A 115,343-nucleotide genomic window follows, 5' to 3' on the forward strand; every position below is an offset into this window, starting at 1 on the left:
CTGTCCGTGGCGCCGGAGCGGCAGTCGTAGCTCGTCAGCGTGGGCGCTGCGCCGCTTCGCACGTAGAGCGTGCCATTGCCGGTGCCCTTCGAGAGCGTCACGGTGAACGCGGGGATGCCCGACGGCAGGGTCAGGGAGTAGTGCTTCCAGCCCCCCTGGGGGGCGTTCACGTGCTGCAGCGTCGCCCGCGGCGCGGTGCTCAGCCGCGGGGTGATGTAGTCGATGAACCCCTTGAGGTACGCAGCGCGCGTGAAGATGTCCGGCGCCGAGCAGCCCACGTTATAGCTGGCGACGCCCACCAGCTTCTTCCCGGCGGCCCCGTCCACCACCAGCGGGCCGCCCACGTCCCCCGTGCAGAAGGCGTTGCCCTGCGCCGAACCATCCGCCCCCAGCTCGTTGAGGTGGATGGGCTGTCCCAGCGCCAGGGCGGCATCCGCGTTGGACATCAGCGGCACGCTCATCTTCATCAACGCGTCTGGGATTGCACTGCCCGGGGTCGTCTGCCCCCAGCCTGACAGCGTGGCGATGACGCCCGGAGCGGTGTAGCCGGCGGAGACATCCGCCGCCGTCGCCACCGGCAGGGCCGCCACCGTGACGCCATTGAGCGCCAGCGGGGTCATCAACCGCAGGAGCGCCGCGTCCTTGCCCTGCGCCACATCCCACGAGCCAGGGAAGGGGACGATGTCCAGCAGCGTGCTCACCTGCCGGGTGCTGCTCGTCGCCGTCAGGCTGTTGCTGCCCGCCACGACACGCAGGGTGCTCGGATGCGGGGGCGCCACCGTGCTGGTGCCCAGCACGCACTGGCGTGAGGTGAGGACCCAGTGGGTGTTGATGATGGTGCCGCCACACAGGTGGTTCCCGGCCAGGTCCTGGAGGGACACCATCCAGGGGAACTCACCGGCGGCGGCGGGCGTGGCCCCCACGAGCGGCCGAGCGGTCTCCACCACGGCGGGCGGAGCGCTAACGGCTTCAGGGCCACAGCCAGCACCCAGGGACAGGAAGCCCAGCGCCACGGTGGCACGCAGGGAAGGGGACCACGGGAAGGACGAGCGGGGGGAGGTCATGCGGCCACTCTACGGTTCGTCCTCCGGAGGCGAGCAGGCTTGTTTTCACCGCTTGAACTGGGAGTGTGGTCGTCATGGACAAAAAGGCATATCGCTGGCTCATCAATGAGTTGGACAAGTGGCGGGTCTCCCGTCGACCTGTTGGAGCTCAGCAAGCGCGGGCCCGAGGTGTTCGACGCGCTGGTGGAGATCCTCGAACAGGGCCAGCTCTCCGTCCGGCAGCGAGCGAACGCGCTTCGGGCGCTGAGCGAGCTGAGCCTGAAACGGGGGGCCTTGCTGGAGCGGAGCACCGTCCTGGATCGGCTCGCGAAGATCCTCGTCGTCGGCGACGAGCAGGAGCTGCGTGAGGTTGCGGCCCGGGTGCTGGTGCACCAGTTCTTGATGCAGGAGTACCACGCGGACCTGCGGCAGTTGTTGAGCGCCGAGGAGCTGAAGTCGCTGCTGGAGCGCGCCGAGGCGTTGGGGTTGAGCGACGAGGTCCGTGCCCATGTCTGGCATTCCTTCAATCGCGACACCGCGCGGCGGCGCTTCCACATCCGGCGCGTCCATGACGCCGACGGGAGGATCCTCGAGGACATCCGCCGCGCGGCCTTCGAGCCCGTGTTCGCGTCATTCCGTTCGCTCCTGGGCGACGAGATCTACGAGCTCGCGCAGGCGAAGCAGGACGCAGGCCAGGCCGACCTGCTTCGAGGGCTCGTCGCTCCGGACTCGGGCTGGGACGTGTTCGTGGCCGTGGTCGAGCTGGGCGTGGTCGGCTTCGTCGCGGTGAAGGTCGACCCGGAGACGCTCATCGGAGAGATCGGTCTGAATGCCGTCCATCCAGCGCATGCCGGACATGGGGTCGGGACGGCGCTCTACGAGTACGCGCTCGGCCACATGAAGCGCGCGGGGGCCCGGGTCGCCACGGTGTCGACCGGTGGCGATGCGAGTCACGCGGCGGCGCGGCGGGCCTACGAGAAGGCCGGCTTCCATGCCGCCATTCCCAGCGTGTGGCTCTGTCGCCTGCTGTAGCCCTCGCACCCCCACCCCCATGGACGGGCTTCGCGGGGCTGGCGGCCGGATATATCAGTCTGATATATCCGGCCGGAGGAGGCCTTCATGGCGAGGGAGAGCACCTGTCGGTACGCGGTCCTGGGAATGCTGTGCCGGGAGCCGATGAATGGATACGGCCTGCGAAGTGCCATCGAGCGCTCGGTGGGACACTTCTGGCAGGAGAGCTACGGCAATCTGTACCCGACGCTGGAGCGGATGGCGGAGGAGCGCCTCGTCGAGCTCGAGCCGGAAGAGCCCTCGCCGGGCGGACGGGTCCGGAAGGTGTACCGGGTGACGACGGCGGGGCGGGCGGCGCTCGCGGAGTGGCTGCGGCGGCCGGTGCTCCCGCACGTCGAGCGCAACGAGCTGTTGCTCAAGCTCTTCTTCGGGGCCCAGGTGGGATCCGCGGACTGCCTGGCCCAGGTGGAGCGCAGCCGCGCCGAGGCGGAAGAGCTGCTGGCGACGCTACGCATCATCGACGAGAACGTGCGCCAGTCCCGGAAGAACGACCCGGAGCTTGCCTACCAGCATCTGTCGATTCGCGCGGGACTGATCGGGTTGGAGGCGCACCTGCGCTGGTGTGACGAGGCGCGCGAAGCCCTTCAGCAGCTGACGGGTTCGACGAAGAAGCGGGCCGCGCGATGAGCGGTCATCCGGACGAGGGAGCGCGGCCCCTGCCCGCGTTCGTGCCGTGGCTCGCCCTGGTCGCGGGGGCGGGGTTGTTGCTGTTGTTGAACACGGAGTGGGCGGTGCTGCCCGGCTGGCTGATGGGCGCCCTGTTCCTCTTCTTCTCCCGGCGGCAGCGTCCCGCGGTGGGCTTCGTGGGGCTCCTGGTGATCAACACCGTCGCCGCCGGCGTGACGAACCTGGGCGTCTTCCCGGGCTCCGCCGCGAGCGCCTTCGGCATGGCGCTGGGGGGCGCGTTGGTCGTCGCCGCGCTGTACCTGGCGGACCGGCTCGTCGTGGGGCCGCGGGGCTCCTTCGCGGGGACGCTCTTCCTGCCGGCGGCGACGACCGCGCTGGAGTACTTCAGCAGCCTGGGCAACCCCTTCGGCACCTGGGGCGTGCTGGCCTACACCCAGGCCCGCGTGCCGGTGCTGGTGCAGCTCGTGTCGGTGACGGGGTTGTGGGGCCTGACGTTCCTCCTGGTGTGGTTCGCCACCGTGGCCAACTGGGCGTTCGAGCACCGGGAGACGGGACGCCGCGTCCTGCCCGGGGTGGCGGTGTTCGTGGGCGTGCTGGTGGCCATCCTCGGCTTCGGCGCGCTGCGGCTCGCGGGGGCGGGGAGCGTGGGCGAGCCCGTCCGCGTGGCGGGCATCACCGTGGCGGGGGAGCTGGCCACGGGCCGCGAGGCGGGGGTGTCCCGGCTCATGAAGGGCGAGGTCTTCGCCGATGAGGACTGGCGCGCGTTCGCCGAGGCCTCGCGCGCGGTGAACGAGGAGCTGCTGCGCCTGTCGGAGCGGGAGGCCGCGAACGGCGCGAAGCTCCTCCTCTGGTCCGAGGGGAACGCGGTGGTGCTGGCCGGGGAGCTGGAGGCGCTCATCGCGAGGGGGAGCACGCTGGCGCGCGAGCGGGGCGTGTGGCTCGGCATGTCGGTGGCGAGCTTCACTCCCGAGGCGGAGCGGATGCTGCGCAACGAGCTCATCCTGGTGGGACCGGATGGCGCGGTGGCGTGGCGCTACGTGAAGTCCCGGCCGGTGCCGGGGTGGGAGGCGGATCACTCCATCCCAGGCAGCCCGGAGCCGGCGGTGAGCCAGGCCCCCGGCGTGGGCGTCCTGGGCGGCGCCATCTGCTTCGACGGAGACTTCCCGGCGGTGTTCGCCAGCGCCGCGGAGCGGGGGCTCGAGCTGCTCCTGCTGCCGTCGAGCGACTGGGAGGGCATCAGTCCGCTGCACACGCGGCAGGCGGTGTTCCGCGCGGTGGAGCAGGGCTTCAGCATGGTGCGGCAGGTGAACCAGGGGCTGTCGGTGGCGGTGGACGGCTACGGGCGCGTGTATGGCGAGCTGGACCACTTCACGGCACGGGAGCGGGTGCTGCGCGCGGAGCTGCCGGTGGGGCGCGTGCCCACGCTCTATGCGCGCATCGGTGACTCGGTGGGGCTGCTCTCCGGGCTGGTTGCGTTGGGCTGGGGGCTCCTGGCCTCCGTCCGCGGGCTCGTCGCGCGGCGGCGAAGCGCGGTCCGTGCTGTAGTGGCTGCCCCCTGAAGGACAGGAGGCTCCCTGGTGAAAACGCTTCCCTTGCTTCCCCTGCTCATCGCCTGCCTGGCGTTGTCCGGCGGCCCCGTGCTCGCGGCGGCGGCGTCTCCCGCTGCCATCGAGGGGCTGGACGCGCTGTACCCCGAGCTGGACGCGCTCTACCGCGACCTGCACCAGACGCCCGAGCTGTCACTCCAGGAGGAGAAGACGGCGGCGAAGCTGGCCGAGCGCCTTCGCAAGCTTGGCTTCGAGGTGACCCCGAAGGTGGGCGGGCACGGGGTGGTGGCCCTGCTGCGCAACGGCAAGGGGCCCACGGTGATGCTGCGCACGGACCTGGACGCGCTGCCGGTGGAGGAGAAGACGGGGCTGCCCTACGCCAGCAAGGCGAAGGCGAAGGACGCGGCCGGAGCGGAGGTCCCGGTGATGCACGCGTGCGGACACGACGTGCACATGACGTCCTGGCTGGGCACGGCCACGCTGCTGGCGCGGACGAAGGACCGGTGGCGCGGCACGCTGATGCTGGTGGGGCAGCCGGCCGAGGAGATTGGCGCCGGGGCCCGGCAGATGCTGGCGGACGGCCTGTTCAAGCGCTTCCCCAAGCCGGACTTCGCCGTGGCCCTGCACACCATCGCCACCGCGGCGGCGGGGACGGTGCAGTTCACCCCCGGCTATGCGCTGGCGAGCGTGGACTCGGTGGACGTCACGCTCTACGGCAAGGGCGGGCACGGCGCGTACCCGCACACCACCGTGGATCCGGTGGTGATGGCGGCGCGCACCATCCTCTCGCTGCAGACGCTCATCAGCCGGGAGAAGAGCCCGCTGGAGCCGGGAGTCATCACGGTGGGTGCCATCCACGGCGGCACCAAGCACAACATCATCCCGGATGAAGTGCGCCTGCAGCTCACGGTGCGCACGTACAAGCCGGAGGTCCGCAAGGCGCTGCTGGCCGGCATCGAGCGCATCGCCAAGGCGGAGGCGATGGCCTCCGGAGCCACCCGCCCTCCCGACGTCAAGGTCACCGAGGGCACGCCCGCCACCTTCAATGACCCCGCGCTCACGAAGCGGCTGGTGGCCGCGGCGGGCAAGGTGCTGGGCGAGAAGAACCTCACCGAGACACCGCCCGTCATGGGCGGCGAGGACTTCTCCGAGTACGGCAGCGCGGGCGTGCCCGCGGTGATGATGTGGCTGGGCATCACCGAGCCCAAGCGCTTCGCCGAGGCCAAGGGCGCCGAGGCGGCGCTGCCCTCCCCGCACTCGCCCCTCTACGCGCCGGACCGCGAGCGCTCGCTGCGCACCGGCGTCACCCTGCTGACCACCTCCGCGCTGGAACTGCTCGGGAAGCCCTGAGGGAAAGGACGCCTCTGAGCGCTCAGGGATTGGGGCGCGACATGAACAGGCTCAACCCGAGCCGTGGGGCCAGGAACCGCGCGACGAGCTGCCCCTTGACGCTGTTCCCCGCCGCGTCGAGCAGCGGGGCGAAGGTGCCCAGCCCGCCCTTTCCCGGCGCGACGGCGACGATGCCGCCACCAATGCCACTCTTGCCGGGGACCCCCACGTCGTAGAGCCAGTCCCCGGAGGTCTCATACATCCCCGCGGTGGCCATCACCGCGAGCGTGTGATGACAGACCTCCTCGTCGACGACTCGCGTCCCGGTGAGCGGGTTGACGCCTCCGTCCGCCAGGGTCGCCCCCATCACGGCGAGGTCCCTGGCGGTCACCGCCAATGCGCACTGGCGGGTGTAGAGCTCCGTCGTCTGGACCGGATCCGCCTCCAGGCGCCCCAGCCCGTGCAACAGGAAGGCGAGCCCCTGGTTGCGGTGGTGGGTCTGCATCGCGGAGGCATACACCTCCTCGTCGAGCGGGAGCTGGCGTCCGGCGAAGCGCGACAACCCCTCATGGATGAACCGCCACCGGGCCTCCGGACTGCCGCCGGGAACGAGGCTCGTGGTCGCCAGCGCTCCCGCGTTCACCATGGGGTTCGTCCGTCCGTCCGGGCTCTGGTCAATGGCCATGGCCGAGTTGAACGGCAGGCCCGTGCCATTGACCCCCAGCTTGCGCCGGGCCGCTTCGGGCCCCAGGGCCTGGCAGACGAGGGCGAAGAGGAACGGCTTGGAGACGCTCATGAGGGAGAAGGGATGGTCCACGTCCCCGGCCCCATGGCTGCTGCCGTTGATGCCCACCACGCACGCGCCGAAGAGCCGGGGATCCACCCGCGCCAGCGCTGGGTAGACCTGGGAGCACTGGCCCTCCGTGTTGCCCTGGTGGCGCTGGTAGGCCTCGTCCACCAACGCCCGGACCCGCTCCTCGGCGGGGAGCTGCCCGGTGGAGATGAAGGGGGGCTCGCCTGTCGTTTCCATGCGTGACGGCCCTCGGCTTGCGGGAGCAGGGGAGAAGCGAGGCTTCCCGCCTGGAAGGTCCGTCGTGCCTCAATGCATGTCAATGTCGCACGTCCGCGCGAGCCTGGGCTCGCACGTCTGTCCATTCATGGGGTCCGGTGCGGCACAGCGCATGCGACCGTGGGGCCGGCTACGGCGCGATGGTGGTGCACTGGAGTTGCGCTGGGCTGAAGCCGTGGCGCCCAGCGAGTCCGTGACGGTCAGAGTCACCTGGTTCGGCTTGCCGATGGTGCTGCTCACGCAGGTCCCTTCGATTCGCGTGTTCGTGGAGCCGGGAGTCACGGAGTCGATGGCTGCTTCATGGCTCCGCGGGCAACCGGGTGGCGGCCTTCCAGGGCCCGCTCACTCCGTCCGCTTGCGGCGCCGGGACATGATGCGCTGCGCATCTGGGTGATGCCCACGGGCTGGCGGCCCGCGGACCTGCCTCCGCGCGTGTTGGGGTACTGGAAGCAGGAGGGCGCGGAGGTGAAGTACCACTCCCGGGAGCTGTCCGGCGTCCGTGGCTACCTCGTCTTCCAGCTGTTCGCGTCGATGCCCTTCATGCTCCTGGTGAGCCACCATGCCTCACCGCTGTCGGGCTGGCAGAAGGTCGCGTTGAGCCTGCTGCTCTGGGCGATGGCGACCGCCTGGAGCGGGATGCTGGAGTCGAAAGGGTGGAGCGAGCCGCTGGAGCTCGCGCGGGTGCTCGCCATGGGCGTGGCGGTGACATCAGGGGAGAGCGAGCGGGAGCGGCAGGCCGCCCATCTCTTCTTAAAACCAGGGCGGCCTGGTTATTGCTGACTGTCTTTGCCGCCAGGGCGCCAAATTTCATCTTCGTGCGTCTTGCTTTTTTGCTGGCTGATTTGAGGGTTTTCCTGCATTGGTTTCCTCCGCGCCGGCTCATTCAAATGCAAGCCAGCCAGCCTCATCTGGCCATGCTTGTGGCGGCGCATTTGTCGCCATGACCATCCCCCCAACGCCTCACCCTGACCTCATGAAAAGAACCTTCCTTGCCGCAACCCTCGCGCTGTTCCCCGTGCTGTTCGCCTGCCAGCCGGAAACCGATGTCCCCGGTGCGCAGCAGCCGGAGGTGACGGAGCCGAGGACAGGCACGCCCACCGCCGAGCACCGCGATGCGCTGGCCGGCGTGCCCTTCGTCACCCTGGAGGCAATCGAAACCGCGCGCTACCAGGACACGTACTACGTCCACGTGGAGACGGCCTACTACGCGACCTTCTGGGCCGACCGCGCGCGCACCATCCCCGTCAACCTGAGCTCCGCGCTCCAGCTGAACTACAAGTCCACGTACTACAACTACAAATACAACCAGTCGATGAACAGCAACCTCAGCACGACGCTGCAGGCTGGCGGTCACAGCTATTACATCGGGAGTGGCGTCTACGAGTGCGACTACGATGCGAATGGCAACATCGACCATCGCTGCGATGAGACCTACCTGACCCTCAGGACGGGCACCGGCTACGACGGGAGCTGGTAGACGCTGACGAAACACGCGTCTGGTTTCACGCGAGCGCCCTCCACGTCGAATCGTGGGGGGCGTTTTCATGACGATTCAAGAGAGGGATTGGACGGCCCGAGCGGGAACGCGCCGCTGTGATACCTCCAGGGTACGCGAGTGTGTGAAACATGATGTAGCAGGGCCGTTGCGGAATTCGCGCAAGGTGCATATCTCCTTGCTCTCGTATTTTTCTCGGCTTCTTGGTAGTTGAGGTCGCGAAAAGGAGCCGGAAGAATGCGCACCCTGAACAAGCTCTCGGTCGCGGTGGTGTTGGGTCTGTTGCTCGGCGGCTGTGGAGTCACGGACCTGGGCGGAGAAGACGTCGCCCGTCAGCTCGAGCAGGACTTCGGAGGCCCGGACGGCTTGATGGACTTCTTCCAGAGCCACACGGAGGAGGAGATCCGGGAGGCGCTGACGCCCTACGGCGTCGGGTACGTCGCCCACGGGAACGTCACCGCGGAGCTGATCAGCGACTGCCCGAAGTTCTTCCCGTCAACGGACCGGAGCAAGTGGCACAGCTTCGACGGCGAGTTCTACTTCATCGACAGCGTGGGCCGTCCCAACCGGGCGTACAAGGACCTGCCGCGCATCACCGCCGCGCCGCGCGTCGACTCCTGTCAGACGAACGTGGGCCAGTGGGGGGACGCGGAAAATCCCAGCAACGACTACGACGGAGGACACCTCATCGGTTCCCAGCTCGGGGGCTGGGGCGGGCGCGCGAACCTCGTGCCCCAGGATGCCAACTTCAACCGTGGCAACTGGCTGCAGCTCGAGAACAAGATGGCCAAATGCGGGAGCCTGCCGAACGGCCGGTTGCGCTACTCCATCGGTGCGAACTATCCGAACTCCACCGCGCTCATCCCCAACAACCTGACGATGCAGATCACCAACCAGTCCACGGGGAGCACCGTGTCCCTGTCCTTCTCCAACGTGGACGGCGGCGGGTCCAACGGCACGAACGAGCGGACCCGTGGCGTGAACTGGCTGACGAGCCAGGGCTGCAACTGAGGAAGGCCTTGGCGGCTCAAGGCGAATACTGGCCCTTGAGCGTCACCCCCGCGTAGGCCGCGTAGCCTTGCACGATGACGTAGTACTTCCCGGCGGTGGCACGTGCCGGCATCGTGCAGGTCTCCGCGTTGCCGCTCAGGTACGGGCGGCAGTCATACGCGGGGATGGGCACGCCGTTGAAGCGGACATACAGGTCCGCGTCCCCCGTCCCACCGCTGAGGGTGAAGACGACCTGCCTGTTCGCCGGCACGTCGAGTGTGTACAGCGCCTGGGACGTGGCCGCCCCGGAGAGCCCCGTCACCGGCACTCCGTTCTCCAGCGGGGTGGAGGGCGGAGGAGGCTGCGGGGTGATGCCCACGCCGACCGCTTCCCAGGCCGCCTTCACCGCATCCTGGGTGGCCTGGCCATAGTCCATGAACTCGGCGGTCATGACGGTCCACGCCTTCGCCTGTTCGAAGGTCGTGCTGCTGATGAAGATCTCCGTATTGGCCCTGTACCAGATGGCGCCCGCCCGCTGGACGCCGATGGCCGGGACGTGGATGTTGGACCGCCCGCGCGGATGCGTGCCGCCCTTGGACAGCAGCGCGAAGGCCAGGTTGGGCACACCTGAGCCGTAGTGCACATCCGTGCTGGAGGTGTAGTCGGACGCGTGGTCGATGGACGCTCCGTCCTTGACGGGATCGTCCATGTAGCGGAGCGCATCCCCGGGAATGGGTGGCGTCCAGATGCCCTCGCCAATCTTCCAGACCTCCGCGGAGGTGCTCCAGGTGCCGGACTGCCAGCTCTGGCAATAGGCACTGAAGGTGTCGGAGAGGGCTTCGCTCAACGCGCCGGACTGCCCCGCGTACGTGAGATTGGATTCGGTCTCCGTGACGGCGTGGGTCAGCTCGTGCACCGTGACGTCGCCATCAACACCCAGGGGCCCGGTGTTCACCCCATCACCGTCGCCATACACCAGCTGGTTCCCATCCCAGTACGCGTTCGAATACTGATTCAGGAAGTGCACGGTGCTGATGAGCGGATGGTCCGAGCCGTCATACGAGGCACGGCCAAAATTGACCTGATAGCAATTGTACGTGTAGCCCAGCATGTCGAAGTTCGCGTCGACAATGCTGTCATACGAAGGCCAGTCCACGCGGACCAGCTTGCCCGGAAGGGTGCCGTTGTAGCTGTATACCTTTCGTGAGAGCAGGCCGTGGATTTCCGGCGCGCGAAGCAGGACCGTCGAGTCGGTCGCGCTCACGTAGACCCGGTCCCGGAGCGGCAGGTCCTCTCCCTGGCCGGCCACGCGAGTCTCCCAGGCCAACCGCAACGGCCCCGCTTCGGTGCGCAGGTACACGAGGCGTGGCTCGCCCTGGAGGGACAGGCCCGTCCCCCGTGTGTCCTTCAGCGCGGCCTCCGCCGCGTCGGCGGCCGTCACCTGGGGGCGCGCGGAGACGCTCACGCCGTCACGCGCGGAGCCATTCACCATGAACACGGTGCCATCCGGACGCGCGTGCAGGAGCAGCTCCCCTCCGATGACGTCCAGGCCATTCTTCGTCTGCCGGTAGCGAAGGTGGTGATTGCCCTCGGCGTCCCGGCGCGCCCGTTGAAGGACCAGGTCCTCCGGCCGGAGCCGGAACACGGGGGCCACGGCGGCCAGCGCCGGCGCCGCCGCCTGCTCCAACGACAGGGCGGACACCGTTGGCTCCAGGCGCCCCAGCTCCCCCTGGAGGGTGTCCGGGATGCCATCCGCGTGGACTCCTCGCACGGAGGCACGGGTGAGCGCGCTCAACGAGGACTGGATGTCCGCACCTGACTTCTCCGGGGCCCGGCTCCCACAGACCGTCAGCGAGGCACCCAGCCAGACCGCGCCACACATCCTCAAGACCCGATAGGCCAAGGCCGTACCCCCCGAAAAGAAGGTCAATCCCTGGCAAGTATAGACGCACTGGGAGTCCTGCTCCGGTGGGTCCAGCCCGGCCGTCTTCTGGACAGGGGTCGCATATCGGGGCAGATGTAGGTGCACCGATGGCCTCCCGTCCGCCCCCCGCGCGCCCCTCCACCGTCCGGACGCAGAAGACGAAGCAGCTCTCCTCCGGCGCCCGGCGCGTCGTGAGCAAGAAGTCCGGCCCGGGCTGGGGCCGCTGGGCGCTCGCCGGGTGGCTGCTGCTCGCCCTCTGGCTGGGGGTGGAGTTCGCGCGGCTGCCCGACGTGGCCTCCCTGCGGACGCAGAACCCGCGCACCACCGCGCTCATGGCGCAGCGAGCCGACGAGGCGCTGGAGGCGGGCAAGAAGCCCCGCGTGCGCCAGGCCTGGGTGTCGCTCGGCGCGGTGGCCCCGCATGCCGTGGACGCCGTGCTCATCTCCGAGGACGCGCGCTTCTACCGGCACGAGGGCGTGGACTGGACCGAGGTGGAGAACGCCTTCGAGCAGTCTGTGCGCGAGGCGCGCCTGGGGCGCGGCGCCTCCACGCTCACGCAGCAGCTGGCGAAGAACCTCTACCTCTCCACGGACCGCAGCCTGCTGCGCAAGGGGAAGGAGCTGCTGCTCGCGCGCCAGCTGGAATCCCATCTGTCCAAGCAGCGCATCCTCGCGCTGTACCTGAACGTGGTGGAGTGGGGGGAGGGCGTCTACGGCATCGAGGCGGCGGCGCGCGAGCACTTCGGCGTCCCGGCGCGGTCGCTCAGCGTGGCGCAGGGCGCGATGCTCGCCGGCATGTTGCCCGCGCCGCGCCGCTGGCTGCCGGCCCAGCGCCCCGAGACCCTGCGCACCCGCGCGGGCGTCATCGTCGGGAGGCTGGAGCGGGAAGGGCGCATCAGCGCGGCACAAGCCCGCGAGGCCCAGGCCGAGCTGTCGCGCTTCTTCAACGGATCGTCCGCGCCCGGCCTCGTGGCGGAGTCCGGCGCCGGGCTGCCCGCGGGGAGCTGATCCGAAGGCCGCTTCACGAACGCCGGAGAGGGCAGGGCGGCTTGAGGCTCAGCGGCCCGCGGCCCTGGCTTGCTCGATCTGGCGCGCACGGGCACAGCCCTCGTTGATGCCCAGGTCACACGCCCTCTTCAGGTCGGACAGCGCAGCCTCGAGATTGCGCAGGTGGTAGTGCGTCCCGCTGCGCTCGAGGTAGGCGAGCCCGTGCTCGGGATTGCGCGCGAGGAAGGCGTTCCAGAGCGGGAGGATTTCCGCGAAGCGCCGCTCCCGTGCCAGGGCATAGTCCCGCTGCTGCACGGCGCGGAAGTCCTCGGGCATCTCGGCCTGCTGCTCCTTGACCTGCGGCTGCAGCGGCGAGTCTACGACCCGGGTGCGCCAGCGCGTCACCTCGGGATCGCCCGGGGCAAGTTCCCCCGCGAGCTCGAGCAGGCGCAGGGCCTCCTCGCGGTGTCCGGCCCCGTGCTGCTCCCAGGCCGCGTAGATCAGCCCCTTCACCACGCCAGGCCGCAGGGACCGCCCGTCGGCGTCCGTCTCCTCCAGCCGCAGGCCGTGCAGGAGGTCCTCTCCCGCGGGTCCCCACTTCTGGCTGGAAGCGAAGATCCGGGCGCGCTCGAAGTAGACGTCCGCGCGAGCGGGCCGCAGGGCCACGGCCCGGTTCGCCTCGACGAGCGCGGCGTCCAGGGCCCCGGTGCGGCGCAGCCGCTTCGCCCGCGCCAGCCGGAACTCCCAGTAGTCACCGGCCGACAGCGCCTGGGCGAGCAGGACCAGCTCCCGGTCGTTGTCGTCCTCGGTCCGCGGATCATTCGCGCGGTCCCAGTCGGCGAAGCCGCGCAGGAAGCCCAGCTTGGGGTGAGCGCGGCTCTGGGCCTCGGCGAAGGCGTCCATCTCCTCGTAGGAGCCGCCCCAGCGGGGAGTCAGTCCGTGGAGGTAGACGCTCCGGACGTCCGCGCAGGAAGGGCACTGCTCCGCGGCGCGGGCGAAGATGCGCTCGCGATCCTCGCGGTTGCCGAGCGCGTTCGCCACGTGGAGCAGCGGCCGCGCCGCCGCGACCGCCTTCGGATGGAGCGCCCAGGCGCGGGTGAGGTCCGGCACCGCACGCTCGAAGGCCTTCCGCATCCCGGCGAGCTCCTCCTCCGCCGTCGCCGCCACGAACCTCGTCCCGCGCCGCAGGTAGCCCACGTTCACCCAGTGGGTACCCCGGGCGAGGTAGGGCGCGAAGGAGCGCGGCGACGCCGCCACCCAGGCGTCGAGGAGCTCCGCCGAGTCGGGGGTCCCGTTGCCAAGCGCCTGGATGCCGTCCGTCATCCAGTGCTCGTCCTGGGGGTCCGACTCCATGCCCCACTGGAGCTGCTCGACCGCCAGCGTCAGATCCTCGAACTGGCGGCGGAGCAGGAGCGCGCGCAGCGCCACCCCGTCCACATGACCCCGGGGCACCTCGCCCTGCTTGACCCCGGCCGGCGCCACGACGGGAAGCCCGCGGGGCGCGGGGCCCGGGGCAGGCGTCAGGACGGGCTCCTGGCGGGCTGCGATGCGCGCGTCGACCGCGGCGCGCTGCTTCGCCTGGAAGGCATGCACGGCAAGCCCCGCGGAACCCAGGCCCAGCAAGAGGACTCCCGCGCCGAGCGCGGTACGAAGGGAGATCATGGTGCGTAGCACCGTAGCAAAGGCAGGCCGCGCAGGTGCCATCCCGGCCGTCTTCTGCGCAGCGGCCCGCTCACTCCGCCCGCTTGCGGCGCCGGGACATGATGCGGCTCAGGGCCACCTCGGTGATGCCGAGGTAGGCCGCTACGTCGCGCTGGGGAATCCTTCCCTTCAGGTGGGGGTGCTCCTCCCAGAACTTCACCAGGCGCTCCTCCGCGGACAGCTCCAGGAACTCCTGCTCCCGGCGCTCCTTGAGGAGGAAGTGCTGCTCCGCCACCCGGCGCGCCAGCCGCTCCCAGCACACGTGGCCCCGCTCCAGCTCCTGGAAGTCCTGCGTCTGGAACACCAGCACGTGGCTCGGCTCCAGCGCTTCAATCGCGGTCATCGACGGCAGCCGCTGCAACATCTCCGCATAGGCGCCAATCAGCTCGCCCTCGGCGCGGAAGGCCTTGATGGACTCGCCCCCGCGCGGTGACACGCGCACGCCCCGGAAGACGCCCTGAAGCACCACGGCGAACCGGTCCGCCGCGTCTCCCGGACGCATGAAGAGCTCCCGCTTCGCGAGCGACTGCTCCTTCGCCACGGCCTCGGCCTTCGCCCACTGCTCGGGAGGAATCGGGGCCAGGGTGGCGAGGCGCTCGAAGAGCTTCGGGAATCTCACGTCGCGGGGACCGGGGCTTGACCTGGGTTAAGGCGGAGGCGGCTCCGGCAAACATATACCGGGGGCATGCCCCTCAACGTCTATGCCGTGGCCACGCCCTTTGTGATTGCCCTGGCCCTGGCGGAGTTCGCCTGGTGCGTCGCGCGGCGCAACGGCTACTACAGCTTCCAGGACTCCATCGCGAGCATGGGCACGGCGGTGATGAACCAGTGCGTCAACGTCGCGGTGGCCCTGCTGGTGCTGCCCCTGTTCACGCAGCTGGGCCAGTACGCACCGTGGCGGCTGGACGCATCGTCACCGCTGTCGCTGGTGGCGCTCTTCCTGGGCGTCGACTTCCTCTTCTACTGGTTCCACCGCTTCGGGCACCGCACCAACATCGGCTGGGCGGCCCACTCGCCGCACCACTCCACCGAGGAGCTCAACTACGCGGTGGCCCTGCGCGCGAGCGTGACCCAGCGCCTCTTCTCGTTCCTCTTCTACTGGCCGCTGGTGCTGGTGGGCTTCCCGCCGGAGGCGGTGCTGGCGATGGTGGCCTTCCACCTGGTGCTCCAGTTCATCCCCCATACGCGGGTCATCCCCAAGCTCCCCGGGTGGGTGGAGTCGTGGCTGAACACGCCGTCGCACCACCGCGTGCACCACGCGCGCAACGACGCGTACATCGACAAGAACTACGCGGGCTTCCTCATCATCTGGGACCGGATGTTCGGCACCTACGCGGAGGAGACCGAGCCGTGCTCCTACGGGCTGACCACCCCGGCGAACACCTGGGACCCGACGGCCATCAACTTCCAGGCGTGGGCCCGGCTGGTCGCGGACGCCGTCGCCACGAAGAGCCACTGGGACCGGCTGCGCCTCTGGGTGATGCCCACGGGCTGGCGGCCCGCGGACCTTCCACCGCGCGCGTTGGGATACTGGAAGCAGGAGGGCAGGGAGGTGAAGTACCACTCCCGGGAGCTGCCCGGCGTGCGTGGCTACCTCGTCTTCCAGCTGTTCGCGTCGATGCCGTTCATGCTCCTGGTGAGCCACCATGCCTCACCGCTGTCGGGCTGGCAGAAGGTCGCGCTGAGCCTGCTGCTCTGGGCGATGGCGACCGCCTGGAGCGGGATGCTGGAGTCGAAGGGGTGGAGCGAGCCGCTGGAGCTCGCGCGGGTGCTCGCCATGGGCGTGGGGGTGACGCTGTGGCTGACCTGGGCCAGCGCGCCCCAGGCGTGGAGCGCGCTCACGGCGTCGTGGCTGCTGGTGTCGCTGGTCTGGCTGCGGGTGGCGCGCGGGGGCTCCAGCCAGAGGTCCCAGCCGACCTCCTTCCCAGGCTGACAGCACCTGACGAAGGAGCGGGCCGGAGGGATCCATCGCAGAGAGAATATTTTTATCGCGCGCCGTAATCCGCTCAGCAGCTTCATCGAGGGGAACGGAAACCATGACGCGACGATGGATGGCGGCGGCACTGACCTTGTTCACGCTCACGGCCTGTGGCCCGGAGGACGTCTCCGAATCTGGCCCGGAGGAGGTCCCTGTGTCGGGGCCGGAGGGTTCGTTGCAGGTGCAGGAGCAGGAGGTCTGGGGCTGGTACTACACCTCGGAGGAACTGGCTCCGGCCGAGTGCGCCGGGAACGCGCTGGCCTACGGCGCGTCCTGCAGCCACGCCTTCTGCGACAACGTCAGGCTGGGGTGCAACACCCCCCCGAGCGGCACCACGCAGGGCTATCCCACCTGGACCGCATCCTTCTCCGAGGAGTCAACGCGGCCCACCATCTGTCCCAACGGCTCCTGGGTGACGGGCCTGTCGTGTTCGGGCGGCTACTGCGACAGCGTCTCGCTGGAGTGCACGCCCATCTCCGGACGCTCAGCCGGCTATTGCTACTGGTCGGACCCCATCGCCGACGGCAAGTCCACCTTCATGGCCCCCGCGAACCACTTCATCCGGGGCGCCAAGTGCGCCGGCTGGTGGTGTGAGTCCATGACCCTCTACTACTGCCAGATGATCTGACCCTTCTGGGCCCGGGCGTCCAGGACGACCTGTCCGTCCTTCATCACGAACCGCACCTGCTTCAGCGCGCGGAGGTCCTTCAGCGGGTCGCCCTCCACCGCGAGCAGGTCCGCGAGCTTGTTCGGTTCGAGCGAGCCAAGCCGGTCCTGCATGCGCAGCAGCTCCGCCGCGTTCATGGTCGCCGCGCGCAGGATGTCCACGGGCTTGAGGCCCGCCTCGGCATAGGCGATGAAACTCTTCACGCTGGCCTGCCCTCGGGTCAGCCCCGGCATCGCGATGTACATGTCCGAGCCGGCGGCAACCCGAACGCCAGCGGCCACCGCGCGGCGGAGGCGCTCATGGGCCCGGGTGATGTTCCTCCTGCAGCGCTCCTTCATCTGACGCTGGCGTTCCGCGTCGCCCGCCCTGGCCTCGAAGGCGTCGCAGTCCTCCAACGAGCCGTCGGTGGGCACCAGGAAGATGCGCTTGCGGACCATGAGCGCGACCACGTCCTCGGGGAGGGAGTACCCGTGCTCGATGGAGTCGACGCCTGCCTGGACCGCGGCGCGAATGCTCTCGTCGAGGGTGGTGTGCGCCGCCACCGGCCGCTTCCCGCGGTGGGCCTCGTCGACAATGACCTTCAGCTCCTCCAACGAGAGGACGTTGTGCCCGTTGTCGACGATGACCTTGATGCAATCCGCACCGTCGGAAATGGCCTGCCGCACGGCGCGCCGCGCCTCCTCCACGCCGGAGATGGTGACGTACTCCTGCTCGATGAGGGGCTGAGCCGGAGGTTGGAGCGTGGGGAGCTGCCCGCCATGAGGAGCGAGCGCGCGGGTGCAGGCGGAGATGCGCGGGCCCTGCACCCAACCGCGCTGGATGGCGTTGCGCAGCGCCACGTCCCCGTTGAGCCCGGAGTTCCCAACGTCGCGCACCGTGGTCACACCCGCCTCGAGCATCTCACGGCCCAGCTTCGCACCCAGGAGCGCGCGCTCGGCGGTGCTGCTCTGGGCAAGGGTGGTGAGCATGCCGTCGCCGCCGCTCTCCGTGTCGAGGTCCAGCAGCAGGTGCGAGTGCGCGTCGATCAACCCGGGAAGCAGGGTGACGTCGCCCAGGTCAACAACCTGTGTCCCCGAGGGGATGGAGAGGCCCGTGCCCACGGCCTGGATGCGCGAGCCTTCGATGAGCACGACCGCGTCCGGCAGGCTTCTGTCGCTCTTTCCATCGAAGAGCCTCGCGGCACGCAGGGCGATGCGGGGAGGCTTCCCGGCGGAGGGCTCCAGGCCCCATGACGGGAGGGGGAGGACCCACAGGAGGAACGCGCCAAGGACAGTCGTCAACAGCCGTCGGGAACGGGAGGACAAGGCGTGGCTCCTGGGGGCGTGGTGGGGGGGGAGGCTGCCATCGCAGCGGTGAGGGTTGCACGAAAAGCACGACCGTTCTATGAAGAGGTCATGCGCAAGGGCGAGCTCACCCATCAGACCATCCTGGAGACGGCCGTCCGGCTGGCCAGCCGGGTGGGGCTGCAGGGGCTGAGCATCGGGGGGCTGGCGGAGGAGCTGGGCCTCTCCAAGAGCGGCCTGTTCGCGCACTTCAAGTCCAAGACGGAGCTGCAGGTGCAGGTCCTGGAGGCGGCCACCGCCGTCTTCACCGAGCGCGTCGTCCGCCCGGCGCTGGGCAAGGCCCGCGGCGAGCCCCGGGTGCGGGCGCTCTTCGACGGCTGGCTCACGTGGGACCGGGACAAGCTGCTCGAGGGCGGCTGCATCTTTGTGGCGGCGGCGGCGGAGCTGGACGATGCGCCCGGGCCCGCGCGGGACACGCTGGTGCAGAGCCAGCGGGACTGGCTGGACTGCCTGGCCCAGGCCGCGCGCATCGCCGTGGCGGAGGGGCACTTCCGCGAGGCGCTGGACGTGGAGCAGTTCGCCCATGACCAGTACGCGGTGATGCTGGGCTTCCACCACGCGAAGCGCTTGATGCGGGACCCCCAGGCCGAGGCGCGAGCCCGCCGGGCCTTCGACGCGCTCGTCACCGCCGCGCGCGCCCCCACTTCCTGACCCTGTCGTTGCCGTGTTCTTCGAGGAGGACCTCATCATGGCGGAAAATAGCACGAACGTTCGGACGAAGATGGCGTTGTGGGGTGTGCGGACGGCCGCGCGGGGGCTGGGAGCGGTGGCGCCCGGGCTGGCGGCGGCGTGGTCGGAGCGGCTGTTCCTGACGCCCCAGCGGCCGCGGCGCTCGCGCACGGCGGAGGCGGTGCTGGCGCGGGGCCAGCCCCGGGTGCTGCGGGTGGAGGGCGAGGAGGTGGCGGTGTGGAGCTGGGGCGAGGGCCCCCGGGTGCTGCTGGTGCACGGGTGGAGCGGCTACGGCGGGCAGCTCACGGCCTTCGTGCAGCCCCTGGTGGACGCGGGCTTCTCGGTGGTGACGTACGACGCGCCGGGGCACGGGGCGTCCTCCGGGCGCACCAGCTCGCTGCCGGAGCTGGCGGGGATGGTGGCGGCGGTGGGAGAGGCGACGGGTGGGCCCTACGCGGTGGTGGCGCACTCGTTCGGCGCGGCGGCCACGGCGGTGGCGCTGCGGGACGGGATGAAGGTGGAGCGCGCGGTCTTCATCTCGCCGCCCGCGGATCCGCTGGCGGGCATCCGGGCCTTCGCGGACACGGTGGGCCTGTCGGAGGCCCTGTGGCGGCGGATGGCGGCGCGAATCGAGGCACGCTTCGACATGCGGCTGGCGGACCTGGCGCTGCCTGCCTTCGCGTCGGGGCTGGACGTGCCGCTGCGCATCTTCCACGACGTGGGGGACCGCGAGGTGCCGCTGGCGGCAGGCGAAGCGGTGGCGCGCGCGTGGCCGGGCGCGAAGCTCACGCGCACGGAAGGGCTGGGGCACTTCCGCATCCTCTATGCGCCGCAGGTGCTGGCGCCGGCGGTGGACTTCCTCGCGGAAGGACGGCCGGCCAACGCCTGGCCCGGGCCGGAGCTGCTGGCGGCGGTGGCCTCCGCGCGAGGGCTGACACCACGCGGGGCGCACGGGCGCTGAGCCGCCTGCTCGCGAGACGAACGTCCGGTCCACCGTCCGCGCATGCACGGTGGCTGCGCGGGCCTCGCGCCACGGCTACCCATTCCTTCCCGCCGCATTCCGCGGAAGGGCCACCCTCTCCTCCATGCGCAAACTCCTCCTGCTGCCCCTGGCCGCGATGCTCGGGCCGGGCCCGGCCGCGCTGGCCGAAGCCCAGCCCTCAGAGCAACAGCCCACCTCCACGGAGGCGCCACGCGCTTCCGCGCCGCTGGGCATGCCCATCCGCTACGCCGCGCTGGGTGCATCCGACACCGTGGGCGTCGGAAGCCGTTCACCCGCGAGTGAGAACTGGACCGCGCGCCTGCGTGCGGCGCTGCCCGGGGACACGGCCTATGACCGCTTTGCCCGCAGCGGCATCACGCTCTCGGAGGCGGTGGACGTCGAGGTGCCCCGCGCCATCGCGTTCAAGCCCACGCTCGTGACGATGTGGCTGTCGGTGAACGACGCCCTGCGTCCCTCGCCCCTGCCCAGCTACCAGAAGTCCCTCCAGGCCACGCTCGAGCGGCTGATGAAAGAGACGGAGGCCCGGGTGGTGCTGCTCAACGTCCCGGACCTGGCGACCCTGGCCGGCTCGCGTGCCACGCCGGAGATGCGCGTGAGGCTGCGCGAGCAGGTCAAGGCGTGGAACGCGGCCATCAGCGCCACGGCCCACGCCTTTGGCCCCCGCGTCCTGGTGGTGGACCTGCTGCCCGCCTCCCGAGCGCTGGCCGGACACGCCGAGTGGCTCTCCTCCGACGGCTTCCACCCGAGCCCCGCCGGCTATCAGCAACTGGCTGACGTGACACTCGAGGCGATGCGCGGCGCGGGTTGGCTGCCCCCCGCGCCGCGCTGAAAGCCGACAGGGGCGGGAGGGGGCCCATGAGCTTTAAGCTCACGGCATGCCGCGTGCCCTCCTCGCCACAGCGTGGGTCTTCTCTGTCAGCGCCTCCGCCGCCGAGCCCGCCTCCAACACCCCGGTCATCCATCCCGACATCGCGTCGCGGTACGAACGCTTCGTCAAGGAAGCCGGAGCGTTGCCCTCGGACGCTCCCCTTGAGCACCCATGGGTCATGCTGAAGGGGAAGGACGGCACTGTCGTGGTGTCGAAGCTCACGCGGATTCCCGACGACATGGCGAACCGCCGGGGCGTTCGCTACCAGCGCCACGGCGGTGAGGCGCCCGTGGACCTCTTCACCTACGTCATCTTCCCAATGGAAGACGAGGAGGGGGCGTTCCACGACCCCGAGCTGCCCGTGCCGTTCAACGCGTCCCAACGCCTGTTCCGACGCTTCCTCCTTGAGCGTGAAGGCTACACGGCCATCCCGGAGGGGAAACGCGACGGGACGGGCTCCTGGCGCGTGACGGCCACGGGGAGGGGGCTCATCCTCCGCCTGCCCGGTGTCCCCGAACGGCGGCTCCTGGACGGCCCGGATGCCCCGGACGCAAGCGACTGCGCGAAGAAGCACGGCACCCGCATCGTCCGCTCCGTGGCCTTCAAGAACACGACCTTCGCCGAGGTCGAACACCCGCTCCTGGTGGGCGACTGGGAAGGCGGCTCGCATTGCATGTTGAGACGGACGCTCCTGGAGGTCAGACGCCAGGGAGTGACCCCGAGGATTCTCTGCGACGGCGAGGCCTGCGAGCAGACGTCATGAGGACCGTCACCCAGAGGGCAGAAGACACCCCGCTCAAGTGAAGTCAGTCGAGAGCAAGAGGGCGCAGGCGCTCTGTTCGATCAACGGGTACAAGCTCGTGACGATCAACGACGCGGCGGAGGATGCCTTCCTTGCTTCGCACGTGCAGAGCCTCGAAGTGTCGGGCAACTATGGCTATTGGTGGATGGGCCTGAACGATCTGGCCATCGAAGGGTCCTTCATCTGGGATGGTCCCGCTTCGTCGTACACGAACTGGAAGCCCGGGCAGCCGGACGACTTCTGGGGAGAGGACTGTGGCGCGGCCCGGTACGGGTATCCGGAAGGTGGCGGCCCGTTCGGCGTGCAATGGGAGGATTACTACTGCCCCATGACCTTGCCGTTCATCTGCGAGCGCGATCCGGCGCCGACGGGCAACCGGGGAAGCTTCAGCTACAGCGCGACGAACACAGGCAGCGCCACGAGCGGGACGACCAACCAGTCCCCCTCGTAGTGGGCAGCGGAGCGCAGGTTGAGCGCCACCACTTCCTTCCGCGCGGTGCGCTGCTGGATCCAGGCGGTATCGGCATACACGTCCTCAGGCGGCGGGGGCGGCGGCACCAGGGGCACGGAAATGGCGACCACCCACGGTGGCGAGGCCTTGACTGTGGCCCCGGGAGCGGTCGCGCAAGCAGTCGCTGCAAGAAGGCTGGAAGAACGAGCGTCCTGCGAGTTCTTGAAAGCGTCACGAACGCATGATGCCCGAGGCGCGAGGGACATAGCAGCGGGCGGGTTCTCCATGTGCGAGGGCCGCGATGTTCACCTGGCGCCGGCAGGAGTTCCGCGTCAGGCTGGATGCCGGCCCACACGAGCCCGGACGCGCACGACCATGCCTCGAATCACTGCTTCCCAGGTGAATGCCCCATGAGTGGCCCTCTCTCCGCGATACGGGGGTACCGCTACCAGACACGGGTCACGGTCTGGATGGCGCTGGACCTCATGCTGCGACGAAAGCTTTGTGACCGGATCATTATCGAGCCGGAGGACAAGGAAGACATCGAAGCCGTTCTTGCGTCCCCTGAGAACAATGAGCGTGCCCGGATCAGTTCCGTCAGCTCCCTGGAGGGAGTCAGCCTGCATGTCCAGGTCAAATCGCGGGGGAGGCCTTGGTCGACCCCTGATTTCGTGAGCCTCATGGTAGGAAGGGGAGCGCAAAGGCAGAAGGATGGGAGGATCCGTCGTCCACCGCTTGATCTCCTTAAGGACCCTGGAGTGCGCTTCCTGCTTGTGACGACGTCACAGGCTGCGGGCAACCACCTGGATACGTTCCGTGTGGATGAACTCGGCGCTGTTCCCCGGGAGCCATCACTTCCTGATGAGCTTGCCAAGGCTGCTCGGGAGCTGGGGTTGAACTTGACCGCGCTGGCCCAGCGGATCTGCCTGTTGGACCAGTTGCCAGATGAGTTGGTCGTGAACCGCTGCGGCGAATTCCTGCGCCGTTATGGCCACGTGCCGTCCACAAAGGTCGATGCGTGCCTCGACCGGTTGGCGCTACGCGTTTGGGAGCGGTTGAAGGGCGAGGCTCCCGCCGAATGGACCCGGAAGGAGCTCGAAGATGTGATTACCGACCCGGAGATTGGCGGGCGGTTGCATGCACCACCTCAACTCGCGTGGTTCGTTCCTCCCGACTCCTTTTCGAAAATGGCGGGACAGCTGGACCAACGCCATACGGCGTTTCTCCTGGGGGATTCGGGGCTTGGAAAAACTCTGTGCGCCGACCAACTCATCGATGATCTACGTCAACAGGAATCTCCGTTTGAGTTCCGGAAGGACCCATCCTGGTCCGAGGTAGATCGTCTTCTCGCGGTTCCGGGCAGGCATTTGTTTTACTTCGAGGATCCGTGGGGCAGGTATGGACCCCTCTCGGACAGGGAGGGCTGGGCAAGCGACCTTGCCTCCCGGTTGCACTTCGCGAACCCCGACAAGAAGTTCCTCTGGACCTCCACTTGGGCGTTTTACCGGCGACTGACCTCTCCATCTGAGCAGCAGAAACTGGAGGCCCACGCAGTAGTTCTCCAGCCGGAGCACTACTCACCGGAAGTCAGGTGGCAACTAGCGCTCAAGCGAATGAAGAGTCCTTCTTCATGGCGCTGGGAGTGGTTGAAGCAGAACTACGACGACTTCCTCTTGCGTTTCGAAAATCCGATGGTGCTCGTTGAGTTCATCGATCGCCTTGAAGACGAAGAAACGCCAAGCCCTGGTTTGTTCTCGGCCCTGGCCAGAAAGGTGGAAGTGGAGACGATCGGTGACCGTCTAGCAAAGGAAGTCGTCTCCCAGGGAGAACCCACGGTCTTAGGAGCATTGGTCCTCTGGACCCTTCTCTCCGAGGGCGGAGCGGTGAGCCGGAAGTCCGTTCAGGACTACTCAAGGCTCGTCGGTCGTGCTGCGCCCAACCGGGCCGCCAACAGTCTTGTCTTGCTGGAATGGCTGAAGGCGCGGAGGTCGTTGACCGAACTCGCGAAGGACACGTATCGAGCGCATCCGCGAATCCAAGAGGGGCTGGAGATGGCATGGCGCGACACGCGCCATGCCGACGCGGTGGTTGACGTCAAGATTTCCTTGGCCGAGCAGTTGATTGTAGAGGGCCAACTCAAGGCGGCGGTTCATGTTCTCAAGATCCATGAGGATGCGTGCTCAGGCATCACCGGTGGGCGGATGGATGCCGTCAATTTGTGGTTGGAGCAGCAGGTCCTGAGTGCACCCTCTGTGGTGCCTTTCGACCAGTCACTCCGTGACTTCGCCAAGGTTTCGACCGCAGAGGGTCCTCTCAACCTCTTGGCCAAGGCGCTCTTCACCTTCATCAGGAAGCGCTTAGGGGTGCTCCAATGGACGGCCCCACGCTGGAATGAACAACAGCGGAAATCGGTCTCGCAATCGGACTCCGCACGTTACGTCATGCAGCGTTATATCGCATGGCTCCTGGGATCTGGGCACAGCGGTCGGATCGGATATAGCGAGTTCTCAAGCTTCGTCGAGTCGCTGGGATGGAAACTGCCAGAGGTGTTCCTTGAAGGGCTGGAGCGAGCCCTGTCCATCCCGAGCCATACTGCGGATGCGCTAGCCTGGGGAGCACTCCAAAGTGGGGCACCGGTGAGTGCAGTGCTCCAGCGCTGCTTGACCGCATGGCAGTCCCGGGAAGAGAAGTGGTCCATTCGGGCGCCTGGTGAGGAGTGGGGGGAGTACATCCTCCAACCCCGGTCCGCGGACTTTCTTCGCGATGAAGTCAGTGATGACTACTCAAGCGTGTATTCTGCCTTCGAGACGGTGGTCCGTTGGGTGAGGCGCTATTCGGACTGGACGCTTCTCGCCAGCCATCCATTGAAGGAGCGGCTCCGGCCAGGATGGCTCAAGATTATTGAAGAGGCCCCCACAGTTGTTTCCGCCCAGGAGTTGAAGGCACTGCTTGATGGGGCTCCAACCCGTTACGAGCGGGACGTGGCTTGGCGTGCGGTCGTGCGGTCCAACAGCGTGGAGCTGCTGGAGGAAGCCTTTAAGAACCTTGCGACAGTGCCCGCCCAGGACCTGCCGCCCCTGGTCTCAATGGCCCGCAACTTTTGGAAGCACGACCTCGCGAGCAAGCGCATCCTGGCCGTGGTTCCGACGCTTCCCGTGGAACGGCGACTCGAGGTGCTAGCGGCCAGCTGGGGGGCGGGCTTGGCTGAAGTGCTCCTGCCCTCATGGAATGAGCAGTTCGGGGTTGGACGGGCGGCCCTTGATGCGCTGGAAGCCGTGCGGCGCCGCGATGACGAAAGTCTGCGGGCTGCCGAGGTCTTCCTCCAGAACGGCGACCTCTCGCGCTTGGAAGCAGCGGCGCTGTCCAGCGACTCCAGACTCGCGGGCCATGCCCTGGTTGTCCTGGCGCGAGCCGGCAGGTTCCTGGCCCACCCTGCGGAAGTCCTGCTCCTGACCGATGACCGCGCGAGCCGGGTGTTGGGGGTATACGCCTGTGCCGTTTCGAAGCAGCCGGAGGCCCGCCCTCTCCTGCGTCACGCACTGAAGGATGCTCACTATCTTTGCCGCCGGGCCGCTGTCTTCGGACTGGCTGAAGGGGCGACGGATGCGGATTGGACGGATATCACCGCGCTGGCGTCGGATAGGAGCGCATTGGTCCGTGCCGCTGTGGCGGAGGCCATCGGCAACAATCGCTGGGCTGGTGGCCTCAGTGTTCTGCTCAATCTCCTAGATGATACCTGGGACGCGGAGGACTACGCCGACCCGGAAAGTGGGCGGCACCTCGTGGTTGCCAATGCGGCGGCGCAGGCGCTGACACAGCTCGAATTCAACGCCGCGCTGGAAGCGGCATTGGCGGCATATCTGAAGGCCAATCGGCCGAATGCCTCGGGATGGGACGTGGGGGACAAGCTGCTCACCTTCCTGATGGAGCATGACAGCGAGCATGTCATCGTGTTCATTCGCGAGTTCTTGCCGCGCCCTGCCGAACCACTGTACAGCCCAAGGGGACAAAGGCATCAATGGGCCGTGGCGGCCGCTCGCGATTTGATGTTGCGCTACCCGCATCGGCGGGAGCAGGTCGACGTGGCCCTGCTGGTGGACTGCATCCTCAGTGGTGAGAGGGCCATCACCACGTCAGCCCTCCGCGCGTTGGGGACAATGGCAGCGGAGAATCTAGAAGCGGTGAGGGGCGTTCTCTCGGCGACCAGTCTGGGGCAGAAGGAAGTCTTGGTCCTGCTCGTTCAGGCTCGAATTCTCGGTGTCACCATTCCCGAGGAATTGGAGCCGGACTGGGTTCAGTACCATCCATGGGGGCTCCTACGTGAATGGCATCGAGAAGGGGCGGACGTCCGGACGGTCGTGGCCGCAGTCCCAGCGGTTCGTGCTTGGCTTGAAGGCTTGGGGACCGCCGAACACCTGGGCTGGGTGCTGGCCAACTTGGTTCACGAACTCTTCGAAGGCGCTCTGGACTCGCTGACCGGCTACAGCGCTGCTCCGCAGGGTCAGTTGCCCGCCGCGCTGAGCATGGGCCGACTGTTGAAGCATCCCGAGTGGTCATGAGCGGGCTCTTCGTGAGAGAGGAGTACCTGGCGCGGCCCCTCCCAAGCGCCCTGGGGCTGCCCTCTGGGCCTGCGAAGCGAGTTCCAGCGCAGGGGCCATCCCAAAGCGCAGGGGGTTGAGCCAAAGCAAGGGCTGCAGCTGCCAGCACCGCTGCAGCCCTCATCCGATGCCGTGTCCTGACAGGGAAGGGGCTTGGGCTGAGCAGGCATGTGTCTGCTGGAGATGAATTGGTTCCGCGCCGGCCCGGTGTGCGGCTCATGGGTTCCCCGTCAGCTCCCCGACTTGCCCATACAGGGGGCACGATGCGACGTGACGCTCCTGGCCTGGTGGTGCTGCCCTCGCGGCTCGCGGGAGTGGAAGGGGTCCGCGTCACGGGTGACACGCGGCTGTGGTCCGGTGTCTCCACGCGCTACGGCGTCACGGTGGTCTACGCGGGCTCCTTCGACTTCTGGTACCGCGGGCGGGCATGGACGCAGGCCGAGGGAGTGCTGAAGCTGAAGGAGCCGGGCGAGGTGCACCGCGACCTGCGCGTGCATGCGCCGGTGACCGCCCAGTCGATGACCCTGGAGGCTCCGGTGGTGGAAGACGCCGCGCGCGAGCTCGGGCTGCGCTCACCGCCCCACCTGCCCGCGCTCTCCGGCGGTAGCGGGCTCGCCGAGGCGCTGGCCCTGCACGCGGCGCTGAGGGAGCCGGCCAGTGACGCGCTCTCGCTGCAATGCCTGCTCGCCGGGATGCTCGCGGCGCTGCTGGGGACGAACGTCAGCGCGTCAGCGGAGGCGGTGCCCCGGGCTCGCCGCGCGGCGCTGCGTGCTCGCGACCTGCTGCATGCCTCCGTCGTGGAAGGCGTCAGCCTGGAGGCGCTCGCGGTGGCCTCCGGCCTGGGTCGATTCCACCTGCTGCGCACCTTCCGTCAGGAGCTGGGCCTGACGCCCCATGCCTACCTCACGCACCTGCGTGTCTCGCGGGCTCGCGAGCTGCTCGCCCGGGGCGTCCCCGCCGCACGCGCGGCCCTGGAGGTGGGGCTCTATGACCAGAGCCAGCTGCACCGGCACTTCGTGCGCATCGTCGGCACGAGCCCGGGGGCCTACGCTCGCGCCGTGCGCGGCACGTCAACTTCGCCCAAGAAGGGCGCGCAGCGCGTGCCCCATCCTCGCCGCTGAGCCCGCCGCCGGGTCGGTCCCGCCGCCGGAGCCTTCGCGAGGTCCCGCACCATGCTCCTCTCCCTGTCCCTCCTGGCCACGCTGCTCGGCGCCGCGCCGAACCCGCCGCCCCAGGAGTTCCGCGTCACCTGGCTCGGCCACGCCGGCTTCGAGGTCGTCTCGCCCGGAGGCACGCGCCTGCTCATCGACCCCTGGCTGAAGGAGAACCCGCGCGCGCCCGAGGCCTGGAAGGACCTCGCGCGCCTCGCACGGACCCCGCCCGCGGCCATCCTGCTCACGCACTCGCACGGGGACCACGCGCAGGACGTGCACACCCTGGCGCGCCTGAGCGGGGCTCCGGTGGTCGGAACGGGGGAGACGCTGCGCTGGCTCAAGGTGCCGGAGGCCCAGCAGCACACGGTGAACGTCGGCGGCTCCACGCGCATCGGGGACGTCACGGTCCACGCGGTGCCGGCCATGCACTCGTGCGAGCCCGACGGGCGGCCCCTGGGCTACGTTTTGGTGCTTCCCGGTGGGCGCTCGCTCTACCACACGGGCGACACCTGGCTGTTCGGCGACATGGCGCTGGTGCAGGAGCTGCTGCACCCGGACATCGTCCTCCTCAACGTGGGCGGCGGGCGCTACGGCATGGACCCCAGGACCGCGGCGCTCGCGGTGCGCAAGTACTTCCGCCCCTCCATCATCGTGCCCATGCACTTCGGCACCTTCGAGACGTTGGCCACCGAGGCCCAGGCGCGCGAGGCGCTCGGAAGCGACTCGCGCGTGCGCTGGCTCACCCCGGGGACCGCCGCGTCACTTTGAGCGGGCCCTGTTCTCCTGGACGGCGACGAGACACCGGCGCTTCGCCCTCTACCAGGTCTTCGCCGCGGCGAGCACCTCGTTGAAGTCCATGCCGTTGACCCGCATCACCGCGAGCCAGTTGATGGGCCCCACGACGTCGAAGACGAGGCCCTTGCCGCCAGTGGCTTCGACGATGCCGGCCCCCGCTGTGTTCCCCGTGCCGACGCCGTAGACGATGCCCGAGCCCTCGAGCTCCACGCTCGCGAGACCCATGCCGAAGTTGTTGTCTCCCACGGACGCCGCCACGTGGTACCGGCCATCGGGAACCTGGAGCCGGAACCTGGCTCCGGTCTGCGTCGTCAGCACGAAGCTGGCGAGGCGCGCATCCTGCGTGCCCTTGCGGTCGCCTCGAGTCTGGAGACCGGCCGCGTCCTGCCAGCCCCAACCGCGGGTCGCGTTGAAGGCGGAGTCGTCGGCCACCGCCCAGCCCGTCACCATCGGCGGTCCAGGAGGCTGGAAGTTCAGCGCGATCAGCTCCTGGGTCGCTCGCGGGATGACCTCGAGGGTCGCCTGGGCATCCACCGTCCCGACCTTCGCGTGGAGCGTCGTCGTTCCCTCCGACACTCCCCTGACCGTGCCGTCGGCCACCGTGGCGATCGACGCGCCGTCGGAGCTCCAGGTGGCCTCGCAGGTGACGTCGCGGGTGAAGCGGTCGGCGCCGCGGTGGTAGGAGCCGACGGCCGTGAGGCCCGCCGTCCCGCCGCGAGCCACCGTGAGCGTCGACGCTGGCTGAATCGTCAACGCGTCGAGCACGACGTCGCCCGTCATCGGCACCACTTCGATGACCCGGGCGCCCACCAGCCCGCGCCGGGTGAGGGGGTCGGTGTAGCTGGCCTGCAGCCGGGCCCGGCCCGGGTTGATGGCCCGGAAGGTGCCGTCCTCCTCCAGGGTCGCCACCTCCGGGTCGAGCGAGCTGAACGTGATTCCCGAGGTGGGGACGACCGAGGTTCCGTCCTGGAACACCGCCGTCACCCCCAGCTTGCCGGTCGAGTTCACCTCGACCTTCGCGTCAGGCGCCGTCACGTCGATGCGCCGCAACAGGCGCGCAGGTCGCTTATCGAGCCGGTAGACGAAGACATGGGTGTCGACGGTATTGACCACCACGAAGACATTCAGGCTCGGCACGTAGCGGAACCGTCCGAACGTCCCGTTCAGGTTGGCCGGTCCGGGCACCACCGTGCCCAGCGCCGCACGCTTCGTCCAGACGCGGGTGTCGAGGTTCAGCGTGTAGATGTCCCCGCCCCCGTTCCATGCCACGAGCTGGTCGGTCACCGGGTCGTAGTCGACGCCGGGATTTCCCACCGCTTCAATCTCCCGCGCGCCCGTGGTCGCCAGCCGCGTGCGCTTCGGAACGAACTTCCCCAGCGCGTCGATGGTCCAGGTGTCGGTGGAGCCCTGACCGACCTCGACGTACAGCTTGCGCCGGGGATCGACGACCGCGTTCTTGTAATAGCCGAGTTGATCCGCCTCGCCGCGGATGGTCCACCTGCCGGTGGCGGGATCCCAGACCGACACCGCCTCCGCGCCGGAGTGGTACCAGAGGACGCGGGTGTTGGGGTCGTAGGCGGAGTTGGCGCCGGTGCGCGTCCCGAGCTGTGGCAGCTCGGGGTGATTCTCCCAGCGCCGGGTGTCGAGGTTGAGCGCTGTCTGAGGCCAGCCATCCCAACCGATCGCGAGGAACCGGTCGAAGGGCGGAGGCAGGTATTCGAGCCCATCATAGGTGTGGATGGCGCAATTGACGCCCAGCGCCCGGTCGGGACACTCCGCTCCGGGGCTCACCGGATCCGGGTCGGTCAGGCGGACCCACGCGCCCGTCCGCAGATCGAAGCCGTAGATCTCGTTGCCGTAGTAACCGTTGTGCCCGCCGCCGGTGATGTAGAGCCGGTCGCGTTGGGTGTCGAGGGCACCACTCGACCAGTCGTTCATGATTCCGCTGATGCCCTCGCCCCAGCCGAGCCACGGATGCATCGCGGGGGAGAGGGCCGCGGCCCGCAGGTTCGAGTTCGGGAACTCGTACCAGTGCCCCGGCGCCAGCTCGGAGAGCGCATCGGGGGGTGGGTTCGGAATCGTCACCGTCACCGGATTGGACGCAAGACTCTCTCCCCCTTCGTCGGTGAGCGCCGTGACGGTGTACGTGTACGTCTCGCCCGGGACGACCGGGCGGTGGGCGAAGGCCGGCCGCTCGACCTGTCCGACCTGCCCCGCCCCCAGCAACACGCGGTAGCGCTTGACCGAGGCGGTCGTCGACGGCGCCCACGTCAGGGAGACTTCGAAGGGGGAGACGCTCGCCGCGACGAGCTGCGTGGGCGCGGCGGGCAGCGCGGGCCTCGGAGCGCAGGCGCTGGAACCGGCGTCGGCACCTGCATCGGCACCGGCGTCGGTTCCCGCATCCGCTTCCGCGACAACTCCGCCGTCATTGGACGAAGTGGAGCCGCCGGAACAGCCGGCTGAGCCCAGAATCAACACACCGAGGACAAGGCTTCGAACGAGCGAGGGAGGGGGCATCTGTGTCCAGTCCTGTTGGGGGGCACCGCGGTACTGACTCAGCTCCTCACGACGCCGTCGAAGACGCCGTAGCCGCCCGGGATGAAGAAGTCCTTTCCGGGCACGAGCCCATAGGCGCGGAGCACCGTCGCCGCGACGTCCTGCGAGGTCGGCGTCCGCGTCGCGATGTCCCCGGACTCCTCGACGAGCCTCACCGGAATGCCCATGGGCGAGCCGTCCATCCGCTCGTCGTAGCCGCCGATCATCTGGTTCCCCTGGATGCCGCCTCCCACCAGGAGGGCACACGTCGCGGGGTGGTGGTCGCTGCCCACCTTGGGGAACGTCCGCCCGAAGTCGCTGTAGACGTACACGAGCGTCTCATCCAGCAGCGAACGCGACGGGTCCGAGCGGCTCGGCGTCAGGCTCATCTCCAGGCACATGCGCCCCACCATCTCCAGGGCGATGCGCAGGTACTGGGCATGCACGATCTGGCCGTTGACGAAGTGGGAGTCGAAGGTGAAGCCCTCGATGCTCGTTGCCCGCAGGTTGACGGTCGACACCAGGTCGGACTTCAGCAACTGGAGCGCGAACGCATAGTCCCCCATCGACGGCATCGTGCCGCAGGCATCCGCATAGCCGGTGCAGGCCATCCAGTCCTCGGGATACGCGGGGTCGGCCTTGAGCTTCTCCCAGGCGGGCGTCTTCTCCAGCACCGACAGCATGTCCCGGCGAATCGTGCGGCTGGCGCCCTTGTACGTGTCGTAGAGCTGCTCCAGGTACCCGTCCGTTCCGGCGCTGGAGGTGCCTCGCTCGCGGCGCACCGCCTTGAGCAGGGCCGAGTCCACCGCCGTCGCGGGCACCGCGCCGGACATGGGCGTGCCATCGAAGGCGAGGTCCGGCTCGTCCTTGCGCGCGCGCAGGCCGTGCCACGTGCCGTCTCGCCGGTCGGAGAGCGTGGGCTCCACGCTCGCGCTGGAGGAGAGCAGCGTCGGGTTCGCCAGCGCGGGCAGCCCGAGCGCCATCGGCAGCGGCCCACCCAGGGCGACGTTGGGCAGGGGCCGGTCCGGGAAGCGTGACGCCATCGCGTTGGCCACGACGGCCTGCACCGACGGAGCCCGGAAGGTGGAGCCGGCGACACCGGACATGCTCGCGATGAGGCCGCTCGCGTGCGCCGCCGTCCCCTGGTCCGCGCCCACCAGCAGCACCGCCTTCTCGTAGAGCTTGTAGGCCGGGTTGGCCCACACGTACCCCTCCGGGCGGTAGACCTGGGCGTTGCCGACGACGGGGTTGTTCCCGTTCCTGTCCGCGGGATTGGACCAGTTCCAGTAGACGGGCACGCGCAGCTTGCGCACGGGCCCGGGGGACATCAGGTCCACTGGAGAGCGGTCCAGGTGCTCCACCTGCTCGGGGTTGTACCCGTAGGCGTAGTTGCCTCCCTGCGCGGGAGGGATGAACTTCTGGATGCCCGCGCGGGTCATCGGCGCGAAGAAGGACTCCCAATGGAGTCCGCCCACCAGCCAGATGGCCAGCATCTTCGTGGGCCGGCCCGACGCCGACTGCGCCATCGCCGACGGCAGGCCATACCGCGCCATCAGCCCGACGTGCGCGGCCCCGAAGGCCGCTTGAAAGAGATTGCGACGAGAGAGCTTCATGGCGGGCCTCAGTAGAAAATCCAGTGCGGGTGGCGGATGAAGTACGAGCAGACGCCCACGTAGGCGGGCTCGGTGTCAGTCGGCGTCGCGAGCGGCACGAAGACGTCCGTGTACAGCTCGTCCACCTGCGCGTCGGTGAAGCGCTCTCCCAGGAAGTGGAGCGACCAGCGCTTCAGCGTGGCCTTGACGTCGGCCGGGTCCGCCGTGCGCGCCGCGCCGTTCGGGAACAGCGCCGTGTTGTCCTGCCGGGCCAGGGCCCTGCGGCACCAGCGCTGGGAGACCTGCGTCAGCGTCAGGGCCAGCGTGGGCGAAGGGGTCCGGTCCGCGGAGACCTGGTTCATCACCGAGCCTCCCCCCAGCCCATGGAATCGCTCGCCGCTGATGTACTGCCGGGGAGCGGGGATGGCGTCCGGCGACTGGAGCGGGAGGTATTCCTCGCCCCGGGACTCCGCCATGTCGAAGCCGAACTCCTTCGCATTGACGAAGAAGTCGTCGTACCCCAGCCCGAGCTGCTGGTAGAGCGCGCGCTGCATCTGGTCCGCGCTCATGCGGGTGATGCGCGGGGCGTCGCGGTCCGGCCGGGCATCGCGCTGCTGCGTGCCGAGCCCTTGAATCCAGGCTCGCACCGCCTCCACGGAGAGCTTCGCGGTGCCCTCCGAGACGAGCTGCGCGTAGGACTTCTGGCCGATGGGCATCTGCTTGAAGCCGCCGGTTCCCCGGCCCTCCAGCAGCCGCAGCAGCTCGCTTCCGTCGGGGTCGCCGGCCTTCACCAGCCGCGTATCCGCGACGAGCAGGCCCTGGAAGGCCTCCACCGAGGCGAAGTAGCCGCGCGCGCCCTGCGCATGACAGCCCTCGCAGTGCGGTTTGAGGCCCTCCATGACGCGCAGGGTCTCCGAGGTCGCCGGCGTGCCGCACGCCGACTGCGTCTGGGAGCGGGGGGTGGACGGCGTCACCTCCGAACTACAGGCGGCCATCCAGGGGAGTACGAGGAGCCATGCGTAGCGGTTCATGTCAGCGCCCCCTCTGGAAGAGGTCCGACTGCGTGAGTGACTTGACGTACGGGCGGGCCTTGCGGCCTCCGGAGATGAAGCGCGCCACCTGGTCCTCCAGGTAGCCCGCCTCCTTCGCAGGGTCGATGTCCCGCCCCATCACCTGCGCGTGCAGGTGACGCACGACACACCGGTCGAACGAGCCCGAGGCGACGATGAGCTTGGCGAAACCCAGCGGCCCCACCGTCCCGTCACTCGTCTGGCCCAGCAGGGTGTGCTCCGCCGGGAGGAAGTCGATGAAGACGGCCTCCGGATTCGCGTCGGCCTGGGCCTGCGTGACGGGTGTCAGCAGCGTGTCCGGCATGTACCAGCGGTTCCAGTGGCTGAACGGATCCGAGTGATAGGGGTACTCGCCGGTGCGCCACCGCGCGGGCCAGTGCCACACCTTGCCCACACCCGGCATCGGGTAGGTCGCGCCATGGCCCTCGAAGCCGTGCCCCACCTTCGCGAAGCGCTTGAAGTGGATGGCCGCGGGGTCCAACCGGCGGTGGCAGTGCTGGCAGGTCCCCTCCGTGCCCGGGTCCCGCTTGTACTCGTTGAACTCCTGCCCCTGCGGCGGGGAGAGCTCCTCGCAGGCCAGCATCTCCAGCGCCCGCGCGCCGCGCACGCGCTCGCGGGGGTAGGCGCCGAGGAAGCCGAGGCTGGTGAGCATGCCCGCGGCGGGGATGCCCTTCATGGCCGTGGACTGCGTGCGCGGGTCGTACCGGTAGTCCCGCTCCTCCAGGAAGAAGGGGTTGCGGGCCGGCACGGAGTACTCGCGCCAGGCTGTCGGGTCGCCCTGGCGGTGGTCGGGGTCGACCGGTGCGCTGGCGAAGCGCGACGGTCTCCACCAGGAGTCGTCCTCGAGCAGGTACGTCAACTCGCCGGCGAGGCCCTGCATGACGTAGGCGGCCTGCAGGCGCGTGGGGCCCACGGAGTAGTTGCCGAGGATGAGGTCCGTCATCGGCCGGTCGTGCCAACCGAGGTGCGCGAACAGCCGGGCGGGTTCCTCGGCGACGAGCCGCCGCTGCCCTTGTGGACTGTGAAGCCCGTAGTCCTCCCAGCCCGGATAGCTCCCCGTGTCGGCGTGGCAGCGCGCGGCGGCGGGCCCGCAGCCACAGTTCGCGACGGGGCCCGCGGTGGCGCAGTTCACCGTCACCGGGAAGCCGCTCGCGTCGTAGGTCTGCCCCGTGGGGGACACGCTCGCCGCGAAGCCCACCAGCCTCGTCGTAGCGCCCGGGGCCCACCACGCCTCGAGGGAGCGCTCCTCCGCGGGCGTGCCATCCGGCTTCAGGCCGAGACAGGCATCCTTGTCGTCGCGGAAGTACTTCCACGCTCCCGCCTTCGGCGTGCCCTCGGGGCACCGGACGATGGAGCGCTGCTGCTGCAGGCCATACTCCGGCGGATCCGCCGTCGGCCCCACGGGCGGGATGTTGAACCAGTCGCGCGCCGTCTCGAACAGCGTCCGGTAGAAGGTGGGCTCCTGGAGCGTCCGGTCCACGAAGGCGGAGACGTAGGCGCGCTGCGCCGCCTCGCTCCCGGCGGCCTCCAGCGCGGCGTACTCCTCATCCGTCGGAGGCTCGCCTCTGAGCGCCAGCGCGCTGCGCCGCAGCAGGCGGCTGGGGACGAGCACGTCGGCCGGCACGCCCGCGTCGGAGCCATCCGCGGGCGGGGGCTCGACGCAGCCGGCATCCTCGCCATTCGGAGTGGGTCCGGCGGGCCCGATATTGCCGGAGCAGCCCAGCCAGAAAAGGAACGGGAGGAGCCACAGCAGCGCGCACGCGTCTCGCGCGGTGGCCAGCCCTGGGGGAGGGAGCTTTCGATGGGGCATCCGCGGCCCTTTGGCAAGCCATATGCCATGGGGATTTCACGCGAGCGCTCTGAGTGGGCAGGGGCGGTTTCCAAGCTCCTGCGCCGTGGCGGAACGGGGGAGTGTCCACCACAGCTTGAGGTCCGCGCGCTACACCCGACGCACGTCCTGGCGTCGAGCTCAATCTCAACGCGCGTCCGCACAGGGGCGAGGCCAGCGCCAGGGTGTTGTTTGTTTCACCGGAAGTCCCTGACGCGACTCCGCGTTCCCGGCTTACATGGCGCTGGCCGCTTTCCTCGCCGGTTGAGACCTCTCCCCTATGTACATCCTCGATGAAGCGCTCTGGCCTCTGGTCATCGTCCAACGCGGCGACACCACGACGGACCCGGAGATGGAGAGCCTTCTCCAGAGCCTTTCCAAGCTCATCAAGCGACGCGAGCCCTACGTCCTGGTGATTGATTTCTCCCGGTCCCGTCCGCTGACCCATTCACAGCGGATGATGCTGGCGGATCATCAGACCCAGCACGCCGACCTGGCTCGCGAGTACTGCAAGGGCTTCTTCGTGGTGATCAACTCGGCCACCGCGCGCCTCGCGAGGGCCGTCACCAGCTTCGTCCGGCCCTCCACGGACCAGCATGAGGTGGTCGCGTCGCTGGACGAGGCGCTCGAGCGCGCCGCGGTCCGCTTCGAGGAGGCGGGCGTGCACATGGGGGCGTTCATTACCCGGGCCCATGCGCGGCGGCTGAAGGCCGGTGTCGCCACGCGCAGCGCCAGCGCCCGTCACGACTGAGGGCCTCGCCCGCCCGGGTGGAGGCTACAGCACCTCTTCGTAGGCGCTCTTCCAGCTGTAGCTCCCGGGCTGCTTGCCCGTGATGGAGCTCTTCTCCGGGTCGATGTGGATGATCAGCACGCTCCCGTCGAGCGAGACCTTGGTGCCTTCCGTCGACAGCCGGCAGACCGTCTGGGTAACGGCCTCCTTCACCGCCGCCTTGCCATCCGGGGTGCGGCAGACCTCGACCAGGGTGCCCACGGCCATCTGGCAGGCGCTCTGGGTCCGGTCCTTCATCGGGTCGAAGGCGGGGTAGGTCGTCCGGTCGTAGCTGCTCTTCACGGCCGACCCGCAGGCCTTGTTGACCGCGTCCTCCTTCTTCTTCAGCTCCGCGTCATAGGTGGCCCAGCCGTTCTTCTGGGCCACGGTGAGCCGCGCGGGCTTCGACGCGGACTCGTCGGCGATGGCGAGCGAGGCGAACAGGCAGAGGCACACGGACGGAATCCGGAACATGGAGGCTCCTGAAGGAAGCGGGGCGCGGGAGTGCGGACCGCCGCTCCCCCCAGGGAAAGCCCCCGGGGAATTCTTTTGCATTCTTTCTCGCTGAAGCCGTGCGTTCCGCCAGAACGCGCACGCGTGTCCAGGCAACGCGTCATCCCCTGTTCCATCCCCGTGTTCCCCTGGCGTGCACTCCTGCGCCGCGCCTGAACGCGCGCTGGCACGTTCCACGCAAAGTCCTGGGCCGCGCCGCTGATCACGGGCGCTCATTGAATCCCCCTCCCTGGACCGTCATGCCCTCCTCGCGCGCCCCCAACCAGGTCCCCCCGCAGCGTCCTGCCCAGTTCGCGTCGACCGAAGTCGGCTCCCTCCGGCAGAGCATCAACCTCTTCCGGGGCTCGGTGAGCTACCAGCGCCCGCTGGTCCAGCTCCCGGGGAAGCTCGGAGATGACACGCTCGCGGTGGAGCTGGGCCTCTCCTATGACAGCTCCATCCACCTCGCGGCGACGCGCTGGAACCTCGACGCGCCCACGGGGGTGGTCGGCCTGGGATGGATGCTCCCCCGCGAGCGGATCATCGCGGAGTCCGATGGCGCCCTGTCGCTCGCCGCTCGGCGCTTCAGCCTGGAGTCCGGCGGCGCTCGCAACCGGCTGGTGCCCACCCCCCGCCCGTGGGTCCGCGCGCTGCTGGACGCGGCGCTGGGCTCGCGGCTGGGCGGGCCGCTCGTCTCGCAGGAGCTCATCGCCGCCTTCTCCGGAGCTGGTCTCTCCCTGTCCCCCCAGGCCACCGTCAGCGGGCAGGGCCCGTGGGACGTGGAGGACCCCGTCCACGAGCAGTCCTTCGTCCTGTCCGAGCAGGCCGGCGCGGACGGCGCCCCGGTGCTCGCGGTGGCGGCGGGTGGGCTCGGCTTCGAGCCGCAGGACTTCAGCTTCTGGCGCGTGCGCTACTACCCGACCTACGAGCGCTGGGTGGCGGTGGACGACTCGGGCACGCAGCGGGTCTTCGGCGGCGGCGTCTCCGTCACCTCCCAGGGCTTCGCCACCAGCACCGGCCACGGCATCGAGTGGGGCGTGCGCTTCGGCGGCGAGCGGGGCGGCTGGGTGGGCAGCTCGATGCGCAGGGAAGGCCAGGCGCAGTACGCGCACGCGTGGAACCTGGTCGCGCGCGTGGACCGCTACGGGGACCGGGTCACCTACGCGTACGACGCCGTCGAGCAGCGCGTGGGCGCCGAAGGGCTGCCGTACACCAAGGCCTGCTACCTCTCGCGCATCACCGGCGTGGGCGGCCGGAGCGTGGCGCTGGACTACGCGCCCAAGTGGTACACGGCCACCGTCCACGAGTACCAGGATCCGCACAAGGTGCTCGTGCCCGCCGCCGACGGCGCGGTCCCGGAGAACCTCACCACTCCCAACGCCTTCCAGGACCGCTACGAGACGCTGTACCTGGACCGGCTGCGCGTCCTGGACGACGCGGGCCTCGAGCTGTACCGCGTGAAGCTGGACTACGCGCCGCCGCGGGCCCTGCCCGGCACCCCCGCCGCGTCGTCCGCGGACCTCTGCAAGCGCTTCCTCACGGGCATCACCGAGCAGGACCCGGCCGGACGCAGCCTGCCCGGCTACGTGTTCGGCTACGCGCTGGAGGACGGCGCGGCCCACCCGGGCGCGCTCACGCGCATCACCTATCCCGAGGGCGCCACCGGCACCTTCACGTACGACGGCGCCATCCCGCTGGACATCTGCGAGCGGGACCTGACCGTCACGCCGCCCGCGGGCTTCGGCGCCACCGGCAACACGCCCTTCGTCTGGCTGGGGCCGGACTACGCCGTCACCTGCTGGCTGGATGCGCAGCGCAAGCGGCTGAGCCTCCAGGTCCACACGTGGACGGGACGCTGGCAGCGCTCAACCCCCAGCGAGGGGCTCGTCTACGAGGGCGAGCAGGCGCTGGACGCGAACACGCTCGCGGGCGTCACCTCCACGGACTTCTTCGGACTGACCTTCCGTGTCGGCGACGACGTGCGTGTGCTCCCGTTCCGGCGCAGCACGCTGCGCGCGTGGGAGTGGGCGCCGTACTCGGGCGGGGACGGAACCTCGTGGCTCTCCTTCCCGCGGGCCACGGGCGCCCGGCTCGCCGCCGGAGAGCGCTTCCTGCTGGCCACCGTCTCCGGCTTCGACGGCTCCGGTGACAGCCTCTACCGGCTCACCTGGGACTGGCAGCGGCGCGCCTGGAATGGCGGGGATGCGCCCGCGGTGCGGGGCCGGACGATGCAGGTGCTCGCGCGCGGCGAGCGCTACCTGCTGTGGCAGCACCTCAACGGCAAGGGGACGGTGTCGCTGGCGTGGCTGGACGGGGACCACCGGTGGAACGACGGCGGCTCCCTGGACGTGGAGCTGGGGCCCCGGCAGACGGAGATGGCCTGGGCGGACGGCCCGTCCATGGTGGCGTGGTGCGAGGCCACGGACTCCAGCTCCACCGGCCGCTACGCCCTGCGCGTGCGCCGCTGGGACGCGGACTACCAGTTCCAGGCAGGGCAGGGCGTGGACGCGGAGAACCTGCGCCTGTCCTCCGTCACGCAGGTGCCCAGGCCTTCCTGGCCGCCGGTGCCGTCCGTGTCCGGCAACGAGCTGGTGGGCACCGACCGGTACCTGTGGCGCTTCGATGGCGTCGGCTGGAACAGCTCCGAGGCGCTGACCGACCAGGGGCGTGGACGGCCGGGCTGGCTGGCCTACGCGTACGGGCGCGACGTGGCGCTGCAGGTGCTCAACCTGTCGGATGGCATCACCACGCGGCTGCTCGCCTACGACGCCGACAGCGGCACCTTCGCGCGCGCGCCGAGGACGCTGCCGGCCCTGCCTCCGGGGGAGGACTCCGGCTACCCCGCGGCCACCGGCGAGGACTTCATCGTCGCCTCCAACACCGTCTGGTACCGCGGCGCCGCGCCCGGGTGGAAGGGGCCGGAGAGCGAGCAGCCCGTCTACGAAGGCGCTCCGGAAGGCACGGACTCCTTCAGCGTCGTGGACGCGGCCCCGGACTTCACGGGGTGGCGGCTGCCTCCGGGGCAGGGCGCCGCGCGCATCGCCCTGGCGCTGCTGGAGAACGGCCGCGCGAAGGCCACCTCCACCATCGCCGGGCAGACCTTCATCAGCCCCCTGTCGCCCGAGGGACTGCTGTCTCCGCCTCGCGCGGGCAAGAGCCCCGCGGGCCCCGCGACCCTCGTCACCTATCCGCAGACGGCGCCCGACTTCGAGCGCGCGCCGAGCCTCACCCTGCACCGCTTCGTGGGGGGCGACATCCAGGGCGCGCTGGTGGACTACCCGGTGCGCTCGCTGACCATCGACACCGGCCTGGGCGAGCCGCTGCGCTCCGTGTGGAGCTTCGACCGGGTGAGCGCCGCGTGCGACCCGTCCGGCGAGGTCATCAAGTACTACCGCTCCACCGCCTGGGATGGCTGTGACGATCCGTCCGCCGCGCACGGCGGGCGGACCGTGACGACCTACGACAACGGGACCACGGCGGAAGGACTGAGCATGCTGGACGGCCAGCCCCTCCAGACGCTCACCTTCGAGGGCGCCGCGCTGTTCGCCGCGCCTGCCTCCGCCGCCCTGGGCCTCACGCCTGACGTCCAGCCTGGAACCCCCGTGCCCCAGGCCCTGCGCGCGCTGTTCCCGCCCGAAGCGGCGCTGTCCGCGCAGGCCGTCTACGAGGCCCGCCGCGTCGACGGGCGCTACCTGTACTGGTCCGTCGAGGACCCCACCACCCAACGCCGCTACACGGTGGACAGCGACGAGGATCCGAAGTCCCCCACGGCGGTGCGCGGCTACACCGGCCGCCTGGTCGCCAGCGAGACGAACACCTGGGAGGTCTTCACGTCGCGCGCCGGCTTCACGTCGCTCCAGGACGCGGCCTCAGGGACGTGGAGCGAGCTGATGCTGCACGGCGCCTACGTGCGGCCCGCGAGCATCCGCTCCATGAAGGACGGCCTCGCGCTGGAGACGCGCTATGGCTACCGGGGAGATTTCCCCGCGCCGCTCACGGGTGGCACCACCTCCGAGTCGTTCGACACACGCGACGTCCACGGCGTGACGTGGACGACGGAGATGGCCACCACCTTCGCCGCCGCCGTGCCCGCCTGGCGCGCCCTGGCGTGGGAGAACGTGCTGACCCCCGTCGCGCAGATGCGCACCCGGGTGTGGCCGAAGGACGGCGTGGACTCCGTGTCCGCGTGCGCCGCCACCACCTACGGCCCCTTCGAGACGGCCGGAGGCTGCACGGTGCTCGACGTGTCCGCCCGCTACGACTGGGGCGGTCCGACGGCTTCCGGCGGCGCCCGGTTCCCGTTCGGTGCGGACACCGTCCCCCCCGAATGGTTCATGCGCACGCACATCCTGACGCGCGACGCCCGGGGCATCGCCACGCTGTCGAAGGACGCATCGGGCGTGGCGCACTCCACCCGGGTGGATGCCACCGGGCAGCTGCCGCTGCTGATGGTGACGAACGCGGACCTGGCCGCGCAGGAGGCCGACGCCTGCGGCTTCGAAGCGCAGGAGCCGCTCAGCGCGTGGACCTTCTCCGGAGGCGCCGCCGTCACCCCGGAGCGCGCCCACACCGGCGTGCGCTGCGCGTGGCTGCCGGGAGGGGCCGCCGCCGTGGATCGCGCACCGCTGACGCCCGCGGGCAACGCGCGCACCTACGTCGCCGGCTGCTGGTACGCGCGTCCCCGCGACGCCGCGGACGTTGCATCGCCCGTGCTGATCATCACCGTGACCTCGGGAAGCACGGTGGTGGGTGAGCCCCTGCGGCTCGCGCTGGAAGACACCTCCGGGCGCTGGGCCTGGGTGCAGGCGGCCATCGCTCTGGACGAGTATCGCGCGCGACTCGCGTCCGATGGCCCGCTCTCCGTCCGGCTGCGCGTCGAGGCGGGCGGCGGCGAGCTGTGGGTGGACGACGTGGGCTTCTATCCGCGCGACGCCAGCGTCATGGCGCAGGCCTTCGAGCCGGGGACGCACAAGCTGACGGCCAACGTGGGCCCCGGGGGCCTGACGTCCCGCGCGGTCTATGGCCCCACCCGGCGCATGGTGGGCCAGGTGCGCGCCAATGGGGCGCTGAAGGGCGTGCAGCTGGAGTTCAGCTCCCGCCAGCGCAACGCTGGCTTCAATCCGGGGGACCCGAACACCCAGCTGGTCGTCCAGGCCACGCAGGGCGGCACCGTGCAGACGTTCCGCGACGGCGAGGCGTGGCGTGACGCGTGGACGCCCTCGGCGGAGGGGGCCTGGCGCGCGGACACGGGCCTGCTGCTGCACGAGGGCACCACGGACGCGTCGCTCACCGCCACCGCGCCGGAGACGGAGGCATGGGCCCTCTACGTGGAGCCCACCGCGGTGGACGGGGGCCCGGTGCGGCTGTCGCCGGGCTTCGGCTTCACGGTGGGCACCTCCGCGCGGCTCTCGTGGGACGGCGGCGGCTGGCGCCTGGACGTGGGCGGGCAGGGTGTCTCGCCCGTGGGCACGGGCGCCTCAAGCCCGGCCTCGCTGCTGCTGGTGGTGACGGGAGGCCGGCTGCTGTTCTGGACGGACGGCGGCCTGGTGTTCTCCGTGGCGGCGGGCGTGCGCGGAGGCGCGGTGCTCACCTCGGGCACCGGAGCGCTCGGCCTGCGCAACCTGGCGTGGATGGCGGGCCCGGTGATTCAAGCGCGCCTGCAGGACTCCACCGGCGCGGACCGTCAGCTCCAGGCGCTCGGGGGGGACACGTACCTCGTCAACCAGCTCATCGAGGACGCGCTGGGGCGCACCATCGTGAAGACGAAGTCCGTGCCCGGCGACTTCGGCTCGGGCGCGGCGCTGGCCCCGCTGCTCTACCGGACGGGGCTGGTGGACCTGCCGGCCTTCCAGGCCTCGCTCGCGGGCAGCGGCGTCATGGCCGGCGATGCGGCGGACTACTGGAATGGCCAGGCGGGCCGCTCCGCGGACGGAGGCTACCCGTACTCGCGGCGCCTGCTGGAGGCGTCGCCGCTGGGGCGCACCGTGGAGGTGGGCCTGGCGGGTGCCGCGTGGGCCATCGTCGATCCGTACACCACGCCCGCGGACTCACGGCCCACGGCGAAGGTGCGCTACGCGCCGGACGCGGCGGTGCTCCCGGGGCTGGACCTGCCGGCCACCGACTTCCGCGTCACCACGTTCATCTCCCCCGTGGGCGAGCGGCGCCTGAAGGTGCGTGACGCGAAGGACGCCTCGCTCGCCGTGCTCGTGCCGCTCCTGGACGGCTCCACGTACGTCTCCGCGATGGACACGGGCATGCAGCCCACGGGCACGCGCACGCGTGTCATCCTCCCCGACGCCTGGCGCAACGGCACGGACGCGGCCATCGTCCGCGACTACGACTGCCTGGGCCGGCTGCTGCGCGAGTCCACTCCCGACGCAGGGCAGACGCGCTACGTCCATGACCGGGGTGGGCGCGCGCGCTTCGCCCAGACGGCGGCGGACGCGGCCGAGGGCCGCATCACCTGGACGACCTACGACGCGATGAGCCGGATGACGGCGCGCGGCCACGTGATGGCCGAGTGGAACGAGCCGCTGCTGCTCGAGCGGGCGGAGCTCCCGGGCTGGCCGCTGACGGATCCGGGCTCCGGCGCGGTGACGACGGGCGTGTGGCGCTACGACGGCGACGGCTGGGACGCGCTGGCGCTGGGACAGCTGGTGGGCTCCCGCTCCCAGGACACGGGCGCGCCCGCGACGGTGGACTCCTCGTACCGCTGGACGCCGCTGGGACAGCCCGCGGCACGCACCCTGCGCGTGACGTGGGACGACGGCGAGAAGGCCGCGCCGCTGGAGGTGACGTTCGGCTACGACAACACGAACGCGCTGGTGCGGCTGGGCCTGCCGCGCGAGCTGTTCCCCCAGCCCGGGCCGCTGCGGTACAGCCGCGACGTCCAGGGCCACATCACCTCCATCCACGACGAGTCGGGCACGGAGCTGGCCTCGTTCGGGTGGGATGCGATGGCGCGGGTCCACGCGAGCCGCTCCGGCCCCGTGACCTGGGAGATGGAGTACGACTCGCCGGGCCACCTGCTGCAATCCAGCGCCTCCGCCGGGACGAGCGCCACGCAGGCCTACACCTTCGCGCCCGACAGCAACGTGCGCGGCACCAGCGCGGTGCTCGGCACGCAGCGGGAGCAGCTCGCCTATGGCTATGACGGGCTGGGCCGCATCACCACCTCCGACACGGTGGAGGGCACGGATGCCCCCGAGCGCTTCCAGTACGCGGAGGACCTCAACGGCAACATCCACGAGCTCTCCGGCGCGAGGCTGTCGTACGTGCCGGGCGGCAACCGGCTGGACACGGTGGCGTGGCCGGACGGCAGCGAGACGGCGTTCACCTGGCGGGCTGACGGCACGGTGTCGTCACGCCGCACCCGGGGCACCGGACCGGTGGACCTGGACTTCGCCTACGCGCCCGGCATGGCGCTCCCAAGCCGGATCCAGGTGCGCCCCGGCGCCAGCGATGCGCGCACCGTCGAGTACGCCTACGACGCCGACGGCGTCCGCGTGGCCACCCGGGTGAAGGGCCCCGACGGCGAGCAGCGCGAGGTGCGCTTCCCGGGGGAGAACCAGCCGCTGTTCGTGACGGGTGGCAAGTGCGGCACCGTGCTGTACGTGCCGGGCCCCACGGGCTGCCCGCTGGTGTACCGCGACGGCGTCCGCTACCACGCCTCGAGCGACCGGCTGCGCTCCACGCGCGCGCTGTTCGACGCGCAGGGCACGCTGGTGGAGGGCTTCGGCTATACCGCCTTCGGCGCGGCACGGGAGACGACGGGCGCCGCGCCGTGGATGCGCCTGCGCTTCTCCGGCGCCGAGTACGACGCGGAGACGGGCCTCTACAACCTCAACGCCCGCCTCATGGATCCGGTGCTGGGCCGCTTCTACGCGCCGGACCCGGCCGACGAGTTCCCCAGCCCCTACACCTACGCGGGCAACCACCCGACCACGCGGGTGGACCGCACGGGTGCCATCTCGAATGGCGTCCGCACGATGGTCGTCGTGTTCTCCGGCGCCGTCACCGCCGCGGGGACCGTGGCGGGGATGGTCCTCGAGGTGACGACGGCGGGGCGGACGGCGGGGCTGTCGGCGCTCGCGAGCATGGTCTCCGCGGCCGGCTGGAACGGCATGACCTACGCGGCGACCGCCGACGACTTCAGCTGGGGGGAGTTCACCGGCACGGTCATCGTGGGTGGAGTGACCGGCTTCATCCGCGGGGGCATCTCCGGCGGCATCCAGGGCCGCGCCAGGAGGGGGCGCGAGGAGAAGGTGCGCGGCTTCCCGCAGCAGGCCGCCAGCCTGGCCGAGGACGCGGCAAGGCCAGACGCCTCGCGAGGCACGAAGGCGAAGAAGTGGATGTCCGAGGCCACCTGGTGGGACCAGCTGCAGAAGAAGCTCAACCCCGCCGAGGACGCGTGGCAGCAGTTCATGGTGGCCCTGCCGCACAGCGCGCTGGGCAACACCGTCGGCTACACCGTCGCCGGACTGGTGTCGATCCCGCTGACCAACCTGGCGACGCTCATCGTCACCGGCGAGAACGAGTTCGGGACGGACTGGAAGGACGCGCTCAACGTCGTCCTGGACGGGGCCTGGGGACTGACCGTGGGCGTGGGCGGGACGTACTTCGGCTACCTCGCGAATCGCTACCAGCTCAAGGATCGGGTGACGCGCAAGCTCGAATCCGCGGTCAGGGGGATGCAGGGCGGACTGACAGGCCCGAGCGTGATGGGCAGCTCGGGGGGCATGGACTTCGGTCCTTCCGGCCGGCTCGTCGTCGGCGCCTTTGGAGTTTCCTGAGAGGAGTGGAGCGTCGATGAGGATCTGCGTGAAGACCGCGGTGATGCCCAAGAACAAGACCTGGGCGTCACCCATGAAGGTGGACTTCAGTGAGGACCTGCTGCCGGGTGAGCGCGTGCTCGGGGCGATGGCGGGGCTGAGCTACTTCCGGCTGTACTACGCCGACAACGGCTCCACCTCCGAGGCGGTGGGGCAGGCCAGCGTGACGCTGGTGCCGAACCTCACCGAGGACGCCGTCCACGTGACGGCGTCATTGGTGATGACCAACTACAACGGCGCGGAGGCGGCCAGCTCCACGGACGGCAGCGGGCACGACAGCTTCGTGCGCATCACCGTGGTCGCCGCGCTCGGGCTGATGAACCCCGCGTACCAGGCGGTGGCGGGCAACCTCTACGGGCTCTCCGGGCAGTGGGGAGAGGCCATCCCCATCGCCTCCGCGTCGGCGGAGGCCCGCGCGTTCCTCGCGGGCTTCTACCTCGCGGGCAGCAGCGCGAAGGAGGTGAGCAGCCTGTCCTTCACCTCCTCCGTGGAGAAGCCCGGAGGCGCCCAGGCGAAGGTGAGCGGGAAGGCGTCCCAGAGCGGTGACGAGGAGCGGACGGGGACGGCGGACGTGGCCTTCCTGTCCACCGACGGGGTGACCTCCTACCGCGTCCTCTCCATCGACACGGCCTCCAGCAAGTGGACGGAGGTCGACGACGAGCGCGACGGCGTGACGTGCGCCTTCAGCGTGACGCCCACCCTGGCCTCGGGCGAGACGGTGCGCCGGGCCGGGGTGCTCCTGCAGAACGTGAACATCAACTTCGAGCGGGACAAGACGAGCGACCTGGAGCTGTTCGAGGCGGGCGTCACCAGCGACACGCTGAGCATCTCGAATGGGAAGACCATCTCCGGGACGCTCATCCTGAACATCTTCAACTCGCGCACGGGAGACGACTACGGAGTCGCGCCGCCCCCCACGAGCAACCTGACGGCGTTCGTCATCGCCGAAATCACCAGGCCGCTGCCTGGAGGTGCGTCATGAGCTGGCAGTTCAGCCGCAAGGAAGTGGTGTCTGGAGACACGGCGACGTTCGACTTCTCGGGAGACGTGGGGCTCGCGCTGTATGGCATCTCGCGCTTCGACATCAACTTCGCCACCAGCGCTTCGGGAGGAAACCTGGGGGGCTCCGCCATCTCCGGGTTCGGCGTGAAGCTGACGCGGGAGAACGCGGGGGAGGACAGCAAGCGGCAGGTCAAGGTGAAGGCGGAGGTGACGGGCACGCCGCTGTCGTCCGCCAGGGTGTGGATCACCGTCATCGCCTGGGTCGGAGGCGAGTCCAGCACGCGCTATGTCGTGAGCGGCGAGGAGCTGGCGACGGGGCAGATGTCCCGGCCCGAGGCCGTGGTGTCCCTGCCGGAGTTCTCCGCCGCCGTGCTGTCGGGCTTCAAGCTCGACTTCGCCTCGGGCAGCCACGACGTCGGCGGCGTGGGCGCGTCGGCGGGCATCTCGGCGTCCCTCACCGCGCCGGGCAGCGCCTACGTCACGGGCGCCGGGACGCTGACGGGCAAGGGCGCCTCCAACTGCACGGTGAGCCCGTCGGGCCTCGTGCTGGGGGAGGCCGAGCAGAACGCGTGGTTCGGGCTCGTCGCCGACGAGTCGACCTACACCGTCAACGACACCAACTGGGGGACGACGAAGCTGCGGGTGGAGACGGGCGCGCCGGTGCCGCTGAAGCATGCCGCGGTGCTGCTCCAGTCGTTCTACGGTCGCTTCAGCGCGACGGGCATGTCCGCCTCGCCGCTCAGCTCGGTGACCATGGGCGCGGGCGAACCGGTGGCGGTGTCGTCCGGGGCCGGCGTCTTCGAGTTCGAGTCCACCCGGTGGCTGGCCGACTGCACCACCATCGTGAACACGGGCAAGGAGATCTGGACGGAGGCGCAGACGTACTCGGCCGTCTACCTCTGGGCCGCGCTGGGCTGAGGGCGGGACCTGAGCAGGCGGCGAGGATCCGTGTCCTGTTCCCAGCCCCGCACATGGAAGTCCTTATTTTCCTTCATTAAGGGCTGGGCTGGTCTGGAGTAGTCTATGGGGTGGTTATTTCGCCATCACCCCAAGGAGACACCAGCCGCCATGATGACCGCGCATCGATTCCGGAGCTTCGCGACCCTGGGCCTCCTGATGGGCCTTTCGGCCTGCCAGGGAACGGAAGAACACGAGCAGCACAACGGCGCCGAGCCGGATGCCGCTCTTGGCGTGACGATTTCCGGGCTCCAGGTGGTGGGCGCCGACCGGAGCCAGGTGCCCACGTTCGCGAATGGGAACTTCGGCCGGCTCCAGCTCGGCGGGAAGGAGAGGACCGAGGAGGCAGAGGTCAGCGCGCTGCGCCCCTCCCTCCTGGCGGTGAGCAAGGTGTTCCGCGCGGACCCCGCGGAGCTCGCCTTCCAGCGGGCCGTCACGGATGGCATTGGCGACCGGCACTTCGTCTATGCGCAGCGCAAGAACGGTCGCGAGGTCCTGGGCGCCGCGATCGTCCTCCACACGAGGAATGACGCCGTCTACGCGGTTCATGGCAACGCTCGCGCGGATCTCGAGGCGCCGCGAGACGCACGGCTCAGCCCGGAGGACGCCATCGCGGCGGCCAGACAGGACTCCGCGCGGCTCGACCGGGTGGAGGTCGAAGCGCATCCGCGAATGGCCTACTGGCCGGCGGGTGAAAAGCTGGACCTGGTGTACCGGGTGAACGTGACGGGACAGGGCAGGGATGGGCGGGCGGTGGACGATGACGTCATCATCAACGCCGTGAGCGGGGCGGTCGTGCAGCGGCTGCCGAACATCCACACGCTCAAGAATCGCGAGGTGTACGACGTCCACCACGGCGGCTCCGCGAACCTCCCGGGAACCCTCGTCCGGGCGGAGGGCGGCGCGGCGGTCGCGGACGCCACGGTCAATACCAACTACGACCTGCTCGGGACGACCTACGATTGCTACAAGAGCCTCTTCAACCGCGACTCCTACGACGGCGCGGGGTCCAAGCTCGTCAGCTCGGTCCACTACGGAAACAACTACGCCAACGCGGCGTGGAGCGGCTCGAAGAAGCAGATGCTGTATGGGGATGGTGACGGCGTGACGTTCGGAAGCATGGTCAACGCGCTGGACGTGACGGCGCATGAGGTGACCCATGGGCTCACGATGTCCACGTCCAACCTGTTGTACTTCGCCGAGCCGGGTGCCCTGAACGAGTCGATGTCCGACATCATGGGCAGCGTGTGCGAGTGGTACCGGAACGGCCAGGTGGTGAACGCCAATACCTGGAAGTGCGCGGAGGAAATCTATACACCCTTCACGTCTGGCGATGCCCTCCGCTACATGAACGACCCGCGGCTCGACGGTCAGTCGTTGGACTACTTCGACCAGACCTTCAGCCCGTTCACCGACGTCCACTACAGCTCGGGCATCCCCAACCTGGCGTTCTATCTGCTGTCCCAGGGCGGCCAGCACCCACGGGGACGTTCCTCCATCGTCGTGCGCGGCATCGGCATCGCCAAGGCGGCCCAGATCTTCCACCGGGCCAACACGGTGCTGCTGCTCGGCAAGACGATGGCCACGTTCGCCGACGCGAAGCTGGCCACGGAGCAGGCCGCCGCGCAGCTGGGGTACAGCGTGGCCGACATCGACTCCGTGACCGCCGCCTGGCAGGCCGTGGGCGTGGGGCCGAGCGTCCTCGTCGCCGGCCAGGGCCTCTGGCTGGGGCAGTCGATGTCGTCGAACGACCGGCGGTTCACGCTCGTCCTGCAGAATGACGGGAACCTGGTGCTCCGGGACGCGACGAGCGTCCTGTGGACGGCGAATATCGGAGGGCAGGGGGCGCTGTCAGCCCACATGCAGGACGACGGCAACTTCGTGGTCTACCGCACGAGCACCCCGACGGTCGGCGCGGCGCTCTGGTCCAGCATGAGCTGGGGGCATCCGGGCGCCTCTCTGGTCCTCCAGAACGACGGCAACCTCGTCGTCTACGACAAGGACGGCGTCACGCCGCTCTGGAACTCGGGGACCTGGGGGCACTGAACTACGAGTCCACGTATTACAACTACAAGTACAACCAGTCGATGAACCGCAACCTCAGCACCACCCTGCAGGCTGGCGGTCACAGCTATTACATTGGCAGTGGTGTCTATGAGTGCGACTACGACGCCAATGGCAACATCGACCATCGCTGCGACGAGACCTACCTGACCCTCCGGACGGGTGTCGGCTACGACGGGAGCTGGTAGTCGCTGACGAAGAGGGTCCTGGCCTGACGTGGGGTGCCGCCAGCCGGCACCCCACCAGGGCCAGGCCCGCTCAGCGCCGGAAGAGGGGCTGGAACAGCGTGGACTCGCGCAGGGAGGCTGTCAGCCTGGCGATGGCGTCCGACTGGCCGTCGACCTCCTCGGCGTCGAAGGTCTCCTTCATGCGGGCCATCACCTCCGCGTGGCCGCGGGAGTGGAGCAGCTCGCGGAAGACGATGAGGGCGGACTCGTCCAGCGGCACCCCGAGCGAGTCGCGCGTCCGGCCCCCGCCTTCCGCGGGCTGCGTCAGCGCGGTGACCCACTTCATGATGAGGTCCACCGGGTCTCTGTCCGGGAAGCGCTGGCGCACGAGCTGCTGGATGTGCTCGCCAGACTCGACGTTCAGGAGGAGCGCGAGGAAGTAGCGGTGCTCCGGGTCCTTCACCTGACCTCGCCGGTCGATGAGCAGCGCCTGGCGCATGTACTCCTTGAACACCGGGCGGAGCTCCTCCGCGAGCGCGCCATGCGTGCGCACCGCCACGTCCCAGTACGGGTCCAGCGCCTCCAGCTTCTTGTACAGCTGGAGCAGCCGCTCGAAGACGAGGTAGCACGTCAGGATGTCCGAGCGCTCGATGAGGCCCCGGATGAGCCGCGTGCGCTCCGGCGGGTTCAGCTCCGCCAGCAATGACAGCGACTGGAGCACCTTGCTGGTGTGCGCGTCCTCGACGCCCGGGTAGTAGGCCAGGTGGGGCTTCTTGTACGAGTACTGGTAGCCCCCTTCTGGTGAGTGCAGCGTGCGCACCACGCACGTCACCGAGGGCCGCTCCAGGTGGAAGAGGGAGTGGATGTACCGGTCCCCTCCGAGGATGCGCTGGAGGTCGCCCGTGCGCAGCCCCGTCACCGACAAGAGCTCCATGTCACCGAACGCGACGCGGCTGTTCACCTTGCGCCGCTCGTGCCAGCGGTAGTGCCCGTGGATGCTGCTGCCCTGGAGCACCTGGAAGGCCCCACAGAAGCCGTGCTGGTGGATGTCGGTGGTGCCGTCCACCCAGTAGTACAGGTCGATGAGCAGGCGGGAGTCGGAGAACACCGTCAGCGCGGGCTGGCCGAAGCCCGGACGCGTGGTGAGCTGCTTCGGGAAGTCGCGCGTCCCGTAGAGCCACTCCAGGGGCTCCAGCGTCTTGAACTCCTGGTACGGGGCCAGCTCCCGCAGCACCTCGGCCGCGATGTCGGGGAAGGCCTCCTCGCTGTGCTGGGCCTTCAGCCACCGCTCCTGGAGGAGCCGCCCCATGTCCTGGAAGATGCGCATGCGATTCCCCGCTCACCGGCTGGTCCGCATCGCATACGGAATGAGGCGGCCACCCTGGCTCGATTCTTTTTCAGCAGGGCTCCCGTGCCGCAGGAGCATCCGAAGAGCGTATAGGTTGACGCGCGCATGACGACCCTCACGACGAAGCTGTGTGTCATTGGCGGCGGCCCCACCGCGGTGGCCGCCCTCTTCGAGGCCCGGGAGCGTGGCATCCCCGCCCTGGCCCTGGAGGCCGGCGCCACGCCGCTGGCCTCGCTGCATGCCCACATCGAGGGCCTCGTCTACCTGTCGCCCGCCTCGCACTGGGAGGTGGGCGGCCTGCCGCTGGACTGCCGCGACGCGCTGGAGTGCTCGCGCGAGGACGTGCTGCACTACTACGCACGCGTCATCCAGATGGGGCGCCTGGACATCCGCTGCCGCCACCGCTGCGTGGGCCTGCGCCCCGACGCGGACGGGGTGACGGTGGAGGTGGAGACGCCCGAGGGCCGCCGCGAGGTGCGCGCCGAGCAGGTGCTCGTCACCGCCTGGTATGAGCGGCGGCCCCTGCCTCCGGACGCGGTGGAGCCCGGCTCGGGCGTGGAGGTGCGCGAGGGGCTGCGCTCCGCGGCGGAGGTGGCCGGCCGGCGCGTGGCGGTGCTGGGCGGCGGCATCTCCGGCTTCGAGCAGGCCGGGACGCTGATGATGGCGGGCCAGCCGGTGACGCTGCTGATGCGCGGCGAGGCGCGGGGCATCCACCGGCTGCCGCACTTCGCGCGGCTGGTGGAGGCCACGGGCTCGCGGCTGGTGCGGAACGCCAGCGCGGTGCGCGTCACCCGCGAGGGCGTCACGTACCACCAGTACGGCGAGGCGCATCACCTGCCGTGCGATGTGCTGGTGGCCGCCTGCGGCGCGCGCCTGTCCCCGCACGTGCTGGAGCTGCTCACGCGCGCGGGCGTGCTGACGGAGGACGAGGCGCGCGGGCTGAGGGAGTCCGTCAGCCTGGAGGAGGTGAAGCAGGCGCACCCGGACCAGAGCGCGGCGGAGCAGGAGCGCCTGGCGGTGGAGTCCCGGCCGGACCTGTGGCCGCTCGTCTTCGAGGGCCGCCGCCGCGTGCGGCTGGCCGGGGGGCCCCTGCACGTGGGGGCCTCCAACGCGGGGGTGATGGTGTCCATCGCCACCGCCGTGTTCGCGGTGCGCGCGCTGGCGGGCGCGCCGGTGCCCGCGGGCATGGCGCCGCCGCTGGCGCGGGCCCTGCTCAACCTGGAGGCCCTCCTCCAGGTGCTGCGCGACGGCGTGCCGCCCGAGCGCGTGGAGTCGCTGCGCCCGCTGGCGGTGGGCTCGTGGAGCCGCGCGTGGGTGCACCCGCACCTCCTGGAGCGCCCCACCGCGCAGAGCGTGGAGCGCGCCACCGGTCTGGATCCGACCCGCTTCCTGCTGCCCCCCGGGCTCGGCGCCAGCGACATGGAGCGGGAGCTGCTCGGGCTCGCGGACGGCACCACCAGCATCGGGGAGATCGCCGACGCCAACGAGCTGACGGCTCCCGAGGAGCGCGCGAAGCTCGTCGCCACCTTCCGCAAGCTGTGGACGCGCAACGTGCTCACGTGGCTGCCCCCGCTGGACGCGGGCCGCTGAAAAGTCGCGGGGTGCGACGACCAGGAATCCGGGCTGACTTCGTAATTCGTTTCGACCGTGCAATTTCGTACGGCCTGACCCCCGAGAAACGAACCATGAAGAAGCCCACCAAGAAGCTGACGCTGTCGAAGGACACCCTGCGCGCGCTGAACGAGACCGAGCTGAAGCAGGTTGCCGGTGGCATCCCGCCCTCCGTCTACGACTGCGAGGGCACGGAGCCGACCGAGGCCACCGTCTGCTACACGAACGCGCTCTGTCAGACGCAGGAGTACTTCGGCTGCTGCTACTGATGCGGTTCGCGCCGTGCGCCCGGAGGTGAGGTCCGCTTCCGACGCAGGGTGAGTGGTTGCCCCGGGCCGGCGCTTCGCCGGCCCGGGGCGTTTCCCGCACATGGTTTCGAGGTCCGTCGCGATGTCCCAGCCCCGCCGCCGCGCTCCCGAGGGGCAGCGCACGCCTCCCGCCGGATCCCTGATGGAACCAGCGGACTTCTTCGTCCTGCGCACCCCGCTGCTGCCCTTCGACGCGGTGGAGCACTGGGGCGCTCAGCTCACCGCGCCGCACGCCCCGGAGTCGCTCGCGAAGGCGCTGGACGCGGATCGCGCGCTGCTGCGCACGCGGCTGCGCGAGTACGTGGAGCGGCCGGAGGTGCGCGAGGCCCTCTTCGTCGCGTCGCCCTCGCTGGAGGAGGGGCTGCCGCTCTGGTTCCAGGCGCCGGACAGCGAGTACGGCCTCAAGGTGGAGCGGGCCCTGGTGCGCTACTTCCTGCGCATGGCGGGGCGCTGCACGCCCTTCGGCCTCTTCGCGTCGTGCTCCGTGGGACACCTGGGAGCGCGCACGCACCTGGAGGTGGCGGACGCGCGCGAGTGCCAGCGCGACACCCGCCTGGACATGGACTACCTCACGCGGCTGGTGGGGGCGCTGGTGCGCCACCCGGCCCTGCGCGAGGTGCTCCGCTACCGCCCCAATGGCAGCCTGTACCGCGCGGCCGGGCGGCTTCGCTACGTGGAGACGCGGCACGTGGGCGCGGTGCGCCGGCACCACCTGTCCTCGGTGCGGCCGGATGCGTACCTGGACGCGGTGCTGGAGCGCGCGCGCGTGGGGGCCCGGCCGGAGCAGCTGGTGCGCACGCTGGTGGCGCTGGACGCGGAGGTGGACGCGCAGGAGGCCGCCGAGTACGTGCGCTCCCTCGTGGACAACGACCTGCTGGTGCCGGAGCTGGCCGTGCCCGTCACCGGGCCGGAGCCGCTGCCGTACCTGGTGGAGCGGCTGCGCGCGCTGGCACAGGAGGCGGGCCCCGGTGAGGCCGCGCGGGTGGCGCTGGAAGCGGCCGCGTGCCTGGAGGACGTCGGGGGCCACCTGGCGCGGCTGGACGCGGAGGGCCCCGGCCGGTCGAAGGAGGCCTACCTCGCCATCGCCACGCGGCTGAAGGCGCTCCCCGTGGAGGTGGAGCTGCCGCGCCTCTTCCAGGTGGACCTCTACCGTCCGGCGCCCGGGGCCACGCTGGGACCGGAGGTGCTGGCGGAGGTGACGCGCGCGGTGGAGCTCGTCCGGCGCATGGGGCCCCCCCTCCAGGCCGGCCGCTCGCCGCTGAGCGCGTTCCGCGAGGCCTTCACCCGCCGCTACGAGGGGCGCGAGGTGCCGCTGCTGGAGGCGCTCGACGAGGAGTCCGGCGTGGGCTTCCAGGTGTCCAACGCGCCCGCCGCGGACGGGGCGCCGCTGCTGCGCGGGCTGGCCTTCCCCTCGGCGACGGAGGCGGGAGGGATGTTCGGCGCGCGCGAGCTGCACCTGATGCGCCGGCTGACCGCCAGCCCGGGCGCCCGCGTGCTGACGCTCGGCGAGGAGGACCTCAAGGCGCTGTCGTCGGAGAAGGCCGCGCCCACGCCGGACGCCCTCTCCGTGGGCTTCAGCGTGCTGGCCGCCTCGGACGAGTCCTTCGCGCGCGGGGACTTCTCGCTGGTGCTGCGCGGCGCGGGAGGGCCCTCCGGCGCCAACACCCTGGGCCGCTTCTGTCATGGAGACGCGGCGCTGCGCGACGCGGTGGAGCGGCACCTGCGCGCGGAGGAGGCGCTCCGCCCGGACGCCGTCTTCGCGGAGGTGGTGCACCTGCCGGAGGGGCGCATTGGCAACGTGCTGCTGCGCCCCCAGCTGCGCGGGCACGAGATTCCCTTCCTGGGGGCCTCCGGCGCGCCCGACGCGCGGCAGCTCCCGGTGGAGGACCTGCGCGTGTCGGTGGTGGACGGGCGCGTGGTGCTGCGCTCGAAGCGGCTGGGCCGCGAGGTGCTGCCGCGGCTCACCACCGCGCACAACTTCGCCCGGGGGCTGGGCGTCTACCGCTTCCTGTGCATGCTCCAGCACGAGGGGCGCGCGGTGGGCCTGTCTTGGAACTGGGGCGCGCTGGAGGGTCTGGACTTCCTGCCGCGCGTGGTGTCCGGCCGGGTGGTGCTGTCGCTGGCGAGGTGGCGGCTGGGGCCGGACGCGCTCAAGCCGCTGGGCGCGGCGCGCGGCGAGCAGTGCTTCCGGGCCGTGCAGCAGCTTCGCGAGCGGCTGGGCCTGCCGCGCCACGTGGCGCTGGTGAATGGCGACAACGTGCTGCCGCTGGACCTGGACAACGTCCTGTGCGTGGAGACGCTCGTGGCCTCGGTGAAGGACAGCGCCCGCGCCGTGCTGCGCGAGCAGCTGGTCGGGCCGGACGCGCTGTGCGCCCGGGGCCCTGAGGGGCGCTTCGTCCATGAGCTGTTCCTCCCCATGGTGCGGCGCCAGGAGCCCGCGGCATCCGCGCTGGCCCCGCGCCCGGCTCCCGCCGCCAGCGCCCCCCGGCTCTTCCCGCCCGGCTCGGAGTGGCTCTACGCGAAGCTGTACGCGGGCACCGCCGGCGCGGATGACGTGCTGTGCGACGCGGTGGCGCCGCTGATGGAGCGGCTCGTCCGCGAGGGCGTGGTGGACCGCTGGTTCTTCATCCGCTTCGAGGACCCGGACTGGCACGTGCGCCTGCGGCTGCACGGAGACCCCGCCCGCCTGCACCGCGAGGCCCTGCCCGCACTGTCCGCCGCGGTGGCGCCGCTGGCGCGCGAAGGCGTCGTGTGGAAGGTGCAGCTGGACACGTACGAGCGGGAGCTGGAGCGCTACGGCGGTCCAGAGGGCATGACCCTGGCCGAGGAGCTGTTCCACGCGGACAGCGAGGCGGTGCTGAAGCTGATGGCGCTCCTGGACGGGGACGCGGGCGCGGAGGCCCGGTGGCAGCTCACCCTGCGGGGCCTGGACCTGCTGCTGGGCGACCTGGGCCTGGACCTGCGCGCGAAGCTCACGGTGGCCGAGCGCTCCCGCGACTACTTCGGGCGGGAGTTCCACATGGACACGGCCTTCACGCACCAGCTCGGTGCCCGCTACCGGCAGGCCCGCGCCGCGCTGGAGGCGGCCTGGGCTCCGGACGCGGAGGCGAACCCGCTGCTCGTCGAGGGGCTCGCCGTGCTGCGCGAGCGCTCGGCGCGGCTTGTCCCCGTGCGCCAGCGCCTGGAGGCGGCCTCCCGCGAGGGCCGGCTCGGCGTGGCCCTGATGGCGGTGGCCGGCACCCACCTGCACATGCACGCCAACCGGATGCTGCGCTCGGCGGCGCGCGCGCAGGAGCTGGTGCTCTACGACTTCCTCGCCCGGACCTACCAATCCCAGCTCGCGCGCGCCCGCGCGCAGGAGCCGCGCCCATGATGGCCCAACCCGTCGTTTCCTCTCAGGAGGCTCCCCGGTGGTGGCCGCTGCTCACCGGCGCGCTGGCGGATGAAGCCCGGGAGACGGTGCGTGCCATCACCACCGAGCTGCACAAGCCCTTCCTCCACAAGGGCGCGCGCATGGCGGAGCGGCTGTCGAGCCAGGCGCTGCTGCACGGCTACCTGGCGCGCGCCTGGCCCGGAGGGGATGACCCGGAGCACGCGTCGCGCTTCCTGGACGGAGCGCTGGAGGAGGTGGGGCGCCAGTGGATGCGCCCGGCGCTGCACGGCGGCTTCGTCCAGGTGGCGTGGGTGATGCACCACCTGGGCGCGCACCTGCTGCCGGACCTGCTGGGCTCGGAGGAGGACCCGCTGGAGGAGGTGGAGGCGGCGCTGGAGGCCACCCTGGGCGTCGAGCACTGGGTGCAGCACTATGATCTCATCGCCGGGTTGGTGGGGCTGGGCGTCTTCGCGCTGGAGCGGCTGCCGGGGGCCCGGGCCCGCCGGTGCCTGGAGCGCATCGTCCACCACCTGCTGGCCGTGTCGGAGCTGGGGCCGCAGGGACGGGCGTGGCGGACGCCCCCGGAGCTCATCCCCACGACCACCCGCAAGAAGCAGCAGGACGGCGGCTACAACCTGGGCGTGGCCCACGGCAACCCGGGCGTGGTGGGCCTGCTGGCGGCCGCGTGGGCGCACGACATCGACCGGGCGCGGGTGGGGCCCGCGCTGGAGGAGGCGGTGCGGTGGCTGCTCGCGCAGCGGCAACCCCCCAGCTCGCTGTCCGCCTTCGCCTACTACGCGGACGACGAGGTGCGGCGCTCCCAGGTGTCGCGCGGGGCGTGGTGCTACGGGGACCCCGGCGTGGCCGCGACGCTGCTGATGGCCGCGCGCGCGGTGGGCAACGCGGAGTGGGAGCGGGTGGCCGTGGAGACGGGCCTTCGCGCGGTGCGCCGGCCCGAGGAGACGCGCGACGTGATGGACGGCGGGCTGTGCCACGGCGAGGCGGGGCTCGCGCACCTGTTCCACCGCATGTACCGGCTGACGGGGGAGGAGGCCTTCGGCCGCGAGGCGCGCGAGTGCTTCGCGCGGCTGCTGGCGCGGCGCGTGCCGGGCGAGGGCGTCGGTGGCTACTCGGTGTGGTTCCCCCGCGAGGTCTACCCGGACCGGGTGGAGGACAACGCCAGCTTCCTGACGGGCTCGGTGGGCATCGCGCTCGCGCTGCTGGCGGCCATCAGCGACGAGGAGCCGGCGTGGGACCGGATGCTGCTCGCGTCCTTCCGTCCGCCGCTGGAGTCGTGGCATGGCCGCTGAGGGAGGCAACACGCCCTTCCGGCGCGAGGCCCTGGAGCGCCACGCGCGCGGGGCCGCCGCGGAGCAGGTGAGGCTGGAGCACCCGCGCTGGGTGCGCTGGCTGCCGCTGCCGCTGGGCCTCGCGCTCGCGGGCCTGGGCCTCTTCGCGGCGCGCGTGCCGGTGGCCCACGTGATGAGCGTCCCGGGAGTGGTGGAGGCGCTGGCCCCGCCGCCCGGGGGCGAACCGCGGACGCGGCTGTTCTTCACCATGCCCGCCCGGCACCAGGGCGCGCTGCGTCCGGGGCTGCGCGTGCGCGCGCGGACGGAGCAGGGCGCGCGCGACTACGAGGTGGAGTGGGTGGACACGGCGACACGAGGACCGGAGGCGTTCCCCCCGGGGCTCGGGAAGCTGGCGTCGGGCGTGCTCGTCCGGGCGCACGACGTCTCCCAAGGCGTCTCATGGCCGGGCGGCGCGGCGCCGGGCACCCCGGGCATGGTCGAGGTGCGGGTGGGCACGGAGTCGCTGGCGGCCGCGCTGTGGGCACAGGCGCGCGGCGGGCGGAGGTGAGGGGCATGGGCAGGTGGCGTGAGCTGAGGCGGCGGTGGCGCCGGGTGCCGTTCCTCCAGCAGTTCACCGCGGCGGACTGCGGCCCCACGTGCCTGGCCATGGTGCTGGCGTACCATGGCGCTCCGGCGCGGCCGGCGGAGGTGCGCGGGGCGGTGGGGGCGGGGCGCGGTGGCGCGCACGCGCTGGCGCTGGTGGAGGCGGCCCGGCGCTTCGGCCTGGACGCGCGAGGGGTGAGCCTGGGCATGGACGAGGTGCCCGTGCTGGAGCGCGGCTCCATCCTCCACTGGGAGTTCAACCACTACGTCGTCTTCGACGGGCTGTGGCGGGGTGGGGTGGACGTGGTGGACCCGGCGCTGGGGCGGCGGCGGCTGTCCTGGGACGAGTTCCGCGACGCCTTCACCGGCGTGGCGCTGCTGTTCGAGCCCACGCCCGCGCTCCGCGGAAGCCACACGCGGCCGGCCCTGCTGCGCCGCCTGCCGGCCCTGCTGCGCGGGCACGGGGGCACCTGGACGCGCATCCTCGCGGTGTCGCTGGTGCTGCAGGCGCTGACCCTGGTGCTGCCCTTCCTCACGGGCATGGCGGTGGACCGGGTGGTGCCGAGGCAGGACATCAGCCTGCTGGCGGTGCTGGGGGTGGGCGTGGGGCTGGTGCTGGTGTGCCACGTCCTGGCCACGTCGCTGCGCTCGGCCCTGCTGGTGCGCCTGCGGGTGGAGCTGGACGTGGGCATGGCGGGCCAGCTGGTGCGGCACCTGGTGTCGCTGCCGTATGCCTTCCTCCAGCAGCGCTCGTCGGGCGACCTGATGATGCGCATCAACAGCCTGGCCATCATCCGCGAGGCCCTGGGCGCGGCCACGCTGGCGGTGATGCTGGACGGGCTGCTCATCCTCTCCTCGGTGGGGATGCTGGCGGGCCTGAGCCGGCCGCTGCTCCTGGCGGTGGGGGGCGTGGCGGTGATGCAGGTGCTGGTGCTGCTCCTGACGCGGCGGCGGCGCGAGGAGCTGCTGGCCAGCGAGATGCACGCGCAGGCGAAGTCCCAGGACTTCACGGTGGAGATGCTGTCCGGCCTGGAGGTGCTGAAGTCCTCGGGCGCGCAGGGACAGGCGGTGGGGCACTGGGAGGAGCTCTACACGCGGCAGCTCAACGCCTCCTCGCGCAAGCGCTACTACCAGGGCGTGGTGGACGCGCTGGCGGCGGGGCTCCAGGTGGGCGCACCCTCGGTGCTGCTGGGCACGGGGCTGTGGCAGGTGCTGCGCGGCGAGCTGACGCTGGGGGCGATGCTGACGGCGCAGGCGCTGGCGCTGGGCGCGCTGGCCCCGCTGGCCTCCCTGGTCGCGGTGGGCGGGCAGCTGCAGCTCGCCGGCGGCTACCTGGAGCGCATCGACGACCTGCTGGAGACGGCCCCGGAGCAGGACGTGAGCAAGGTGCGGCCCGCGCCGAAGCTGGCGGGCGGCATCACCGTGGAGGGCGTCCGCTTCCGCTACGGCGCGCTGGAGGCCCCGTCCCTGCAGGACGTGTCGCTGAGAATCGCCCCGGGGCAGTGGGCGGCCATCGTCGGCCCCTCCGGCGGGGGCAAGTCCACGCTGGCGCGAGTGCTCCTGGGGTTGTACCGGCCGGAGGCCGGGCGGGTGCTCTTCGACGGGATGGACCTGACGGAGCTGGAGAGCGACTCGGTGCGCCGGCAGCTGGGCATCGTGGTGCAGGACACGCGGCTGTTCAACGCGTCGGTGCGCAGCAACATCGCCTTCGCGGATCCGTCCATCCCGCTGGCGGACGTGGTGGACGCGGCGACGCGAGCCGGCATCCACGAGGACATCCTCGCGCTGCCGCTGGGCTACGACACGCCCCTGGGGGACCAGGGGGCCAGCCTGTCCGGCGGGCAGCGCCAGCGGCTGGCCCTGGCGCGCGCGCTGGTGTGTCGGCCCTCGGTGCTGCTCCTGGACGAGGCGACGAGCGCGCTGGACGCCGTCACCGAGCGGCGCGTGCAGCAGGCGCTGCAATCCCTCTCCTGCACCCGCGTCACGATCGCCCACCGGCTGAGCACCGTGGTGGGCGCGGACGTCCTCTTCGTCATGGAGAAGGGCCGCATCGTGGAGCGGGGCACGCACGCGGAGCTGCTCGCGCGCGGCGGCGCCTACGCGAGGCTCGTGCAGGCCCAGCTCGAGCTCCCCTCACGCGCCCAGGCCCGCGCGGGGTGAAGGTCGACGTCGTCGGCGCCCCTTTCCGAGCCAGCAGTCGGTTGTCCCTGGCGTTGGCTTCCGCGGGGCCGCGCCTTCAGGGGCAATGTTCCGTCGAGCCGCCCTTGGGCGCGCAGGTGCGGTGCTTGGGGGGAGCCGATACCCGCGCGGCTTCACACAAGGCCTTGGTGAAGAGGTCCGGATCCTTGTCCGCGTCCTTGTCCTGCCATTCAGCCCAATTCTTGGGCTTTGTCGCCACCCCCACTCCGATCCCTAACGAGAGCGGATTGGCGCTGGGCGTGATGCTGGGGCCGGCGCTCCAGGTCAGCTCCTGCTTGGACCACGAATGCGCGTAGCCTGACTTGATCTTGATCTTCGGGCACTGGCCAGGGACGGGGATGATCGGGACGAACCACATGTCGATGTGGATCCGGGCCGCCTTCATGTTGAACCACTGCTTGCTGGAGTATGCTCCCGCTGTGGTCCCGGCCTCGGCGGCCACCGTCGGCATGTCCTCCGTGCCGCAGAGCCCGCCGGTGGGAGTAGTGGTCTCTCCCGCGGACATCGTGGACTTGTCCTTGAAGACCTTGTCGTCAATCCCGACGGCAACGTCGGTGTAACTGATGACGTCGACCGCCTCGTCGCGGTTGGAGGTCTCGTGGTTGCAGGCATCGAACAACCTCACCCTCGTGGCCGTGACGTCGACGGGGCTGCTGAAATTGACGCGCACGGCGTCGTCAGAGCCGATGTCGCCGTCCTTGGACGGCCAGCAGAACTTGCCCTCGCAGGCATCGGGGAGCCAACGGCCGCTGAGAACGACGTGGTGCGCCTTCTTGTCCTTGTCGTACCCGACGTAGGACGCCGTATCCATGTCGAAGGCCGCCGCGACCGTGTGCTTGCCTTCGGGGAGCGCGGAGGCTGGCAACACGGGCAACATCATCAACGCTGTCACCACCAGGGCCAGCAACCCGGGTCCACGGATTCTCCGGTGAAGGTGGCGTCCGGAGGGATGGGCAGCGGAACCGCATACAACTGAGCGCATGTGAGCCTCCCCGGTATCGGTTCCGCCTGGCGACCGCGGGGCCATACCGGTGCTATCGGCGTTCGAGGAGGGCACTCCCCCAAGAAGCGCCGGGGGGAACCTCAACCCTGTGCACGGGCTCAGGGGGCCGGAACCCCTCACCTCGGAACGCGGGGACGAACACCTGCTCGCCCCCCACGGACAGGTGCTTGCCGGTGCCCACCTCCACGGGCAGTCGCCGCTCAGTTCGTCCGGCGCAGCGCCGCGAAGTGGTTGCCGTAGAAGGCGATGTAGACGACGCCCGGAGGCAGGTTGTTCCAGTCGAAGCCCTGGGCCTCCACCCCGTTGTGGAAGAGGCGGGCCTCGGTGGGGGTCTCGAAGACGACGACAGGCTTCTCATGGGAGAACGCCCGGATCTCCGTCAGCCCGCCCCAGACGTACTGCTGCTGGATGGTCGCCAGGTATTCGTCCGGGTTGTGGACCTCCCGGGTGGAGAAGCCCAGCCCAATCTGGAGGTACATGCCGTTGGGCACGAGCGCCTTCTGGGTCGTCGACAGCCGCTGATGGATCCGCTGACGGACGTTGGCCGCGTCGTGGCCCAGGCCGAGCGCCAACGCCAGGGCGGCGAAAAGGCAGTCGCCGTCCGCCTCCACGTCCCTCACCTCGAAGGTGATGCCCTGATGGGCGAAGGAGGGGAGGGGCACGACGCCGGACGTCGGCAGCGGCACGGAGAAGCCCGGCTTGAAGAAGTTCCGGGTGGTGGGGACGAAGCCAGAGCGCTTGTAGGCCTTGCGGATGGCGTGACTCTGCCGCGGATGCATGTAGTCGCCTTCCGCTTCCAGCACCTTGGCGTACAGGTGCTCCCTCAGGGCCTTGTCCCGCGTGATGATCCGCAGGGTGCCGTAGTGGTTCATGTCTCCGCCGCCCTGCTCGTTCTTCAGTCCGCTGGTCACCAGGAGCACCAGCTGCACGCGAGGAGGCGCGAAGGCGCGCTGCAGATACGTGTTCACCCGCCCCGCGGTCGAGCTGGTGTGGTCCAGCACGACGATGTCGTAGTCCTCGAACTGGACGTCGGGATCCGTGTCCCGGGCCTGGATGTTGTTGCAGTGGTTCAAATCGAAGAACAACATCTGCAGGCTCTGCTGCTTCTTGAACTTGCCGACATCCAGCTTGATGGGCACGGAGCCCAGGGCTGGCTCTGTCTCGTAATACATCTGATTGGCGTAGACGACGATGTTGGTCACGTCCAACTGCTCATTCGCGGCCCAGAGCCGGCCGCAGTGATGGGCCAGGTGGATGGACCGCATGCCGGTGGCGACGATGACCTTCTTGGAATAGATGCGCCCGGAGGGCGCCACGTCATCGGTCTCCTCGTCGGAGTCACTGCCATACCCGTCGGTGGAGAAGGGCATCTGGGCGGAGCCCTCGCGATGGATGAAATCCACGTGGAGCTGCTCGAGCATCCCGTACAGGCCTCCCACGCGGCGGGTCTTCTTCACCTCCTGCGCCTCGTGGAGCCCTCCCAGGCACGTCATGATGAGCTGGATGGTGTTCCAGAAGGGCTCATCGTTCAGGGGCGTCTCCTTGCCCGCGTTGGGGATCTTCTCGAAGACGAGGAGCTCCCCCAGCTCCAGGGTCTCCATGGTGATGCCCGCGTCGTCCCGGGTGCTGTTCAGCTTGAAGCGGCTGGGCAAGGCCGCCAGGACGCCCGTCAGGTCCTCGTCCGCTTCCAATGCCTGCCAGACGTTGTCTCCAATGCTCTCCAGGTTCTGCATCATGCGGGAGACAATCTGGGTGAGGACCGTCTTGCCGGAGCCATCCCCCGCCCCCCACAGCCAGTCCCAGAGGTTTTCGGCGTCATTCAGCCGGCGAGGCATGGTCTGGTTGTGTTTCTTCAGGTCCGCCGCGATGGCCTTGACGCCGCCCTTGGCCTCGTACTTCTCTTGAAGGTCGGCCTTGCTGATGCCTGGGTAGTGCTTCTTGTAGCGGCGGAAGAGGATGTTCAGGAAGTAGTCGTCCGTCAGCTCTCCGAACGACTCGTCCACTTCCATCGTGGCCAGGTCCCGCTTGAGGTCGTGGAAGATGTCCTCCGTCTTGAGGATGGCCTCCACCAGCACGTCCATATAGGCCCGGGGGATGATGCCGACGTTGATGCGGTAGGACCAGATGCAATCCGCGATGGACGGGCCCAGGTGCCCGAAGCTGGAGCGCATCACGAGTTCAATGGGAAGGCCTTTGCGCCAGGCCAGGTGGTTGGTGATGCCCACCACGAAGGCCATGACGAGCCGGGTCCACTGCGAGAGGCTGGCCTCGAGCTTCTTCGCGTTCTTGTTGCCCGGGAACTCCGCCTCGGTGGGGCCTTCCGGGGACAGGACCAGCAGGCACGGATAGTCATTGTCGGCGTTGATGGTGACCGTGCTGCCCTTCAACTTCAGTTGCTGGATGATGTAGGCGCAAGCCGCTTTGCGGTAATCCAGCGAGCGCTGGTGCACGAAGCTGTCGGGGAGCCGCTGGGCGGGGCTGAGCGGCTTGGACGACGCGCCCTTGTCCTCGAGCAGCCGCTGATGGTTCTTCGAGAACGCGAACACGTTCTTGTAGGTGCCTGTCTTCGCGTAGTGGTCCATCTCCTTCTTGGCGGTGGAGATGCCGGGCGCGTCGTAGGCCTCGTTCTCCCGGCTCTTGCCACTGCGCGCATAGGTGTCCCAGTACTGGGCATGCTCCATCTTGAAGACCGTGGTGCCCTTCAGGCGCGCGCGGTACTCGCAGCGGGGAAGGACGCCGACGAGCCGCTGGCGCTTGATGACACGGGGCGGGGTGGCGGTGTTCAGGCCCTTGGAGGGCAGCGGTGCCCCGCTCTTTGGCGGCGAAATGTCCGCCTCCAGCTTCCGCTTCCTCTCCTTCACGGCGCTGCAGGTGGCGCCGCACTTGGGGCAGAAGGGCGCCAGGGCGCCGGTGACCTCGAAGGGCTGCTGCTCGCACTTCCTGTTGGGGCACTCGAAGAGCATGGGGACCTCGCGACGGGCTACCAGGGGAAATGAGAGCCAGGCCTCTCCACGAGGGCACTATCCGGCGTCCGGCGAAGAAGCCGCAAGTCCGGCTTCATCTCACGGCGAGCCATCACTCCGCCCCGGGTGGAGCACGGGCCCTGGGCTCCGGCCAGGAAGCGCCGGTTCAGCCGGGCTTTCTCCTCGGCGCCATCCTGGAGGCCCGGGCCACGTAGTTGTCACAGTAACTGGGTTGCCATAGTATCGGTGGGCGGGAATCACGCCGCCCCTTGCCCCGTTGACCCTCCCCGATGGCCCCCTCCTCCCTTGTCGAGTCCGAAGCGGCTGCGTCCTGTGTCCAGAAGGCGGTGTGTGATTGCGCGCACCACCGCCGTCAGGAGGCCGGGTCCTCCCCCGCGGAGGTCCCGGGAAGCCGCTGGGCGGCCCTGGCGCCCATCCTGGCGTGCGCGGTGTGCCCGGCCTGCCTGGCGACGTACGCGAAGGTGCTGTCCTTTCTGGGCGTGGGCGTCTCGCTCACGGAATCCACCCACCACCTGCTGCTCGTCATCGCGGTAGGGGTGTCCCTGGGGGCGAGCGCGTGGAAGGCGCTGCGCCTGCACCGGTGGGGACCGCTGCTGGTGACGGTCCTGGGCTGCGCGCTGCTGGTGACGGGGCATGCGCTGGACGAGGACCCGGTGCTCACCTGGGGCGGTGTCGCCGTGTTGCTGGGCGGGGCGCTCTGGGAGCGTCAGGCGTGGCGCCGCGGCGTGGCTTCGCGCGGCAAGGCGTCTCCGCTGGCCGCCGGGCTCCCTGGTGGGAGTGGTGGCCTCATGGATGGAGCCGGGGCGCGCTGAGGGCCTACCTGACGCTCGCGCGCACGGACCGCATCGCCGCCGCCGTCATCGGCGCGGCGCCCACGGATGCCTTCCGCATGGTGGCCGCGCGGCCGGAGCTGGAGTGGGACACGTTGTTGCCGACGAGCGGACCCTTCCCGGTGACCTGACAGACCTTTGACATGGGGTTCTCCTCAAATCGCTTCAATGGAGAGCAGCAGCCGCCGGAGCCCGTCCTCCGCGATGGCGGGTGAGCGGTGAACGGCGCCGTTGCCGGTGTTGCCGGGCCACGCCTCGCCCTTGAGGAGCGCCACGTCGAAGCGCGCCAGGGACTGGACGGGCGCCCCCGGCCGCGCCACCTCGCCGCTGGCCCCCAGCGCGCTTCGGTGGACCTGGCTGTTCTCCAGCCACTCGGTGGCGGGGCCCGCATAGGTGCACAAGAGCCGCACCCCCACCCGGTCCACGTGGAAGCGCGGGCACATGTCCCGCGCCAGCGTTTGCAGCCGCACGCCAAGCGCCTCGGCGCCCAGCAGGTCCACGTAGAGCCGCAGGAGGAAGTTCAGGTCCTCGAGCCAGGCGTCGAACAGCGCGCCTCCGGGCAGCTCCGGCAGCCAGCCGCGCAGGTCCAGGGCATCGCCGCGCACGCGCACGACCATGTCCAGACGCTGCTCGTCGGTCAGCCGCGTGAGCCAGGCGGCCAGCCGGCTGTCGAGCCCCCGGCGCCAGACACAGAGGTTCACGCCGTCGCGGTAGATGTCGGTGAGCTCCTCGGGCGACCACACGAAGCGGTGCGCGCCGGAGGGCGTCTCGTCCGCCGGGAGCAGTGAGAGGGCAGGGCGCATCACGCCACCTCCTCCGTGGGCGCGGCGTCCGTGGCCTCCACCCGCGCCCAGGCCGGGAAGGGGTCCCGCATCCGGGCCCAGCGCGCCGGCCCGCGCGCCAGCTCCCCGGCGGTCAGCAGGCACGCCTCCAGCTGCCGGGCCATCTCCTCGTGGTCCGCGTCCTGGGTGATGAAGACGATCTCCTGCCGCCGGTCCCCATGGGGGCCCACCTGATCGCGCTCCAGTTCCGCCCGCGCCTCCGCGTCTTCCGGCCACTCGGAGCGCGGGACGGCGTCCCACCACAGGCCGCCCGGCTCGAAGCTGGCCGCGCCCCCCGCCTGGGCCCACAGCCCGGCGATGTCGTGGCGCGTGGCGAGCCAGAAGAAGCCCTTGGAGCGAAGCACGCCCTTCCAGCTCCCGTGCAGGAAGCGCCACAGCCTCGCGGGGTGGAAGGGCACACGGCCGCGGAAGACGAAGCTGCGGATGCCGTACGCCTCCGTCTCCGGGGTGTGCTCTCCGCGCAGCGCCTTGAGCCACCCGGGCGCGCGCCGGGCCCGCTCGAAGTCGAAGCGGCCGGTGTTCAGCACCGCCGCGAGCGGAACGCGCCCCCGCTCCGCGGTGACGAGGCTCGCCTCCGGGTTGAGCTTGCGCAGTACCTGCGCCAGGCGGGCCACGTCCTCCGCCGGGACGAGGTCCGTCTTGTTGAGGACCAGCACGTCCGCGAACTCCACCTGCTCCACCAGCAGGTCCACCACCGTGCGCTCGTCCTCGTCCGCCGCGGCGAGCCCCCGCTCCGCCAGCGCCTGCGCCGACTCCCAGTCCTTCAGGAAATGGAGCGCATCCACCACCGTCACCAGGGTGTCGAGCCGGGCCACGTCCGACAGGCCCTGTCCGGACTCGTCCGCGAAGGTGAACGTCTCCGCCACGGGCAGCGGCTCGGAGATGCCGGTGGATTCGATGAGGAGGTAGTCGAAGCGTCCCTCCCGGGCGAGCCGGGCGACCTCCCGGAGCAAGTCCTCGCGCAGCGTGCAGCAGATGCAGCCGTTGGACAGCTCCACCAGCTTCTCGTCCACGCGGCTCAGCGCCGCGGCGCCACCGACGAGCTTCGCGTCGATGTTCACCTCGCTCATGTCGTTGACGATGACCGCCACCCGCAGCCCCTCGCGGTTGTGGAGCACGTGGTTGAGGAGCGTCGTCTTGCCCGCGCCGAGGAACCCGGAGAGGACGGTGACGGGCAGCCGGGCCGGGGCCTCCCGCGCCCTCATGGCTTGCCCTCCACGAAGAGCACGTGCTTGCGCACGCGCGGGTCGTACTTCTTGAGCTGGAGCTTCTCCTGCGACTTCCGCTTGTTCTTCGTCGTCGTGTAGACGTAGCCGGTGTTGGCGCTGGAAACGAGCTGGATGATGGTGCGGTTGCCCTTTGGCATGGCGCGAGTCCTTCGTGAGCGTGTCAGGGTGCAGGGCGCGAGCGGGCGCACGAAGGCGCCAGCGCACCGCGCCGGGAGAGGGCACGACGGTGACTACGCGCGGGGAGGGGAGCCCTTCGGCGCGACGGTCAGCGGCGCGACCTGGGGCGGCACCCGACGCGGGCACACGGCCCGGCACTCCGCCTCGAAGGTGACCGCCGTCACCCAGGCCCGGCTCGCGCCCGGCAATCCCTGACGCGCCCAGGCGCCCATGAGCGGGCACTCTTCATGCCCGCCCGCGAACGCCTCGGCAGCGGCCTCCAGGAGGCGCGTCCCGGCGGCGTCCACCCCCGCCCGCGCACGCTCCTCACCCGATGCGTGCGCCTCCTCGAACGTCCCATGCGCGGCACAGAAGCGGTGGACGTGCGAGCCATGCAGCAGCGCCAGCAGGGGCACGACCAGCCACACGGCCGCCAGGAATGCCGCTCCGAAGCGCCGGTGATGGGAAGGCCATGTCCTCATGGGTGATGTCCGCTAACGTAACTGAGTTGCAAATAAAGGCAAGCGCGGCCGTGGGTCGGGTCCATGTTCTCCCACGCACGCTCCCGCCTGGCCCTGCTTCTCCGCGGCTGCGGCCTCGCCACCGTGCTCGTGCTGACCGCTTGTGGTACGGAGAGGCCTTCGCCGCCAAAGTGCTGCGAGAGTCCACGCTGGGAGGCTGTCGAGCAGCACGGAGACGTTCCGCCCGCGCTCTGGGAGGCCAGTGCGTCGTTCTCCCGCACGAGCGGTGAGCCAGCCGTCGTCTACCGCTTCGGCGGCCAGAGCGGGAACTTCCCGGACGACTCCACAGTCAACGACTTCCATGCCTTCGACATCGCCACGGCCACCTGGAGGAAGCTGACCTCGCCGCCGCCCGCCGCACGCGCGGAGGCCCTGATGATTCCGGGGCCTTGCGACGACTGCGTGAGCGTCGTGGGAGGGCGGGGCCGGTTCCGGACGGGCTCGGACCTGATGTTCCCCGAGATGTGGACCTACCACGTGCAGAGCCAGCAATGGGAGCAGGTCTCCTCCGAGAACCTGGGAGAGCCGTTCGCCGCTCCTCCGCCCTGGTGGTGGAGGTGCCCCGGGCAGGCCAGCCCGGCAAGAAGACCCGCTATGCGTTTGGCGGCGTGGGCAACACGCTTCCACGCTTGTTCTTCGACACCGTCCATGGCGGGCTGGTCGTCTTCGGTGGGCAACGCTTCGACGGCCTCTCCAGCGACCTGTGGTTCTACTCGGTGAAGGACAACCGGTGGACCGAGGTGGCTTTCGCCTCCGGCTCCCCCATTCCTCCGGCCCGCGTCGGAGGCATCTCCTCCGTGCGGGAGACGCCCACCACCTACGAGCTGTACCTGAACGGAGGGGCCTCGTCCGACGGCGGCGCGAGCGAGTTCTTCGACGATCTCTGGAAGCTGACCTGGCTGAAGCGCTGACCGCACCCGCTCACCTTGTGGCCTCGTCTAGCGCAGAGGCCACAAGTCGCGTGGGCCAGGTTCTCTTCGCTGTATCCTGGCGGCCTCTGTGGGGGACGTCATGAATCGGATGCGGGTATTCGCGCTGGCAGCTGGCATCTTTCCTGGAGGACTTCGGATGTTCACCCATCGGTCGGGTCGACGTGTGCTTGGCGCAACGCTGCTGCTGTGGCTCTCGGGTTGCGAGAAGGATGACGGCCCGCTCTGTGACCGGCTCGCGCCCCAGCTGCAGGACGCGCTCGAGGAGGCCGCCTCTGCCGGGGATTTCCCCGGGGCCACGGCCTCGCTGCGTCTCCAGGACTGTACGTGGCGGGGCTCGACGGGCGTCTCCAGGGTGGAGCCCGCTACCGGCCTGAAGGTCGAGGACCGGCTGCGCGTGGGCAGCATCACCAAGAGCTTCGTCGCCGTGGTGGCACTGCAGCTCCAGGCCGAGGGGAAACTGTCCCTGGACGCGCCGCTGGCCACCTGGGTGCCGGACTTCCCCCGCGCGGACCGCATCACCGTGCGCCAGCTTCTCAACCACACGAGTGGCGCGTTCAACTACACCCAGCGCCAGGAGTTCCTCGCCCAGGCCGAAGCAAGCCCCGGCAAGACGTGGACCCCCGAGGAACTCATTGCCCACGGCGCCGCGAAGTCGCCCTCGTTCGAGCCAGGGGCCCGCTGGGAGTACTCCAACACCAACTACATCCTCCTGGGTCACATCCTCGAGTCGGTGACAGGGACGCCGCTGGCCCAGCTGGTTCGCACGCGCATCCTCGAGCCCCTGGCCCTGGGCAGCACGGGGCTGGACGGCGCCGAGCCGCTGCCGCCCCTCGCCGCGCGGGGCTATTCGCGGGACCCGGGCGAAGCCGCCTGGAGGGACCTCACGGACTTCATCCATCCGTCCGCGGCCGGCGCGGCCGGTGCCCTGATCTCCAGCGCCGACGACCTCAGCGCCTTCTACCAGGCCCTCTTCGAGCGTTCCCTGCTCGCCCCGGCGCAGCTCGCGGAGATGACCGACTGGGTGGCGACGTCCATCCCCGCCATGCCCGGGTATGGCCTGGGCCTGGTCCAGGCCCTCACTCCCGTGGGGCCCGGCCAGGGCCATGACGGGCAGATCCCCGGGTTCTCCGCCCTGGCCCTCTACCTGCCCGAGCGCAAGGCCTCCCTCGCGGTGCTGACCAACCGCGAGGGGGCCGACGTGTCGCTGATCACCGGGAGGCTGCTGGAGGTGCTCTCCAGGGAGTGAGGCGACAGCCTCCGGGTGACACCTGCCGCGGGTCGCTCAGTACGTGCAGCGCAGGACCTGGCGGTAGGTGCCGCACTGGCTGAAGTCCGTCGTGCCCGCGGGCTGCGAGTGGTAGCAGGCGGAGACGACGGGGTCGCAGGGCGGGCTGGGCCAGACGTCGTAGGCGTCGCCGTCGGTGAGCGCGAACTCCGTCACTCGCGCCACCAGCCGGGCGGTCTTCTGCATCGTCGCGCCGTTGTCGCCGCCAGCGCTGAAGGCGAGCGGGACCGTGTGCGGGTCGATGGCCTGGTGAAGCTTCGTGTACGTCCAGTCGAGCCTGTAGTTGGGCCGGCCGTAGACGGACGGGATGCCGTCGGGCGCCGTGACGGAGAGCCAGTCGACATAGCCGGAGACCGAGGCGCGGCCCCGGTAGAGGAGGTTGTCGTTGCCCTGGACGACGTAGCGGGGGGTGACCGCCTCGTCGATCCAGATGCCCGAGTCGCCGCGGAAGTCGAAGAAGCGCGGGGCCACCACGATGCGCGCGGTGTACGAGCGCGGCGTGCCCGTGTTCGTGGTGACCTTGACGAAGAGCGGCAGCCCGGAGAGCACCGTGTTGAGCTCGTGCCCCTCGTGGAGGACGATCTCGAAACGGCGCTCGCTGATGACGTTCGCGTCCCCGAAGGCGTCGTCCGGAACGAAGCTGAGGACGTCCGCGAGGTAGCGGTTCGCGGTGGCGCGGATGATGAGCGCGCGGACGCCATCGCGCTGCTCGAAGGTGCCGAGCGTCTCGAAGCTCAGCTCGTTGTCGCCCACCGTGGCGTAGAGGCGGGTCGCCGTCACCGCGGCGGTGCTGACGCCCAGCTCCTCCGGGGACTCGGATTCGATGGGAGTGTTGTCGCAGGCCGCGAGCGCGGTGAAGCAGGTCAATGCAAGGGCACGTAGACGCATGGGGGATCTCCAGGTGAGGATTTATCTGTATCACACGCCCCCGACACCGCCCTTGACTGGGATTGTGCCAGCCTCGTCACGAGCTGCTCGCCACGGCCCTTCCTCCCGGCGCGGGAATCGGGTCCACTTGGCGCCCCTCTACAACCGGGTGCCTGCTCCATGACGAAGAAGACGGCTGCTTCCGATGTGAACCCGACGGGGCTCTCCCGCCGCACGCTCCTCGGGGCCGCGGCGGCGGTGACCGGGGCGCTGGCCGCCCGCGATGCGCGCGCCGCCGCGCCGGCCTCCGCCCCCGCGCCCGGGGCCTTCGCGCTCGAGGAGGCGACGGTCGCGGAGCTGCGCGCGGGCCTGGAGTCCGGCAAGCACACCGCGCGCGGGCTGACGGAGGCCTACCTCGGGCGCATCCGTGCGCTCGACCGCGCCGGAGACCTGCCGCTGTGCTCGGTCATCGAAGTGAACCCTGACGCGCTCACGCAGGCCGACGCGCTGGACGCCGAGCGCAAGACGAAGGGCGCGCGCGGGCCGCTGCACGGCATCCCCGTGCTCATCAAGGACAACATCGCCACGGCGGACAAGATGCAGACCACCGCGGGCTCGCTCGCGCTGGTGGGCGCCATTCCCTCGCGTGACGCCTTCATCGTGGAGCGGCTGCGCGCCGCCGGCGCCGTCCTCCTGGGCAAGACGAACCTCAGCGAGTGGGCCAACTTCCGCTCCACGCACTCGACCAGCGGCTGGAGCGCGCGCGGCGGCCTGTGCCGCAATCCCTACGCGCTGGACCGGACCCCTTCCGGTTCAAGCTCCGGCTCGGGCGCGGCCACCGCGGCCAACCTCTGCGCCGTGTCGGTGGGCACGGAGACGGACGGCTCCATCGTGTCGCCCGCGTCCGCGTGCTCGCTGGTGGGCCTGAAGCCCACCGTGGGGCTCGTCAGCCGCGCGGGCATCATCCCCATCTCCGCGAGCCAGGACACCGCGGGCCCCATGACGCGCACCGTGGCGGACGCCGCGGCGCTGCTGAGCGTGCTCGCGGGCGAGGACCCCCGCGACCCGGCCACCGCCGCGGGCAAGGGCCGCGCCCACCCGGACTACACGAAGTTCCTCGACCCGAAGGGGCTTGCGGGGGCGCGCATCGGTGTGCCGCGCGAGCGGTTCTTCGGCTACCACCCGGCCACGGACGCGGTCGTGGAGCGCGCGCTCGAAGTGCTGAAGGCGCAAGGGGCGGTGTTGGTGGACCCCGTGACGCTGCCCAACGCGGCGAAGCTCGACGAGCCGGAGATGGAGGTGCTGCTGTATGAGTTCAAGGCGGGCCTGGAGGCCTGGCTCGCGCAGCTCGGCGAGGGCGCCCCCGTGCGGACGCTCGCGGACCTCATCGCCTTCAACGAAAAGAACCGCGAGCGCGAGCTGCCATACTTCGGCCAGGAGCTGCTGCTCCAGGCGCAGAAGAAGGGCCCGCTCACCGACGCCGCCTACAAGAAGGCGCTCGCGGCATGCCGCCGGTACTCGCGCGCCGAGGGCCTGGACGCGGTGATGAACAAGCACAAGCTGGATGCGATCGTGGCGCCGACCCAGGCACCGGCGGGCCCCATCGACCTCGTGCTGGGCGACCACTGGCTGGGCAGCAGCTCCACGCCCGCCGCCGTGTCTGGCTACCCGGCCATCACGGTGCCCGCGGGCGACGTGCACGGGCTGCCGGTGGGGGTGTCCTTCTTCGGCCGCGCCTGGAGCGAGCCCGTGTTGCTCAAGCTCGCCTACGCCTACGAGCAGGCCTCGCACGCGCGGCGCAAGCCTGGCTTCGTCCGGAGCGTGGACCTGCGCGGCGCGTAGGGGAGGGGGCCCGACCTTACTCCCACCCGCGAGGACCAACCCCTGTCAGCGGCCCTCATCCTCAACGTGGCTTGTATCCCGCCGATACACCACGCCCCGGGCCGGTGATGGGCAGAACGTTCTTTGAGATACATTCTCGTGATCCGACAGACCTGAGGCATTCCCGTCTGGGAACGGGATGCACGAAGGTTCGGTCTTCCTCCGGAGTTCCTTTCACGAGGTGAGCGCCCCATGAGGCATTTGCTGGCAGTGATTGCGGTCCTGGCGTCGGGTCTGGTTGCGTGCGGAAGCGACTCCAGTCCGGAGAGCATTGGGGACGAGGCTCGACAGCCTGCGGTGGTTCCCGAGCAGGGAAACTCCGTGAAGGCGAGCGCCTGCACCCAATACTACGTTCCCAGGCTCACCACGTACTGGGACTCATACCCCATGCGAGACGATGGGTTGGTGGGCCAGTGTGAACTGGATGCGTCCTGCAATCCCACCTGCTGGGGCACGGAGAGTGCCTATCCCGTCTACAGCGACTATTTCTACTGCACGCATTGCCCCTGAGGCCCGTCCCTGCCGTGTGGGAGCGCAGGTTCGCCAGGACCTTGTCGCACTGAGCGGGATGGAGTGTGCTGCGAGCCCTCCCCCCCCACCGAAGGCCCTCCCGTGAACCTCTCCCTCGCGCGTCTCCTCCTCGGCTGCGTCCTGTCCACCTCCCTGAGCGCCTGTGACACCAGCGTGGCCGGTGATGACGATGACGACACGGACACCGGCGGCGACAACATGGTCGTGACCGGCATCTGGAACCGCTACGGCAGCGAGTACGGCTATCAGACCGACATCGCGTACGGCGGCATCGCGGGCCAGTCGTCGGACCGGGTGTACATGTGCGAGCTGCCCGGCTCCCCCTCCGCGGGCCTCTACAAGGGCCGGCTCATCAGCCCGCGGATGATCCGCTGGGACGCGCACCACGACCTGCCCGACTACGAGGTCGTGTTCGAGGGCACCACCATGCGCTTCAAGCCCCAGAACGGCACCAACACGTTCCTGGGCCAGTACCAGAAGGGCACCTGGACGCCCGGGGCCTGCGACTTCACGTTGAAGGACGGCGAGCTCATCGACAACTCGTCCACCGCCTACGTGGTCTTCGACAACAGCGGGGAGACGAAGATCACCGGCGTGAAGATTGGCGGTGAGGGAATCCCGGTGAAGGCGAGCACGGAGACCGCGTGCAGCGTCACGACGCTCATCCCGCCTGGCACCGGGAGCAACGGCAACCTCACCGTGTCCATCAGCTACAGCGGCGTGGGCATCGATGGGCCCTACAGCCGGACCCAGACCCACTCCATGTATCGGTCGGACTTCAAGCCGGGCTGCAACAAGCTCGCGGTCGAGTTCAGCTGCGGCGCGCTCGCCGTCTGCGTCTACCCGGTTCCGTAGCGAAGCCCGAGAAGCCGCGAAGCGACCCCGCGAAAGACGAAGTAGGGTTCCGCCGCCCGGTAGACGGGCCTGGGGCGCCACCGCGGCGCCTGTCATTCGCGTCCGCCCTGCGCGGACGGGAGGTCCCTGATGAAGCTGATTGGAACCCTCTCCACGCTGCTCTGCGTCCTCCTGCTCTGCCTGCCAGGGTTTGCGCGCGCGCAGACGACCGCCTCGCTGTGGAACGGCACCACGACGCCATCCCCCGCGCAGCTCGACCCGGACACCACGGCCGTGGAGGTGGGCGTGCGCTTCCAGACCTCGGCCCCCGGGGTCCTCGACAAGGTGCGCTTCTACCGGGATCCGCTCGTGCCCCTCGCCAGATGCGAGGTGCACGTGTGGACCGCGAGCGGTGCACTGCTCGCCTCCAGCGTCTGGGTGGGTGAGGGCGGGCCGCACGCGGGTTGGGTGACGCTGGACCTGTACCCGGACGTCCCCCTGGCGGCGGACACCGGCTACGTCGTCTCCTATTTCGCGCCCCAGGGGCGCTACACCGCCACCGAGGGCTACTTCGCCAGCGGCTACAGCGCCGGGGTGCTGTCGGTGCCCGTGAGCGGCGGGGTCTACGCGTACGGACCGAGCGGCACCTTCCCGGCGGAGACGTGGAACAACTCCAACTACTGGGTGGAGCCCCTCGTGAAGCTGGCGCCTCCGGAGACGCCGCTGTTCACGCGGGCCTATCCCGGCAACAACGCCGCCGCGGTGCGCTGGGATGCCGCGTCGGGGGCCCAGACGTACTCGGTCCTGCGCGCCACCTCGGAGGCCGGGCCGTACCAGCCGGTGGCGTCGGGCCTCACGCGGACGGCCTGGCTGGACACCTCCGCCACGAATGGCGTCGCGTACTTCTACCAGGTGCGCGCGTCCAACACGTACGGCACCAGCGCCGCGTCCTACCGGGCCACGGTGACGCCCGCGCCCACCGCCTACAGCCTGTGGCAGTCGGCCGCGCCCTCCGGCGTCTTCGCGTCCAACGACACGGCCGGCGTGGAGCTGGGGGTGCGCTTCAAGAGCGACGTGCCGGGCATCGTCGACGCCGTGCGCTTCTACCGGGACCCTGGCGCGCCGCTGGAGGAGCGCGTGGTGCACCTGTGGGACGCGCAGGGCGTCCTCCTGGCCACGGGCATCTTCGTGGGGGAGGGCGGGCCGGGCAGCGGCTGGCAGACGGTGGACCTGTACCCGGACGTGGCCGTGCAGGAGAACACGGCGTACACCGTGTCGTACTACGCGCCGGCGGGTGGCTACACCGTGGCCTCGCAGGCCTTCGTCATCCCGTACTACTCCCAGCCGCTGCACGTGGAGGCGGACGGTGGCGTCTTCGCCTACGGGCCCGAGGGCACCTTCCCCACGCTGAGCTGGGAGAGCTCCAACTACTGGGTGGAGCCTGTCTTCCGCGTGCGCTGAGTCTTCCTGCCCGGCTCCTACGGCGCCCCGGGCTTGACGTCCGGGGGGCCTGACAGCGGCAGCTCGACGAAGAAGCGGGCGCCGTCGCCCACGGCGCTCCGCACGTGGATGCGGCCCCCGTGCGCCTCCACGATGTGGCGGGCGATGTGGAGGCCCAGTCCCAGCCCGCTCACCTCGCTGGCGCTGCCGAGCCGCTCGAAGCGCTCGAAGATGCGGTGTTGATGCTCCGGCGCGATGCCGGGCCCGCGGTCCTCCACCTCCAGCACGGCGTGGGCATCCCGGACCATGAGGCTCACCGCGAGCGGTGTCCCGGGCGCGTACTTGAGGGCGTTGGTCAGCAGGTTCGCGAGCACCTGCTCCAGGCGGATCCGGTCCCACCGCCCCACCACCCCGGGCTCCAGCCGCAGCGTGAGCGCGTGGCCCGCCGCGATGAGCTGCGGCTCGAAGCGGTCCATCACCTCGCGCGCGACGTCGCTCAGGTCCACCGGCTCCAGGTGCAGCTGCAGCCGGCCCGCGGCGATGCGTGAGATGTCCAGCATGTCATCCACCAGCCGGGCGAGCCGGTCGATGGAGCGCTCCGTCTGCTCCACCATCCGGGTGACGCGCTCGGGGGTGAAGGCCGCCGGGTCGTTGGCGTGGATGCGCTTGCGCATGTGCTGCGACAGCAGCTTCATGGACGTGATGGGCGTGCGCAGCTCGTGCGAGGCGATGGACAGGAAGGTGTCCCGCGACGTGACGGCCTCCTGCACCCGCTGGAAGAGCCGGGCGTTGTCCATGGCCACGGCGACCTGCGCGGCCAGCCCCGCCACCAGCCGCTCCTCGCGCGCGGTGAAGACACCGGGCGCGGGGTGGCCGAAGAACAGCCCGCCAATCACCTCACCGGAGCGCGAGACCACGGGCACCGCCAGGTAGCTGCGCACCGGGAGGTGGCCTTCGGGCATCCCCCGGCGGGGGGCGTTGTGGCCGTAGCGCGGATCCTTCGTGATGTCGTCGCTGCGGATGATGCCCTCGCCCTTGAAGGTGGGCTCGAAGACACGGGTCGCGCGCGGCATGGGGAACTTCGCGAAGGCCTCCCGGGGCACGCCGCTGAGCGTGTAGAGCATGTAGGCCTGCCCCCGCTCATCCAGCACGTTGTAGAAGAACGCGCCGAACGCGGCCCGGCAGAGCTGGGTGGCGGCGTCCGTCACGCCCTGCACCAGCTTCTCCAGCTGCAGCTCCGCGCCCAGCGCCTGGCCCGTGCTGTTGATGATCTCCAGGTTCTGGAGCGAGTCGTTCTTCTCGATGAGCGTCTGGCGCAGGGACTCCTCGAGCTGCCGCTCGGCGGTGATGTCCCGCGTGATGCCCTCGAAGTGCCGCGCGCGTCCTGACGCGTCGTGGAAGACGGAGCCCGTGACGTGCAGCCACTTGATGGGGGCATCTCCGCCCGGGTGGATCCGGAAGCGCAGCTCGAAGGGCGCCCGCTCCTCCAGCGCGCGCCGCGCCGCGTCCCACACCTCTTCGCGGTCCTCCGGGTGGATGCACTCCTGGAGGTGGGCAGGGGTCACCGCACCGTCCGGGGGCAGGCCGTAGTGCACGCGGCAGATGGCGTCGCAGACGACGTGGGCTTGCGACAGGTCGCGGGACCACCGGCCGATGCCCGCCGCGGCGACCACTTTCTCGGAGCGCTCGTACTCCTCCAGCCGCCGCAACGCGCGCTGGAGCTGCTCGTCGGAGGAGGGAGGGTCGGAAGGCGGGAGAGGGTCGGGCATTGGCGCTGACCTCACCCAAGCCCCGACCCTGCGTCAATACCCACATCCGCGCATTGGACAAAGGGGCGACATGGGCGTGTCAGCCCCGGTCCGGCCCTGCCTGGGACTCCTAGTGTCCCTTCGGACAGCAGCCGAGTCTGTCCTTGTCGTGCTCACGCAGGTGGGCCTCGGCGCCGGGCGCGGCCACGCAGAGCTCGATTGTCTTCGAGCCCGGCTCATCGGGCGGCGCGTGGTGGCAGATGCGGACCTTGTCGCCATGGGGGCCGCAAGCCGCTGAGCAGTGCGGCGGCGGCTTCGGCGGCGGACACTGCGTCCCGCCGTCATGCCCGCCACCTTCGCCGCCCATCGCGGACACGGCGTGCTCCACGGAGGAGGACTCCGACGCTTCCTCCTCGGTGCTCGCCATGGCCGGGCCGCAGCCCACGGACAGCGCCACGGCTCCCACCACGGCCCACAGCATCTTCATCGGACGCATGTTGCCTCCCGCGACGGCCTCCTTCCGCCCCGTCCAGGAATTGGAACGGGGGATGGAGGGGCGGTGTCGCGGGAGGCAAGGTGAGCGTGCAAGCAGCGGCCCACAATCCGGGCTTTCCGGGCAGATGACTGTCCCGTGCGAAGCGGATGGGGGCCTGGGATGCGCGGCGCTCTTACGCGTGCGCGGCGCTGGGCGCGGGCGCGGACGCGGACGCGGGAGCGTGGGCGGGGTGGACGACCGGCTGCTCCAGGGGCGCCGGGGGCAGGAGGCCCGCCCCCAGGAGCGCACCCTCGAGCGAGCCGTGCATCCGCGCTTCGAGCAGGTGCTGCGAAATCGGCTCGAGCGCGGCCTCCAGGTGGGGCGGCACCTTCACCAGGGCCAGGTGCGAGCTGCGCACGGCGAGGAACTCCGCCAGGTACTGGAGCGTCGCCACACCGGCGGCGTCCACGAGCGACACGCGCGACAGGTCGATGACCACGAGCTTCGCCCAGGGCGGGCCGTCGACGAGCTCGTAGAGCTTGATGTGGTTGATGAACAGGATGGGCCCGTCCACCCGCGCGACCACGAGGTCCAGCGCCTCGGGGGCGTTGGGCAGCTCCGGGGCCTGCACGTGCAGGCCGCGCTGCAGCTGCGACGCATCCGTCACCCGCTGCACCTCCAGCCGCAGGGCGCCGTGGCGCCGCACGTAGAGGAGGCTCGCCAGCGCGAGCCCGGCCCCGATGCCGGCGAACACGTTGAACACAGCAATACCCAGCGCGGTGACGAGCACCACGCTCAACATCGACTTGGACTGATTCCACATGGCAACAAGGCCCTCCAGGTTGAGCAGCCGCACTCCCACGACGAGCAGGATGGCGGTGAGTGCGGCGATAGGGATGCGCGCCACCAGCGACGCGAGAAGCGCCATGGCCACGAAGAGCCACAGGGCATGAAGGACGGAGGCGGCGCGGGTGCGCGCGCCAGCCTGGATGGACGCGCTGGCGCGCACGATGGCGCCCATCACCGGGAAGCCGCCGCACAGGCCAGCCGCGATGTTGGCCAGGCCTTGCGCCACCAGGTCCTGGTCCAGGTCACTGTGGGTGCGCGCCCCCGTGAGCGTGTCGAGCGAGCTCGTCGCGAGCAGCGAGCCGAGCGACGCGAGCAGCGCGAGGCCCACGGCCCAGGGCAGGAGCTCCGCGAGGTGCACGCCCTCGAAGGACGGCAGCGTCGGCATGGGCAGCGAGCGCGGCAGGGCGCCCACCGCGTCGTAGCCCGTCCCGAGCCAGAGCATGAGCCCGGTGCCGAGCGTCAGCCCCACGAGCACCGCGGGGATGCGCTTGTGCAGCCGGGGCAGGGTCACCATGGCCAGCGCCGTGAGGGCCCCGGCGGCGACCCCGAGCCAGCCCACGTGCCCGCCCCAGGTGCGATCCGTCACGAGCGCCACGGCATTCGCGTGCGTGTCCTCCACCGCGAACAGCCGCGGCAGCTGCGTGTTGAGCAGCAGGAGCCCGATGCCCACCGTGAAGCCCATCACCACCGGCCGGGGGATGAGCCGCGCGAACCGGCCGGCGCGCACGAGCCCCAACACCACCTGCATGGCGCCCGCGAGCACCGTGGCGATGACGAGCCCCGCGGCCCCATGCGCCGCCACGATGGCCGCGGCCAGCGGCAGCAGCGCCGCCTCCGGGCCCGTGACCTGGTAGCGGCTGCCACTGAGCAGCCCACCCACGATGCCGGCCACCACGCCGGAGACGAGCCCCACGCTCGCGGGGAGCCCCGCCGCGGTGGCCAGCGCGACGTTGAGGGGGAGTGCCACACACGCCACGCTCAAGCCGGCGGCCGCGTCGGCTGGCAGGCTGCTTGGGTGCACCATCTCGCGCCAGCTGTGGATGAGCTCGCCCGCACGCCGGGTCGAGAAAGGTCGCTTGAAGGGAGCGGTCGTAGAACGCATGGACGACGGCCTCTTTCAGATGCCGTGCCATCGCCGTCTCCGAGGGGAGCGCGCCGCGCTGTCGGTCCATCCCCCCACCGCCCCTGTCGGCCCGGACCGACACTGTCGGGACCGACAGACGGCCGTGCAGGAAGCGGCGGACGCCCGTGCGAAGTGTCGGGCCGCGCGCACGGTCGCGCGCTAGATTGCGCGCCATGTTGGTGCTTCGACTGCGCGCCCGGCTCCTGTTGTCCTACGCGGTGGTCACCGCGCTGCTGGTGGCGGCGTTCTCACAGATGGCCGTGGGCCTCATGCACACCCACGAGGTGGTGGCGAGCGTGGGGCAGGAGGAGCTCGCGTCCTTCGAGCGCGAGCAGCGCGTGTACGTCGCGGCCTGGGCGCTGGAGCTGGCGGTGCGGCGCGGCGTGGTGGCCTGCGAGCAGCGCGAGAGCAGCGCGGACGCCGTACACCACGCGGTCGCCAACGCACGTCAGGACCTCCAGAAGGCGCTCGGCGAGGGCACGGAGCAGCTCGACGCCAGCTTCCGCGCGAGCGCCCAGGACTATGTGCAGTACGCCCTGCAACTGGAGCAGGCCGGCACCTGTGAGTCGATGGTGTCGTTCCCCTTGCGGGAGCGGCGGCTTCAGCTGGATGAGGTCCTCACCACCGTGTGGTCCGAGCGCACGCGGGACATGCGCCTGGCCATCCAGGCGAAGGAGGACCAGGCGCGTTCCATCGGCTCGGCGGCGCTGCGCTCGGGCGGGCTCTTCGGCCTGCTGGGCATCCTCGCCGCGGGAGTGCTCGCCTTGTCGCAGGCGCGCGCGGTGTCGAACTCGGTGGCGCTGCTCTCCACGCATGCGCGCCGCATCGGCCAGGGGGACTTCAGCCCGCTGCCCCCGCTGCGCGGGCCCGAGGAGCTGCGCGCGCTCTCGCTGGACCTGGACCGCATGCGGGGGCGCCTGGCGGAGCTGGACCAGCTCAAGAGCGCGTTCGTGGCCTCGGTGTCCCATGACCTGCGCACGCCGCTGGCACGGGTGCGTGAGGCCCTGTCGCTCCTGGGCGATGGAAGCACGGGCCCCCTGACGCCGCAGCAGTCCCGCGTGGTGAAGCTCGCCCAGGCGGCGTGCGAGCGGGAGATCCGCATGGTGACCTCCGTGCTGGACTTGTCACGCGTGCAGTCCGGCCAACCGCTGCAGCGCAATGCCGGCGCCTCGGTGGAGCAGATCGTCCAGAACGTCCTCCAGGACCTCGCCTTCGAAGCGGACGAGCGCAAGGTCCAGCTGGTCTACGAACCCGCCGCGAAGCCCGTGCGCGCACCCATGGATACCGCCCTGGTCGAGCGCGCCCTGTCCAACCTGGTGAGCAACGCCATCGCCGTCTCCAGCGCGGGCAAGACGGTGCGCATCGCGTGTGAGCTGGTGAGCCGCAAGCGCCCGGGCGCCGCCAGCCCCGTGTCCGCGGTCCAGCTGTCCGTCGCGGACCAGGGCCCGGGGGTGCCCGCGCACGCGCGCGAGTGGATCTTCCGGCCCTTCGCGAGCCTGGAGGTCGGCGGGCGCCGCAGCACGGGGCTGGGACTGACCATCGCGCGCGAGATGATCACCGCGCACGGAGGGCAGCTGTCGCTCGCGGAGACGCCCGGGCCCGGAGCCACCTTCATCTTCTGGATTCCCCTCGAGGACCCCGCGTCCCCTGGAGGCCGCCTTGACGCCTGAACCCCCCGCCCAGCAGCCCCACGTGCTCCTGGTGGACGATGACCTCCAGCTCGCGGAGCTCATGTCCATGCGCATGACTTCACGCGGCTACCGCGTGACCGTGGAGGGCGAGGGCAAGGCCGCCCTGCGCAGGCTCTCGCAGGAGCGCGTGGATGCGATGGTGCTCGACCTGCGCCTGGAGGACATGGATGGCATGGACGTGCTCCGGGCCGCGCGGCAGCGGGCGCCCGAGCTGTCCGTCATCATGCTCACCGCGCACGGCTCCATCGAAACCGCGGTGCAGGCCATGCAGGAGGGGGCCTACGGCTTCCTCACCAAGCCGTTCCACGACCACGAGCTCATGCAGAAGCTCACGCACGCGCTCGAGCGCTCGGTGCTGCGCCGGGAGGTGGCGGAGCTGCGGCGGCGCATGGGGGAGGACGGCGAGCCCCTGCTCCTGGGCGTCAGCGAGGCCATCTCGCGCGTGCGCGAGGTGATTGCCCGCATCGCGCCCACTGACGCCACCGTCCTGCTCACCGGTGAGAGCGGCACTGGCAAGGAGCTGGCGGCGCGGATGCTCCACGTGCTCTCACGCCGCAAGGCGGAGCGCTTCGTCGCCGTCAACTGCGGCGCGCTTCCCCCGGAGCTGCTGGAGAGCGAGCTGTTCGGGCACGTGAAGGGCGCGTTCTCCGGCGCCGTGCGCGAGCGCGAGGGCCTGTTCGGCGCGGCCAACGGCGGCACGCTGTTCCTGGATGAGATTGGCGAGGCATCCCCGTCCGTGCAGGTGAAGCTGTTGCGCGTGCTGCAGGAGCAGCGGCTCACGCGTGTGGGCGCGGACGTGGAGGAGCCCGTGGACGTGCGGGTGGTCGCCGCCACCAACCGGGACCTCTCGGAAGAGGTGGCCGCGAAGCGCTTTCGTCAGGACCTCTACTTCCGGCTGCACGTGGTGCCCATCGAGCTGCCACCCCTGCGTGAGCGGGTCGAGGACATCCCCTTGCTCGCGCAGCTCTTCCTGGAGCGCACGGCGAGCCGCTATGGCCTGCGTCCGCCGCGGCTCGCGCCCGCGACGGTGGAGCTGCTGCAGCGCTATGGCTGGCCTGGCAACGTCCGGGAGCTCATCCACGAGATGGAGGCCGCGGTGCTCCTGGCCGGGGCGGACGAGCTTCAACCGCGGCATGTGCCGCGCCTCGGTCAGGCGCTGGAGCGGCCCCCGGCCGAGACCGTGCAGCTGCCGGGCGTTCCTGGCGGGACGGAGGCCTTGCCCTCGCTGCGCGAGGCACGCGATGCCTTCGAGCGCGCCTACCTCGCGGAGGCCATGCGCCGCAGCAGCGGCAGTGTCAGTGCCGCGGCTCGAATGGCCGGCCGCAACCGGAGCGACTTCTACGACCTGCTCAAGCGGCACGGCCTGTCCGCCGCTGACTTCAAGGAAACGTCAGCGGAGGGCGGGCCCATGCGCCCGGCACCGCGCGACCCTTGACCGCGCGGCTCAGGGTTCGAGCTGCGCCTGCAGCGTCCAGGTGAAGGTGGTGTCCGAGTAGATGAACGTCCCGGACAGCTCGCCATTGGGCTTCGCGAGCGGCGGTGTACCCGAGTCCGTGAAGAGGATGTTCCCGGGGGCATCCTTCATCGGCCCCTTGCAGTCCGGACTGCCGCCGACGGCGATATCCACGATGCGTCCATCCGCGAGCGCCGACGTGTACGAGCGCGACGGGTGCGACAGCCAGTCCTGGGTATCGGGATCCGGTGACTTCAGCTCGTTGAAGGGGTTCATCAACATCACCCCGCCTGAGGGGCCCAGCGCGTACTTCGTGGGCCCGTGCGTGTACCGGCACCCGCCGGTCGTGTAGTCGACGTCGAGCGTGAAGTCGCCGGTGGGGGGCATGATCATGAAGGCGCCCAGCCGCTTCGTGTGCGGCAGGTTCGGATGGTCGTAGTCCGAGGTCGCGAAGGCCCCCAGCACCTGGAACTCCACCTTCGTGTCGAGGAGGTGCCCCCGGCCCGACCAGCCCGCCCCCATCAGGTGCGCCTTCGTGGTGCCCTTGTACTTCCAGCAGCCCAGGTTGCTGCGCTTGAGGTAGGGCGTCTTCGCCGCCTTCAGGCTCCCACCGCCACCGGGCGCGAACTTCGCGTTGCTGGTGATGATGATCAGGTCCTGGGCCCGCTGCGACTTCATGTCACGGCAGAGGCCCACGTACTCGTAATTGCTCCAGTCCTCCTCATGCCACGTCCCGCTCGCGTCGTTCCAGAGCGCGAGCACCTTCACCGGCTCCTTCGACTCGGTGATGTTCTTGAACCACCCGTTGTGGAAGAGCACCGAGCGGGTGTTCGGGTCGCTGAACGTGAAGTGCTCGTAGTGGCTGGACAGGTTCTTCAGCTCGTCGTGGAGGTCTTCCTTGTGCTCGGGTGCGCCGGCCAGGTCGCCGTTGAGCGCGTGGGTCTTCACCTTCTCCGTGAGCTGGTCCCACTTCGCGAAGGAGTCCGCCTGGGTGTCGATGGGCGCCTGGTTCCAGAGCACCTTCGCGAAGTCCGGCCAGGTCTTCTCCAGCTTGCCGGGGACGGCGGCGTCCACCGCGGTGAGGCTGGAGGTCTCCGTGGTCAGCTTCTCCAGCGCCGCCACCACGACGTTCGGGCCGTGCTTCTTCGCCAGGAACTGGAAGAACAGGTAGGCGCCGTAGTCGCGCCTCGCCTCGCTGCCCACTGCCGCCAGGCCGCAGTGCCCCGGGGAGCGGTCGTCCAGGGACAGGTCCGGGCTGCTCATGAAGCAGTCTGCGTAGTCGTGCTCCAACTGCGGCTGCTGCCCGTACACGTGGTCGATGGCCCAGTTCGCGGTCGCATCGCGGATCCATCCGTAGTCGCGCTGCCAGCCCTTCGTCTTGTAGGACCACTGGATGGCGTGCATCAGCTCGTGCGTCGCCGCGCCCTTGAGGTCGTCACCGGAAAGCCCATCCCACAGCAGGATGTAGGTAGGCGCCTGCGTGTTGGCCAGTTGGTCCGGGAGGGTCAGGCCCCGGCCGGCCATGTTGGGGGTCAGGTAGATGTCGAGCTGCGGGCTTCCTCCGTTGCAGCCCGCGTTGGCCTCGTCGGTGAGGGGTGCCTTGAGGCCCAGCGCCATCAGCTTCGGCCAGATCTCCTTTTCCATCGCCTCGTCGAGGAGGACGGCCTGCTCGCGCTGGCCCTTGACGGTGTACTGGTACCAGACCTTCACCTTCGAGAAGGACTTGGAAGGGGAGTCCCACTTGTCCGTGCTGGGCCTGCAGGTGGGCCGGTTCATGCTGCGCAGCCGGGCGTCGGGCAGGGGCGCGTTGAGCCAGCTCCCCGGGTCGTCCGGACGCAGCAGGTACATCCCGAGCGCTTCCTGCATGGGCGCGGAGAGGTCGTCGAAGCGCGAGTGGAGGTCTTCCAGCGGGGTGACGTCGAAGCCCGGCTCGACCCGGGCCTTGTACTGGAGGGGCAGCCGGGGATCGCTGAACGCGGCGTACACGCGGTAGGCCAGCAGCTCCTCGTCATTGATGAGGCCTGCCTCGTGCGCGGACGTCAGGACCTCGTCGCTCGACGGAAGGGACGCGTCGCCCGGCATCACGACCACCGTCAGGGTCGTGCTCACCGACCCCACGCTGGCGGTGATGACCGTGCCGCCGGGAGCCACGCCCGTCACCCGGCCGTCGGTCACCGTGGCGTACTCGGGCAGGTAGGAGGACCAGGTCACCTGGACGTTCTTGAGCGTATGGCCGCTGTCGTCGAGCGCCTGCGCGGCCAGGGTCAGCGTCTCGCCCACCAGGAGCGTCGCTCCGTTCGGCGAGAGGATGAGCGCGGCGACCTTGCCGCTGTCGTCGTCCTCCCCGGGCGTCGGGTCCGGTTCGGTGGAACCGCAGGCGAGAACGAACGTGAGCAGGCACAACGCGAGCCGGCGGGCTCCATGAAACACAGGCATTTTTCAGGCCTCGAAGTGTCGAGCCGCGGGGTGCGGGCCACAACGAAGCTTTATCGGCACGACTTCGAGTGAAGTTTCTCCAAGCCAACGAAATACACATCGGTGATTTGGTGGCAGTCGTTGCCTGGGAAGCCACAGTTGCCTGACAGGCAACAACGGTCCGGGCCGAGGGTTAGAGGAACCTGCGGATCCGCCTGTTCACGTCCTGTTGGTAGGGGAGGAGTTCTTCGCCATTGTATTGGAAGAGGAAGGGCTCCATCAGACGTGCCAGCGCGCGGTACCGGGGCGGGATGGCCTCCCGCTGTGTGTCAATGGGGGCTGGCCATTCGTCCAGGGTGACGAGCATGCGGTCCCCGTCCATGGGGAGCAGGGAGACCTCCGGAAAGGGAAGCGCGTTCCGGAGCGCGTCGATGCCCCCCAGCTGTCCCAACAGGGGCTGACCTAGAAAGGTGAGCCAGGCGGGACTCAGGGATTGCGTGCCGATGATCGAGCTGTAGGCGCTGGCGTGGTAGAGGTCCAGACTTGGGTATCGACGGACGTGATCGGATCCTTGTAGAGGGGATCCTCCAGCCGCCGCCCGTAGTACTCGAATTGGTAGCTTCCCGCCTCGCTTGGGCTTTCCGACAGCTCTATCGCCCAGGCGCCGCTCCATGGGGGGGCAAGCAGGTACTGCCGGATCTGCTCCCAGCCCGCATCATCCAATGGGGCCATGTCTCCCTCTTCCGAGACGTACCAATTCAATGTCTTGGGCGGAATGACCCGGAGATAGCGCTGGAGGGAGCGCCAGATGGCAGGCGCGACTTCTTCAGGGGCACGGTGGAGGTAGAAGGAGATGACGAGGCCGTCCTGCGCGGCCAGCCAACCGCCTTTGTCTCGAAGCTGAATGGCGGGATGGGCTTCCTTCATGGTTCCCACACTCCTCTCTGTGGAGAGATGAGCAAAGGCTTTCCGCCCAATGCGGCTTCGTAGACGGTGCGCTGGTTGCTTCTGAAGTAGGGGCTCCCTGGGCCATAGGTTGCCCACTCCGCATCATGGTCCTGTTGCATCAGTGCGAGCATGGCCGGCGGAATGGCTCGGAGCAGGGGAGACGCAGCGGCCCGGGTGGCGGACACGGCGGCCTGCTCGGCCACATACGCCGCATACCGCGCCCGTGCGGCCGTGTCCGTATCTACGAACCCCAGCTCCCCATGCCGGGAATGCCGTGAACCTCCAGCACAAGCCGTCAGCAGGGCACAGGCCATCCAGAGACTCGTCACGGGACGCATGCGCCGGACTCTATCCGACGCCATGCCGTCATCCCGGGGTGGAACCGCGCCCAGGAGCACCACCCGCCCGTGGCTCTTCGTGGGCGTCGCCATGGTCCATGACGGTGTCGTCTGGGCCACCTCGAACTCGCGACTTCTACGACCTGCGCCAGCGGCACGGATGCCCTCGTCAGGACTCAGGGCGCCACGTACCCCCAGTTCCGGTCGATGATGCGAAAGCCCGCCGACGCGTAGAGTGCCACGGAGGCGGGATTGGCGGCCTGGGCATAGACCAGCGCCGTCCTGGCGCCCGCCTTCCACAGGCGTCCCAGCCCTTCCTGGAGCAATGCCTGAGCCAGGCCCTTGCGGCGGTGCTCCGGCGCTGTCGCGACGGGCTCGAACTCACCCAGGCCGTTCTCCGGGTCCAGCCAGCACAGCGCCAGCGCGGCCAGCGAGCCGTCTGGCGCCTCGGCCACCAGGTCCAGGTCCGCGCGGTAGTGGGTGGCGCGCATCACCCGCTGGTACACCTCGGAGGTGACGCGCTCGGTGCCGAAGGCCCGGCGATGAACCTCGGCGCGCGCGGCGGTCTCCTCGGGGCCGCGCACGTTTCGGACGGTATAGCCGGGGGGCAGGGGCGCGGTGCCAGTGTCCGCCGTTGGCTGGGCCAGGTGGAGGTAGCAGCCTTCGGTGCACCGCCAGCCCTGTTGCTCCAGCGCACGGGTCAGGGGCGTGTTGCTCTCCAATGCCCAGACATGAAGCGGACGCGCGTCGGAGGCACCGCGCGTGGGGAACCACGCCTGTGCCCACTCGAGAATCTGGGGCACCAGGGTGGCGGCGTGCTCTCGAGGATGGATGAGCAGGTCGACGTCGCCATTCACATAGCCCCAGGCGAAGCCCAGCAGGTGCCCGCGCTCGTCATGCCAGAGGCGCACGTTCTGTTCGGGCCGCACGAAGGCATTGCGGTACATGCGCCAGTCGAGGTCTCCCACGGTGCACTCGAAGTGGGGCCCATGCGCGTCATGGCCTTCGGACACCAGGCGCGTCATGGCCCGCAGATCCGGCTCGCCCGCGTAGAACCGTGAGGACGGCATGTTCAAACGCTCCTGGTGAATGAACCCGCGAACCCGTGCTTCGGCGAGGACGGGCTCCGCTTCCGGTCAGGCTTCTTCGTCGGGGAGGAGCGTCCGGAGAAGCTCGTCGTCAGGACCGAGTGGACGCCAGCCGGGAGGTGGTGGACTGGCGAGGAGCACATCGCGCACCTGCCGCGCGCGCTCTTCATGGGTTTCTGGGGTGTACGCAGACCAGCGCCCAAGCGTCATTGCAACCTCGAAGCGGCTTGCGTCGTCCAAGATGGGCGGCCAACCGTTGGGAAGTCCCTCAGCGACTTCGCGCACGAGCACGTCGCGAACGAAGCGCGTGACCCGCTTGTGCTGCTCTGCCTCATACAGCAAGCCGCTCAACACCTGCACCGCAGCAACGTCGTTGCCCAACTCGTCGGCCAGGACGTACAGCGGAACGGCAGGGCGCGCATCGGCAAAGGCAGTCAGTGAGTCGTAGCCTCGCTCTCGGACTCGTTCGTACACGCGCGCCTTGATGTTGCCCTGCCAAGCCTCTCCGCCACTCATCGGCCACATCCTAGGTAAACGGCACTTGTTGGATCGACTGGTCGCCGCTTCCGGTCAGGCCTCCTCGTCGGGGAGGAGTGTCCGAAGAATCTCGTCGTCGGGGCCGAGCGGGCGCCATCCAGCAGGGGGAGGGTTCGCGCGAAGTGCCGCCCTCGCCAATCTGGCCCGCTCCTTATGGGTTTCTGGGGTGTATGCGGACCACGAGCCGAGTGCCTTGGCTACTTTGAACAGGTTCTCGTCATCCAGCGCGGCCGGCCAACCGTTGGGAAGGCTCTGAGACAAGAGGCGCACTAGAACATCACGAACGAAGCGCGTGACCCGCTTTTGCTGTTCCGCCTCTGCAAGCAACCCGCTCAACACCTGCACCGCAGCAACGTCATCGTGGCCAAGTTCGTCAGCCAGTGCGTACAGCGGGACAGTTGGGCGCGCATCCGCGAAGGCAGTCAGCGAATCGTAGCCCCGCGCACGGACTCGTTCGTACAGGCGTGCTTTGATGTTGCCCTGCCAAGCGTCTCCACCGCTCATCGTCTTTTCCACGGCGTGAAGTTCATCGGGATCCGGTAGTCCTTCATTCGATCCGCAACGATGTCCAGGACTGCATTCCTCGTCAACATGCGTCCAGCTTCGGTCTCGGCATCGCGCAGTGCCTCCATGATCAGCCGATTCCACTCACCGGGCCATGTACGCCCCTGCTTCCAGTTCCCCCCACCGTGGATCGCCTCGTGGTGGGCCTGTTCCATCCGGACGCAAAACTGATCGATGTCCATGTCGCCCTTGAAGCCGCGCCGCTCGAACCACTCGCGGTGCTCCTGCGGCAGCACGTGGTGCTTCGGGGCGTCCGACATGCCCGCCCCCGCTCTGCCCGTCACCTGCATGCCACGCACCTCGGGGCTGTCCCCCAGCGCTTCGCGCACGCCCTTGGGCAGGTCCTGGTGCGCCTGGGCCATCGTGATCTGTCCGCCATGAATGAGGACGGCCGCGCCGACGGCAGGCACGGAGATGACGCCCGCCTGCACGAGCCTTCGCATCATCTCCACCCACTCGGCGGAGACCACCAGTCGCGAGCCCATCATGACGCCGCCTGAACTCATTGCCAGTCCCACGCCCAGTGTCACAGGGGCCGAGGGCGGCGCGCGTGGCAGGGCCATCTTCATCGTGGAGATCATCGTGACCATCTCCACCGCCTGCATCGCCGCGATGACCTGCCCGCCAAGCTTCAGGGTCTCGCGGGTCTCCCGTTGGAGCGTGTCGAATTCACGCGTCAGCTTCCCCATCAGATGGGGCATCGCGGTGGTCGCCGCCTCCACCCGCTCCGGGTCCAGTGAGGCGAGGTCCGTCAGCGTGGGCTGCATCAGCCCCTGCACGCGATGAAGGTCCACGAAGAGCTTCTCGGCGCTGCACATGGGGCAGTTGCGAAGGACGGCGTCCGCGAGGTGCAGGAAGTCTACCCAGGTGGCCAGCAGGAGCGTTCCGAATTGGGCCGCCTGGAGCTTTGGCCCTGTCATGCGAAGCAGGCCCAGCTCCATGTCCGTGTCGCCGACTTCCGAGGCCGCCTCCGTCAATACCGTGGCGCTCCCAAGCGCGCCATGAAGCCATTTCGCCTGCTTGGTGCCTTGGTCGAGGTAGCGCGTGAAGACGCCGGTCAGGCTCCAGCCCCAGAGGTCTGGAGGGCGGGCCGCCAACTGGGTGAACGCGGCCTCGACGCTGCGCAAGGAGCCCTTCACGTCTTTCGTCGCGTCGAGGACCGCCTGCCGCGTCAATGCATTGCTCCGGCCCCCACCCCCGACAGCGCTGTCTCCCACGGCGGTCACGTCGTCACGCGACTGCTGGCGGCGCAGGAGCCGTTGCTCGGGCCCAGCAAGAGCGCGCGGGAGGAGGTTCCGGGCGCGCGGGGACTCATCGCTCGGGGTTTCCACCCAGGCGGGCGAGGAGGCCTCTCGCGGTGCGTAGCTCAAGCTTCGGCCACGCCCAGGCGCTTGCGACACGGAGGCGCATCCCGTGGCCAGCAGCACCAGGGCCAGCACCAGGGCCTCAGCGCGCATTGTCCACCCCCAGGCCCACCGAGGCGAAAGCCCCCGGCCGGAGCGTCCCCTCCGGCGTGGGGAAGAGCAGCGTGCCGCCCGTCCCCATCGCGTAGAGCTTCCCACCCAGCAATCGCCAGCGCGCTTCCGCCGCGCCCAGGTAGCGCGCTCCAGGCTGTCCCGCCCCCACCGCGAGCCCCTTCAAGGCAACTTCCACGGAGCGGTCAAAGAGCTGCACCGCCACGCGCCCGTCCACGTCGAAGCGGCCCCAGTTGAAGGCCTCCACCCCCAGCGACAGCTTCATGTGCTTGGAGAGGCCGCCGTAGCGGACCGCGTCCCAGCCCACCTCCGCCTCGCCATAGGCGGAAGTCCCGTCCGGGAAGGGGGCCTCCGCCAGTGATACCTCCTCCGGCCCCGCCGCTTTGAAGCGCGCCAGCTCGTAGTCCGGGCCGAAGTATCCCTGTCGGAAGCCGCCATGCTGCCTGCGCACCTCCAACCGCAGCCGCATGTCCAGCGTGGGTGTCACCGCATCCGCGCCCGCGCCCACCACCGCTCCCCATGCGCCGCCCGCACCGGGCCGTCCGCCCCAACCGGCAAGCAGGTGGGCCTCGAAGCCCGGCCGCACCACCACCACGGCGGTTGCGTCCAGGTGCGCCAGCGTCACCGGGGGCGTGTCTCCTCCAGCCTTCCCCCAGTCATGCACCGCCGACAGTGCCAGCGTGTAGCGGCCCTGCGCGCGGGGCGGGCCGAAGAGGACGTGCTCCAGGTCCAGTGCGACCTCCGCCCCCATGAGGCGCGCGCCCAGCACGTCCGAGGCGAACGCCTGCGTGTAGAGGGGTCCCAGCGTGCCGGTGAGGAAGCCGCCCGCTGGGTGGTAGTCGGGATTGCTTCGGTTGGAGTAGCGCCGGACGAGGTGCGCGGACAGCAGGCTGCAGGACTCCAGCGCGCCGAACCAGACGCCCACCGGCGCGCCGTTCGAGCCCAGCTTGAGGCCGCGCACCACCTGCCCGAAGTCCGAGAGGCTGTCCCAGTCCTCGCGTCGCACGAAGCCCGCGGCCCCACCACCACCCCAGAGGCGCAACCGCACGGGCGTGCCCAGGTTGAGGCCGAATTCCGCGCCTCCGTCGAGAATGAGGGTCGGCTCCACCTGGAGGAAGCCCTCGTCCGTACCGACGCCCGCGCGCGGCAGGAAGGCCAGCGTCGTCGCCTCCACGCGCAGCAGGTTGCGCCAGGCCTCGTCCGGTGGGCGCCGCCGTTCCTCCTCCACGGGCGGCACTTCCGGGACGTCCTCGGCCCATGCGGCAACCGGCAACAGCAGCCATAGCCAGACAGCCCCACCTCGCGTCATTCGCATCCACGCCCCCTGGGATTGACACCTCCGAGGAGAGCAAAGGACACACGTCTGACATTCAGCCCAGCACCCGCAGGCATGACCCCGGCCGGGACGTGCGACGACCCCACGGTGCCGCGAGACAAGCGGATGCCCTCGTCAGGACTCAGGGCGCCACGTACCCCCAGTTCCGGTCGATGATGCGAAAGCCCGCCGATTCGTAGAGTGCCACGGAGGCGGGATTGGCGGCCTGGGCATAGACCAGCGCCGTCCTGGCGCCCGCCTTCCACAGGCGTCCCAGCCCTTCCTGGAGCAATGCCTGAGCCAGGCCCTTGCGGCGGTGCTCCGGCGCTGTCGCGACGGGCTCGAACTCACCCAGGCCGTTCTCCGGGTCCAGCCAGCACAGCGCCAGCGCGGCCAGCGAGCCGTCTGGCGCCTCGGCCACCAGGTCCAGGTCCGCGCGGTAGTGGGTGGCGCGCATCACCCGCTGGTACACCTCGGAGGTGACGCGCTCGGTGCCGAAGGCCCGGCGATGAACCTCGGCGCGCGCGGCGGTCTCCTCGGGGCCTCGCACGTTTCGGACGGTATAGCCGGGGGGCAGGGGCGCGGTGCCAGTGTCCGCCGTTGGCTGGGCCAGGTGGAGGTAGCAGCCTTCGGTGCGCCGCCAGCCCTGTTGCTCCAGCGCACGGGTCAGGGGCGTGTTGCTCTCCAATGCCCAGACATGAAGCGGACGCGCGTCGGAGGCACCGCGCGTGGGGAACCACGCCTGTGCCCACTCGAGAATCTGGGGCACCAGGGTGGCGGCGTGCTCTCGAGGATGGATGAGCAGGTCGACGTCGCCATTCACATAGCCCCAGGCGAAGCCCAGCAGGTGCCCGCGCTCGTCATGCCAGAGGCGCACGTTCTGTTCGGGCCGCACGAAGGCATTGCGGTACATGCGCCAGTCGAGGTCTCCCACGGTGCACTCGAAGTGGGGCCCATGCGCGGCATGGCCCTCGGACACCAGGCGCGTCATGGCCCGCAGATCCTGCTCACCCGCGTAGAACCGTGAGGACGGCATGGTCAAACGCTCCTGGTGAATGAACCCGCGAACCCATGCCTCGGCGAGGATTGCTGGGCTTTGAATGGCGAGAGGGGCCCACTGGGGGCACACGGCGGCTCCTTCACTGGTTGGGACGGCTGCCTCTTCCGATCAGGCTTCATCGTCCGGCAGGAGCGTCCGAAGCAGCTCGTCATCGGGACCGAGCGGACGCCAACCGGCTGGGGGCGGATTGGCGAGGAGCGCGCCGCTAGCACTCCTTACACGCTCCACGAGGGGGTCCGGGGTGTATGCCGACCATTGGCCGAGTGCTATCGCGACCTCCAGGCGGGCATCATCATCCAGCACAGCGGGCCAGCCGTTGGGGAGGACATCCGACAGTTCGCGAACAAGCTGTCCGCGAGCCAATCGAGTGAGCTTCTTGCTGCGCTCAGCCTCAGCGACCAACCCTTTGAACACCTGGACGCCGGCAACGTCGTCCGGGCCAAGCTCCTCTGCCAGAGCAACTAGTGATGCCGTAGGGCGATCTTCAGCAAAGGCGGTGACCGAGTCGTACCCCCGCTCACGGATGCGCTCATACAGGCGGGCGATCCAATTCCCCTGCCACGAGCGTCCATCGGTCATCGGCTTCTCCCGTGAGTGAAGTTCATTGGAATATCGTAGGCCTTCATATTCCTACCGACGATCCTGAGGATCGCATCTCGCGTCAACGGCCTCCCGGCGCTGACCTCAGCATCTTGGAGCGCGCGCATAATCCTGCTGTTCCACTCGTCGGGCCACATGCGCCCCAGCTTCCAGTTCCCCCCTCCATGAATCGCCTCGTGGTGGGCCTGCTCCAGGCGGACACAGAACTGGTCGATGTCCATGTCGCCCTTGAAGCCGCGCTGCTCAAACCACTCGCGGTGCTCCTTCGGCAGGACGTGGTGCTTGGGGGCCTCGGACATGCCCGCCCCTGCCTTTCCCGTGACGTGCATGCCGCGCACTTCCGGGCTGTCCCCCAGCGCTTCGCGCACGCCCTTGGGCAAGTCCTGGTGCGCTTGGGCCATCGTGAACTGTCCGCCCTGAATGAGGACGGCCGCGCCGACGGCAGGCACGGAGATGACGCCCGCCTGCACGAGCCTTCGCATCATCTCCACCCACTCGGCGGAAACCACCATCCGCGAGCCCACCATGACGCCGCCTGAACTCATCACGAGGCCCACGCCCAGTGTCACAGGGGCCGAAGGCGGCACGCGTGGAAGGGCCATCTTCATCGTGGAGATCATCGTGACCATCTCCACCGCCTGCATCGCCGCGATGACCTGCCCGCCGAGTTTCATGGTCGCGCGGGTTTCTTGATGGAGCGTGTCGAATTCACGCGTCAGCTTCCCCATCAGCTCGGGCATCGCGGTGGTCGCCGCCTCCACCCGCTCCGGGTCCAGTGAGGCGAGGTCCGTCAGCGTGGGCTGCATCAACCCCTGCACGCGATGAAGGTCCACGAAGAGCTTCTCGGCGCTGCACATGGGGCAGTTGCGAAGGACGGCGTCCGCGAGGTGCAGGAAGTCCACCCAGGTGGCCAAGAGGAGCGTTCCGAATTGGGCCGCCTGGAGCTTTGGCCCTGTCATGCGAAGCAGGCCCAATTCCATGTCCGTGTCGCCGACTTCCGAGGCCGCCTCCGTCAATACCGTGGCGCTCCCAAGCGCGCCATGAAGCCACGTCACCTGCTTGGAGCCCTGGTCGAGGTAGCGCGTGAAGACACCGGTGAGGCTAAAGCCCCAGAGGTCTGGAGGACGGGCCGCCAGCTGGGTGAACGCGGCTTCGACGTCGCGCAGTGAGCCCTTCACCTCTTTCGTCGCGTCGAGGACTGCCTGCCGCGTCAATGCATTGCTCCGGGCCCCGCCCCCGACCGCGCCGCCTCCCACGGCGGTCACGTCGTCACGTGGCTGCTGGCGGCGCAGGAGCCGTTGCTCAGACCCGGAGAGGACGCGTGGGCGCGCGTTCCAGGCGCGCGGAGGCTCGTCGTTCGGAGCCGCCACCCACGCGGGCGAAGGGGCCTCACGCTGCGCATCGCTCAAGCTTCGGCCCCGCCCATGCGCTTGCGGTACAGAGGCGCATCCCGTGGCCATCAGCACCAGCGCCAGCACCAGGGCCTCAGCGCGCATTGTCCACCCCCAGACCCACTCGAAGTGGGGCCCATGCGCGGCATGGCCCTCGGACACCAGGCGCGTCATGGCTCGCAGATCCTCCTCACCCGCGTAGAGCCGTGAGGACGGCATGTTCAAACGCTCCTTGTGACGGCCCTCAGCCCCCCTTGTGCTGCCAGCCCTTGATCTTCGCGTACAGCGAGCTGCGGGAGATGCCCAGCTTCGCCGCCGCGCGCTCCACGTGGCCTCCCTCGCGCGCCAGCACGCGGTCGATGTGGCGGTGCTCCAGCTCCTCCAGCGTGAGGTCCTCGCCCAGCGGCTCCTCGGCGGGCAGCAGGGACTCGAAGCGCAGGGCGCTGCGGGACAGGCGGGAGGTGCCGGACAGGAGCACCGCTCGCTCCAGCACGTTGCGCAGCTCGCGGATGTTGCCCGGCCAGGCGTAGGCCATCAGCGCGCGCTCCGCGTCGGGCTCCAATTCCACCTGGCCCCGGCCCCGGTGCGCACCCATCTCCGCGAGGAAGTGGCGCGCTAGCACCGGCACGTCCTCGGCGCGCTCGCGCAGGGGCGGCACGTGGAGGATGAGCGTGCTGATGCGGAAGTACAGGTCGCTGCGGAAGCGCTTCTCGCGCGCGGCCACCTGCAGGTCCTGGTGCGTGGCGGCGACGAGCCGCACGTCCACGCGCCGGTCCTTCACGTCGCCCAGGCGCCGGAAGCGCTTCTCCTCCAGCACCTTGAGCAGCTTGGGCTGGACGGCCACGTCCATGTCGCCAATCTCATCCAGGAACAGCGTGCCCCGGTCCGCCACCTCCAGCAGGCCCTGCTTCGCGGCCACCGCGCTGGTGAAGGCGCCCTTCTCATGGCCGAACAGCTCCGAGTCCAGCAGGTCCTTGGACAGCGCGGCGCAGTTCAGGTCCACGAAGGGGGCCTCCTTGCGCGGCCCGCCCTCATGCAGCCAGCGCGCGAGCACGCTCTTGCCGCTGCCCGTCTCGCCGGTGACGAGCACCGGGCTGTCGCTGTCGCGCACGCGCTCCGCCTCGTCGCGCAGCGCGCGGATGGCGGGGCTGTTGCCCAGGAAGGGGTCCACCTGGGTGCGCGCCGTGCGCGAGCGGTCCGCCAAGAGCCGCTGCCGCTCGCGCCGCTGGGCCACGAGCCGCTCCAGCACCACCTTGAGCACCGCCAGCTCCAGCGGCTTGGTGAGGAACTGCTCGGCGCCTTCCTTCACCGCCTGCACCGCCAGTTCGATGGAGCCGTGCCCGGTCAGCACCACCAGGGGCACCGCCGCGTCCAGCTCCTTGAGCCGGGGCAGCAGCTCCAGCGCGGTGCCGTCCGGCAGCCGGTAGTCGATGACGGCCACGTCGGGCCGGTGCGTGCGGAAGCCCTCCTGGGCCTCCGCCACGCTGGTGGCCTCGTCCACGTCGAAGCCGTGCTGCGTGAGGTAGCCCTTCATGCCCAGCCGGACGCCGGGCTCGTCGTCCACGAGCAGGATGCGAGTACGCGTCATGATACCTGTGACTTCGGAAGAGGCCCGGCGATCACAGCCGGGGGGAGGGCGGGCAGCAGGATGGTCACCTCGGCGCCTCCCTGGGGATGGTTGGACAGGCGGATGCGCCCCTGGTGCTCCTCCAGGATGCGCTGGACGATGGACAGCCCCAGGCCGGTGCCTCCCCGGCGCTTGCTGAAGAAGGGCTCGAAGACGTGGGGCAGGTCCTCGCTCTTGAAGCCCGGCCCTCCGTCGTGGACGGTGCAGCGCACCCACGGGCGGCCCGCCTCCTCCACGGCCTCCGCCGTCACGTGGACCGTCGCCCCCTGGGGCGAGTGCTGCACGGCGTTCTCCACCACGTTGCGGAAGACGTGGAACAGGCGGCGCGAGTCCATGCGCACCGGGGGCAGCGCGTCCGGCAGCTCGCGCGTGAGCTTCACGGAGGCCTTGTCGCCGGTCAGCGCGCAGGCGGACAGGGCCTCGGCGACCACCGGGCCCACGGCGCCGTCCGTCCACTCGCCGCGCGTGGGACGGCCGTACTCGAACAGCTCCTGGGTGAGGTGGGTGAGGCGGCGCACCTCGCCGCGCAGCACGTCCAGGTACGGCTTCAGCTCCGGCTGCGTGCCGTAGGTGGCCTCCACCGCGTCCACGACGGCGGAGATGGAGAACAGGGGGTTGCGCACCTCGTGGGCCACGCCCGCGACGATGGCGCCCATGGCCGCCATCGTCTCCCCGCGGCGCACGTGGGCCTGCAGCTCCAGGAGCCGCGTCACTTCCGTGGCCACCAGGATGATGCGCGGATCCTCGCTGGCCTGCTCATCCACCCAGGCCGCCGCCAGCTCCCAGGTGCGCCCGGACTCCGCGTCGTGCACCTGGCGGCTGGCGCTGCCGTGCGTCGCGCGCAGCTCCTCCACCAGCGGTCCCGCGCTGGACCAGGGCGGCGCCCCGGCGGTCGCGGCCAGCGGCTGGCCGGAGGGGTCCGCCTCCCGGAAGAGCACACGGGCGGCGTCGTTGAGCCGGTGGATGATGCCGTCCGCGCTCAGCACCAGCAGCGGCGAGGACACCGCGTCGAAGGTGCGGCGCCACTCCGTCGCGGAGCGGCGGAAGCTGTCGTTCAGCCGCTGGCGCAGCTCATCCGCGAGGCGCCGGTCGGTGATGTCGGTGACGACGCAGCCCAGGTGCACGCCGCCCCGGTCGTCCAGGCCGGAGGCCGCGGCGCGGCTGCGCACCCAGCGCACGCGCCCGTCCGCGCAGATGATCCGGTGCTCGATCTCCACCTCCGTGCTCGGGGCCAGGGCCAGGGACTCGATGCACTCGCGGTAGCGCGCGCGGTCCTCCGGGTGGATCATCTCCGCCCACAGCGGCGAGGGCGTGCCCTCCGGACCGCCGCCGGTGAAGGCGCTGGCCGGGTAGCCGGTGGTGCGCTCGATGACGGGCGTGCAGTAGAAGTCACGCAACACGCCGTCCCGCAGCTTCCCACCCCACAGGTAGTCCGGCAGCGACCGGGTGAGCACGTCCAGGCGCCCCTCCTGCTCCTGGAGCGACGCCTCCGCACGCATCCGCTCCGTCACCTCCGACAGGGACGCGATGACGCCCAGCACCGCGCCGCCCGCGCCGCGCACGCGCGAATAGCTCCCGAACCAGAAGCGCGTCTCGCCAGGGGCCGCGGGCGTCTCCACCTGGAGGCTGAGGTCCTGCAGCGGCGCGTCCGACTCCAGCGCGCGGCCGAGCCGGGGCGCCAGCGCGGTGCCCAGCGCGGGCAGCACCTCCGAGACGTGACGGCCCAGGTGCGCCTGCACGGGCAGGCCATTCATCGCGGCGAGCGCGGCGTTGACGTGCACGTACTTCAGGTCGCGGTCGTAGAACGCGAAGCCCACCGGGGTGATGTCCATGACCGCGTCGCGCAGCGCCCGCGCGTCGTCCGCCTGTTCGCGCAGCCGGGTGCGCTCGCGCTCACTCCGGGCCAGGGCACGCAGGGCAACCGCGGCCCCCACCGCCGCCAGCACGAACGCGCTTACCGCCAGCACCGCGATGCGGGGCCCCGGTGCCAGGCCTCCGCTCCACGCCCCCACCAGGGCCATGCTCACCGCGCACGCGGCGGCGACGGCGGTGATCCGGAGGAGTGGGGAAGGAGCGGACGAGGACATGGCGCGCGGGGAGCGCGCCTCACTTTAGGGGGCCTCGCATCGGCACGGGAACCCCGCCAACCCAAGCGTTGGGTAGAGGTCCAGGGAAGGCCACGCAGCCCTCCCTCCCGGTGAACAAGGTCGAACGCCCGGTGCGCGGGACCTGTGGAAACCCCCGAGCCTCGGGCGGCGCAATCTCAGACAGCAGGCCCCGCGATGATGTCCGGCGGCCCCGGACGGTTGGGATCATGCGCGGGTGGGTCCTGGATGCCCGGCTTCACCTCGGGGTCCTGCAAGGGCGGAGGCGGTTCCCGGCGCTGGGGCTCGCCCGGCGGCGGATCCTTCTCCGGGATGGACGGCCGGGGCGGTTCAATCTCAGGCGTGGGCTTCGGCTCCGGCTCCTTCACCGGCTTCTCGGGAGGCGTCGTCTGTGGATTCGTCGGCATGGACCTCCACACTGCGCACGCCGTCCGCCCAGGGAACCGCCGCGGCCCCCTCACTGCCGGCGGGTGCGTGGTTTTCGACAGGTGCCCCGGTGTCCCGGCGGCGGGAGTGGGCCCAGACCTCCACCACGGGCTCGATGCGCGGGGTCAGCTGGAGCATGGAGCTGGGGAAGCAGCGCGCCGGCAGCTGGGCGAAGAGCTGGCGCACGTGCTCCGCCTCCCGCGCGCTGGCCACGGCGACGTGCGGCCGGACGATGAGGTCGGTGAAGTGGGCGGCCTGGTCCGGGCTTCCGCTCACCAGCCGGGCCGTCGCGCAGCTCTGGTAGAAGAGCACCCCCACGCCCGCCTCCCGTGCCCCATCCAGGAACGCGTGCAGGGTGCGCCCCTCCACCGCGCCCACCAGCAGCGCCTCCGGGTCCCACCGCCCCTCCCCGGGGCCGCTGTCCCGGTCACTCAGCGGACGGCCAATCGGCACGGGAGGCGCATGGTCGCTCGTCAGCACCGCGCCCCGTTCTCCCTGCCAGTAGAGGCGCGTTTCGTACTCGGTGATGGAAGCGGAGGTCATCAGGCATCTCCTCGGTAGGGGCATGCGCAATGCGCCTTCAACACCCATGCCGCGGCAATGCTTCGCATCCCTCTGGGGACTGCCCTCGGGTACGAGTCCCCTCAGGTAGGACGGTGATCGCGGGGCCACACGCGCCCTGGCCCGGGATGCGGCCTCCCTGGAACAGCCCTTTTGGACGATTTCGCCCCCGCCGTCCCTGCTCCACATCCAGCGCCGCAATGCCTGACATGGGGGGACGGCATGGGTGCGATGAGACGCGGTGGGGAACGGTGTCCGTTGACTGTATGGCTTTACGAGGGCTCCCAGGGCCGCACGGCCGCTTGAACCATGTCCATGCAAGAACGAGGTGAGGCACCGATGGCCGAAGCGTATGCGAGTCAGCTCATCCAGGCCCCCGCGGACGTGGTCTGGGACCGCGTGGGAGGCTTTGACAGCCTTCCGCGCTGGCACCCGGGCGTCGTCTCCAGCGAGCGGGTGACGCGCCCCGAGGCCGGTCCCGGGCCCCTGCGCCGGCTCACCACGCGCGACGGCGAGGTGTACCTGGAGGCCCGGCTGGAGCACGACCCGCGTGCGCGCAGCTATGCGTACACGCTGCTGGAGAGCCCGCTGCCCGTGCGCGACCACCTGGCGAAGCTGCGGGTGACGCCGGTGACGGCGACCGGGCAGACCTTCGTGGAGTGGTCCGCGACGTTCAGCCTGACGCCCGGGCACGAGGGCGAGGCGGCGGCGCTGTGCCAGTGGATCCGCGAGGAGTTCTTCGCGCGGGGCCTGCGGGGGCTGGCGCACACCTTCCTGCCGCCTCCGCCCCGGGTGTCGGCGCCGGAGCTGGAGTGGCGGCGCTGAACGGCGCTCACAGCCGCTGGAGGAAGCGCAGCAGGTCCTGCTTCTGCGCGGGGCTCAGGGACTCCGGTGGTCCGCCCGGGAACTCGGGCGGGTGCACCGGCAGCGCGCCCACGGTGGGAATGCCCGGGAGGATGAAGCGGCTGTAGGTGTCCACCGTCTCCGCGAGCGTGGCGTGGCTGTTGTCGTGGAAGTACGGCGCGGACCGGGCGATGCCGCGCAGGGACGGCACGTCGAAGGCCTCGAACTCCGCGGGGTCGCCGCTGATGAGCGCGCGGCCGGGGTCGGTGGAGTACCACTGGGGCGCCAGCGCGGGGCCGGTGATGGGCGCGCCCATCTCATCCAGGGCGGGGTTGATGTCATTCGGGTCGCCGCTCGCGGTGACGGGGATGGGAGGCAGGTCGGTGACGGGGTGCTGGCGCGTGCCGTCCGTGTAGAAGCGGAAGCGGTACTGGGGGAATTCGACGGACGTGTTGAAGAGGGGCGGCACGATGCCGACCTTCGCCAGGTAGGTCATGTACGCGTAGCCGGCGTTGAGGAACTCGCTGTGGGGGCGGGGCACGTAGACGCGCTCGGGCCGGCCGTCGGGCCCGACGGTGTACTGGATGTTGCCGTCGGGTTTGAGGGCGGGGAAGGCGGCGTCGTGCGTGGCGCGGTCCACGATGCGGTTGCGGGTGCGGTCGCCGTGGCAGGCCTCGCAGGCCAGGTTGTAGACGTCGCGGCCACGCCGCTCGGAGGCGTCGAGCAGGAGCAGGGCGTCCGGATCCGGGATGGCGCTCAGGGGCCAGCCGCGCTCCAGCAGCTCCGACACGAAGCGGGCGCGGGGGGAGCTGAAGATGCTGCGCTCGAACGCGGCGATGCGCTGGAGCACGGGGAGCGGCACGGTCCCGCCCTCGCTGTGGCTGGTGACGGCGCTCTGGGCCTGGGTGACGAGGTCGGTCTCACGGCCGTCGAACTGGAAGGGGCCGGAGAAGCCGGTGTCGGCGATGCTGGGCACGGCGCGCCAGACGGCCACCTTGCGGTCCGGGGCGGTGATGACGTTCCCCTGCACGTCGATGACGTCCATGTTCGCGGGGAGGGGGAGCACCACGCGCACCAGGCCCTTCTTGAGGTGCTCGTAGGTGGGCACGGGGGCGGTGGGGTCATCCGCGTCGATGCGGTTGAACAGCGGATCCGCGGGGTTCCGGGCCCAGAGCGCCTCCACGTGCGCGGGCGTGAGCGCGGTGTTGTCCGAGAGCACGTGGCACGTCGCGCAGGAGCGCCCGTTGGTGCCGGGAAGGGCTTCCTGGAAGTGCTTCCTGCCCGCGGCCGCCTGGACCGGGGACACCAGCTCCGCCTCGGACGTCGCGAGCTCCGCGGTGGCTTCCACGGGCGCCACGGTGTCGGTGCAGCCAGCGAGCCCGGCGAGCACGAAGGCCCCCACGGTGCGCGCGATGAGTCGATGCCCTGCCATGTGTTCCCCTCCAGTTGGCTGCGATGGCAGGGAAACACCGCGCGTCCCTCTTCGTGTCACCATGAAGATGCGCACCATGCCCCGGGGTCGGTCCCATCCGTCGCGCGGCGGGCGGTGCGGCCGGGATGCCGTCGAGCGGTGGACGCCGCGCCACCCGCATCACGGCCGGGCGTCGCATGTCCAGGCGCATGCTTCCTGGTGGCCTGCTGATGCTCACGGCCGGGGGAGCCCATGCCCGTCATCCGATGGCTGGTGTTGTGCCTGCTGTCCTGCGGCCTTGGGTGTGGGACCGCGATCATCTCCAGCGAGTGCAATCAATCCGACAGCACCGTCTCGTGTTGCCTGAAGCGGCATCCAGGACAGTACGAGGCCTGCGGAGCGGACGCGCCCGCTCAGCGGATGCTGGGAGCGCGCGGAGCCCGCATTGACAGCAAGACGCTCTGGAAGCAGGGGCGGATCCGTCTCGATGTGGAGAACCCAGCACCCGGAGTTCGTCCCGGGCAGCTCCACTTCCAGGACGCTCAGACGGGTGCGAAGTACCTGTACGATCCCGCCTCCAGGAGTTTCGCGAACGCGCCCCGCTGGGTAAACGAATTGCTCAAGACGGACGCGAAGTTTGCCTCGTCCGTGGAGAAGGGGCTGTACTACCTGGGAGAGGTGCCACCTTGAGGACCAACGCGTTGATGCGGGCCTATCTGCGCAACGCGCGGGTACAGGAAGTGATGGCGCGCCCGCTCACGCCCAGGATGCAGGCGCTGCTTGATGAAGGGGTCGTCGAGGCCCATGGCTTCTGGGTGCTGCGGCGCGCGGCGACAGAGCGCGCTCCCCTCATTCGTCCCGACTTCCAGGACGCGACCGGCTACGAGTGCTTCGCGAACAAGCTGCATGTCTCTGACTTCGTGGGCTCCTTCGAGGAGGACCCGTGGACCCGCCGACTGCGCCTCAAGGACCAGGTGGGCTTCGGCCTTCGACTTGCCCGGGAGTTGCAGCGCGTGCTCCCAGGGGATGGGCGGTTCGTGATCATCCTCGGGTGCAGCAACGCGTGCACGTTGCGCTTTCATCTGGAACGGCCAGGAGAGCATTGGCTCACGGAGGACCTGGAAGGCTACCGTCGAAATGCCCTCCTGGAGTTGCGCAACCACGAGGACCTTCGCGGCTGGACCGTGCACCCCGCCTGAATGGTTCGACCCGGACGTTTTGCCGCCGTCCTGGCTTGGAACGGTGTGAATCCGCCCTCGCTCCGGGCACGCTGCCGCTGACACCTGGAGCGAAGGGAACCATGGACATCATCCGCAACGACAAGCAGGGCGCGAAGGTGAAGCTCGAGCGCATCTCCACGACACCGCCGAAGAAGGCGGACCGGGAGGCGGCGAAGGCGGAGTTCGAGGCGCTGGGCGAGGAGCTGTTCGACCTGCAGGACCTGCTGTGGGGCGCGAAGATGAACTCCGTCCTCATCGTCCTGCAGGGGCGCGACACCGCCGGCAAGGACGGCACCATCAAGCACGTGGTCGGCAGCCTCAACCCGCGCGGCGTGAGCGTCACCTCCTTCGGCGTGCCCAGCACCGAGGAGCAGGAGCACGACTTCCTCTGGCGCGTGCACCGCGTGGCCCCGCGCAAGGGCGAGTTCGCCATCTTCAATCGCTCGCACTACGAGGACGTGCTCGTGGCGCGGGTGAACAACCTGGTCCCCAAGCCGCTCTGGAAGTCGCGCTACCAGCACATCCGCGACTTCGAGACCCTGCTCGCGGAGCACGGCACCGTCGTCCTCAAGTTCTTCCTCCACATCAGCCGCGAGGAGCAGGAGCAGCGGCTGCTGGCGCGCGAGCAGGAGCCGCGCAAGGCGTGGAAGATCTCCGCGGGGGACTGGGAGGACCGCAAGCACTGGACGGACTACACGCAGGCCTACGAGGACGTCTTCGCGCAGACGTCCACCGGGCAGGCGCCCTGGCACCTGGTGCCCTCGGACGCCAAGTGGTACCGCAACCTCGTGGTGGCCCGCGCCGTGGCGGAGGCCCTGCGCCCCTACCGCGAGCAGTGGCAGCAGCGGCTGGACGAGGTCGGCAAGCACAAGAAGGCGGAGCTGCGCGCCTGGCGCAAGAAGCGCTGAGGCACGGCCTTTCGCGTCATGGATGACGCGGAAGCACACGCCGCGCGTCGTGGGAACCGCTGACCCGGCCGTGACATGGGGATGGGACAACACTGCCGGTCATCCGTCCCGGTGCGTCGCCGGGCGGTCACCGCCGGAGCCCTGTCGACATGGAACGAACCGCGTCGCCGTCGAGCAAGGACCTCATCGCCCGCACGCGTCCCTTCGCGGCCCAGGACACCTCGCGCTCCGTCATGGCGCTCGTCTCCACCTACGCCGCGCTCGCGGGCGCGGTGGCGCTGGCGGTGGCCGCGCCCTGGTGGCCGCTGCGCATCGTGGGCGGCCTCATTGAAGCGCTGGTGCTCATCCGCTGCTTCATCCTCTTCCACGACGCGATGCACGGGGCGCTCTTGCCGAAGTCGCGGTGGGCGAAGGTCCTCTTCCAGGTGCAGGGGCTGCTCACGCTCACGCCCGCGCGCATCTGGAATGACACGCACAACCACCACCACGCCAACACCGCGCGCATCGCCGCGGACTCGGCGGGCACCTTCGTCACCTGGACCACGGAGCAGTGGCAGAAGGCCACGGGCGCGCAGCGCCTGGGCTACGTGGTGGAGCGCCACCCGGTGACGTTGATGCTCGGTTACTTCACCGCGTTCCTCTACAGCCTGTGCCTCCAGCCGTTCGTGAAGAACCCGAAGCGCTACTGGTCCTCCGGGCTCGCGCTGGGCGTGCACGTGGCGCTGTCCGCGGCCGTCTGGCACTTCCTGGGCCTGGGCGTCTACCTCTGCGCCTTCCTGGGGCCGCTGTTCGTCGCGTACGCGCTGGGCACGTACCTGTTCTACGCGCAGCACAACTTCGACGACGTGGCCATCCTGCCGGAAGCGGCGTGGAACCACGCGGACGCGGCGCTGGAGGCCAGCAGCTACATGCGCTTCGGGCCGGTGATGGAGTGGTTCACGGGCAACATCGGCTACCACCACGTGCACCACCTCAACCCGCGCATCCCGTTCTACCGGCTGCCGGAGGCGATGGCGGCCATCCCGGAGCTCCAGGGGCCGCACGTCACCACGCTCACGCTGAGGGACATCGTGGGCTGCCTGCGGCTGAACCTGTGGGATCCGTCGCTGAAGCGGATGGTGCGCTACCGCGACGCGCGGCTCGCCCCGAGCGTCTGAGACCACGGTCCGGCGGGTCCGTTCGGGACCCGCCCGAGGAACCCACCGGGCCGGGTCTCAAGGCTCCAGCAGCGCCTGCAACGCCTTGGCGTGCGCCTCCTCCTCGGTGAGCAGCTCCTCCAGCAGCCGCCGCGTGGTGGGGTCGCGCTCCGCGAAGTAGGGGATCAGCTCGCGGTACGCCTCGATGGCGACGCGCTCCGCCGCCAGGTTCTCGCGGAGCAACTCCACCAGCGTCCGCCCCTCTTCGTCGTGGGTACCACCGCTGGACATGAGTCCTCCAAGGTTGAAGTCCGGCCGCCCGCCCAGCTGCTGGATGCGCTCGGCGATCCTCAGCGCGTGGTCCCGCGCCTCGCGCGCGTGCCGGCCGAACGCGGCCTTCACCACTTCAAAGCCGGGGCCCGCCGCGCACAGGGCGTGGCGTGTGTAGCGCCGCACGCAGACGACCTGGGTCGCGAGCACGGCGTTGAGCAGCGTGAGGCAGATTTCCAGCTCGCCCCCGGCGGTGTCCGTGCGGGTGCCCGCCGCCCGTTGCTCGCGCGCATGGCGGTGGAGCTCCCGGAGGTCGGTGACGAACGGCTGCGGACGCGTGTCGGCCATGGCATTGCCTCCGGGCGGCTGGGTGTCGGGAAGCTGGGCGGCCCTGGCGGCACCGTCCATCCCTCCTGCCCCCATGTGCCGGGAGCGCCGTGCCTGTCCGTCCCACCCCGTGGCCGAGTCCCGAGGTCCGATTCCCGCCGCCGACGCCTGCTTCCATGCCCGGCGCGGGCAGGGACGTTGCCCGCGAACATCCCTTGCGGCCTCCGGGGCGGAGGAGGGGGTTCGGGGTTAGTCTTCGCCAATGAGCTCGAGCCCATCCAGCCGGCCGTCCGTCGTCGTGGCGGAGCTGGGGCCCACGAACACCGGGAAGACCTACCGCGCCATCGAGCGGATGCTCGAGCACGACTCAGGCATCATCGGGCTGCCCCTTCGCCTGCTTGCCCGTGAGGTCTACGACCGGGTGACCGCGAAGGTGGGCGAGGGCCGGGTCGCGCTGATGACGGGCGAGGAGAAGCGCATCCCGCCCCGGCCCGACTACTGGATCTGCACCGTGGAGGCGATGCCGACCGACCGGCAGGTCGACTTCCTCGCGGTGGATGAAATCCAGCTCGCCGCGCACCGCGAGCGTGGGCACGTCTTCACCGACCGGCTGCTCCACGCGCGCGGGCGCAAGGAGACCTGGTTCCTGGGCGCGGAGACGATGCGGCCCATGGTGCAGGCGCTCATCCCGCATGCGTCCATGAAGCGCGCCACGCGCCTGTCGCAGCTGCGCTACTCCGGGCGCAAGTCGCTGAAGAGCCTGCCGCCGCGCTCGGCGGTGGTCGCGTTCTCCGCGGACCGCGTGTACGAGCTGGCCGAGTCGCTGCGCCGCCTGCGGGGTGGAGTGGCGGTGGTGCTGGGGGCGCTGTCGCCCCGCACGCGCAACGCGCAGGTGGCCATGTATCAGTCCGGCGAGGTCCAGTACCTCGTGGCCACGGATGCCATTGGCATGGGGTTGAACCTGGACCTCAACCACGTGGCCTTCGCGACGCTCAGCAAGTACGACGGCGCCGAGCAGCGCGACCTGTATCCCGACGAGCTGGCGCAGATCGCCGGCCGCGCGGGGCGCCACCTGAACGACGGCAGCTTCGGCGCGCTGAACACGCTGCCGGAGCTGCCGCCGCGCGTCGTCTCCGCCATCGAATCGCATCGCTTCCCCGCGGTGCGCAGCCTCATCTGGCGCAACGCCTCGCTCGACTTCTCCAGCCCGGAGGCCCTGCTGGACTCATTGTCGCGAGCGCCGCGTGACAGCGCCTTCGTGCGGGTGGAGCGCGCGGATGACTTCGACGCGCTCAAGGGGCTGTCGGCCGTGCCCGCCATCCGCGAGCTCACCACCGACAAGGCGTCCGTCGAGCTGTTGTGGCAGGTCTGCCAGGTCCCGGACTTCCGCAAGGGCCTCTTCGGCCAGCACGTCGCGCTCCTGCGGGAGACGTTCCTCCAGCTGACCGCAGGGGATGGGAGGCTGGACCCCACGTGGCTGGGCCGGCAGGTGTCGCCGCTCGACGACGCGTCCGGGGACATCCACACGTTGATGGACCGGCTCGCGGCCATCCGCATCTGGACGTACATCAGTCACCGTCCGGGCTGGCTGCACGACGCGGAGGAGTGGCAGGAGCGCACGCGCCGCATCGAGGACGCGCTGGGCGATGCCCTCCACGAGCGGCTGGTGGAGCGCTTCGTCCAGCGGGCCGCGAGGAGGAGCGCGCGCCGCTTCGTGAGGGCCAGCGCGCAGCCGCAGGCCTCTTCGGACAGTCCGTTCGCCAAGCTGGGGCAGTTGCTGACGGAGGTGCCGGGCGCGGAAGGCGCGCTGATGACGGAGGAGCAGTTCGTCCAGCGCGTGGTGGACGCGACGCACGACGCCTTCGAGGTGGACCCGATGGGGCGCATCTCCTTCGAGTCACAGCCGCTGGCCCGGCTGGTGCGGGGACGCGACCGGCGCTCGCCGCAGCTCGCGTTGGCGGAGCCGGAGGTGTGGACGGGCGGCGCGCGGCAGCGGCTGGAGCGTCGGCTGGTGGCGCTGGCGAAGGACCTGGTCACGGAGGCCATGGGAGGCTTTCCGGCGGAGTCCTTCACGGGCGAGAGCCGCGCACCGGCGATGCGAGGCGTGGCCTACCGGCTGGCGGAAGGGCTGGGCGTCATCTCCCAGGGCGAGGCGCGCGAACAGTGGAAGCTCCTGGACGAGGAGTCGCGGGAGCGGCTGAAGGCGCAGGGTGTCCACGAGGGCCAGCGGTTCCTCTACGTCACCGGGGCCCTGTCGCCGCAGGCCCTGGAGCGGCGCGCCATGTTGACGGCGCTGTTCCAGCAGGCCTCGTGCCCGCAGGGCATCCCCCAGGAGCCGGCGCTGAACGTCGCGGCGCTGGGCGGCCGGAACGCGCGGTCCTTCGGCTACGAGGTCATCGGGCCGGTGGCGCTGCGCATCGACATCGTGGAGCGGCTGGCGGAGGGCTTGCGGAATCCCCAGGGCGCCCGGCAGGCGCACGCGCTCATGCAGCAGCTGCGCTTGGAAGGCAGCGTGCGCGCGCAGGTGCTGCGGGCGTTGGGCGGCCAGCCCCAGGGCGCTGCCTCGAAGCGGCGGCGGCGCAAGCGGGGCAGGAAGCCGTCGGCGACGGCGCCGGAGGCGGGGGGGGCTCGCGGACGTGAGCCGGCGGTATCGAAGTGGCTCAACGAACGCCCCTCATGAGGGGACGTCCAGGGAGCAGGCTGCCCGCCTGGGAGGAGGGGAGGCGACGAATCCACGCGGGCCCTGGCCGGATTCGCCTACGCTGATGCTGTCTCCTCTTCAAGGCCGGTGGTTGTCCCATGAGCAGTGGTCGTGCCCTCTCGCCAGTCCTCCTCGTCGGTGCCGGAACGGGCGAAGCCACGTGCGGCATCCTCTACCTCGCGAGCTACCTGCGGCGCGGCGGGATTGAAGCCTTCGTGCGGCTGTGGGACGGCGACGAGAGCGCGGGGGAGGTGAAGGACTCCTTCGAGCGCCTCATCGCCCGCGTGCGCCCGAAGCTCATCGGCATCAGCCTGAAGTGGTTCCACCACGTGGACCGCGCGCTGCTCATCGCGCGGACCGTGCGGAAGATCGACCCGTCCATCCGCATCGTCGTGGGAGGCAACTCCGCGTCGTACTGGTGGAAGGAGCTGAGCGGCTACGACTGCATCGACCACGTCGTGCTGGGCGATGGGGAGGTTCCCCTGCTGGCGCTCTGCAACGGAGAGGAAGCCCCGCCCAACTGCGTGACGCGGACGCCGGATGGCCGTCCCCGCAGGCTGCCGCTGGCGTACGTGCAGCGCGCCACCAACACGCAGGACGTCTACTACTCGCACTTCAACGACATCTTCCTCAGCCAGAGGGACGCCCACTCCTTCTCCGGCTGGGTCGCGCCGGGCAAGGGCTGCGGGGAGAACTGCCTGTATTGCGGCGGGGCGCGTGGCAACCAGAAGGCGGACTTCGGGCGCGCGAAGCCGTTCCTGCGCGCGGAGGAGAACGTGCGCCGGGACCACCAAGAGATCGCCAGCCGGACGTGGCAGATGCGCTACGACTTCGCGGGCAGCACCGCGGAGTTCCTGGGGAGCACCTGGGCGGGCGTGGACCTCTCCCGCCACTGCTGCACGTACTTCCTCTGGGGCGTGCCGCGCGTGGAGCTGGTCGCGGCGCTGGCGGCGACCTTCCAGCGCATCTACATGGTCATCGACATCGGCTGCTTCTCCGAGCAGCAGCGGCTGGAGCAGATGTCCAAGGGCCTGCTCAAGCCGTGCGCGAAGGACCGCGAGCTGCTCGACGTCATCGAGTCCGTCCGCCGCCACCCGAACGTGGACATCGAAATCTCCGGCATCGGAGGCCTCCCGTTCACGAACAAGGCACGGCTCGCGGAGGAGCTCCGGCTGGTCGAACAGGTCATCGGCCTGGACTGCGTGGTGGGCTACCAGCGGCTGGAGGCGCAGCCTGGAGCGCTCGTCACGGAGCACCCCGCGCGCTTCGACATGGTGACCGAGGCGAAGACGTTCGCGGAGTTCCTTGACTACTTCGAGCGCCGCGAGCCCGGCGACGTGTCCGTGCCGATGATCCGCTTCAAGGACGCGGAGCTGGAGGCGGCCGTGCAGCGCAACTCGGACCGGGTGGACGCCCTCGCCTGGAAGCACCGGGACGCGAGGAAGCACGTCAATCTCACGGGACGCACGCGGCTCAAGAACACCGCGCCCTCGACGGAGCGCTTCACGCTGGGGGACTGGCTGGGCAGCCACCGCGCGCCCGCGAAGCTGGCGAAGGAGCCGGTGACGGTCCTGCGCTCGGTGGACGGCATCACCCTGAGCTGCGCCCCGTCCGTCAGCCCGCGCAGGTTCAACGAGCCGACGCTGACGCAAGGTGAGGATGGCGCCATCCTCCTCGCCGCCCTGGATGCCTTCAAGCAGCCCACCACCGTCTCCCAGGCGGTGACGCACCTGGGCACCAAGGCGAGGCTGGATCCGCGGTCCGCCCATGACGTCATCGACCACCTGGTGGACGGACGCTTCCTCCAGCCCGCTTGAGGCGCTGGATACCAAAGCGTGCAATACCTTTAAAAGCTGCATATCGTGACAGCTCCTCTTCGTGAGAAGGAGCGGTCCGATGTTCAGGAATGCGACCTTGTGGCTCGCGCTGGCGGGTGGCCTGCTGGCATCCGGGGCGGGCGCGGCGACGGTGACGAACTACCGGGGCGGCAACACGCCGGTGTACTCGCGCACCTCGTATGACTACGTGCCGAGCGTGATGAAGGACGGCGTCTACCGCATGTGGTGGTGCGGCGGCATCGCGGGCGACTACATCCTCTACGCCGAGGCGGACAGCCTGAGCGGCCCATGGCACGCGCGAGGCTCCACGGCGGCCAACAGCTACAACACGGTGTTCGCGCCCACGGGGAACGCCGCGCAGTTCGACGGCATCCACGTCTGTGATCCGTCCGTCATCCGCGTCGACGCGACGTATTACATGTATTACGGCGGCTACGGCGACGGCACGGGCACCACGATGATTGGCGTGGCGTCCAGTCCGGACGGCCTCAACTGGACGCGGCTCAACGGCGGCAATCCCATCATCGTGCCCGCGCGGGACTACCGCACCGTGCCCAACAAGTACGGCGCGGGACAGCCGAGCGTCACGTTCGTGGAGGGGAAGTTCTACCTCATCTTCACGGACTCCACGGGCTACGCGGTGGATGGCAACGGCGGAGGCCAGTTCGTGCTGCGCTCGGCGGACCCGACCTTCCAGACGGGGGTGGAGGAGCTGACGGCCACGGGCTTCGCGCCCCGGACGGCGGCGAACCACACGCGGCACTCGCTGATGGGCGCGTTCTCGGTGGACTGGCAGTACGTGGACACGAACGACACGTTCGCCATCGCGGTGGACGGAAGCACCGCCAGCGCGACGCGCGTCTTCCTCTTCAACAGCGCGCTGAACCAGCAGGTGGATCAGTTCGACGTCGCGGGCACGTGGACGGAAGGACCGGCCATCGTGTCGCGTCCGGACAAGCACGCCGTCGCGTCGTCCTCGTGCGGCACGGTCCCGGTGGACCTCCTCCGCTCGGTGGGCACGGGTGACGTGAACACCTGGAACCTGGCGCACAGCGGCGTGGATCTGCTGACGGGGCGCTCGTGCGACCAGGTGCCCATGGGGCGCGTGTACGAGGGCTATCTCCTCCAGAGCGCCGGTCTGCCGCTCACCCTGGTGCGCGGTGGGACGCGGCTCCAGTTCGCGCTGGCCGCGCCCGCGCAGGTCCTGTCACGCAACGCGATCGCCGTCTCGTCCGACCTCTTCCACCGCGTCCCCTACGGGGCCTCCATGCACTCGGGAGCGCCCGTGTACGGCGCGGCCGGGCGCCCCGCCGCGTTCTCCCTGGATGACGGGCGGCTGTGGCCGGTAAGCTGCCTGGAGGCCATCACGCACAACAACTCGTCCATCGCGCTGCTCGGCGTGAGTCAGTGGGACGGCATCCCCAAGGGACCCAGCCTCCACTGCGTGAAGTAGGCACCGCCACGAGATGACGGGCGGCTCCGTTCGCCCGCACAGGAGCCTTTCCATGATTGAAACCCCTCGCATCACGCAGACGGACGCGCAGCACACCGCGTTCATCCATGTGACCGTGCCCCGCTCGGAGCTCCGTCAGGTCATGGGCCCGGGCATCTCGGAGGTGATGGCCACCGTGGCCGCGCAGGGCCTCAAGCCCGCGGGGCCGTGGTTCGTGCATCACCTGCGGATCGACCCGGACGTCTTCGACCTGGAGATCAGCGTGCCCGTGCCCTCGCCGGTCAAGGCCGCGGGCCGCGTCCAACCGGGGCTGTGGCCCGCGATGAAGGTCGTGCGCGCCGTCTACCAGGGGCCCTATGAGGGCCTGGGCGCCGCCTGGGGCGAGTTCGATGGGTGGATCCGGGAGCAGGGGCTCAAGACCGCCCAGGACGTCTGGGAGGTCTACGTCTCGGGGCCGGAGTCGAGCCCCGACCCCAAGACGTGGCGGACGGAGTGCAACCGGCCGCTGCTCGACTGACGGGGCCGGTTCGTCACCGCCGGTGGTGGGCGCCTTCGGCGTGCCCGCCCTCGGAATGCATGGGCGCCGCGGGCTCCTCCGGCCTCGCGGCGCTCGCACGCGGCGGATGGGCCGTGGGCGGCGTCATGGGCTCCGCGAGCGGCACGGGCTGTCCGGTGGACTGCGCGACCTCCTCCGGCTCCGGCCCCCGGTTCCAGTGGCCCGAGCGGGCCACCACGTGCTCGCCCACGGGCTGCGTCTGGCGCATCAGCTCCTGGTCCCGCGAGGCCGGCAGGCGATGCGTGCCCACGTCGGGCCGCACGAAGTCGTTCACGCCCACGAAGGTCCAGCTCGGTCCGGTGCTGATGCCGGGAGGCGCAAGGGGCTGCCAGCCGATGAAGCCATCCCCCCACCGCCAGTCCACCCATGCGGGTGCCCACTCACTGTCGGGCCACCACACCCAGCCCAGGGACGGCTCGACGAACCACCGGCCGTAGTGGAAGGGCGCCTGGCCCCAATCCCAATCACTCTCGAAGGTCCATCCCCAATCGCTGGACACCCACTGGCCACCGGAGGAGTAGGGGACGAAGTCCGCGCCGACGACGCCCGGGTCCGGACGCCAGACCCAGCCAATCCGCGCCAGGTCCGTCCAGGTGCCGTAGGGAGCCAGCACCTCCCGGAACTGGGTGATGGGGTTGCTCAGGGGCGTCGAGCTGGAGGTCACCTGAGGCCCGAATTCATCCGCCGGGCCCAGCGCGCAGCCGCTGGCTGCCAGGATGGCGAAGACGGTCACTCCGCCGGTCCGAAGCCAGCGCACCCGGATGTGCCAGGGGCCCATGTCCGGTTCCTTTCGTGGGGGTTACGCCCTGGAAGGTGAGGATGACTTCACGCAACTTCACGAGCCAGCGCCGGAAGGGGGGCGTATGAACGCCTGAACGGAGGTTCCAATGGCATCCGCGAAGGCCATGCTGGGAGGCATGCTGGGCCGCTTCCTCTTCACCGACGCCCGGGTGACGCAGGTGCGCGAGGTGTCGCGCGCCTTTCGTCAGATTGACTGTGAAGGGCCGGCGCTGCGGGGGCAGGGCTGGACCCCTGGCGACAAGGTGCAGGTGTTCCTGCCAGGGCTGGGCATGCGCACGTACACGCCGCTGTCGTGGGATGAAACGCGCGGCGCCACGGCCTTCCTCGTGTACCTGCACGGCGACAGCCCGGGAGCGAGGTGGGGACGCGACGTGCGCGCCGGGGACACGGTCCAGTTCTTCGGGCCGCGTCGCTCGGTGGCGCTGGAGGCCGGTGACGCGCCGGTGGTCCTCTTCGGTGACGAAACGTCCTTCGCGGTGGCGCACGCGTTGCGGACCGGAGCGAAGCGGGACGTCACGCCGCTCTTCGAGGTGACGCGCCGCGAGGACTGCGCGCCCGCGCTGCGCGAGCTGGGCTTCGAGGGCCAGGACGTGGAGCGCACGCCAGGGGACGCGCACCTGGCACAGGTCCACGAGCGGCTGCGCGAAGCCCTGCGCGCGAAGCCCGGCGCGACGCTGGTGATGACGGGCCGGGCGCAGTCCATCCAGGCCCTGCGCTCGCGGCTGCGCGGCGACGGCGAAAGCGCCACGCCCAGGGTGAAGGCCTACTGGGCGGTGGGCAAGGCGGGGCTGGACTGAGTCAGGCCGGAGCGAACTGGAGGCCGCGCAGGAAGTCGTCGCGGCCCCGGGTGACGCCCGCGGGGCGGCGCTTGGACTTCTGCCGCAGGAACCGCGAGGCGTCCTGGCGGCGGTAGCAGGTGAGGAGCCGGTCCTCGTCGTTGAGGATGAGGATCCACCCGCGCGCCTGCCGGGCCAGCGACGAATCGCGAAGGGCCACGGGCAGGTCGCGCTCGTGCACGGTGAGGTGGGTGGCACCGCACGCGCGGGCGGGAGTGCCGAACTCGAGGATGAACGCGATGACCTCCTCGCGCAGCCTCCAGCGGGCACACTGCTCGACGAAGAGGCGGGTGAGGGAGAACACGGACGACGCGGGGCTCTGGCGCATGGCGGGCTATCTCCTTGCGCGCTTCCCAATACACACGGCGTTCCAACCCCTCGTGCACGGGATTCCGCGCACTTGCGCGAAGCCCCGGGGCCTGCGAAAGGACAATCCGTCAATCGCGCCAATGCCCCCTGTCACTCAGGCACGGTGGCCTTCACGAAGGCCGCCGTCCCCCACGCCGCGTGACGGCGCCGTGCACTCCCAGGCTGGACCGTTGTGAAGAATTCCTTCACGGGCCATTCGGCTTTTTGACACGCTCGCGAGGGGCTGGACCCGGGCATCATGCCCCGTCCGGCTTCGTGGCGCTGCGCGTGAGGCCGGGCGACACCTCTGGCCGAAGGGATGGACGGGGCACGATGAAGCTTCGCTCGAAAGCACTGGGAGTCGTGCTGGGCGCGGGTGCGGCGGGGATGTCGCTGGCGCTCCTGTTCGGCGCGGGATGTGGAGGCCGTGCGATGCATGTCGCCGCGGTGCCGCCGCCCGAGAATCCGCAGGTGCTCCGGACGCCGGCAGCCTTCGCGGGCATTGGCGACAAGAAGGAGCGCTCGCGGGCGCTGTTCCTGGAGGCGAGCCGGGTGATGCTGCATCCGCGCTGCGTCAACTGCCACCCCGTGGGGGACAGCCCCCTGCAGGGGGAGAACAGCCAGGTCCACGACCCGCCGGTGGCCCGGGGCCCCGAGGACAACGGCGTGCCCGGCCTGGAGTGCACCTCCTGCCACCAGGACCGCAACGCGCAGCTGGCGCGGGTCCCCGGCGCGCCCAAGTGGCACCTGGCGCCCAAGGTGATGTTCTGGGAGGGCCGCACGCCGCGCTCGCTGTGCGAACAGCTGAAGGACCCGGCGCGCAACGGCGGCAAGAGCCTGGCGGAGCTGATCGAGCACTCCGCGCATGACGAGCTGGTGGGCTGGGGCTGGAAGCCCGGAGCGGACCGGGTGCCGGCGCCGGGAACGCAGGCGGAGTTCGGGGCCTTGATGGCCGCGTGGGTGAAGGACGGCGCGGAGTGCCCGCGCGAGGAGAGCCGACCGTGAGCATCCGTCTGCGAGTGAATGGAACCGAGCACGTGCTCGACGTGGATCCGGAGATGCCGCTGCTCTGGGCGCTGCGCGACGTGCTGACGTTGAACGGGACGAAGTACGGCTGCGGCCAGGCGCTGTGCGGCGCGTGCGTGGTGCACATCGACGGCGCGGCGGTGCGCTCGTGCGTGACGCCGGTGCGCCGCGCGGAGGGCCGCGAGGTGATGACCATTGAAGGCCTGTCGCCGGACGGCTCGCACCCGTTGCAGAAGGCCTGGGTGGATCTGGCGGTGCCGCAGTGTGGCTTCTGTCAGGCGGGGCAGATCATGACCGCGGCGGCGCTGCTGGCGAAGAAGCCGAAGCCCACCGACGCGGAGATTGATCAATCACTGGCGGGCAACCTCTGCCGCTGCGGGACGTACACGCGCATCCG

General features: G+C 70.1%; 92 protein-coding genes and 1 pseudogene (2 of these 93 running past the window's edge). 51 read left to right on the top strand and 42 right to left on the bottom strand.

Going from position 1 to position 115,343, the window contains the following annotated elements:
- A protein-coding gene (locus NR792_RS05230; RefSeq protein WP_375758958.1) for a trypsin-like serine protease crosses the window boundary here: on the bottom strand, positions 1–1,064 show its 5' portion. It extends 112 nt beyond the left edge of the window; the window shows 1,064 of its 1,176 coding nt (coding positions 1–1,064); its start codon is at positions 1,062–1,064; the stop codon falls past the left edge of the window.
- 168 nt (positions 1,065–1,232) lie between these two features.
- On the opposite strand from NR792_RS05230, the gene NR792_RS05235 reads away from it, so the two are divergent.
- From NR792_RS05235 to NR792_RS05250, 4 genes are all read left to right on the top strand, one after another.
- Complete coding sequence (locus NR792_RS05235) at positions 1,233–2,075, top strand: GNAT family N-acetyltransferase (RefSeq protein ID WP_375758959.1); 843 nt, start codon at positions 1,233–1,235, stop codon at positions 2,073–2,075.
- An 87-nt stretch (positions 2,076–2,162) separates the two neighbouring features.
- Positions 2,163–2,741, top strand: coding sequence for a PadR family transcriptional regulator (locus NR792_RS05240; RefSeq protein ID WP_375758960.1), 579 nt, complete (start codon positions 2,163–2,165; stop codon positions 2,739–2,741).
- The gene (locus NR792_RS05245; protein ID WP_375758961.1) at positions 2,738–4,300 is read left to right on the top strand and encodes a nitrilase-related carbon-nitrogen hydrolase; all 1,563 of its coding nucleotides are present in this window, start codon (positions 2,738–2,740) and stop codon (positions 4,298–4,300) included. The genes NR792_RS05240 and NR792_RS05245 overlap by 4 nt, the downstream gene beginning before the upstream one ends.
- A gap of 18 nt (positions 4,301–4,318) precedes the next feature.
- The gene (locus tag NR792_RS05250) at positions 4,319–5,638 is read left to right on the top strand and encodes an amidohydrolase (protein ID WP_375758962.1); all 1,320 of its coding nucleotides are present in this window, start codon (positions 4,319–4,321) and stop codon (positions 5,636–5,638) included.
- Between the two features lie 22 nt (positions 5,639–5,660).
- Here the strand turns inward: NR792_RS05250 and glsA are convergent, their stop codons facing one another.
- Entirely contained in the window at positions 5,661–6,647 is a 987-nt protein-coding gene (gene glsA / locus NR792_RS05255; protein WP_375758963.1) for a glutaminase A, read from the bottom strand.
- A 432-nt stretch (positions 6,648–7,079) separates the two neighbouring features.
- On the opposite strand from glsA, the gene NR792_RS05260 reads away from it, so the two are divergent.
- From NR792_RS05260 to NR792_RS05270, 3 genes are all read left to right on the top strand, one after another.
- Positions 7,080–7,466, top strand: coding sequence for a hypothetical protein (locus tag NR792_RS05260; protein WP_375758964.1), 387 nt, complete (start codon positions 7,080–7,082; stop codon positions 7,464–7,466).
- A 193-nt stretch (positions 7,467–7,659) separates the two neighbouring features.
- A complete protein-coding gene (locus NR792_RS05265) occupies positions 7,660–8,163 on the top strand; it encodes a hypothetical protein (RefSeq protein ID WP_375758965.1) in 504 nt (167 codons plus the stop codon).
- A gap of 255 nt (positions 8,164–8,418) precedes the next feature.
- The gene (locus NR792_RS05270; RefSeq protein ID WP_375758966.1) at positions 8,419–9,192 is read left to right on the top strand and encodes a DNA/RNA non-specific endonuclease; all 774 of its coding nucleotides are present in this window, start codon (positions 8,419–8,421) and stop codon (positions 9,190–9,192) included.
- A gap of 16 nt (positions 9,193–9,208) precedes the next feature.
- On the opposite strand, the gene NR792_RS05275 is transcribed toward NR792_RS05270, so the two are convergent.
- Positions 9,209–11,053 carry a M4 family metallopeptidase gene (locus NR792_RS05275; protein ID WP_375758967.1) on the bottom strand — a complete coding sequence of 615 codons (1,845 nt, stop codon included), beginning with the start codon at positions 11,051–11,053 and terminating at the stop codon, positions 9,209–9,211.
- A gap of 149 nt (positions 11,054–11,202) precedes the next feature.
- Between NR792_RS05275 and mtgA the strand changes: the two genes are divergently transcribed.
- Entirely contained in the window at positions 11,203–12,102 is a 900-nt protein-coding gene (mtgA, locus tag NR792_RS05280) for a monofunctional biosynthetic peptidoglycan transglycosylase (protein WP_375758968.1), read from the top strand.
- A 48-nt stretch (positions 12,103–12,150) separates the two neighbouring features.
- On the opposite strand, the gene NR792_RS05285 is transcribed toward mtgA, so the two are convergent.
- Entirely contained in the window at positions 12,151–13,743 is a 1,593-nt protein-coding gene (locus NR792_RS05285) for a DUF4034 domain-containing protein (RefSeq protein WP_375758969.1), read from the bottom strand.
- Positions 13,744–13,813: 70 nt separating this feature from the next.
- Positions 13,814–14,401, bottom strand: a complete 588-nt coding sequence (locus tag NR792_RS05290; RefSeq protein WP_375758970.1) for a Crp/Fnr family transcriptional regulator — start codon at positions 14,399–14,401, stop codon at positions 13,814–13,816.
- 66 nt (positions 14,402–14,467) lie between these two features.
- Here NR792_RS05290 and NR792_RS05295 point away from each other — a divergent pair, with 66 nt between their 5' ends.
- Together NR792_RS05295 and NR792_RS05300 are read left to right on the top strand one after the other, a co-directional pair.
- Complete coding sequence (locus NR792_RS05295) at positions 14,468–15,715, top strand: sterol desaturase family protein (RefSeq protein WP_375758971.1); 1,248 nt, start codon at positions 14,468–14,470, stop codon at positions 15,713–15,715.
- Between the two features lie 103 nt (positions 15,716–15,818).
- Positions 15,819–16,388 (top strand): hypothetical protein, encoded by a 570-nt coding sequence (locus tag NR792_RS05300; protein WP_375758972.1) that lies wholly within the window; start codon positions 15,819–15,821, stop codon positions 16,386–16,388.
- Here NR792_RS05300 and NR792_RS05305 read toward each other — a convergent pair.
- Positions 16,370–17,731 (bottom strand): amidohydrolase family protein, encoded by a 1,362-nt coding sequence (locus NR792_RS05305; RefSeq protein ID WP_375758973.1) that lies wholly within the window; start codon positions 17,729–17,731, stop codon positions 16,370–16,372. The two genes, NR792_RS05300 and NR792_RS05305, sit on opposite strands and share 19 nt — an antisense overlap.
- A 90-nt stretch (positions 17,732–17,821) precedes the next feature.
- On the opposite strand from NR792_RS05305, the gene NR792_RS05310 reads away from it, so the two are divergent.
- The 8 genes from NR792_RS05310 to NR792_RS05345 all read left to right on the top strand — a co-directional run bounded on the left by NR792_RS05310 (position 17,822) and on the right by NR792_RS05345 (position 28,083).
- A complete protein-coding gene (locus NR792_RS05310; protein ID WP_375758974.1) occupies positions 17,822–18,421 on the top strand; it encodes a TetR/AcrR family transcriptional regulator in 600 nt (199 codons plus the stop codon).
- A 37-nt stretch (positions 18,422–18,458) separates the two neighbouring features.
- Positions 18,459–19,400, top strand: a complete 942-nt coding sequence (locus tag NR792_RS05315) for an alpha/beta hydrolase (protein ID WP_375758975.1) — start codon at positions 18,459–18,461, stop codon at positions 19,398–19,400.
- A 124-nt stretch (positions 19,401–19,524) separates the two neighbouring features.
- Positions 19,525–20,271 carry an SGNH/GDSL hydrolase family protein gene (locus tag NR792_RS05320; protein ID WP_375758976.1) on the top strand — a complete coding sequence of 249 codons (747 nt, stop codon included), beginning with the start codon at positions 19,525–19,527 and terminating at the stop codon, positions 20,269–20,271.
- Positions 20,272–20,317: 46 nt separating this feature from the next.
- Positions 20,318–21,073 (top strand): hypothetical protein, encoded by a 756-nt coding sequence (locus tag NR792_RS05325; protein WP_375758977.1) that lies wholly within the window; start codon positions 20,318–20,320, stop codon positions 21,071–21,073.
- Between the two features lie 37 nt (positions 21,074–21,110).
- Entirely contained in the window at positions 21,111–21,563 is a 453-nt protein-coding gene (locus NR792_RS05330) for a C-type lectin domain-containing protein (protein WP_375758978.1), read from the top strand.
- Positions 21,564–22,033: 470 nt separating this feature from the next.
- On the top strand, positions 22,034–26,122 hold the full coding sequence (locus tag NR792_RS05335) for a hypothetical protein (RefSeq protein WP_375758979.1): 4,089 nt from the start codon (positions 22,034–22,036) through the stop codon (positions 26,120–26,122).
- Positions 26,123–26,424: 302 nt separating this feature from the next.
- Positions 26,425–27,282, top strand: a complete 858-nt coding sequence (locus NR792_RS05340; protein WP_375758980.1) for a helix-turn-helix domain-containing protein — start codon at positions 26,425–26,427, stop codon at positions 27,280–27,282.
- Between the two features lie 51 nt (positions 27,283–27,333).
- Complete coding sequence (locus NR792_RS05345) at positions 27,334–28,083, top strand: metal-dependent hydrolase (RefSeq protein WP_375758981.1); 750 nt, start codon at positions 27,334–27,336, stop codon at positions 28,081–28,083.
- A 48-nt stretch (positions 28,084–28,131) separates the two neighbouring features.
- Here NR792_RS05345 and NR792_RS05350 read toward each other — a convergent pair whose 3' ends face one another.
- Genes NR792_RS05350 through NR792_RS05365 form a run of 4 tightly spaced genes read right to left on the bottom strand, consistent with a single transcriptional unit; the run spans position 28,132 to position 35,117 of the window.
- Positions 28,132–30,627: an Ig-like domain-containing protein gene (locus NR792_RS05350; protein WP_375758982.1), complete on the bottom strand. Its 2,496-nt coding sequence runs from the start codon at positions 30,625–30,627 to the stop codon at positions 28,132–28,134.
- A 38-nt stretch (positions 30,628–30,665) separates the two neighbouring features.
- On the bottom strand, positions 30,666–32,258 hold the full coding sequence (locus NR792_RS05355; RefSeq protein WP_375758983.1) for a DUF1501 domain-containing protein: 1,593 nt from the start codon (positions 32,256–32,258) through the stop codon (positions 30,666–30,668).
- 8 nt (positions 32,259–32,266) lie between these two features.
- Positions 32,267–33,268, bottom strand: a complete 1,002-nt coding sequence (locus tag NR792_RS05360; RefSeq protein ID WP_375758984.1) for a hypothetical protein — start codon at positions 33,266–33,268, stop codon at positions 32,267–32,269.
- 1 nt (position 33,269) lies between these two features.
- Positions 33,270–35,117 carry a hypothetical protein gene (locus tag NR792_RS05365; protein WP_375758985.1) on the bottom strand — a complete coding sequence of 616 codons (1,848 nt, stop codon included), beginning with the start codon at positions 35,115–35,117 and terminating at the stop codon, positions 33,270–33,272.
- Positions 35,118–35,415: 298 nt separating this feature from the next.
- Here NR792_RS05365 and NR792_RS05370 point away from each other — a divergent pair, with 298 nt between their 5' ends.
- Positions 35,416–35,886, top strand: a complete 471-nt coding sequence (locus NR792_RS05370) for a hypothetical protein (RefSeq protein ID WP_375758986.1) — start codon at positions 35,416–35,418, stop codon at positions 35,884–35,886.
- Between the two features lie 24 nt (positions 35,887–35,910).
- On the opposite strand, the gene NR792_RS05375 is transcribed toward NR792_RS05370, so the two are convergent.
- Complete coding sequence (locus NR792_RS05375; protein ID WP_375758987.1) at positions 35,911–36,378, bottom strand: hypothetical protein; 468 nt, start codon at positions 36,376–36,378, stop codon at positions 35,911–35,913.
- A gap of 278 nt (positions 36,379–36,656) precedes the next feature.
- On the opposite strand from NR792_RS05375, the gene NR792_RS05380 reads away from it, so the two are divergent.
- From NR792_RS05380 to NR792_RS05400, 5 genes are all read left to right on the top strand, one after another.
- Positions 36,657–45,188 carry an RHS repeat-associated core domain-containing protein gene (locus NR792_RS05380; protein ID WP_375758988.1) on the top strand — a complete coding sequence of 2,844 codons (8,532 nt, stop codon included), beginning with the start codon at positions 36,657–36,659 and terminating at the stop codon, positions 45,186–45,188.
- A gap of 16 nt (positions 45,189–45,204) precedes the next feature.
- A complete protein-coding gene (locus NR792_RS05385; RefSeq protein ID WP_375758989.1) occupies positions 45,205–46,209 on the top strand; it encodes a hypothetical protein in 1,005 nt (334 codons plus the stop codon).
- Positions 46,206–47,147 (top strand): hypothetical protein, encoded by a 942-nt coding sequence (locus NR792_RS05390; protein ID WP_375758990.1) that lies wholly within the window; start codon positions 46,206–46,208, stop codon positions 47,145–47,147. Before NR792_RS05385 ends, NR792_RS05390 begins: the two co-directional genes overlap by 4 nt.
- A 150-nt stretch (positions 47,148–47,297) precedes the next feature.
- Complete coding sequence (locus NR792_RS05395; RefSeq protein ID WP_375758991.1) at positions 47,298–49,232, top strand: M4 family metallopeptidase; 1,935 nt, start codon at positions 47,298–47,300, stop codon at positions 49,230–49,232.
- Positions 49,233–49,273: 41 nt separating this feature from the next.
- Entirely contained in the window at positions 49,274–49,438 is a 165-nt protein-coding gene (locus tag NR792_RS05400) for a hypothetical protein (RefSeq protein WP_375758992.1), read from the top strand.
- 70 nt (positions 49,439–49,508) lie between these two features.
- Here the strand turns inward: NR792_RS05400 and NR792_RS05405 are convergent, their stop codons facing one another.
- Positions 49,509–50,744: a hypothetical protein gene (locus NR792_RS05405; protein ID WP_375758993.1), complete on the bottom strand. Its 1,236-nt coding sequence runs from the start codon at positions 50,742–50,744 to the stop codon at positions 49,509–49,511.
- 126 nt (positions 50,745–50,870) lie between these two features.
- Here NR792_RS05405 and NR792_RS05410 point away from each other — a divergent pair, with 126 nt between their 5' ends.
- The 6 genes from NR792_RS05410 (at position 50,871) to NR792_RS05435 (ending at position 60,109) form a co-directional block, all read left to right on the top strand.
- Positions 50,871–52,355, top strand: coding sequence for an NAD(P)-binding domain-containing protein (locus tag NR792_RS05410; RefSeq protein ID WP_375758994.1), 1,485 nt, complete (start codon positions 50,871–50,873; stop codon positions 52,353–52,355).
- 95 nt (positions 52,356–52,450) lie between these two features.
- Positions 52,451–52,645: a class I lanthipeptide gene (locus tag NR792_RS05415; RefSeq protein ID WP_375758995.1), complete on the top strand. Its 195-nt coding sequence runs from the start codon at positions 52,451–52,453 to the stop codon at positions 52,643–52,645.
- A 121-nt stretch (positions 52,646–52,766) separates the two neighbouring features.
- Positions 52,767–56,057 carry a lantibiotic dehydratase gene (locus NR792_RS05420; RefSeq protein ID WP_375758996.1) on the top strand — a complete coding sequence of 1,097 codons (3,291 nt, stop codon included), beginning with the start codon at positions 52,767–52,769 and terminating at the stop codon, positions 56,055–56,057.
- Positions 56,054–57,367, top strand: a complete 1,314-nt coding sequence (locus NR792_RS05425; protein WP_375758997.1) for a lanthionine synthetase C family protein — start codon at positions 56,054–56,056, stop codon at positions 57,365–57,367. Before NR792_RS05420 ends, NR792_RS05425 begins: the two co-directional genes overlap by 4 nt.
- Complete coding sequence (locus NR792_RS05430) at positions 57,357–57,914, top strand: hypothetical protein (protein WP_375758998.1); 558 nt, start codon at positions 57,357–57,359, stop codon at positions 57,912–57,914. Before NR792_RS05425 ends, NR792_RS05430 begins: the two co-directional genes overlap by 11 nt.
- A 5-nt stretch (positions 57,915–57,919) precedes the next feature.
- Positions 57,920–60,109: a peptidase domain-containing ABC transporter gene (locus tag NR792_RS05435; RefSeq protein ID WP_375758999.1), complete on the top strand. Its 2,190-nt coding sequence runs from the start codon at positions 57,920–57,922 to the stop codon at positions 60,107–60,109.
- A gap of 76 nt (positions 60,110–60,185) precedes the next feature.
- Here NR792_RS05435 and NR792_RS05440 read toward each other — a convergent pair whose 3' ends face one another.
- Together NR792_RS05440 and NR792_RS05445 are read right to left on the bottom strand one after the other, a co-directional pair.
- Positions 60,186–61,055: a hypothetical protein gene (locus NR792_RS05440; RefSeq protein ID WP_375759000.1), complete on the bottom strand. Its 870-nt coding sequence runs from the start codon at positions 61,053–61,055 to the stop codon at positions 60,186–60,188.
- A 296-nt stretch (positions 61,056–61,351) separates the two neighbouring features.
- Entirely contained in the window at positions 61,352–64,114 is a 2,763-nt protein-coding gene (locus NR792_RS05445) for an OTU domain-containing protein (protein ID WP_375759001.1), read from the bottom strand.
- A gap of 290 nt (positions 64,115–64,404) precedes the next feature.
- Here NR792_RS05445 and NR792_RS05450 point away from each other — a divergent pair, with 290 nt between their 5' ends.
- Positions 64,405–64,947, top strand: a complete 543-nt coding sequence (locus tag NR792_RS05450; RefSeq protein ID WP_375759002.1) for a MerC family mercury resistance protein — start codon at positions 64,405–64,407, stop codon at positions 64,945–64,947.
- Between the two features lie 4 nt (positions 64,948–64,951).
- Here NR792_RS05450 and NR792_RS05455 read toward each other — a convergent pair whose 3' ends face one another.
- From NR792_RS05455 to NR792_RS05475, 5 genes are all read right to left on the bottom strand, one after another.
- Positions 64,952–65,110, bottom strand: coding sequence for a bL28 family ribosomal protein (locus NR792_RS05455; RefSeq protein WP_375759003.1), 159 nt, complete (start codon positions 65,108–65,110; stop codon positions 64,952–64,954).
- Between the two features lie 10 nt (positions 65,111–65,120).
- Complete coding sequence (locus tag NR792_RS05460; RefSeq protein ID WP_375759004.1) at positions 65,121–65,768, bottom strand: DUF1826 domain-containing protein; 648 nt, start codon at positions 65,766–65,768, stop codon at positions 65,121–65,123.
- A complete protein-coding gene (zigA, locus tag NR792_RS05465) occupies positions 65,768–67,012 on the bottom strand; it encodes a zinc metallochaperone GTPase ZigA (RefSeq protein ID WP_375759005.1) in 1,245 nt (414 codons plus the stop codon). The genes NR792_RS05460 and zigA overlap by 1 nt, the downstream gene beginning before the upstream one ends.
- Positions 67,009–67,173 carry a 50S ribosomal protein L33 gene (rpmG, locus tag NR792_RS05470; protein ID WP_375759006.1) on the bottom strand — a complete coding sequence of 55 codons (165 nt, stop codon included), beginning with the start codon at positions 67,171–67,173 and terminating at the stop codon, positions 67,009–67,011. The genes zigA and rpmG overlap by 4 nt, the downstream gene beginning before the upstream one ends.
- 93 nt (positions 67,174–67,266) lie before the next feature.
- Positions 67,267–67,674: a hypothetical protein gene (locus NR792_RS05475; RefSeq protein WP_375759007.1), complete on the bottom strand. Its 408-nt coding sequence runs from the start codon at positions 67,672–67,674 to the stop codon at positions 67,267–67,269.
- 63 nt (positions 67,675–67,737) lie between these two features.
- Here NR792_RS05475 and NR792_RS05480 point away from each other — a divergent pair.
- The 3 genes and pseudogenes from NR792_RS05480 to NR792_RS05490 form a co-directional block, all read left to right on the top strand.
- Positions 67,738–68,055, top strand: a pseudogene (locus tag NR792_RS05480) (hypothetical protein); the annotation flags it as partial.
- A gap of 215 nt (positions 68,056–68,270) precedes the next feature.
- Positions 68,271–68,624: a Kelch repeat-containing protein gene (locus NR792_RS05485; protein WP_375759008.1), complete on the top strand. Its 354-nt coding sequence runs from the start codon at positions 68,271–68,273 to the stop codon at positions 68,622–68,624.
- Between the two features lie 184 nt (positions 68,625–68,808).
- Entirely contained in the window at positions 68,809–69,891 is a 1,083-nt protein-coding gene (locus tag NR792_RS05490) for a serine hydrolase domain-containing protein (protein WP_375759009.1), read from the top strand.
- Positions 69,892–69,927: 36 nt separating this feature from the next.
- Here NR792_RS05490 and NR792_RS05495 read toward each other — a convergent pair whose 3' ends face one another.
- The gene (locus NR792_RS05495; protein ID WP_375759010.1) at positions 69,928–70,818 is read right to left on the bottom strand and encodes a hypothetical protein; all 891 of its coding nucleotides are present in this window, start codon (positions 70,816–70,818) and stop codon (positions 69,928–69,930) included.
- A 159-nt stretch (positions 70,819–70,977) separates the two neighbouring features.
- Here NR792_RS05495 and NR792_RS05500 point away from each other — a divergent pair, with 159 nt between their 5' ends.
- From NR792_RS05500 to NR792_RS05510, 3 genes are all read left to right on the top strand, one after another.
- Positions 70,978–72,639, top strand: a complete 1,662-nt coding sequence (locus NR792_RS05500) for an amidase (protein ID WP_375759011.1) — start codon at positions 70,978–70,980, stop codon at positions 72,637–72,639.
- 651 nt (positions 72,640–73,290) lie between these two features.
- Entirely contained in the window at positions 73,291–74,064 is a 774-nt protein-coding gene (locus tag NR792_RS05505) for a hypothetical protein (protein ID WP_375759012.1), read from the top strand.
- Positions 74,065–74,193: 129 nt separating this feature from the next.
- A complete protein-coding gene (locus tag NR792_RS05510) occupies positions 74,194–75,504 on the top strand; it encodes a DUF4082 domain-containing protein (RefSeq protein WP_375759013.1) in 1,311 nt (436 codons plus the stop codon).
- Positions 75,505–75,521: 17 nt separating this feature from the next.
- On the opposite strand, the gene NR792_RS05515 is transcribed toward NR792_RS05510, so the two are convergent.
- The 3 genes from NR792_RS05515 to NR792_RS05525 form a co-directional block, all read right to left on the bottom strand.
- Positions 75,522–77,252 (bottom strand): ATP-binding protein, encoded by a 1,731-nt coding sequence (locus NR792_RS05515; RefSeq protein WP_375759014.1) that lies wholly within the window; start codon positions 77,250–77,252, stop codon positions 75,522–75,524.
- 109 nt (positions 77,253–77,361) lie between these two features.
- Positions 77,362–77,727, bottom strand: coding sequence for a hypothetical protein (locus NR792_RS05520; protein ID WP_375759015.1), 366 nt, complete (start codon positions 77,725–77,727; stop codon positions 77,362–77,364).
- A gap of 172 nt (positions 77,728–77,899) precedes the next feature.
- Complete coding sequence (locus NR792_RS05525; protein WP_375759016.1) at positions 77,900–79,657, bottom strand: SulP family inorganic anion transporter; 1,758 nt, start codon at positions 79,655–79,657, stop codon at positions 77,900–77,902.
- 194 nt (positions 79,658–79,851) lie between these two features.
- On the opposite strand from NR792_RS05525, the gene NR792_RS05530 reads away from it, so the two are divergent.
- Positions 79,852–81,348 carry an ATP-binding protein gene (locus tag NR792_RS05530; RefSeq protein ID WP_375759017.1) on the top strand — a complete coding sequence of 499 codons (1,497 nt, stop codon included), beginning with the start codon at positions 79,852–79,854 and terminating at the stop codon, positions 81,346–81,348.
- Complete coding sequence (locus NR792_RS05535) at positions 81,338–82,804, top strand: sigma-54-dependent transcriptional regulator (RefSeq protein ID WP_375759018.1); 1,467 nt, start codon at positions 81,338–81,340, stop codon at positions 82,802–82,804. The genes NR792_RS05530 and NR792_RS05535 overlap by 11 nt, the downstream gene beginning before the upstream one ends.
- A gap of 9 nt (positions 82,805–82,813) precedes the next feature.
- Here NR792_RS05535 and NR792_RS05540 read toward each other — a convergent pair whose 3' ends face one another.
- From NR792_RS05540 to NR792_RS05610, 15 genes are all read right to left on the bottom strand, one after another.
- Entirely contained in the window at positions 82,814–85,258 is a 2,445-nt protein-coding gene (locus NR792_RS05540) for an Ig domain-containing protein (protein ID WP_375759019.1), read from the bottom strand.
- Between the two features lie 172 nt (positions 85,259–85,430).
- Positions 85,431–85,778 carry a type VI immunity family protein gene (locus tag NR792_RS05545; RefSeq protein ID WP_375761572.1) on the bottom strand — a complete coding sequence of 116 codons (348 nt, stop codon included), beginning with the start codon at positions 85,776–85,778 and terminating at the stop codon, positions 85,431–85,433.
- Positions 85,724–86,164, bottom strand: a complete 441-nt coding sequence (locus tag NR792_RS05550; protein ID WP_375759020.1) for a type VI immunity family protein — start codon at positions 86,162–86,164, stop codon at positions 85,724–85,726. Before NR792_RS05550 ends, NR792_RS05545 begins: the two co-directional genes overlap by 55 nt.
- Before the next feature lie 535 nt (positions 86,165–86,699).
- The gene (locus NR792_RS05555) at positions 86,700–87,593 is read right to left on the bottom strand and encodes a GNAT family N-acetyltransferase (protein WP_375759021.1); all 894 of its coding nucleotides are present in this window, start codon (positions 87,591–87,593) and stop codon (positions 86,700–86,702) included.
- A gap of 66 nt (positions 87,594–87,659) precedes the next feature.
- Positions 87,660–88,127 carry an NUDIX hydrolase gene (locus NR792_RS05560; protein ID WP_375759022.1) on the bottom strand — a complete coding sequence of 156 codons (468 nt, stop codon included), beginning with the start codon at positions 88,125–88,127 and terminating at the stop codon, positions 87,660–87,662.
- A gap of 54 nt (positions 88,128–88,181) precedes the next feature.
- A complete protein-coding gene (locus tag NR792_RS05565; protein ID WP_375761573.1) occupies positions 88,182–88,652 on the bottom strand; it encodes an NUDIX hydrolase in 471 nt (156 codons plus the stop codon).
- Positions 88,649–90,169 (bottom strand): DUF2380 domain-containing protein, encoded by a 1,521-nt coding sequence (locus tag NR792_RS05570; RefSeq protein ID WP_375759023.1) that lies wholly within the window; start codon positions 90,167–90,169, stop codon positions 88,649–88,651. The genes NR792_RS05565 and NR792_RS05570 overlap by 4 nt, the downstream gene beginning before the upstream one ends.
- Complete coding sequence (locus tag NR792_RS05575; RefSeq protein WP_375759024.1) at positions 90,159–91,502, bottom strand: hypothetical protein; 1,344 nt, start codon at positions 91,500–91,502, stop codon at positions 90,159–90,161. Before NR792_RS05575 ends, NR792_RS05570 begins: the two co-directional genes overlap by 11 nt.
- A gap of 142 nt (positions 91,503–91,644) precedes the next feature.
- Positions 91,645–92,538 (bottom strand): GNAT family N-acetyltransferase, encoded by an 894-nt coding sequence (locus NR792_RS05580; RefSeq protein WP_375759025.1) that lies wholly within the window; start codon positions 92,536–92,538, stop codon positions 91,645–91,647.
- Positions 92,539–92,670: 132 nt separating this feature from the next.
- Positions 92,671–93,141, bottom strand: coding sequence for an NUDIX hydrolase (locus NR792_RS05585; RefSeq protein WP_375759026.1), 471 nt, complete (start codon positions 93,139–93,141; stop codon positions 92,671–92,673).
- Positions 93,138–94,658: a DUF2380 domain-containing protein gene (locus NR792_RS05590; protein WP_375761574.1), complete on the bottom strand. Its 1,521-nt coding sequence runs from the start codon at positions 94,656–94,658 to the stop codon at positions 93,138–93,140. The genes NR792_RS05585 and NR792_RS05590 overlap by 4 nt, the downstream gene beginning before the upstream one ends.
- A 139-nt stretch (positions 94,659–94,797) precedes the next feature.
- A complete protein-coding gene (locus tag NR792_RS05595; protein ID WP_375759027.1) occupies positions 94,798–96,141 on the bottom strand; it encodes a sigma-54-dependent transcriptional regulator in 1,344 nt (447 codons plus the stop codon).
- On the bottom strand, positions 96,138–98,267 hold the full coding sequence (locus tag NR792_RS05600; RefSeq protein ID WP_375759028.1) for an ATP-binding protein: 2,130 nt from the start codon (positions 98,265–98,267) through the stop codon (positions 96,138–96,140). The genes NR792_RS05595 and NR792_RS05600 overlap by 4 nt, the downstream gene beginning before the upstream one ends.
- Before the next feature lie 176 nt (positions 98,268–98,443).
- Entirely contained in the window at positions 98,444–98,692 is a 249-nt protein-coding gene (locus tag NR792_RS05605; protein WP_375759029.1) for a hypothetical protein, read from the bottom strand.
- On the bottom strand, positions 98,622–99,254 hold the full coding sequence (locus NR792_RS05610) for an OsmC family protein (RefSeq protein WP_375759030.1): 633 nt from the start codon (positions 99,252–99,254) through the stop codon (positions 98,622–98,624). Before NR792_RS05610 ends, NR792_RS05605 begins: the two co-directional genes overlap by 71 nt.
- A gap of 357 nt (positions 99,255–99,611) precedes the next feature.
- On the opposite strand from NR792_RS05610, the gene NR792_RS05615 reads away from it, so the two are divergent.
- Positions 99,612–100,097 (top strand): SRPBCC family protein, encoded by a 486-nt coding sequence (locus NR792_RS05615; protein ID WP_375759031.1) that lies wholly within the window; start codon positions 99,612–99,614, stop codon positions 100,095–100,097.
- A 7-nt stretch (positions 100,098–100,104) separates the two neighbouring features.
- Here the strand turns inward: NR792_RS05615 and NR792_RS05620 are convergent, their stop codons facing one another.
- Positions 100,105–101,547, bottom strand: a complete 1,443-nt coding sequence (locus NR792_RS05620; RefSeq protein WP_375759032.1) for a cytochrome-c peroxidase — start codon at positions 101,545–101,547, stop codon at positions 100,105–100,107.
- 231 nt (positions 101,548–101,778) lie between these two features.
- Between NR792_RS05620 and NR792_RS05625 the strand changes: the two genes are divergently transcribed.
- The 4 genes from NR792_RS05625 (at position 101,779) to NR792_RS05640 (ending at position 104,811) form a co-directional block, all read left to right on the top strand.
- On the top strand, positions 101,779–102,216 hold the full coding sequence (locus tag NR792_RS05625; protein ID WP_375759033.1) for a hypothetical protein: 438 nt from the start codon (positions 101,779–101,781) through the stop codon (positions 102,214–102,216).
- Positions 102,217–102,230: 14 nt separating this feature from the next.
- Entirely contained in the window at positions 102,231–102,725 is a 495-nt protein-coding gene (locus NR792_RS05630; protein ID WP_375759034.1) for a hypothetical protein, read from the top strand.
- A 101-nt stretch (positions 102,726–102,826) separates the two neighbouring features.
- Entirely contained in the window at positions 102,827–103,654 is an 828-nt protein-coding gene (locus NR792_RS05635) for a polyphosphate kinase 2 family protein (RefSeq protein WP_375759035.1), read from the top strand.
- 149 nt (positions 103,655–103,803) lie between these two features.
- Positions 103,804–104,811, top strand: coding sequence for a fatty acid desaturase family protein (locus NR792_RS05640; protein ID WP_375759036.1), 1,008 nt, complete (start codon positions 103,804–103,806; stop codon positions 104,809–104,811).
- 57 nt (positions 104,812–104,868) lie between these two features.
- Here the strand turns inward: NR792_RS05640 and NR792_RS05645 are convergent, their stop codons facing one another.
- Entirely contained in the window at positions 104,869–105,408 is a 540-nt protein-coding gene (locus NR792_RS05645) for a bacterioferritin (protein ID WP_375759037.1), read from the bottom strand.
- Between the two features lie 241 nt (positions 105,409–105,649).
- Here NR792_RS05645 and NR792_RS05650 point away from each other — a divergent pair, with 241 nt between their 5' ends.
- The 4 genes from NR792_RS05650 to NR792_RS05665 all read left to right on the top strand — a co-directional run bounded on the left by NR792_RS05650 (position 105,650) and on the right by NR792_RS05665 (position 111,896).
- Positions 105,650–108,067 carry a helicase-related protein gene (locus tag NR792_RS05650; protein ID WP_375759038.1) on the top strand — a complete coding sequence of 806 codons (2,418 nt, stop codon included), beginning with the start codon at positions 105,650–105,652 and terminating at the stop codon, positions 108,065–108,067.
- A gap of 119 nt (positions 108,068–108,186) precedes the next feature.
- Complete coding sequence (locus NR792_RS05655) at positions 108,187–109,905, top strand: cobalamin-dependent protein (protein ID WP_375759039.1); 1,719 nt, start codon at positions 108,187–108,189, stop codon at positions 109,903–109,905.
- A 79-nt stretch (positions 109,906–109,984) separates the two neighbouring features.
- A complete protein-coding gene (locus NR792_RS05660) occupies positions 109,985–111,379 on the top strand; it encodes a hypothetical protein (protein WP_375759040.1) in 1,395 nt (464 codons plus the stop codon).
- A gap of 52 nt (positions 111,380–111,431) precedes the next feature.
- Positions 111,432–111,896 carry a GyrI-like domain-containing protein gene (locus NR792_RS05665; RefSeq protein WP_375759041.1) on the top strand — a complete coding sequence of 155 codons (465 nt, stop codon included), beginning with the start codon at positions 111,432–111,434 and terminating at the stop codon, positions 111,894–111,896.
- Positions 111,897–111,909: 13 nt separating this feature from the next.
- Here the strand turns inward: NR792_RS05665 and NR792_RS05670 are convergent, their stop codons facing one another.
- Positions 111,910–112,713, bottom strand: a complete 804-nt coding sequence (locus NR792_RS05670; RefSeq protein WP_375759042.1) for a DUF6600 domain-containing protein — start codon at positions 112,711–112,713, stop codon at positions 111,910–111,912.
- Positions 112,714–112,822: 109 nt separating this feature from the next.
- Between NR792_RS05670 and NR792_RS05675 the strand changes: the two genes are divergently transcribed.
- A complete protein-coding gene (locus tag NR792_RS05675) occupies positions 112,823–113,533 on the top strand; it encodes a siderophore-interacting protein (protein WP_375759043.1) in 711 nt (236 codons plus the stop codon).
- 1 nt (position 113,534) lies between these two features.
- On the opposite strand, the gene NR792_RS05680 is transcribed toward NR792_RS05675, so the two are convergent.
- Positions 113,535–113,900, bottom strand: coding sequence for a hypothetical protein (locus NR792_RS05680; RefSeq protein ID WP_375759044.1), 366 nt, complete (start codon positions 113,898–113,900; stop codon positions 113,535–113,537).
- 353 nt (positions 113,901–114,253) lie between these two features.
- Between NR792_RS05680 and NR792_RS05685 the strand changes: the two genes are divergently transcribed.
- Positions 114,254–114,925: an Isoquinoline 1-oxidoreductase subunit gene (locus NR792_RS05685; protein WP_375759045.1), complete on the top strand. Its 672-nt coding sequence runs from the start codon at positions 114,254–114,256 to the stop codon at positions 114,923–114,925.
- Positions 114,922–115,343, top strand: partial view of a (2Fe-2S)-binding protein gene (locus NR792_RS05690; RefSeq protein WP_375759046.1) — the 5' portion only. It continues 40 nt past the right edge of the window; the window shows 422 of its 462 coding nt (coding positions 1–422); the start codon lies at positions 114,922–114,924; its stop codon lies off the right edge, out of view. The genes NR792_RS05685 and NR792_RS05690 overlap by 4 nt, the downstream gene beginning before the upstream one ends.

The sequence above is a fragment of the Corallococcus exercitus genome (genome assembly GCF_042231735.1).
Classification (GTDB): domain Bacteria; phylum Myxococcota; class Myxococcia; order Myxococcales; family Myxococcaceae; genus Corallococcus; species Corallococcus exercitus_B.

Excerpts from the sequence above, each read along its gene's own strand:
- NR792_RS05240 (WP_375758960.1), top strand. The coding sequence starts at position 2,163 with ATGGCGAGGGAGAGCACCTGTCGGTACGCGGTCCTGGGAATGCTGTGC.
- NR792_RS05245 (WP_375758961.1), top strand. The coding sequence starts at position 2,738 with ATGAGCGGTCATCCGGACGAGGGAGCGCGGCCCCTGCCCGCGTTCGTG.
- glsA (WP_375758963.1), bottom strand. The coding sequence starts at position 6,647 with ATGGAAACGACAGGCGAGCCCCCCTTCATCTCCACCGGGCAGCTCCCC.
- NR792_RS05260 (WP_375758964.1), top strand. The coding sequence starts at position 7,080 with ATGCCCACGGGCTGGCGGCCCGCGGACCTGCCTCCGCGCGTGTTGGGG.
- NR792_RS05265 (WP_375758965.1), top strand. The coding sequence starts at position 7,660 with ATGAAAAGAACCTTCCTTGCCGCAACCCTCGCGCTGTTCCCCGTGCTG.
- NR792_RS05270 (WP_375758966.1), top strand. The coding sequence starts at position 8,419 with ATGCGCACCCTGAACAAGCTCTCGGTCGCGGTGGTGTTGGGTCTGTTG.
- NR792_RS05275 (WP_375758967.1), bottom strand. The coding sequence starts at position 11,053 with ATGTGTGGCGCGGTCTGGCTGGGTGCCTCGCTGACGGTCTGTGGGAGC.
- mtgA (WP_375758968.1), top strand. The coding sequence starts at position 11,203 with ATGGCCTCCCGTCCGCCCCCCGCGCGCCCCTCCACCGTCCGGACGCAG.
- NR792_RS05285 (WP_375758969.1), bottom strand. The coding sequence starts at position 13,743 with ATGATCTCCCTTCGTACCGCGCTCGGCGCGGGAGTCCTCTTGCTGGGC.
- NR792_RS05295 (WP_375758971.1), top strand. The coding sequence starts at position 14,468 with ATGCCCCTCAACGTCTATGCCGTGGCCACGCCCTTTGTGATTGCCCTG.
- NR792_RS05300 (WP_375758972.1), top strand. The coding sequence starts at position 15,819 with ATGACGCGACGATGGATGGCGGCGGCACTGACCTTGTTCACGCTCACG.
- NR792_RS05310 (WP_375758974.1), top strand. The coding sequence starts at position 17,822 with ATGCGCAAGGGCGAGCTCACCCATCAGACCATCCTGGAGACGGCCGTC.
- NR792_RS05315 (WP_375758975.1), top strand. The coding sequence starts at position 18,459 with ATGGCGGAAAATAGCACGAACGTTCGGACGAAGATGGCGTTGTGGGGT.
- NR792_RS05320 (WP_375758976.1), top strand. The coding sequence starts at position 19,525 with ATGCGCAAACTCCTCCTGCTGCCCCTGGCCGCGATGCTCGGGCCGGGC.
- NR792_RS05325 (WP_375758977.1), top strand. The coding sequence starts at position 20,318 with ATGCCGCGTGCCCTCCTCGCCACAGCGTGGGTCTTCTCTGTCAGCGCC.
- NR792_RS05335 (WP_375758979.1), top strand. The coding sequence starts at position 22,034 with ATGGCGCTGGACCTCATGCTGCGACGAAAGCTTTGTGACCGGATCATT.
- NR792_RS05340 (WP_375758980.1), top strand. The coding sequence starts at position 26,425 with ATGCGACGTGACGCTCCTGGCCTGGTGGTGCTGCCCTCGCGGCTCGCG.
- NR792_RS05345 (WP_375758981.1), top strand. The coding sequence starts at position 27,334 with ATGCTCCTCTCCCTGTCCCTCCTGGCCACGCTGCTCGGCGCCGCGCCG.
- NR792_RS05350 (WP_375758982.1), bottom strand. The coding sequence starts at position 30,627 with ATGCCCCCTCCCTCGCTCGTTCGAAGCCTTGTCCTCGGTGTGTTGATT.
- NR792_RS05355 (WP_375758983.1), bottom strand. The coding sequence starts at position 32,258 with ATGAAGCTCTCTCGTCGCAATCTCTTTCAAGCGGCCTTCGGGGCCGCG.
- NR792_RS05360 (WP_375758984.1), bottom strand. The coding sequence starts at position 33,268 with ATGAACCGCTACGCATGGCTCCTCGTACTCCCCTGGATGGCCGCCTGT.
- NR792_RS05365 (WP_375758985.1), bottom strand. The coding sequence starts at position 35,117 with ATGCCCCATCGAAAGCTCCCTCCCCCAGGGCTGGCCACCGCGCGAGAC.
- NR792_RS05370 (WP_375758986.1), top strand. The coding sequence starts at position 35,416 with ATGTACATCCTCGATGAAGCGCTCTGGCCTCTGGTCATCGTCCAACGC.
- NR792_RS05375 (WP_375758987.1), bottom strand. The coding sequence starts at position 36,378 with ATGTTCCGGATTCCGTCCGTGTGCCTCTGCCTGTTCGCCTCGCTCGCC.
- NR792_RS05380 (WP_375758988.1), top strand. The coding sequence starts at position 36,657 with ATGCCCTCCTCGCGCGCCCCCAACCAGGTCCCCCCGCAGCGTCCTGCC.
- NR792_RS05385 (WP_375758989.1), top strand. The coding sequence starts at position 45,205 with ATGAGGATCTGCGTGAAGACCGCGGTGATGCCCAAGAACAAGACCTGG.
- NR792_RS05390 (WP_375758990.1), top strand. The coding sequence starts at position 46,206 with ATGAGCTGGCAGTTCAGCCGCAAGGAAGTGGTGTCTGGAGACACGGCG.
- NR792_RS05395 (WP_375758991.1), top strand. The coding sequence starts at position 47,298 with ATGATGACCGCGCATCGATTCCGGAGCTTCGCGACCCTGGGCCTCCTG.
- NR792_RS05400 (WP_375758992.1), top strand. The coding sequence starts at position 49,274 with ATGAACCGCAACCTCAGCACCACCCTGCAGGCTGGCGGTCACAGCTAT.
- NR792_RS05405 (WP_375758993.1), bottom strand. The coding sequence starts at position 50,744 with ATGCGCATCTTCCAGGACATGGGGCGGCTCCTCCAGGAGCGGTGGCTG.
- NR792_RS05410 (WP_375758994.1), top strand. The coding sequence starts at position 50,871 with ATGACGACCCTCACGACGAAGCTGTGTGTCATTGGCGGCGGCCCCACC.
- NR792_RS05415 (WP_375758995.1), top strand. The coding sequence starts at position 52,451 with ATGAAGAAGCCCACCAAGAAGCTGACGCTGTCGAAGGACACCCTGCGC.
- NR792_RS05420 (WP_375758996.1), top strand. The coding sequence starts at position 52,767 with ATGTCCCAGCCCCGCCGCCGCGCTCCCGAGGGGCAGCGCACGCCTCCC.
- NR792_RS05425 (WP_375758997.1), top strand. The coding sequence starts at position 56,054 with ATGATGGCCCAACCCGTCGTTTCCTCTCAGGAGGCTCCCCGGTGGTGG.
- NR792_RS05430 (WP_375758998.1), top strand. The coding sequence starts at position 57,357 with ATGGCCGCTGAGGGAGGCAACACGCCCTTCCGGCGCGAGGCCCTGGAG.
- NR792_RS05435 (WP_375758999.1), top strand. The coding sequence starts at position 57,920 with ATGGGCAGGTGGCGTGAGCTGAGGCGGCGGTGGCGCCGGGTGCCGTTC.
- NR792_RS05445 (WP_375759001.1), bottom strand. The coding sequence starts at position 64,114 with ATGCTCTTCGAGTGCCCCAACAGGAAGTGCGAGCAGCAGCCCTTCGAG.
- NR792_RS05450 (WP_375759002.1), top strand. The coding sequence starts at position 64,405 with ATGGCCCCCTCCTCCCTTGTCGAGTCCGAAGCGGCTGCGTCCTGTGTC.
- NR792_RS05455 (WP_375759003.1), bottom strand. The coding sequence starts at position 65,110 with ATGTCAAAGGTCTGTCAGGTCACCGGGAAGGGTCCGCTCGTCGGCAAC.
- NR792_RS05460 (WP_375759004.1), bottom strand. The coding sequence starts at position 65,768 with ATGCGCCCTGCCCTCTCACTGCTCCCGGCGGACGAGACGCCCTCCGGC.
- zigA (WP_375759005.1), bottom strand. The coding sequence starts at position 67,012 with ATGAGGGCGCGGGAGGCCCCGGCCCGGCTGCCCGTCACCGTCCTCTCC.
- rpmG (WP_375759006.1), bottom strand. The coding sequence starts at position 67,173 with ATGCCAAAGGGCAACCGCACCATCATCCAGCTCGTTTCCAGCGCCAAC.
- NR792_RS05475 (WP_375759007.1), bottom strand. The coding sequence starts at position 67,674 with ATGAGGACATGGCCTTCCCATCACCGGCGCTTCGGAGCGGCATTCCTG.
- NR792_RS05495 (WP_375759010.1), bottom strand. The coding sequence starts at position 70,818 with ATGCGTCTACGTGCCCTTGCATTGACCTGCTTCACCGCGCTCGCGGCC.
- NR792_RS05500 (WP_375759011.1), top strand. The coding sequence starts at position 70,978 with ATGACGAAGAAGACGGCTGCTTCCGATGTGAACCCGACGGGGCTCTCC.
- NR792_RS05510 (WP_375759013.1), top strand. The coding sequence starts at position 74,194 with ATGAAGCTGATTGGAACCCTCTCCACGCTGCTCTGCGTCCTCCTGCTC.
- NR792_RS05515 (WP_375759014.1), bottom strand. The coding sequence starts at position 77,252 with ATGCCCGACCCTCTCCCGCCTTCCGACCCTCCCTCCTCCGACGAGCAG.
- NR792_RS05520 (WP_375759015.1), bottom strand. The coding sequence starts at position 77,727 with ATGCGTCCGATGAAGATGCTGTGGGCCGTGGTGGGAGCCGTGGCGCTG.
- NR792_RS05525 (WP_375759016.1), bottom strand. The coding sequence starts at position 79,657 with ATGCGTTCTACGACCGCTCCCTTCAAGCGACCTTTCTCGACCCGGCGT.
- NR792_RS05530 (WP_375759017.1), top strand. The coding sequence starts at position 79,852 with ATGTTGGTGCTTCGACTGCGCGCCCGGCTCCTGTTGTCCTACGCGGTG.
- NR792_RS05540 (WP_375759019.1), bottom strand. The coding sequence starts at position 85,258 with ATGCCTGTGTTTCATGGAGCCCGCCGGCTCGCGTTGTGCCTGCTCACG.
- NR792_RS05550 (WP_375759020.1), bottom strand. The coding sequence starts at position 86,164 with ATGAAGGAAGCCCATCCCGCCATTCAGCTTCGAGACAAAGGCGGTTGG.
- NR792_RS05555 (WP_375759021.1), bottom strand. The coding sequence starts at position 87,593 with ATGCCGTCCTCACGGTTCTACGCGGGCGAGCCGGATCTGCGGGCCATG.
- NR792_RS05560 (WP_375759022.1), bottom strand. The coding sequence starts at position 88,127 with ATGAGTGGCGGAGAGGCTTGGCAGGGCAACATCAAGGCGCGCGTGTAC.
- NR792_RS05565 (WP_375761573.1), bottom strand. The coding sequence starts at position 88,652 with ATGAGCGGTGGAGACGCTTGGCAGGGCAACATCAAAGCACGCCTGTAC.
- NR792_RS05570 (WP_375759023.1), bottom strand. The coding sequence starts at position 90,169 with ATGCGCGCTGAGGCCCTGGTGCTGGCCCTGGTGCTGCTGGCCACGGGA.
- NR792_RS05575 (WP_375759024.1), bottom strand. The coding sequence starts at position 91,502 with ATGCGAATGACGCGAGGTGGGGCTGTCTGGCTATGGCTGCTGTTGCCG.
- NR792_RS05580 (WP_375759025.1), bottom strand. The coding sequence starts at position 92,538 with ATGCCGTCCTCACGGTTCTACGCGGGTGAGCAGGATCTGCGGGCCATG.
- NR792_RS05585 (WP_375759026.1), bottom strand. The coding sequence starts at position 93,141 with ATGACCGATGGACGCTCGTGGCAGGGGAATTGGATCGCCCGCCTGTAT.
- NR792_RS05590 (WP_375761574.1), bottom strand. The coding sequence starts at position 94,658 with ATGCGCGCTGAGGCCCTGGTGCTGGCGCTGGTGCTGATGGCCACGGGA.
- NR792_RS05595 (WP_375759027.1), bottom strand. The coding sequence starts at position 96,141 with ATGACGCGTACTCGCATCCTGCTCGTGGACGACGAGCCCGGCGTCCGG.
- NR792_RS05600 (WP_375759028.1), bottom strand. The coding sequence starts at position 98,267 with ATGTCCTCGTCCGCTCCTTCCCCACTCCTCCGGATCACCGCCGTCGCC.
- NR792_RS05605 (WP_375759029.1), bottom strand. The coding sequence starts at position 98,692 with ATGCCGACGAATCCACAGACGACGCCTCCCGAGAAGCCGGTGAAGGAG.
- NR792_RS05610 (WP_375759030.1), bottom strand. The coding sequence starts at position 99,254 with ATGACCTCCGCTTCCATCACCGAGTACGAAACGCGCCTCTACTGGCAG.
- NR792_RS05615 (WP_375759031.1), top strand. The coding sequence starts at position 99,612 with ATGGCCGAAGCGTATGCGAGTCAGCTCATCCAGGCCCCCGCGGACGTG.
- NR792_RS05620 (WP_375759032.1), bottom strand. The coding sequence starts at position 101,547 with ATGGCAGGGCATCGACTCATCGCGCGCACCGTGGGGGCCTTCGTGCTC.
- NR792_RS05625 (WP_375759033.1), top strand. The coding sequence starts at position 101,779 with ATGCCCGTCATCCGATGGCTGGTGTTGTGCCTGCTGTCCTGCGGCCTT.
- NR792_RS05630 (WP_375759034.1), top strand. The coding sequence starts at position 102,231 with ATGCGGGCCTATCTGCGCAACGCGCGGGTACAGGAAGTGATGGCGCGC.
- NR792_RS05635 (WP_375759035.1), top strand. The coding sequence starts at position 102,827 with ATGGACATCATCCGCAACGACAAGCAGGGCGCGAAGGTGAAGCTCGAG.
- NR792_RS05640 (WP_375759036.1), top strand. The coding sequence starts at position 103,804 with ATGGAACGAACCGCGTCGCCGTCGAGCAAGGACCTCATCGCCCGCACG.
- NR792_RS05645 (WP_375759037.1), bottom strand. The coding sequence starts at position 105,408 with ATGGCCGACACGCGTCCGCAGCCGTTCGTCACCGACCTCCGGGAGCTC.
- NR792_RS05650 (WP_375759038.1), top strand. The coding sequence starts at position 105,650 with ATGAGCTCGAGCCCATCCAGCCGGCCGTCCGTCGTCGTGGCGGAGCTG.
- NR792_RS05655 (WP_375759039.1), top strand. The coding sequence starts at position 108,187 with ATGAGCAGTGGTCGTGCCCTCTCGCCAGTCCTCCTCGTCGGTGCCGGA.
- NR792_RS05660 (WP_375759040.1), top strand. The coding sequence starts at position 109,985 with ATGTTCAGGAATGCGACCTTGTGGCTCGCGCTGGCGGGTGGCCTGCTG.
- NR792_RS05665 (WP_375759041.1), top strand. The coding sequence starts at position 111,432 with ATGATTGAAACCCCTCGCATCACGCAGACGGACGCGCAGCACACCGCG.
- NR792_RS05670 (WP_375759042.1), bottom strand. The coding sequence starts at position 112,713 with ATGGGCCCCTGGCACATCCGGGTGCGCTGGCTTCGGACCGGCGGAGTG.
- NR792_RS05675 (WP_375759043.1), top strand. The coding sequence starts at position 112,823 with ATGGCATCCGCGAAGGCCATGCTGGGAGGCATGCTGGGCCGCTTCCTC.
- NR792_RS05680 (WP_375759044.1), bottom strand. The coding sequence starts at position 113,900 with ATGCGCCAGAGCCCCGCGTCGTCCGTGTTCTCCCTCACCCGCCTCTTC.
- NR792_RS05685 (WP_375759045.1), top strand. The coding sequence starts at position 114,254 with ATGAAGCTTCGCTCGAAAGCACTGGGAGTCGTGCTGGGCGCGGGTGCG.